This is a genomic window from Streptococcus sp. 29892 (assembly GCF_032594935.1).
Taxonomy (GTDB): domain Bacteria; phylum Bacillota; class Bacilli; order Lactobacillales; family Streptococcaceae; genus Streptococcus; species Streptococcus hyiners.
Map to the genome: position 1 here is coordinate 722,704 of NZ_CP118734.1, position 115,343 is coordinate 838,046.

Below are 115,343 nucleotides of genomic sequence, written 5' to 3' on the forward strand. Positions count from 1 at the left end.
ACCACAATGTCATTAACATCGGTCAAGAAGACCTTAAAATCTATTCTATTTATGGACCTGCTCATCACGCTCACGGGACAGTTCATGAAACACAGGCTATCGCTATCGCTGCTGAAGAAGCAGAAGAGCATGGTCATTAAGATGAACATTTTTCAACTTGAATCTGTCGGCTTATCGGATAATGATAAGTCGATTTTAACTGATGTCAGCTTTACCGTTGCAGCCGGCGAGCGACTAACCCTGGTTGGACCTTCGGGCAGTGGCAAAAGCTCTATCCTAAAACTCTTGGCAGGTTTAACATCCACGACAAGTGGGACCAATTTCTTTCAGGGGCGGGACATAGCAGAGCTGGATATGCCGATTTATAGGAGGGAAGTTTCCTACTGTTTTCAACAGCCAGTTCTCTTTGGGCAGACCGTCCAAGATAATCTCCAGTTTCCATTTACCATTCGTCAGTTAGCATTTGACCAAACCAAAGCCCTCACAGCTTTAGAATCCGTACATCTAGCACCAGAATTTTTAAGCAAAAAAATCACAGAATTATCAGGAGGAGAAAAGCAGCGAGTTGCCCTCATCCGCAATCTGCTCTTTGAACCCAAGGTCTTACTCTTGGACGAAATCTCTGCGGGATTGGACTCTGAAACCAAGGCCATTGTCAACAAGCTCTTGGCAGATTATCAAGCCGCAGGAAATACCCTGATTGAAGTCACTCATGACCAGTCAGAGATTGATGTAGCCCAAAAGATTCTGAGAATAGATGGAGGTCGAGTGCAAGTATGAATGTTTCAGTAGATAATTTCTCCCTAGCCCTTGTTTTCGGACTAGTCTTGGTAGCAATTAGCATCAGTCAGAAGGAAAACTTGGGCTTGACCAAGGATATTTTCATGGCTGTTGTCAGAACTGTCCTTCAGCTGATTTTTGTCGGCTACATTCTCAAGTTTATCTTCCAAGCCTCAAATGTCTTTCTCAGCATGGCAATGGTTTTGATTATTCTTTATAATGCCAGTGTACAAGCAAATAAACGCAATCCAAACAAGAACAAAAAGCTGATTTATCCTTTTCTTGCTTTACTCACTTCCACCAGTATCACTTTAGGATTATTACTGTTATCAGGTGCCATCCAATTAATACCTTCTCAAGTCATTCCAATTTCAGGGATGTTGGCTAGTAATGCAATGACAGCAATCGGTCTATCCTATCGAGCTATGTACCGGTCCTTTACTGATAACCGCCAACAGGTGTTGGAAAAATTAGGTCTGGGTGCAACTGTCAAACTGGCTTCACAGGATATTTTGCGCGAGGCTATTAAAACAGGTATGCAGCCTACCATTGACTCAGCCAAGACAGTCGGTCTGGTCAGCCTGCCTGGCATGATGTCAGGGCTAATATTTGCAGGAGTTGATCCAGTCCATGCCATCCGCTATCAGATTATGGTTATGTTCATGTTGCTGTCTGCAACCAGTCTGGCCTCTGTAATTGCCTCCTACTCAGCCTACAAAACCTATTTCACCGACAAGGCCCAGTTGGAGTTTGAATAAATTTGAGTGACCTTTCTATTTGATAGGTCATTTTTTACGAGATAAGTCAGAAAAAATATGATAAAATAGACTTACTTTGATATAGTCTTTTGGTTTACTTTTATTACTAGCTTCAAAGGTTCGGGGAACCTTTGAAGGTCGGAGATGAGACAAACGAAGTTTGTGTCAACAGCCGCAGGCATAACTCAATGCTTTCTTGTTTCTAGGCATTGACTTGAAACAGTCTCCCAGATTGCTTGCACAGTCAATGGACTGTGCAAGGTGGGAGATAATACTTGCAAAGCAAGTCACTTTTACAAAATCAGGCAAGGTGAGTTCAAACACTCCAGTGGAGTGTTTGAAGTTGGAAATAAGGAAACGACGTTTCCTCGCTCGTCGAAGTAATAAAAGATAAACCAAATGACGATACTGAAAAGGAGAAAATATGACAGTAGATTTTAGAGCAGAGTTTGACAAACGCAAGGACGAGTTTCTAGCGGACCTCTTTGACCTCCTCCGCATCAATTCTGAGCGTGACGACAGCCAGGCCGATGCCCAGCACCCATTTGGACCTGGCCCAGTGCGTGCCTTGGATAAGTTTTTAGAAATCGCTCAGCGTGATGGCTATCCAACCAAGAACGTTGACAACTACGCAGGTCACTTTGAATTCGGCGAGGGCGATGAAGTCCTCGGTATCTTTGGGCACTTGGACGTGGTTCCTGCTGGAAGTGGTTGGAACACCGACCCTTACGAGCCGCAAATCATTGACGGTAAGCTCTTTGCCCGCGGATCCTCCGACGACAAGGGACCGACCATGGCTTGCTATTACGGCTTGAAAATCATCAAGGAGTTGGGCCTTCCGACATCTAAAAAAGTCCGCTTCATCGTCGGTACTGATGAGGAGTCAGGCTGGGCGGACATGGATTACTACTTTGAGCACGTCGGCCTACCATTGCCAGACTTCGGCTTCTCGCCTGATGCTGAGTTCCCGATTATCAACGGCGAAAAGGGCAATATCACAGCTTATCTTCATTTTGCGGGGGAAAATAGCGGAGCTGCTAAACTGCATTCCTTCACAGGCGGTTTGCGTGAGAACATGGTGCCTGAATCTGCGACAGCTATTATCTCTGGCGACCTAGCAGATCTGGACAGCAAGTTGGCAGACTTCACAGCAGCCTATGGCCTAAAAGCTGACGCGAAAACCCTTGAAAATGGTCAAGTTCAAGTGACCGTCATCGGAAAATCAGCCCACGGTTCAACCCCAGAAGAAGGTGTCAACGGAGCAACCTATTTGGCAAAATTCCTCAGCCAATTTGCCTTTGACGGAGCAGCCAAAGCCTATCTTGACTTGGCAGGACAAGTCCTTCTAGAAGACCATGATGCTAAAAAACTCGGCGTAGCCATCTACGACGATCAGATGGGTGCCCTTTCTATGAACGCTGGTGTCTTCAAATTTGACGAAACTTCATCAGACAATACCATTGCCCTCAACTTCCGTTATCCAAAAAATACCAACCCTGAAACCATCAAGGCTGGTTTGGAAAAACTGGGTGTAGAAGCTGTCAGCCTATCAGCGCATGGTCATACTCCACACTATTGCCCAATCGACGACCCAATGGTCGCAACCCTCTTGTCTGTCTATGAAAAACACACAGGCTTGAAAGGTCATGAACAAGTGATCGGTGGCGGAACATTCGGACGCTTGCTCAAACGCGGGGTTGCCTACGGAGCTATGTTCCCAGGAGATGTCAACACAATGCACCAAGCCAACGAATTTATTGAAGTTGAGCAACTTTACCGTGCAGCTGCCATTTATGCAGAAGCTATCTACGAACTCATTAAGTAATACATGAAGACGGGGATACCCGTCTTTTTTAGGAGGAAGAATGAAACTGAAAGAACTTTGCTTTTCAGATATGGAAATGGTCAAACAGCTCTTTTTATCTGTATTTAGCCAGGAACCATGGAACGACGATTGGTCAGATGAGGAACAATTAGACCGCTACATAGGCGATTTACTGGCACATCCAAGAGCCCTCTGTTTTGGCTTGTTTGACCAGGGAAAATTGCTAGGTCTATCACTTGGCCACATCCGCTATTGGTATGAAGGAACAGAGTATCGAATTGAAGAGTTCTGCATTTCCCATGATTACCAAGGGCAAGGACATGGTGCTAGTTTTCTAGCGAACATAGAGAAGCAGTTAGTTGATAGAAAAATTGTTCATATTCTTCTGCAAACCGAACGCAACCTTCCGGCATATTTTTTCTACAAAAAATGCGGTTTCCGAGCCTTAGAAGAAGATGTGACCATGTATAAGAAAGTTGGTTTTTCATAGAGCAAGAAGCCAATCAAGAGCAGCAATTTATCAAAAATAATTCAGCAATCCCTTGAAAAATAAAGTAAAAATGATACAATAATATAAAGATGTTGTTTCTACCTTCAGAGGAGGTGCCGTATGAAAAAATATCTGTTCTATTTATTAGGGTTCTTGCTTTTACTCTTCAGCCTAGGTCAGCCTAGTCTGGTAGGAGCTGAGGGAATTCCAGCCCGTCCAATTGATACGACGGTGGTTGATGAAACCCAGCTTCTTTCTAGTGAAACCATTGCCAGCATTGACCAGCTCAATCAGGCCTGGGCAGCTAGCGAGCAACAACTGCAGGTTGGGGTCTATGTGACGGAAAGTCTTTCAAGGGATATTGAAAGTCTGGCAAATGAAACCTTCCGTGACTGGCAGGTCGGCTTTGCTGGAACAGACAATGGTATTCTCTTGGTGATTGCCATAGCCGACAGGGAGTTTCGGATAGAAACCTCCGACAATGCTGCAACGGTGTTGACAGATGTGGAAGCCAAGGATATTCTGGAAAGTGCTAGGGAGTTTTTCCGTCAGGAAGATTATGATGGAGGAGTGACCTATATTGTCCAATCCATCGGAGATCGCTTCTACGGGACTAGTCTGGGTCAAGAACAGCTGGCTGCAATGGAAGAAAGGACCAGTGCAGAAAGTGACAGCTTTGTATGGTTTATGATTGTTATTCTCGTTGTCATTATCTTTATGATTATTGATAAATCCAGCCGAGGTGGCGGAGGTCCGGGCAATCTGCTTTGGATGTTGGTAGATGACCACCATCATTACCACAACAATCATTCTTCCCATTCTTCATCATCCTATGGTGGAGGTGGTTGGTCTGGCGGCGGTGGTGGCGGTGGCGGAGCCTCATCTGGTTGGTAAGAAAAGAAAGGAAAGTCTATGAAAAAGAAATGGTTAGCCATACTAATCCCGGTTTTCGCTCTGCTATTTTTAGGAATGGGAGCAGTCGGTCAATACAATGGGCTGGTCGATAGCCATGCAGAAGTGGAAAATGCCCAGGCTAATGTGGATACCCAGCTTCAACGGCGCTATGATCTGATACCGAATGTCGTGGCAGCAGTTAAGGGAGCCATGGAGCATGAGGAAGAGATTTTCACTGCCATAGCGGATGCGCGTGCGAAAATCGGCTCTAGCCAAGTGGGAACCAGCGACTACAATCAAGCACAAAGTCAGCTGGATTCGGCTGTTTCACGTTTGCTGATGGTGACGGAAAATTATCCGCAATTAACAGCCAATCAACAGGTATCTGACCTCATTACCGAGCTAGAGGGGACTGAAAATCGGATTTTGGTTGCCCGCAAGGATTATAATGCGGTGGCAACTGCCTACAATAAAAAAATCAAACGATTCCCGACTTCCCTCTATGCCAACCTATTTGGCTATGAAAAAGTCGACCTGTTCCAAGCTAGCAACGATGCGGCGACAACAGTGCCAAGTGTGGATTTACAGGATAAAGAATAAAGAACTCGGCTCCCTGAGCCGAGTTCTTTATTTTATGGATTGTTCCAAACTCCAGAAACGTAGTCTTCTGACAGAGTGGTCTGGCTGATAATGCTCTTAGCCTCTGTATCATAGATAAGGAGTTGATTTGCTAGAATAATCATTAAGCGTTTGTCATCAATTTGACGGATATGGTCGATGTAATGAGGACGAGGATTTAAGTCCTTCAAAGTATGGTAGGATTGCTCGCCAGTTTGGGTATTGTAAATAGTAAAGGAAAGTGGGCTAAACATGCCATTTTGGTGCTCGATGAGAAGAAGGTTTTCGTCTTTGAGAGCATGGAGTGTGCTTGGTGAGGGGTGTTCTAAAGTTACTGACGAAAATGTTTTTGTTTTTGTATCAAAGGTTAGGAGTTCGGATGACTGTTCAATGTCCTCATACTCACTTGTTTTTTTCCCTAAATTTGGGAGATAGATGGTTCCATTGACCAAAAGCCCTTCTCCTGTGGCAATGGTATTGTCGTACTTAAATACCTCTTGCTTTGAAAAATCTTTCTTATCAAAAACCACTAAGACATTTTCTTCGGGTCCTTCTTGGGTAAAATCTTTCACAAAACCAGTTAAATAGACTGACGTTTGGTCCACCATGACAGGAGCGCTAGGTATAAAGTCATCATTTAAAACGAAGGTTTGACGTGTTTCAAACTGTTTATCAAATTGCGCCAAAGTATGAAAGGGCCCCGCTGTATAAAAGTCTAGTCCATCTGTACCACTGATATAGCTACTATACTGACTTGGCTTTCGCAAGACAGTGCCAGTATTGAAATCGATGGATATCAGATTGTCGTTAATGAATTTTTGCTGATCGTTGGCAAAGACTAGATACCGATTGTCTAGGACATAATTTTCACCTGAGCCAAAATAGCCTTCCGAACTCATCTTTTGTGTATGAAGGAGTTGAGGTTCTTGGCCATTTAGTTGAAAGGCTTCGACCTTACCGGGATAAACCAAGTAGAAATCCGCATTCTCAGTCAAACTTATTTTGTTGTGCTGGTAGGCGTAGAGTTTCCAGCCGATAAAGGGAAAAACTAGACAGGATAGAAGTGCAATACAGATGATGATTTTTTTCATGGGAAGACCTCCTCTCTATTTTTAGTATATCCTAAATAGTAAATAAAATCAATTGTTTATGTGTTAATATAATCAAAAACTTGAAATGGAGATGGAGCATTATAAAATATGGATTTTCTTTTATAATATAGGACAATAATCTTGAAAAATGAGAAGAATTATGCTAGCATATAAAAATAGATATCTATTCTTAAATATTTTTTAGATATGATTATTATTCATTTAGCTGTAAGTGATTCTAATTTGCTAGGATTAAATTTTCGAGGTAATTTACAATGAATAGGAAATATATTTTTTCTAAAATCGCAGAAGCTGAAGGTAGGCAACGAATGATAAAAACTAAAGCCTATGGTTTGGTTTCGACAATTACACTTGCTGGTGCTTTGGGACTTATGACTATTCCGAGTGTTGAAGCTGCGGAAATCAAAACAGGTCTTCAGACTACCCCAATCCGACGTGCTGCGTCAGATTCACTTTCAGATGAGCAGAAATCTCATGTCATCCCAGGACAAATTACTGATGTACCGATGTCATGGATCAATAGCGAGACAGGAAATGTGGAATGGATTACAGATTTTGTTTTAGTGTATGAAAAAACAGGAAAATGTAGTGCCATACCATCTGATGAAATTCAGATACCAGAAACTCCAAGTTCAGACACACCGGTGCCACCAAGTAGTGATACACCGGAAACTCCAAGTTCAGACACACCGGTGCCACCAAGTAGTGATACACCGGAAACTCCAAGTTCAGACACACCGGTGCCACCAAGTAGTGATACACCGGAAACTCCAAGTTCAGACACACCGGTGCCACCAAGTAGTGGTACACCGGGAACTCCAGGTTCAGACACACCGAAAACTCCAAGTTCTCTAGCTCCGTCTAGTCCTATCCAAAAGGTAATACAAAAAGTCTTGCCAAATACTGGTGTAAAACAGGCTACAACTCTAATTGTAGTAGGTGTTGGTTTGGCTACCTTTGCTGGTTACTTGATGTTTAGGAATAAACGTACAGGTAAAACTGTTGCTGTAGCTTTATTGGTTGCTACTGGGGCTGGGTTTAGCTCAGCTGCTTTAGCAGAATCAGTTGGCTTTTTAGATATTGTTCAACAAATTGAAATCAAATTGGATGAAAGATTCCAACACACTGCTGAAGAAAGCGAATGTTGGAAGTATGTAGGTTACATACCAGTTATAGCTGAGGAATCCGTAAAAGAGTCCAATAAAACAGGTAATGTCAATGTTAAATATGTTGATACCGAAGGTAAGGAAATCAAAGACCTGTACAACTTAGTAGTGGAGGGTAAGGTTTCAACGACTAAGACAACGACAACGACTGTAGATGGAGTATCAAGCTCTACAGAAGAAACAGTTGCTTCAGGATTGACCTATGATGCAACAACTCAGAAACCAACAACTATTACTTTTGATGGTAAGGTTTATGAATTCGTTCAAGTCAAAGACGGGGATGTAGAACAAGGTCTCGTTACAGAGGGTACTACAACAGTCACATATATCTACCGCCATGCTCCACAAATTACAGAAGCTGTCACAGAAACAACTAAAACAGGTAATGTCAATGTTAAATATGTGGATACCGAAGGTAATGAAATCAAAGACCTGTACAAACTAGTAGAGAATGGTTTGGTTTCAACGACTAAGACAACGATAACCACTGTAGATGGAGTACCAAGTTCTAAAGAAGAAACAGTTGCTTCAGGATTGACCTATGATGCAACAACTCAGAAACCAACAACTATTACTTTTGATGGTAAGGTTTATGAATTCGTTCAAGTCAAAGACGGGGATGTAGAACAAGGTCTCGTTACAGAGGGGACTACAACAGTCACATATATCTACCGCCATGTACCACAAATTACAGAAGCTGTCACAGAAACAACTAAAACAGGTAATGTCAATGTTAAATATGTGGATACCGAAGGTAATGAAATCAAAGACCTGTACAAACTAGTAGAGGAAGGTTTGGTTTCAACGACTAAGACAACGACAACGACTGTAGATGGAGTATCAAGCTCTACAGAAGAAACAGTTGCTTCAGGATTGACCTATGATGCAACAACTCAGAAACCAACAACTATTACTTTTGATGGTAAGGTTTATGAATTCGTTCAAGTCAAAGCTGGCGATGTAGAACAAGGTCTCGTTACAGAGGGGACTACAACAGTCACATATATCTACCGCCATGTACCACAAATTACAGAAGCTGTCACAGAAACAACTACGACAGGTAATGTCAATGTTAAATATGTAGATACCGAAGGTAAGGAAATCAAAGACCTGTACAAACTAGTAGAGAATGGTTTGGTTTCAACGACTAGGACAACGACAACCACTGTAGATGGAGTACCAAGTTCTAAAGAAGAGACAGTTGCTTCAGGATTGACCTATGATGCAACAACTCAGAAACCAACAACTATTACTTTTGATGGTAAGGTTTATGAATTCGTTCAAGTCAAAGCTGGCGATGTAGAACAAGGTCTCGTTACAGAGGGTACTACAACCATTACCTATATTTATAAAGTTGCTCCAAACACGACTGAAACTATCTCTACACCAATAACTGGTACCGTTAAGACCCGTTATGTTGATGCGGATACCGGGGAAGAGATTGTTTCCGGTTCTACCATTGTGGATAATGGTGTCGTAGCTAATAAGGTCACAACAATCGTCCGCAATGCAGCGGGAGAGGTGGTATCAGAGACGACTGAAAGAGTCCCAACTGGTCTGACTTACGATACCACAGCTGATAAAACTGCGAAAAATGCAGAGATCGCTTTGATCCGTCTTCCTGTTTTAGAAATGATTGACCATAATGGTAATCTCGTTACTCCGGATGCGGATGGATATGTGACTGTAACGGAAACTAAAACATGGGGTGAAAGCCAAATAACAACTTCAGACTATCAAACGGTCTATGATTTTGTGGAATACCATTATAAGAATAATATGAACCTAACGAAATTTTCTATAAAGAGTCTTGTTATTACTCCTGAAGGGGATCGCTATTCTGCTACTGCTGTCGTTGAATACACATATTATATAGGCAACAAAACAGTTGGTTATACTTTTGTCAGTGTGGATGAGGCCGAGGAAGGTGCTGTGGAAGAAGGAACTAAGACTATCACCTACAAATACCGTCGTCAAGCCTATGAGGCAGAAGCAACAACCGCAATAGCGATGACTATTCAACCAGCTGAAATGACGACCTCGCTACCAGATTAGTATTAGACTAAGTGATCCAGACATGACTATATAAGCGAACAGGACTGCCTTCTGTTAATAGAGGTGGAAACTTGTTCGCTTTTTCTACAGTAAATGAAAAATAGAAAGACGGTGAAGCTATGACAGTCTATACCCTTAGGCGATTCATGTCGCCTAAAATATTCGGTTACGAATCTACCCAAACCTACCGACATGCAGTATTGAGGAAGCATGGAATCGCCAATAAATTTTTAGTAACCACCCCTTTTGTATTAGAGCATGACTACCAACGTTTACGTGTCATGGGCTTTGAACCAGAGGATGTTATTAACCTTCCAGGTACCTATTCAGATATGGATACTACTACCTTTACTTATACACTTGAAGCCTTTGAGAAAACATTGGAAGTAGGTGCCCAGCTATTAAAAGAAGGCCCACAATACAGAATCTACAAGGTAGCGAATGGATTCATTGACGTTGATACCAATCTAGATGGTTTTGTAGTTGGTATCTTGCATCGCAACGCCAACTTAGAAATTGTTTCGACAACCTTTTGTTCTCAAGGTCCGTACTATACTGCGTATGGAAATGACGAGCAATCCTTTGAGTATTATAATCGAGATGGTTCTATCGCGATCTCTGGCTACTATCAAGGTCCTAAGGAGTATCCAGTGGTCTCCTATTATTTGGATGAAGAGGAGTTCAAAGAAGAGGACTTGGTGATACGTTATCTGGATGAGCATGGGGCCGAGAAGGATGTTATCATCAAAGATCAGTTGCAATCTCACTTTCCTGGTCTGATAGCTTACGCTGAGGAGAGAGGGATGATTTTCCGAGATGTCCTACACTATAATCATTATCATGGACTAGAACACAACAAAAACTATCAAACCGTTCTTCCGAACAAGCTATTGACGGCTAGTCCTTATCTCAATCAGAGACTGGTAGAAGAGGGATATGATGCCACATTTATCCATCCGGTAGGTGTAGCAGTTGCTTCTCATCCTCCAATGGGATTATCCTCTAATAAGGTATTCCTTTCAAGCCACTTTAACAGAATTAAGCGGGTTGATATGGCTATTGAGGCTTTTCGTCAGGTACCGGAGTTAGAGTTGCACATCTACGGAGGGATGGCGAATGAAGTTGAAAAGTTTAGGAAAACTCATCCGATCCCTGACAATGTGATCTTGAAAGGTTTTGTGGATACAGCCCTTATCCCCCGCCATAGTTTTACAGCTTACCTCTCTTGCTCTATCAGTGAGATGTATGCCAATGCCATGGTCGAAAGCTTGGGGGTCGGCTTGATTCCCATTCTTTCTAAGGTTGACTTTGGTCACAACCAAGTTTTGGACAAACTTGACTACGGTACAGGTTTTGAAACCGTTGAGGAGTTGGTGGAGGTTTTGAGAAAGCTTGTCGCATGGCCGACGGATTATCGCAAGCAAGTTTCAGAAAAGGTGCTAGAGATCGCTCAAGAGTTTTCTCATGATGAGGCTGAAAGTGCCCTCCTCAACTGGCTAAAATCGGTCGGCTCTAGAGATGTAGAGTAAAACCTCTTTCTTTGAGAGAAGCTCAATGCTGTTATGGTTCGATGTCTTCTCTTCTTGATGTGAGCTTTTAGGAAGACTAGCACAAAGAAAGGAATTTTGAGGAAAAATAGATGATAAATGAGGAATACCATTGAGAAATTTAATCTTTTGCCAAACTCCTTTTCAGCTAAAGGTTGCATTGGCAATCATGCAGTTAAATTTAGAGGATACCTGGGAATTGGTAATTTTAAAGAGTCAGCTAGTCGAAACCAAGTGGCCCCCTTTGTTGGAGCAGCTCCCACCGAGTGTTCAGCTACACTTACTTGACCACAGTATTGATGAGACCTTATATCAAGGAATTTCTTCTCTGCCATCGGAAATCGACTATCTCTACGTAGCCTCGCTTGATTCCGTACCGGCTTCTATCTATCTAGAATTTCACCCGGATACCAAGATAAAAACCTTTGATGATGGGACGGCTTCTATTTTAAAAAATGGAGTTTTTGGAACTCCTGGTCAATACAAGACTTTCCAGCACTTGCACCCATCTTGGGATCAAGAGCGCATAAAGGCTTCGTCCCTAGAACATTATACTGTATTTGATGTTCCAAGCATTATCCCTGCACCAGTGGTTACCAGATTATCACTCCCCTTTGAAATGGAGGCTGGAAGTGATGTGAAAAAGCCCTTGGCTCGTGTTTTTATTGGTCAAGAAATACAAGATTCTAGGATGGATACTGCCAATTATACGCAAGCAGTGTGTATACAGTTGGGTATTGATTACTATTTAAAGCATCCTAGAAAACCAATAGATATTAGCTATGTAAATCAAGTAGAAACAGACCTACTAGCAGAAGATTTTGTATTTCGCTTATTAGCTAAGTATGAATGTGTGGAAGTCTACCATTACTATTCCACCACAGCCTTATTGTTAAAAGATCTACCAAATGTGAAAGTGCGAGGGATCATGGTATCGAGCGTAAAGAAATTGCAGGATGAACTGGCAACTTTTGGGCTAAAATTTAACAAGCTTGCCTATTATGCTTCGCAAGTAAAAGAGCATAAGAATCATAATGAAGATTGAACCACTAAGACCATTAGAACAAGTTTTATAGTAGAGATTGGAGGTGGAATGTGAGGGTAGCAATTATTCCTATGCGGTCTGGGTCCAAAGGAGTCCCTCATAAAAATATTAGAATGATTGGTGGAAAACCGTTGGCTTGTTATACGATAGATTTAGCCTTAGAGTGTCAACTGTTTGATGAAATTGTCATATCTACTGATTCCGAGAACTATATTTCTTTATTAACATCCTATTATAGGGATAAGTTGCTATATGTCAAACGTCCAATTGACCTTGCGACAGATACTTCAACTATGGTTGAAACCATATTGCATGTATTTTCAGAAAGAAGATATAGTCTAGATACCAATTTTATTGCATTTCAGGTCACTAGTCCGTTGCGTTCAGTCTCTTTTATTCGTGATTTTTCAAATTCTTGGTCTGATAAATATGACGCCTGTATTACAGTTAAACCGTTTGATAGAAATCTGTCTTTGGTAGCACCGCTATTACAAAATGGTTTATTTCATTTACCTAAATTGGATAATACGAAAACAAATAGACAATCACAAGGCATGATTTATTACCCAGATGGTTCAATGTGGATGTCCACAGTAGGCAAATTTATGAAGAACCAATCATTTTACACTTCTACTACATTTGGATATCTGTCACCTGAATGGTCTAGATATGACGTTGATACTGAATTAGATTTATTTATAGTTGAGCAACTAATGCGAAGAGCAAACGAATCCAACAGAGATAGGTATTCTACTAATGAGCAGGAATCTAACGAAATTGGCTAAGAAATTAGTCCAAGATAGTAGAAACAAAAATAAAAACACAGATAGTTCGGCTGGATTTTATCAAAATCAGCTCGAATCTATCTGTGTTTTTATTTACTGGCTAGTTTTTGCCCATCCTCCTTGTTCTTATTTTCCAAGGCAGAATTGGCTAAAGAGTTGGGTGATGAGTTCGTCTGGAGCAGCATCACCTGTGATTTCTCCCAAAATCTGCCAACAGCGGGTCAGGTCAACCTGTAACAAGTCAACAGGCATGCCCATTTCCAGTCCGTCATTAACAGCTTGCAAGCTTTGGACAGCCTGTTCAATGAGGGAAATGTGGCGGGAGTTGGAGAGGTAGGTGGCATCTTGCTCTACCAGACCAGCATTTTCAAAGAAGAGTTGGTTGATTTTTTCTTCAATTTGGTCAATGTTTTGGTTTTTCAAGACGGAAATGCGGATGACCTCCTCAGGCAGCTGGTCTGCTTCAATCTTCTCTTCTAGGTCGGTCTTGTTGAGCAGGACAATGCGGTTTGCCATGTCAGAAATGGCTAGGAGATTGCGGTCTTGCTCGGTCAGAGGCTCAGATACGTTGAGGACCAGCAGGATGAGGTCGGCCTCCTCAAGGGCTTTTTTGGAGCGTTCCACACCGATTTTTTCAACGATGTCGTCTGTTTCACGGATACCTGCTGTATCAATCAGCTTGAGGGGGACGCCTTTGATGTTGACGTATTCTTCGATAACGTCGCGGGTTGTTCCTGCGATATCTGTAACGATGGCTTTTTCTTCGCGGAGGAGGTTATTGAGCAGGCTGGATTTTCCGACATTGGGACGACCGATAATGGCAGTTGCGATGCCTTCACGCAGGATTTTACCACGGCGGGCGGTACGGAGGAGATTTTCCAAAAGAGCTTGGAACTGGAGGGTCTTCTCACGGACCAGCTCTGTCGTCGCCTCCTCGACGTCGTCATACTCAGGGTAGTCGATGTTGACCTCGACCTGTGCCAGCGTGTTGAGAATCTCCTGGCGCGTGTCGTTGATGAGCTGGGAGAGGGAGCCGTCAAGCTGGCGGACGGCATTGTGCATGGCCTTGTCGGTCTTGGCACGGATGACATCCATAACGGCTTCAGCCTGGGTCAAATCCACACGGCCGTTGAGGAAGGCACGCTTGGTAAATTCACCCGGCTCAGCCATCCGAGCCCCTTGACGAATCAGGAGCTGGAGGATTTCGTTGGTAACGGCGATGCCTCCGTGAGTGTTAATCTCGATGACATCTTCGCGGGTGAAGGTGCGAGGGGAACGCATGGCTCCAATCATAACCTCATCAAGCACTTGCCCCGTCGCAGGATCAATGATATGACCGTAGTTGAGGCTGTGACTGGGTACAGTTGCTAGGTCTTTTCCTTTGAAAACCTTGCTGGCAATGGCAAAGGCATCCGTCCCAGACAGGCGGACAATTCCAATAGCTCCCTCTCCGAGAGGGGTAGAAATAGCGGTTATTGTGTCGAATTCTTTTGTAATCATAATAATGTGCTTTCTAACTAGAATCTGTATTCACTTGATATAAGAGATAGTTTTAAGCTAATCTAGATAATTTTTCAAGGGAATACTGACTGTATTTTTAAAAAAACTAACGATGAGTAGCTGATAAACTAGCCTTAGATGGAAGTGCTGAACAGTGAATACAGGTTCTTAAATCTTACCTATAAGTTTAACATGGAATGAAGAAAAAAGCACATATGAGGAATGGATAGTACAAATATATGTATAGAAAACGATTTAAAGCTTGAAATAATAATAACAGAGATAAAAAGCACCGAATCGGTGCACAAAATTAGGTATAGACAAAGCCATATTTTAACTTGTTTAGTCGTTTCAAACGATAACTTTGTAGGTCAAGGATTTCTGAATAAGAGATTTTACACTAGTGGGGAACCGCTGGTTTTTAACTTGAATAAAGAAATATTTTCATATGCGAAATTGTAAGACAAGATTCGAAATTCGATGGAACTATGGTATAATGGATGAGATGAGGGGAACTGTATGTTGTATAAAAAAATAATTGCAAGCGATATGGATGGGACCTTTCTACGAGAGGATCATCACTTTGACAAGGAGCGTTTTCGCCGCCTACTTGCTCAATTTAAAACGGAGGGCTATCTGTTTGTAGCGGCAAGTGGTCGTTCTCTACCAGGTTTGAAACTCTTGTTCGAGGATTTCTTAGATGATATTGCCCTGGTTGCAGAAAATGGAGCAGTAGTTCTGTATGGTAATCAGACGATTTACATGGATGAGCCCATTAAACCAGCAACCTATCTATCCTTGGTGGATGAACTGATTAAGAGCGGATATGTTAAACCTCAGCATATCACCCTATCTGGTCTGAAGGCTTCTTACATGTTGGATACGGTTGAAGATGATCTATATCAGGTCCTATCAGACTATTACCAAGATATTGTTTTGCTTCCACGTTTTGAGGATGTTTCTGAGGATATTATTAAATTAAATCTCTATATTGATGAGGATATACGTACAGAAGCGCAAGACTGGATCAATAATCATTTTCAACAATTGACTGCTGTCACGACGGGCTTTACCTCAATCGACATTATCTTGTCAGGTGTTCATAAGGGAATTGGTTTATCGCATTTATGCAAGTACTTTGGCTTGTCAGGAAAGGATTTGATCGCCTTCGGAGATAACCAAAATGACCTAGAAATGATGAAGCTAGCAGCCTTTTCTGTTGCGACCGCAAATGCAGTTGATGAAGTCAAGACACGAGCAGACTTGGTTATTGGGCATTGTAATGAAGAAGCCGTGATGGCCTACATGGAGGAATTAGTAAATGGCAATTAAGTTGATTGCATTAGATTTAGATGGAACGCTTCTGACATCTGATAAACGGATTTCAGAGGCAAATAAAAAAGCTCTACAAGCTGCGCGTGATCAGGGGGTCTATGTGGTTTTGACTACAGGACGCCCCTTGCAAGCCATTGGCGTTTTTTTGGAAGAATTAGATTTGCTGGGTGAGGGGCAGTATTCCATTACCTTTAATGGTGGTCTGGTTCAAGAAAATACAGGTCGGGTTTTGGATAAGGTGGGCTTTACCATTGAGGAAGTCCGTGCCATTCGTCAGGTGACCAATGAACTAGATTTACCCCTTGATGCAGTCTATGGTGGGGATGTATACTCTCTACCAGCTTTCCACGAATCTCTCTATTTGACTGCTAACCCCCTTTTGAATAAAATCAAGGTGACTGATGACGAATTGCCAGAGGATTTTGTGTACAATAAGGCAGTATCAGCAGTAGATGCAGATTTCTTGGATGCACAAATTCCGAAAATTCCTGCGGAAATGCACGAACGTTTTGAGATTTTTAAATCGCGTGATATTTTGCTTGAGTGGAGCCCTAAAGGTGTTCACAAGGCAAATGGTTTGGCTAAGTTGATTGGTCATCTGGGAATTGACCAGTCAGAAGTCATGGCTTGTGGCGATGAGGGCAATGACCTTTCTATGATTGAATGGGCTGGTATGGGTGTTGCTATGGCTAATGCCACAGATGAGATAAAAGCTGCCGCCAAGGTAGTTTTGCCTAAGACCAATGATGAAGACGGCATTGCCTGGGCTGTTGAACACTATGTATTGAACGAGGGCTAGTATGGGATTATTCGATCGATTGTTTGGACAAAAGGCTCAGGAAGAGCCTAGAGAAGAAGTTGTTGAAGAAATGGAAGTAGAGCAGTTGGCTTCAAGCGAAGATACTGTAACTACTGAAGTTGAGTCAGCTAGTCAAGAAAAGGAAGAGTTTCAGTCTGATGTAGCAGAGTCTGAATTGACGGCCGAGCAAGAAGCTCAGAAACAACGGACCTTAGACATGATGGCTCAGTATTATGCAGCCAAAGAAGCCGCTGCGGCTCGAGTGAAGGAAGCGCAGGAACAAGGTTTTGACCCTGCTATTCAAACCAAGGTCAAGGAAGAGCCTGTTGAGGAAGTTGTTCCAGTCGAGCAGGAAAGTGAGCAGGACAAGTACCAGCGGACCTTGAAAAAGACCCGTACAGGCTTTGGTGCAAGACTTAACGAATTCTTTGCTAATTTCCGTTCAGTAGACGAAGAATTTTTCGAAGAATTGGAAGAAATGTTGATTTTGTCAGACGTAGGCGTGCAGGTAGCCTCTACGCTAACAGAGGAGCTCCGATATGAAGCCAAACTACAGAAGGCTAAAAAGACAGATGAACTCCGTCGGGTTATCATCGAAAAATTGGTGGATATTTACGAAAAAGACGGTCAATTCAGCGAGCAGATCAACTTCCAAGACGACCTGACTGTCATGCTCTTTGTCGGTGTCAACGGGGTTGGGAAGACCACCTCTATCGGTAAGTTGGCCTACAAGTACAAGCAAGCTGGTAAGAAGGTCATGCTGGTTGCGGCGGACACCTTCCGTGCGGGTGCTGTAGCCCAGCTGGTCGAGTGGGGCCGCCGTGTTGATGTACCTGTAGTCACTGGTCCTGAAAAGTCAGACCCAGCCAGCGTGGTCTTTGACGGGGTCAAACGTGCCGTGGCAGAAGGCGTGGACATTCTCATGATTGACACAGCAGGTCGTTTGCAGAATAAAGATAACCTTATGGCAGAGCTGGAAAAAATCGGTCGTATCATCAAACGGACCTTACCTGATGCACCGCATGAAACCCTCTTAGCACTAGATGCCTCCACAGGTCAAAACGCCCTTAGTCAAGCCAAGGAATTTGCAAAAATTACTCCATTGACAGGTCTTGTTTTGACCAAGCTAGACGGTACTGCAAAAGGCGGCGTCGTTCTTGCTATTCGTCAGGAACTAGATATTCCAGTTAAACTAATTGGTTTTGGTGAGAAAATCGATGACATCGGAGAATTCAAGTCTGAAGAGTTCATGCGTGGGCTCTTGGAAGGATTGCTATAGAAAAATATGCTGGACGAGTTCTCCATAAAGGATATCTCGTCCAGCATATTTTTGATTATTGGGAAGAAGTACTGGTTGACGTACTACTTTCTGTACTCGAACTGGCTGTACTGCTTGTGGAACTACCGTTTAATTCTAGGTAGCTTGGTGCCTTGAAGAGGTCAACAGTGGATTGGTTTCCGTTCTGGCTGTAGAGACTGGTTGATTGGTCGCCAAGCTCTGTTTCGATGGCAATCTCAGCAGCCAAGGAATCAATATAGTTATACTTGCTAGCATCCAGGGCAGGTAGACCATTGTCAAAGAAGCGGATGAGGTCGCCGGTTTGAATAGCATCACTCGCTGCTAATTGGGCAGTTGCAGCTTCCTTAATCACATCAATTTCCTTTTGGGTGGTTTCGTCAGGATTGGTAATTTCAATCCCTGTTTCGGTATAGTAAATCTTACCTGCATAGCTGGTGTATTTTGGTGTGATAAAACTTCCTTCTGTTCGGAGAGCCACGATTTGCTTGTTTTGAGGTGACAATAAATCCTGACCGACCTGTAAGAAATTATTTGCTTTTATGCCTAGCAGGTGTTCGAGTGTTGGGAGGGCATCGATTTCTCCGCCAAAGGTATTGAAAATGCCTCCCGTGGTCATACCTGGCACCACAATCATATATGGGACGCGTTGTAGCATAGCATTGTCAAATTCTGTCCAGGTTTGCGGGTCCTTATTTAAAAGGGGGGCTAAGTCTGGATTGCGTGAATTAGATATTCCATAATGGTCGCCGTAGAGGACGATAACTGAATTTTCATATAGACCAGTCGCCTTCAAATAGTCAAAGAAGGATTTGATGGACGTATCCAAATAATTGGCAGTAGCAAAATAGCCGTTGATGGTTTCATCATCCGTATCAGCCAAGGGAAATCCTTTCTCATCGCCAATCAAGCTAGTGGTATAAGGATAGTGGTTGGATACGGTGATGAACTTGGCATAAAATGGTTGCTGCATCCGTTCCAAATATTTGATGGAATCTGCAAACATGATTTTATCATTTAAACCATACTGGAAAGAGTTTTCTTCTGTCGCTTCGGAAAAGTAGGATTGGTCAAAGAAATAGTTGTATCCCCATTGTTTGTAGGTGTTATTCCTATTCCAAAAACTAGCCGAATTACCGTGGAAGACAGCAGATGTGTAGCCACCGTTCTGAGATAGGATATAAGGTGCTGCTTGCTGGGTATTGCTTCCGCCATACTGGACCATAAAGGAACCTTGGTTTAGTCCAAATAAGGAGGTTTCAATCATGGTTTCAGCATCGGAGGTTTTACCCGCCTTGACTTGATTGAAGAAATTGGAGAAAGCTAGAGTAGAGTTGGAATGATAGAGAGAATTGAGAAAGGGAGTTACCTCGTATTCTGCTCCATTAACCTTTAGCTTGTAATCAATGACAAATTGTTGCAGGCTTTCAAGATGGAGATAGATGACGTTGCGTCCCTTGGCGATGCCGAAATAGTTATCATTGGGCTGGGCATAGTGTTCCTCAACATACTGTTTAATGGGTTCAAGGTCACTTGGATTGGCTCCTGAGCGATCCTTATGGGCTGTATAGGTCTGATGAGCATTATAACCTAAAAAGGCTGGCAAACCCAAGGCTCTGACGATATAGGTATTGGAAAACCCCCGTGTCAACAATTCAGGTCGATCAACTTCAGCCAAAAATAGATTGATGGAGAAGAGCAGGGTTGAGAATGCTGTTACAGCAAAGCTAGCTTTGGACTGGAAAGCTTGTGGATCCCACTGTAGATTTTTCCGATAAAAAAGAATGCCGAAGGCGATAAAGTCCAGAAAATAAACCAGATCCCAGGGCCGAAATAGCTTGATTGCTGCTTCACCAAGACCTGCGGAAACACTAGATGTTGCCATCATGGTTGAGATGGAAATGTAGTCTGAAAATTCTCGGTAGTAAACAGCATTTGAGAACAGCCAGGCGAAGAGTAGGATATAGAGGACGCTGGCCAGTCCATAAAATAGTTTAGTCTGTTTGGCGTATAGGGCCAGTCCTATTAAGAGTAGAGCGATTGGTAAGGGATTGAGAATGGCAATGAAATGCTGAAACAATCCCTGTAAATCTAAGCTAAAATCAACGTAGTAGGCCCAGAGGGTCTTGAGCCAATACATCACTAGAAGTAGGAGGACGAAGCCAAACCGAGTTTTGGAAAGCTCTTTGACATAGTCAATTATTTTTTTCACAAATACACCTCATGGTCCTTTCTAAATCTCAGTTCATTATACCATAATTTTAAAATAAGCCTCAAAGTTTGGAGTTTTTTTGGAATATATGCAAAATCGTGTTATAATAAATATATGAAAATAAAGGTAAATCGAAATGTAGAGCAGAAGATTAACAGGGGCATTCAACTCCTAGATAGTGCTGATTTTTCAGGTTTTTCTGTGACAGAAGATAGGCTTGTTGACCTGGTTTCTGAAGCTGGAAAGTATCTTGGAGCAGCTTATCTTTCTCCTCAAAATAAGGGGATTGGCTGGCTGTATAGTCGCTCCAAAGACGAAGTGACAGAAAGCTTCTTTGTGAACCTGTTCAGGAAAGCACGACAGAAGCGACATTATTTTTACCAGTCTGACTTGACCACTGCCTTTCGTTTGTTCAATCAAGATGGGGATGATTTCGGTGGCTTGACGGTTGACTTATATGATGAATATGCAGTTTTTTCCTGGTATAATACCTTTATCTATTCGAGGAAGGATATGATTATTACTGCCTTCCAAGAGGTCTTTCCAGAGGTGAAGGGTGCCTATGAGAAAATCCGTTTTAAGGGCTTGGACTATGAGTCAGCCTTTCTATACGGACAAGAGGCGCCGGAAAATTTCACTGTTTTAGAGAATGGGGTTGCCTATCAAGTTTTCATGAATGACGGCTTGATGACAGGTATTTTTCTGGATCAACATGAAGTCCGAGGTTCCTTAGTAGATGGACTGGCGGCTGGAAAATCACTGCTCAACATGTTTTCCTACACAGCAGCCTTCTCAATTGCTGCCGCTATTGGTGGGGCAATAGAGACCACTTCGGTTGACTTAGCCAAGCGATCGTGTGAACTTTCTAAAGCTCATTTTAAGGTTAATGGTATAGAATTAGATCATCATCACTTTGTGGTCATGGATGTCTTTGAATATTTCAAGTATGCTAAGCGCAAGGGATCGAGCTATGATGTCATTGTCTTGGACCCACCCAGCTTTGCCCGTAATAAAAAGCAGACATTTTCGGTAGCTAAGGATTACCACAAACTAATTTCTCAGTCCTTAGAGATTTTAAATCCAAATGGAGTAATCATTGCATCAACCAATGCAGCCAATGTTACGGTTGAGAAATTCCGTCAACAGATTGAGAAAGGGTTTGGTTCTCAAAAACATGGCTATTTGGCAGCCTATCGCCTACCAGCCGATTTTACAATCAATAAAAATGATGAAAGTAGTAATTACCTCAAGGTCTTTACGATAAGGGTAGAAAAATGAGAATAGTAGTACCTATTATGCCTAGAAATTTGGAAGAAGTAGAGGCTCTTGATGTTGGGAGATTAGCTGAAGCAGATCTCATTGAGTGGAGAGCGGATTATCTTCCAAAAGAGGATATTCTAAGAGTAGCTCCTGCCATTTTTGAAAAATGCAATGGCAAGGAAGTGATTTTTACAGTTCGAACGACCCGTGAGGGTGGCTATTTGGATTTGGCAGATCAGGAATATGTGGACTTGATTAAGGAAGTGGCTGCCCTCTATCAGCCAGACTACATTGATTTTGAATATTATTCCTATCAGTCAGTTTTTGAACAGATGTTGGAGTTTCCAAATCTTGTTTTGAGTTATCATAATTTTGATGAAACACCTGCTAATTATTTGGAAATCATGTCTGAATTGACTAGCCTTTCGCCAGCAGTAGTTAAAATGGCAGTCTTGGCAAAGAGTGAGCAGGATGTCTTGGATGTTATGAACTATACTCGTGGCTTCAAGACCTTAAATGCTGAACAGACCTTTGCGACCATTGCCATGGGTGAGCTAGGAAAAATCACACGGATTGCAGGGGTAATTACTGGTTCTTGTTGGACCTTTGCAAGTTTGGATGAAGTATCGGCTCCAGGACAGATGTCTTTGGCCAATACACGTAAGTTTTTGGAAATTTTGGAGAATTAAATATGCGTTATTTAACAGCTGGTGAGTCCCATGGACCACGCTTAACAGCCATCATCGAGGGAGTTCCAGCTGGTCTTCCTTTGACTGCAGAAGATATCAATGCGGATTTGAAACGTCGCCAAGGTGGTTACGGTCGTGGAAGCCGGATGCAAATCGAAACAGACCGTGTAGAAATTACGGCTGGTGTGCGCCATGGTAAGACCACGGGGGCCCCAATTACCCTCAATGTGACCAATAAGGACCATCAAAAGTGGCTAGATATTATGGCTGTAGAAGATATTGAGGACAAGCTCAAGAGCAAGCGTCGTATCAGACATCCTCGTCCAGGTCATGCGGACTTGGTTGGTGGTATGAAATACCGTTTTGATGATTTGCGAAATTCCTTGGAGCGTTCCAGTGCGCGTGAAACAACCATGCGTGTGGCAGTCGGTGCCGTCGCCAAACGAATTTTGGCGGAGCTGGATATTGAAATTGCCAACCACGTTGTCGTTTTCGGTGGTAAGGAAATTGATGTTCCAGATGGCTTAACTGTTGCAGAAATCAAAGAACGTGCAGCCAAGTCTGAAGTTTCCATCGTTAACCAAGAGCGTGAAGAGGAAATCAAGGCTTATATTGACCAAATCAAGCGTGATGGGGATACCATTGGTGGTGTCGTCGAAACCATTGTTGGTGGTGTTCCAGTTGGTTTAGGTTCCTATGTTCAATGGGATAAGAAATTGGATGCTAAACTGGCTCAGGCAGTTGTGTCTATCAATGCCTTTAAAGGTGCAGAATTTGGTGTCGGCTTCCAAGCCGGTTACCTAAAAGGCAGTCAGGTCATGGATGAAATTCTTTGGTCTGAGCAAGAGGGCTACACACGCAGAACCAACAATCTCGGTGGTTTTGAAGGTGGCATGACAAATGGTGAGCCCTTGGTTATTCGTGGTGTGATGAAACCAATTCCAACCCTCTACAAGCCTTTGATGTCTGTTGACATTGATACTCATGAGCCTTATAAGGCGACTGTGGAGCGTTCTGACCCAACGGCTCTTCCAGCAGCTGGTGTGGTTATGGAATCTGTAGTTGCTACGACCATTGCAACAGAAATCTTGGAGAAATTTTCTTCTGATAACATGGAAGAATTAAAGGCTGCAGTAGCCAGTCACCGTGATTATGTTAGAAATTTCTAGGTCGACAATGAAAAAAACTATTTTGATAGCCGGTCTAGGACTGATCGGAAGTTCTCTAGCCCTCTGTATCCGCAAACAACACCCAGATTATCATATCTTAGGTTATGAACCCAATCAAGCATCAGCAAGTATAGCAATGGAAAGACAGATGGTTGATGAGCTATCGGATAATCTGGCTGAACTAGCTGGTCAAGCAGATGTGATACTGCTCTGTGTTCCCATTCAAGTGTCACTTGACTTGATAGAAGCCTTAAGTCACATGAAGCTGAAAGAGGCGGTCTTGATTACGGATGCGGGTTCGACCAAGTCGGCTATTGTAGATGCTGCTGAGAAATTTTTGCTTCCCAAACAAATCAATTTCCTTGGTGGACATCCCATGGCGGGTAGTCACAAGTCAGGGGCTGCCGCTGCAGATTTACACTTGTTTGAAAATGCCTATTTTATCATGACCCCCTGTCAGGCTACCAAGGTAGATGCTGTTCCTAGATTGACAGATTTACTGTCTGGAACAGGTGCCCGCTTTGTCCAAATTGATGCGGTAGAGCATGACAAGGTAACAAGCCAGATTTCCCATTTTCCACATGTCTTGGCATCTAGCCTTATGAACCAGGCTGGTGATTATGCAAGTGTTCATCCCTTTACTAACAATTTTGCTGCTGGTGGTTTTAGAGATATGACTCGTATCGCTGAGAGTGAGCCGGGGATGTGGACCAGCATTCTCATGACCAATCCAGAAGCGATTTTGGATAGGATTGAGGAGTTTCAAAAGAGATTAAGTCAAGTGTCAACTGTCTTGAAGTCTGGAGATAAAGAAGCTATCTGGGAATTCTTTGAAAAAGGACGTCAGACTCGCAAGGCTATGGAAATTCATAAGCGGGCCGGTGTGGATTCCTTTTATGATTTATTTCTTAGCGTTCCCGATGAGGAAGATACGATTTTGAAGGTCTTGGAAGTCCTGCGTGGTATATCCATTGTCAATATCCGTATCAATGAAGAGAACCGTGAAGATATACACGGTATATTGCAAATTACGTTTAAAACAAAAGAGAATTTGGAGGAGGCTTCGCAGCGATTGCGGATCCAGACCAACTACCAAATTAACCATGATTAAAGGAGAAAGTTTATGTCAACAAATATCTATGATATTGCAAATGAATTGGAACGTGCTATCCGTAACCTGCCTGAATATAAGGCGGTAGAGGCAGTCAAAGTTTCCGTCGAAGGAAATCCAGAGGCCAAAGAAATTTTGGAGAGCTATATCGCTTTCCAAAAAGGTATTCAGGAAAAATTACAAGCGGGTGATATTCCAACTGAGGAAGATCAAAAAACCATGTTGGATTTCAATAAGAAGGTTCAAGCTAATCCACTTCTTGTTGAATACTTTACAAAACAGCAGCAGTTGGCAGCTTATGTAGCTGATTTGGAACGTATTATTTTCAAACCCTTGAATGAATTGTTATAAAGAGTACAGCCGAAAGGCTGTATTTTTGTTTGAAAAATTGGACTTTACTTGACATTATGGAAAAATTGGTATATACTACAATTAGTATATGGTTATAACCAGTATATAGAAATATTATATTGAATTAAGGAGATAGGACGTGTCTAAGTATATATATGCTAAGTCTATTATTTTGAAGGATACTGAGGTAGAGAATGCCTATCTCGAACTAACAGATATAGGTACCTTTGGTAAAATTCTGACAGAAAAGCCTGAAGGGGATATTATCGACTATTCCGACTATCATCTAGCAGCAGGTTTGGTGGATACCCACATTCATGGCTATGCATCCCACGATGTCATGGACAATGATTTTGAAGGCATCAAGGTCATTTCAGAAGGCCTCTTATCTTGTGGGGTAACTTCTTGGTTGCCAACAACCTTGACAGATTCTACTGAAAATCTAGATGCCGTCTGTGAAACCATTGGAACTTATGCAGGGCAAGAAACAGGTGCTAAAATTCAAGGTATTTTCTTAGAAGGTCCCTTCTTTACAGAAAAATACAAGGGAGCGCAAAATCCCAAGTATATGAGCGATCCATCGATTGAGAAATTGGATAAATGGCACCAGCTTTCCAAAGGCTTAGTCAACAAAATTGCCATTGCACCAGAAAGAGAAGGCGTGACAGAATTTATCGAATTTGCAAATAGCAAGGCCATTCATACAGCTCTTGCCCATAGTGATGCGACCTATGCGCAAGCCAAAGCAGCTGTTGATGCAGGAGCCAATATTTTCGTCCATGTTTACAATGGTATGAGTGGCCTACATCATCGTGAGCCAGGAATGGTTGGCGCAGCCTTGAACTTAAAAAATGTGTATGCAGAAATGATTTGTGATGGTCACCATGTTCATCCAGCGGCAGCAGAAATTGTTGTCAAGGCGCGTGGCGCAGAAGAAACAGTATTGATTACAGACTGTATGCGAGCTGGAGGAATGGGTGAAGGTGATTCTCGACTTGGAGAATTTGAAGTCGTTGTAAAAGACGGCACAGCTCGCCTCAAACACAATGGCAGCTTGGCAGGCTCCATTCTAGAGTTGATCCAGGCTGTTCAGCATGTGGTTGAATGGGGCTTGGTTTCCCTACCGGATGCCCTTCGAATGGCCTCTTTGGCACCAGCTCGCTCTGTCAACATTGATCATGTTTGTGGTCAGATTGCAGAAGGACGGGCAGCAGACTTTATCGTCGTAGATGATGCAGGACGATTGCAAGCAACCTACCTCGATGGAGTGAAACGATTTGAAAATTAGTTAAAGGCTTCTAAACTGCTAGTTGTATATCAACAGCAACTTAATTGGTAATACTATTTTCCAGGAGGAATCTAATGACAAAATTACAACTTTCTCAGGCTAAATTTGACCATATGACGCGCTTGTCAAACAGCGACCAAGTCATTGCAGCCCTAGCTATTGACCAACGTGGTGCATTGAAACGCCTTTTGGCTGCGGCAGCAGGTGGTGGCGAATTTGGAGATGATATTTTGATTGACTTCAAGAAAGTCATCTCAAGCGATTTGACGCCTTATGCAAGCTCCATCCTTTTGGATGCGGAATACGGTGTTCCAGCTTCAGAATTGCGCCATGCAGACTGTGGCTTCATTGCAGCCTATGAAAAAACAGGTTACGATGCCTCAACTCCAGGTCGTTTGCCAGACCTTTTGCCAAACTGGTCAGCAAAACGCATCAAAGAATTGGGTGCAGATGCTGTCAAAATCTTGCTCTACTATGATGTAGATGACAAGGCAGAAATCAACGACATCAAGCATGCTTGGGTAGAACGCATTGGTAGCGAGTGTGTGGCAGAAGATATTCCTTACTTCGTGGAAATCTTGACCTACGATGCCAGCGACATGGATGTAACCTCTCGTGAGTATGCAGCCCTTAAACCACGTAAGGTCAATGGTGCTATGCGCGAATTCAGCAAACCACGCTACAATGCAGATGTCCTCAAGGTAGAAGTACCGGTTAACATGAACTTTGTAGAAGGCTACACAGATGAAGAGCCAGTCTACACAGTTGAGGAAGCCAAAGCCTTCTTCAAGGAGCAAACAGACAGTACTCACTTGCCGTTTATCTATTTGAGTGCGGGAGTGTCTGCGAAACTCTTCCAAGAAACCCTTGTCTTTGCTAAAGAAGCAGGTTCAAGCTTTAACGGTGTTCTTTGTGGACGTGCAACTTGGAAGGATGCAGTAGCTATATTTGCAAGCGAAGGGGAAGAAGCAGCTAAAGCTTGGTTGGCTGATCAAGGTCGTCGCAACGTCGAAGAGCTTAATGAAGTTCTGGCAACTACTGCTCATCCTTGGACAGAAAAAGTAGAAGTCAAATAAAAACTTTGAGGCTGGGTAAAAAGCTCAACCTCGTTTATCAGGGTTCGTGTCAACATCTCAGCGCAGTGGTTGATTGGCAGATTTGTTCGTGTTTTACACTCCAAATCTGACCTAATCAACTGTGCGGGGGCGGGAAGACGAACTCTTTTTTTGACCAGTCGAGTTCTTTCCCGCTCCCTTTTCCATGAAATTATTAAAAGATTTTCGGAAAAAAGTTAAAAAATCTGAAAATTTAAGCAATTTTTGTTGACAAATGCTTGAAAATGAATTAAGATAAGTAAGAATTAAAAATCAATTAGAAAGGAAAACAGAAATGTTACTAATGTGTCAAAATCATTCAGCTAATCATACTTATTTCTACGGCTATTTTAGATAGTGTTTGTAGTCATGGTAAACATGGATGCAAACACGGGAACGTAAAGTTTGTATCTATGTGGCTGTAGCTATTTTGACGTGTGCCCCATAGATGATACATCTAAATGGCACAGTAATTCCTTCTGTTTTCATATACAGTTGAAATATGGGACCGTTTAGAGTGTAGTCTAAGCGGTCCTTTCTTGTTCATTTTTTATATATAAAAAGGAGATAAATCATGGGATTTAAAAAAATTATTCTTAGTTCAGTAACACTCTTATCAGCAATTGCTTTGGCTGCTTGTAGCTCAAGTTCATCAGACACTAGTTCAGTAAATGTTGGTATCATTCAGTATGCCGAGCACGAGGCATTATCTGCAGCCCGTGAAGGTTTTGTGGAAGCCTTGGCAGAAGCAGGCTACAAAGAAGGTGAAAACTTAACAATTGATTTGCAAAATTCACAAGGTGATCAAGCCAATTTGCAGACAATGGTTCAAAAGTTAGCTGGTAACAATGACCTTAACTTTGCCATTGCAACACCAGCTGCCCAGGCCATGTTAAACGCAGATGCTGAAACTCCTGGCGTATTTACAGCTGTAACGGATCCAGTTGAAGCAGGCTTGGTGGAATCCTTGGAAGCCCCAGGAGGAAGCATGACAGGCTCAATTGATGCGACAGATGTAGAGGGGCAAATTGATATGTTAGTCAAAGTAGTTCCCTCTGCAAAAACAGTTGGTATTTTCTACAATTCAAGCGAGGTAAACTCGGAAGTTCAAGCTAATCAGGCTAAAAAATCTCTTGAAGCAAAAGGGATTAAGGTAGAAGTGACTACTGTTACTTCAACAAATGATGTTCAGCAAGCCATCACTTCATTGGCTGGCAAAGTGGATGCAATCTACCTTCCAACTGATAACACAGTAGCATCAACAGCTTCAACCATTGGCGATGTTTTGAAAGAGGCAAAAGTTCCAGCTATGGGATCTGACGCAGCGGTTATTGATGCAGCACTCTTTACCTACGGTGTAGATTACCACGCAATCGGTGTTCAGGCCGGAGAATTAGCTGCTAAAATTTTGGATGGTGAGAAGCCAGCAGACTTGGCTGTTGAAAAACCAAATACAGCAGCTATTACAGTCAATGAAGAAATGGCAAAAGTAGTGGGAATTGATCCAGCAACCATTAAAGCATTAGAAAAATAGTAAATTAGGAGAGTAGTAGTTTATGTATCAAAAGTTAGTGCAAAAAGTGGCAACTATTTCATTGGCAAGTGTAGCGGCTTTAACACTTGCAGCCTGCGCATCAACATCTAAACAAGCCTCATCTGAAGTGGTTAAGGTTGGTGTCCTTCAGTATATGGAGCATGAGTCATTGACAGCTGCGCGTGAAGGTTTTGTGGCTGAACTGGAAGCAAATGGCTACAAGGAAGGTGAAAAATTGGTCTTGGATTATCAAAATGCCCAAGGTGACCAAGCCAACCTTCAAACGATTTCAGAACAATTGGTTGGGGAAAATGATTTAGTCCTAGCCATCGCAACGCCATCTGCTCAAAGTTTGGCGACTGTATCAACGGAAACACCAATTCTCTTTACAGCAGTTACTGATCCATTGTCAGCTGACTTGGTTGAATCTATTGAAAAACCAGGGGGGTTATTGACAGGTACATCTGACCAGGCTCCGATTGATAAACAAGTTGAATTGCTGGGTCAAGCTGTTCCAGAAGCTAAGACAGTAGGTATTTTGTACACTACTAGCGAACGGAACTCAGAAGTTCAGGTAGAACAAGCTAAGGCATTACTAGAAAAAGCTGGTTACAAGGTTGTTGTCAAAGGAATTACTTCTTCAAATGAGGTCCAAGATGCAACTACTAGCTTGATGCAAGATGTAGATGCTGTCTTTGTTCCGACTGACAATACAGTTGCTTCAACCATGACCATGATTGGTGAATTATCTGTGGAACATAAGGTTCCTGTCATCGGTGGTTCAACAGATATGGTGGATGAAGGCGGTCTGTTGACCTACGGTACAAACTATGAGGCACTTGGTCGTCAAACTGCCAAAATGGCCATTAAGATTATTGAAGGTGCTAAGGTATCTGAAACAGCTGTAGAATATCCTGAAACAGTTAGCCTTCATGTCAACGAAGAAATGGCTAAGAAATTGGGTATTGATACGGCTAAACTATCTGTAACAGAATAAAAGTGGTAAAATATAACCTAGTTTATTTTTATCAAATAAGGAGAAAATTGTGGATATTATTTTATCAAGCATTTCGCAAGGCCTGCTCTGGTCGGTCATGGCGATTGGTGTTTATCTGACATTTCGTATTTTAGATATCGCAGATATGACAGCGGAGGGGTCTTATCCCCTCGGCGCTGCAGTCTGTGCAACTGGGATTGTTAATGGAGTAAATCCCTTGCTGGCGACTTTTATGGCTGTGCTAGCAGGTATGGTAGCTGGATTGATTTCAGGTTTGCTTCATACAAAGCTCAAAATTCCAGCCCTTTTGACAGGTATCGTCACTTTGACAGGTCTTTACTCTATCAACTTGAAAATTTTGGGTAAGGCCAACGTGGCCCTACTAAAACAAGAAACATTGGTAACGCAATTGCAGGAATTTGGTCTAACCAAAACAAATGCAGTCTTGGTCATCGGTCTTGTCTTTGTACTAGCAGTTGTCGGTCTGCTTACTCTCTTGTTGAATACTCAAATTGGTTTGGCTATTCGTTCAACCGGGGACAATATCCCAATGAGTGAGGCCAATGGTATCAACGTAGACAATATGAAAATCTACGGCTACATGATGTCAAATGGTCTAATTGCCCTCTGTGGCGCCTTGTTGACACAGAATAATGGCTATGCAGATTTGAACTCTGGTACAGGTACCATTGTGATCGGTCTGGCCTCTGTTATTATTGCAGAAGTAATTTTACGCAACTTGCGCTTGGGTTGGAGATTGCTGTCTGTTGTACTTGGTGCAGTTGTTTATCGCTTGATTATCCTTGCGATTTTGGAAATTCCAGGCATGGATGCAGACCTTGTAAAACTCTTCTCAGCCATTCTCTTGGCAACGGTTCTCTATGTGCCAGAATTGCAGAAGAAGCTCAACATTCGTCGACCAAAATTGAACGGAAATGCTTAGGAGGAAGATATGACGACTATTTTATCAATTCAAAATATTCATAAGACCTTCGAAGCTGGAACGGTCAACGAAAACCATGTTCTTCGTGGATTGAACTTAGATGTGAAAGAAGGTGATTTCATTTCCATTATCGGTGGTAATGGTGCAGGTAAATCGACTTTTATGAACTCACTAGCTGGTGCTTTGACGGTTGATTCGGGCGATATTTTACTTGAAGGTAAATCCATTAAGCATGTATCAGCAGCCAAACGCTCTAAGGACATTAGTCGAGTATTCCAAGATCCGAAAATGGGAACAGCCTCTCGCTTGACCATTGAAGAAAACATGGCTATTGCCTACCGTCGTGGACTTTCACGTGGACTTGGTTGGGGTGTAAAAGATAGTGAACGTGCTATTTTCAAAGAAGCCTTGAAAGAGCTTGGCTTGGGCTTGGAAAACCGTATGAAAGTGGATACGCAGTTCCTATCAGGTGGTCAACGTCAGGCCTTAACCTTGATGATGGCTTCACTTGTGAAACCGAAGGTTTTGCTTTTAGACGAACATACTGCCGCCCTTGATCCAAAAACCAGCGACATGGTTATGGAATTGACCAAGAAAATCGTGGAAAGTCACCAGTTGACAGCTCTTATGATTACGCACAACATGGAAAATGCCATCGAATATGGAAATCGTTTGGTCATGTTGCACCGTGGTCAGATTGTTGTCGATGTAGCAGGAGAAGAGAAAAAGAACCTGACTGTTCAAAACTTGATGGACCTCTTCTACAAAAATAGCGGTGAGAAACTAACTGACGATGAGATGATTTTATAGTCGTTCAGTTTATCTTTTATTACGTCGTTAACTCGTTTTGCCGTACTCCAGTACTGTCTTCAACTCGTTGCCTAGTACTAAAAGCAAACTGAAAGACTATACAAAAAATAAGACTACTGATTTCATGCAAGTCAGTAGTCTTTTTTCTTATAGTTGTAGAAATTCTAGCATTTCTTCCATCGGAATTTGATGGATGGCTGCCTGACCTAATTGTGGAACGATGACTAGTTTGATAGACTTGCCTCGCGCCTTCTTATCTCGTGTTAAGGCAGCGTATAGTTCATCTACATTCCAAGGTTGGTAAGCAGTTGGCAAGCCGAACTTTTCGCACATGGCGATAATTTTTTCAGTGATACCAGCTGGCATGAGTCCTTTTTTCTCAGCTACACGTGCAATCTGTACCATACCAATGGCAACAGCTTCACCGTGCATGACTTGGCCGTAGCCAGCGGTAGCTTCGATAGCATGTCCAATGGTGTGACCGAAGTTTAAGAACAGGCGAACACCATTGTCCAATTCATCCTCGACAACGACCTTGCGTTTGACTTCGCAGGAGTGGTAGATGATGTAGTCAGCGTGTTCCAAAATGCTCGCGACAGATCCATCTAGTTGGTCTAAGGTTTCCCAAAGCTCCACATCATCTATTAAGCCGTATTTGACAACTTCGCCCATTCCTTCAATCAATTCACGTTTGCCAAGGGTATTGAGGGTGTCAGGGTCAATTAAAACGCCGTCTGGCTGGCAGAAGGTACCTACCATATTTTTGGCAAATGGTGTATTCACGCCAGTTTTTCCCCCGATAGAAGAATCGACTTGGGCAGTTAGGCTGGTCGGAATTTGTAGGAAATGAATGCCACGCATGTAAGTTGATGCCACAAATCCTGCCAAATCGCCAACGACTCCCCCACCGAGAGCAATGATTCCGTCACTACGTGTCATGCCATTTTTTACGAGAAATTCGTAAGCCTGATTGACAGTGTCAAGATTTTTTGATGCTTCACCTTCTGGAAATGCAAAGATTATGGTTTCAAATCCAGCGGTTTCCAGACTAGTTTGAACGGTGGCAGCATAAAGGGAACCAACATGATCATCTGTGATAATGGCGATCTTCTGAGGTTTCCAAAGTTCTTTGACCCATGCACCTGTCTGTGCTAAACTTCCTCTTTGAATGAGGATGTCGTAGGGATTGTTGGGAAGATTGACGGTCAGTTTCATCAGATTTCCTCTCTATTTGATGTCGTATTTTTGGACTAATTGATCCCAAATCAAGTCAGTCGGCATTTCTTTACCAGTCCAGGCTTGGAAAGCTTCAGCTGCTTGAAAGAGTAGCATGCCCAATCCGTTGATGGTTGGATTGCCATGTGACTGGGCTAGTTTCAATAAGGGTGTTTCAAATGGTTGGTAGATAATGTCCGCAACCAAGAGTTGTTCTGGAAATTGTAGGGTGGCAGGGATGGGGAGAGAAACTCCGTCCATACCGACACTGGTTCCATTGACTAGCAAGTCTGATTGAGTAATCTCTTCTTGGAGGAAATGGCTGTCTTCGTTAGCTAGAACCCGCATAGGAACACCTGTAGCTTGTGCAATAGGTGCTACACTTGTCTGTGTTCGTTCCAGGCTTTGTTGCCGACAGAAAATGGTGATTTCTTTGGCGCCATCCAGAGCAGCCTGGGCCATGATAGCAGTAGAAGCACCACCACCTCCTAGGATGGTTAGTCGCTTGTTCTTAACTTGAAAGCCTTTTAGTCTTTCCAAACTCTTGAAAAATCCAATTCCATCGGTGTTGTGTCCGATTAGTATACCGTCTTTATGAATAACGGTATTAACGGCTCCAATTAAGCGAGCTGATGGTGTTAGGTCATCAAGGTAGGGAATAACGGCTTGTTTGTAGGGCATGGACAGGTTAATACCAAGCATATCATAGCGTTTGATATTCTCAAGAGTGACTGCCAAGTCTTCCTCTGGAATTTCCCAAGCGACATATACTCCATTTACACCTGTATGCTGAAAAGCCAGATTATGTATGAAGGGGGAAATGGAGTGTTTGATTGGCTTGGCTACAACAGCAGCCAGGCGAGTATATCCATCAATAGTCACAAATTTCCTCCATTTTTCATCTGATTTTTTATATTGTTGAGTTTATAAGGTCTGGTGGATTTCACGGATAAGTGCTTCCGTTTTTTCCCAGCCCAAGCAAGGGTCGGTAATGGATTTCCCAAATACTTCAGGGCTGTCCTGACGGCCGTCTTCCAAGTAGGATTCAATCATGAAACCACGGACATACTTGCGAATGGATTCATTCCAAGCTCGGTTGATGAGGGTTTGACGGACGATACGGATTTGTTCCAGGTAATTTTTTCCAGAATTATCGTGGTTGGTATCGATAACGATAAATGGATGTTCGAGTCCAAATTGTTCATACTGTTTGATAGTTTTCAAGAGAATATCGTAGTAGTAGTTTGGTTCATAGGTTCCTTGCTCAGTATTGGCGCCACGAAGGATAGCATGGGCAAGCGGGTTGCCATCTGTATCAACTTCTGCATCGCGGTAAATAAAGTTCTGTTTGTTTTGTGCGGCGTAGATACCATTGAACATAACGGTCAAGTTGCCAGAAGTTGGGTTTTTCATACCTGTTGGCATGTCAATGCCTGAGGCAACAAAGCGGTGTTCTTGATCTTCAACTGAACGTGCCCCGATAGCATGGTAGGACACCAAGTCTTCCACAAGAGGGTAGTTGGCAGAGTAGAGCATTTCATCAGCAGTTGTGAGTCCGGTCTCAGTAATGACACGGTAATGCAAATTACGAACGGCAGCGATACCGTTTATCAGGTCTGGTAATTTAGAAGTATCTGGCTGATGGACCAGGCCCTTATAGCCTTCTCCGTTGGTGCGTGGTTTGGCGGTATAAACCCGCATGACCATGAAGATTTTGTCTTTGACTTCTTCTTGAAGCTTGGATAAGCGATTAGCGTATTCTAAAACGGCCTCTTCATTGTCAGAAGAACACGGACCAATGACCAAGAGCAGGCGGTCATCTTCACCACGGATGATGCCTTTTAATTCTTCATCACGTTGGTTTTTAGCGGCTAAAAATTCTCCTTCTAGTTTGGAGAGTTCTTTAACTTTATCAATGTCTAGACTGGTGCTACGTTTGTGAATTCCCATAATTTTTTCCTATCTACTGTGGATTTCTCGGATGAGTTCTTGCGTTTTTTCCCAGCCTAAGCATGGGTCTGTAATGGATTTACCATAAATATCTGGATTATCTTGGCGACCGTCTTCGATGTAAGATTCAATCATGAAGCCGCGAACATAGTTACGGATGGCTTCATTCCAATCGCGGTTAATCAAGGTTTGGCGTACGATGCGGATTTGCTCCAGATAATTTTTACCAGAGTTATCATGGTTAGTATCGATGATGATAAATGGATTTTTCAAACCAAATTGATCATAGAGGTCAATGGTTTCCAAGAGATTGTCATAGTAGTAGTTTGGCAAATACTTCCCGTTTTCATTGACAGCACCACGAAGGATAACGTGAGCAAGCGGGTTGCCAGAGGTTTCGACCTCTGTATTGTTGAAGAGGAAGGATTGTTTCTTCTGTGCTGCAAAAATACCATTAAACATGACTTTAAGGTTACCGGATGTTGGGTTTTTAAGGCCAGTTGGAACGTCAATACCAGAAGCTACAAAGCGGTGTTGTTGGTTTTCAACAGAACGAGCACCAACGGCAATGTAAGATACCAAGTCATCAACCAATGGCAGATTTTCTGGATAAAGCATCTCGTCAGCTGTTGTTAAGCCAGTTTCGGTAATGACGCGGTAGTGCAAATTACGAACAGCCTTGATGCCGTTGATCAGGCTAGGAGCGGCATCTGTATCAGGTTGGTGCATAAGGCCCTTGTAGCCATCACCATTTGTACGAGGCTTGGCAGTGTAGACCCGCATAACCATGAAAATTTTATCTTTGACTTCCTCTTGAAGTTTTGCCAGGCGATGAGCGTAGTCCAAAACTGCCTCTTCATTGTCAGAAGAACATGGGCCGATAACCAAGAGAAGACGGTCATCCTCACCTTTTAGAATGGCTTCTAATTCACGGTCACGGGCTTGTTTTTTGGCAAGAGTTTCTGGAGATAGTTTAGAATGCTCTCGCACTTGATTGATGTCGATTTTTTCACTGATTGGTGTAAACAATATAGAAGTCCTCTTTCGATTAGTATATTTCTTAATTATAGCATGATTTTTAGGAATTTTAAACTTAAATTAAGGTACATTTGATAAAATCGCAGTGAACTCCGAAAATTCATTCATAAATCTTTTATGGGTTTTCTCTATATATTTATTTTAGATAGAAATTGCCAAAAAAATCTGAAAATATTCAATAAATATGATAGAATAGGTCTAACACTATTTCGAGGTATGAGTTATGAAATTAAGAACAAATGTAGAAAAATTAAAAGGAATAATTCGAGTTCCGGGTGATAAATCCATCAGTCATCGCTCTATTATTTTCGGCTCCCTTGCAAAAGGCGTCACTCGTGTTCATGATATCTTGCGTGGAGAGGATGTATTGTCTACCATGCAGGTCTTTCGTGATTTGGGTGTAAAAATTGAAGATAATGGTGACATTGTAGAAGTACATGGTGTTGGTTTTGAAGGTCTTCAAGCTCCAAAAAATCACTTGGATATGGGCAACTCAGGGACATCTATCCGCTTGATTTCTGGCGTTTTAGCAGGTCAGGATTTTGAGGCTACTATGTTTGGTGATGATTCGCTTTCTAAGCGGCCTATGGACCGAGTGACCATTCCGCTTCAACAAATGGGTGTCGAAATCGCTGGACAGACCGAGCGTGATTTGCCCCCATTGACTATCAAAGGAACCAAGAATTTACAAGCAATCCACTACCAACTCCCTGTAGCATCGGCTCAAGTCAAGTCTGCTCTGCTATTTGCAGCCCTACAAGCCGAAGGTGAAAGTCTTATCGTCGAAAAAGAACTGACCCGCAACCATACGGAAGATATGATTGTTCAGTTTGGCGGTGAGTTGACTGTCAATGGCAAAGAAATCCGTATCCAAGGTGGTCAGGAATTTACGGCCCAAGAGATTACGGTGCCGGGTGATATTTCCAGTGCAGCCTTTTGGTTAGTTGCTGGCTTGGTAGTACCAGGTTCAAAAATCGTCCTTGAGAATGTCGGTATCAATGAAACGCGTACAGGCATTCTTGACGTTATTAAGGCCATGGGTGGTAAGATGACCTTGTCAGATATTGATGAACTCGCTAAATCTGCCACTATTACGGTGGAAACTTCTGACTTGAAGGCTACGGAGATTGCTGGCGACCTCATTCCTCGTTTGATTGATGAATTGCCAATTATTGCGCTGTTAGCCACACAGGCAAATGGGACAACGGTCATCCGAGATGCTGAAGAATTGAAAGTCAAGGAAACAGACCGTATCCAAGTGGTGGCCGATGCCCTTAATAGCATGGGAGCCAAGATTGAGCCGACAGAGGATGGTATGATTATTCATGGTCCGACTGCCTTGCATGGTGCGACTGTTAACACCTTCGGTGACCATCGTATTGGTATGATGACGGCTATTGCGGCCCTTTTGGCTCAGGATGGAGAAGTTGAGTTAGAGAGAGCGGAGGCTATCAATACTAGCTATCCAGCCTTCTTTGACCACCTAAATAGTTTGATAGACTAGGAGAAGAGATGCCAATCGTTTTACTTGGATTTATGGGAGTTGGAAAATCAACCACAGCACGTTTGTTGGACCTCCCTGTTTATGATATGGACCAAATTATTGAAGAACGGATTGGCATGACCATCGCTGATTATTTCAAGCTCGAAGGAGAAGCTGCTTTTCGTAAAGTTGAAACGGAAGTCTTGAAAGAATTATTGGATTTGCCTGCTGACTGTCTTGTATCGACAGGCGGTGGTGTGGTCAAATCTGAGTTCAATCGTCAGTTATTATTAGATAATAAAGAAAAGAATGTTCTTTTGACTGCATCGTTTGAAGTTGCCTATGAGCGAATTAGCCAGGATAGTCAATCCCAACGCCCGCTTTTTTTGCAGAATAGCAAGGAAGAATTTGAAACTATCTATCAAGAACGCATGACCCTTTATCAAGGATTGGCGGCTACCATTATCAATACAGACCAACTTACTCCAGAACAAGTAGCAAGGAAGATTCTATGCAAGTAGCTTACCTAGGACCGCGCGGTTCTTTTACCCATCAAGTTGCCCAACAGGCCTTTCCAAGTGCTGATTTACAGGCTTTCGGGACCATTACAGAAGTGATTAAGGCTTATGAAACTGGTCAGGTTGTCTATTCTGTCATTCCAGTTGAAAACTCTATTGAGGGGAGTGTCCACGAAACCATCGATTATCTTTTTCATCAGGCGGAAATCCATGCAGTTGCCGAAATTGTTCAACCCATAGCCCAGCAACTTTTGGCAATGGGTGCAGATAAGGCAATCGAAGTTATTTATTCACACCCACAGGCTATTGCACAGGGTAAGAAATATATTCTGGAGCATTTTCCCCATGCTCGGATAGAGGTGACAGCTAGTACAGCCTATGCAGCTCGGTATGTGGCTGAGCATCCAGCCCAGCCTTATGCGGCTATAGCACCACAAGCTGCGGCAGAGGAATATGGTCTAATGGTAATTGGACAAGATATTCAAGAGATGAGTGAAAATTTCACACGATTTTGGATACTGGGTAATGAAGTTCCAGAGATTGGCCTCCAGAAAGTGACTAAAAAGGTTAGTTTGGCCTTGACCTTACCAGATAATTTACCAGGAGCTTTATATAAAGCTATGTCAGTCTTTTCATGGCGAGGAATTAGTCTGACAAAAATTGAAAGTCGTCCTTTAAAAACAGCCTTGGGAGAGTATTTTTTTATACTGGACCTTGAAAATCAATCAGAGGACCTACTGTCCTATTCCCTTGAAGAATTGACGAGTTTGGAAATATCATGTAAAATACTAGGTAATTATCAAGTGTACCTAGCTAGTTAGGATAAAGATGAACGTATGACGAAAAACAAAGGAATCTTAACCCATCATGAAGAGTTGAGGTTGGATTATTTACATAAAAATATCCATTATTTAAATGATAAAGAGCGGAAGGAGTTGGACTATCTTCTCTATAAGAAGGAACTTCGTATCCGACATGGGAAACCGAAAAAGCAAATGAATGATGAAAGTCCTTTGTTTTCTGAGGACTTTGTAGGTGATGACTGGTCTGAGGAAGTTGCTAAGGCAGATGATGACCTTCTTCCAGCCTATCCGGATACTAGGTCCAGAAGAAGTAGAAGAAAAAAGCAGATTAGTGAGAGAGCAGAATTAGTGGACTATGTCCCTAAAATGCCACTGAAACCAAAGAAAAGAAAGAAATGGGGAGTAAAACGGATTTTCAGGCTCCTAGCCGTAGTCCTTTTGTTATTTGTTTTTGCTTTGGGCTTTAGTTTCATTAAGGGCCTGAATAGTGTGAGTGAGCAGCCTACTGCTGAAGTATTTAACGGGGTCAGTTCTGCTAATGGTACCAATATTTTGATTTTGGGTACGGATGGACGTGCAGGTGAAAGCACGGACGAAATACGGACAGATACCATTATGGTCTTAAATATCAATAATGCAGATAATAAGGTCAAACTGGTTAGTTTTATGCGGGATACCTTGGTCGATATTGAGGGTTATGAGTATAAATTAAATACCGCCTATACCCTTGGAGAGCAGGATAATCAGCAGGGAGCTGAAGAAGTTCGTAAGGCTTTGAAAAACAATTTTGATATTGATATTGACTATTATGCTATGGTTGATTTTGCAACTTTTGCGACAACAATTGATACACTCTTTCCAGAGGGGGTGACTATTGATGCACAATTTTCAACCATAGATGGAGAAACGGTTAGCTCGGTGGAAGTGCCAAATGATTTGCAGCTGGAGGAAAATGCCCCAGCCTATCAAACCATTCAGGTTGGTGTTCAACAAATGGATGGTAAGACCTTGCTTAACTACGCGCGTTATCGTTCAGATGATGAGGGGGATTTCGGTCGTACCAAGCGTCAGCAACAAGTCTTGTCGGCTGTCATGACCCAGGCTAAAAATCCTATGAAGCTCTTCTCAGGGGCGGAAGCACTTGGTAAAGTAGTGGCGATGACCCCAACAACAGTTCCCCAGGCCTTCATGCTCTTTCATGGACCGGGAGTTGTTATGGATGCAGCTAATGGCATCGAACGCATCACCATTCCTGAAAATGGGGATTGGATTGACGATTATGATATGTATGGTGGCATGGCTTTGCGAGTTGATTTTGAAAAGTACCAACAGCGCTTAACTGATTTGGGCTTACGATAAAAAATGTGATATACTAGAGAGTGACTTCGGTCACTTTTTTAGTGTCCAAAATAGAAAGTAGTACTATGTTAAAGAAAAATGATGTTGTTGAAGTAGAAATTGTAGACCTAACTCATGAGGGGCAGGGGGTTGCCAAGTTGGATGGTTTTGTCTTTTTTGTGGACAATGCACTGCCAGGTGAGAAAGTGTCTATGCGTGTTCTGAAGCTTAAGAAAAATATTGGTTTTGGTAAGGTGGAAGCATGGCAGAGCTACTCACCAGACCGTAACCAAGATCTGGATTTGACCTATCTAAGAACGGGTATTGCAGACCTGGGGCATTTGAACTACCCAGCCCAGCTTAAATTTAAGAAAAAGCAAGTTGAAAATAGTCTGCGCAAGATTGCGGGCATTTCAGAAATTGTAGTCGAAAGTACTCTCGGTATGGATAGTCCTCTTGCCTATCGTAATAAGGCAGCGGTTCCTGTTCGTCGTGTCAATGGTCAGTTGGAAACGGGCTTTTTCCGTAAAAATTCGCATGATTTAGTACCGATTGAAGATTTTTATATTCAAGATAAGGAAATTGATAGCTTGATTTTGGCTACTCGTGACCTCTTACGGAAATTGGATTTGAAGCCTTACGATGAAAAGGAACAGACAGGACTCGTTCGAAATATTGTCGTGCGTCGTGGTCATTATTCGGGTCAGCTGATGTTGATTTTGGTTACAACTCGACCAAAGATTTTCCGTGTTGAAACCTTGATTGAACGGTTGATAAGTCAGTTTCCAAATCTAGTTTCTATTATTCAGAACATCAATGATCAGAAAACCAATGCGATATTCGGTCAAGAATTCCGTCTTTTGCATGGCAGTGAAACCATTGTAGACAGCATGTTGGGGAATGAATTTGAGATTTCTGCTCCCTCTTTCTATCAAGTCAATACTGTAATGGCCGAAAAACTCTATCAGACAGCTATCGATTTTGCAAATTTGTCAGCAGATGATGTCGTAATTGATGCCTATTCTGGAATTGGAACTATTGGTCTGTCCTTTGCCAAACAGGTCAAGCATGTTTATGGTGTGGAAGTCGTTGAGAAGGCTGTCCTTGACAGTCAGAAGAATGCTGCTCGAAATGGAATTGACAATGTGACCTATGTCTGTGATAGTGCAGAATCCGCTATGCAAAAATGGGTGGCAGATGGAGTCAAACCGACTGTGATTTTTGTCGACCCACCACGAAAAGGTTTAACAGAAAGTTTTATCAAAGCAAGTACTTCTGTAAAACCAGTGAAAATCGTCTATATCTCTTGTAATGTGGCAACCATGGCGCGTGATATTAAGCTTTATGAGGAATTGGGGTATAAACTGACTAAGGTACGGCCGGTGGATTTATTCCCAAATACGCATCACATCGAGTGTGTTGCTCTGCTCGTAAAAGCCTAGACACCTTGGAACGAAAGGGATAATGAAAAGCCTTGATTGCAAGGCTTTTTGCTTTATGGTGGGTAAGTATCAGAGTGAGAAAATTTTTGGAATGAGTAGAAGTGATAGCTAGAAATTATCAGTTTCTATTTCCATTTACCCTGTGGGTACGTGTTTGTTTCCATTGACAAGGAGTTTGTGGGAATAGAAATGTACCCACCTTGTTTGAATCAAGTGAAGTGTAGTTGAAGGAAATCTGTTGAAAGCAATACTTCATTTTACCGAATAAGTAATAATTTAGGCAACTTCAAATCGATTAAAAAAAACTATTTTAAAGGTTAAGAGTAGACAAAAATTGTCCACTCTTTTTTGTAAACTCAATTTATCAATAAATGAAATGAGGGAATGTAAAATGAAATATTTTGAGGTTGAGTTAGAAAATCCTGATGAATTTTTAAAACTACAAACAGAAGATTTTGTGAAAGCTAATCGCTTGCTACTAAGGAAGATAATCCAGAGCGTTACAGTCTATGAAGAACACTTCGTCATATCCTTTAAATCTGGCATCGAATTGGAAGTATGAGACTCATTCCATAACTTTTATATTGAACATATCATCTTGTTGTGTTATACTATAAATTGAAGTTAAATTAGATGCTAAAAATTTGTAATTAAGAAGGAGGGATTCGTCATGTTGGTATTCCAAATGCGTTATCAAATGCGTTATGTAGATAAAACATCTACTATTTTGAAACAGACTAAAAACAGTGATTACGCAGATAAATAAATACGTTAGATTAATTCCTACCAGTGACTAATCTTATGACTTTTTAAACAGATAACTAAAATTACAAACAAATCGTTTAACTTCTGTATTTGTTTATAGGTGTAATCACTTCAGGAGTGATTACATGAACAAAAATATAAAATATTCTCAAAACTTTTTAACGAGTGAAAAAGTACTCAACCAAATAATAAAACAATTGAATTTAAAAGAAACCGATACCGTTTACGAAATTGGAACAGGTAAAGGGCATTTAACGACGAAACTGGCTAAAATAAGTAAACAGGTAACGTCTATTGAATTAGACAGTCATCTATTCAACTTATCGTCAGAAAAATTAAAACTGAATACTCGTGTCACTTTAATTCACCAAGATATTCTACAGTTTCAATTCCCTAACAAACAGAGGTATAAAATTGTTGGGAATATTCCTTACCATTTAAGCACACAAATTATTAAAAAAGTGGTTTTTGAAAGCCATGCGTCTGACATCTATCTGATTGTTGAAGAAGGATTCTACAAGCGTACCTTGGATATTCACCGAACACTAGGGTTGCTCTTGCACACTCAAGTCTCGATTCAGCAATTGCTTAAGCTGCCAGCGGAATGCTTTCATCCTAAACCAAAAGTAAACAGTGTCTTAATAAAACTTACCCGCCATACCACAGATGTTCCAGATAAATATTGGAAGCTATATACGTACTTTGTTTCAAAATGGGTCAATCGAGAATATCGTCAACTGTTTACTAAAAATCAGTTTCATCAAGCAATGAAACACGCCAAAGTAAACAATTTAAGTACCGTTACTTATGAGCAAGTATTGTCTATTTTTAATAGTTATCTATTATTTAACGGGAGGAAATAATTCTATGAGTCGCTTTTGTAAATTTGGAAAGTTACACGTTACTAAAGGGAATGTAGATAAATTATTAGGTATACTACTGACAGCTTCCAAGGAGCTAAAGAGGTCCCTAGCGCCTACGGGGAATTTGTATCGATAAGGGGTACAAATTCCCACTAAGCGCTCGGGACCCCTTGTAGGAAAATGTCCTAAGTGTGGCAACAATATTGTATTAAAAAAATCGTTTTATGGTTGTTCAAATTATCCTGAATGTACCTTCACTTTAGCTGAACATTTTAGAAAGAAAAAACTCACCAAAACAAATGTAAAAGAATTACTAGAGGGAAAAGAAACCCTGGTAAAAGGAATCAAAACGAAAGATAGAAAGTCCTACAATGCCGTTGTAAAAATCGGAGAAAAGGGATATATTGATTTTATCTCTTTTTCAAAATAAGCATAAAAGCCCTTTAAAGAGGGCTTTTATATATTAATCACAAATCACTTATCACAAATCACTTATCACAAATCACAAGTGATTAATCACAAATCACTTGTGATTTGTGATTCCTAATGATACAATATTACTATACAAAAAAAGAATGGGGCGTAGTTATGGAGAAGGAAGAACTCAAAATACTTGAAGAATTAAGACGTATTTTAAACAGTAAAAATGAAGCGATTGTTATCTTAAACAATTATTTTAAAGGTGGTGTTGGAAAGTCAAAATTATCGACTATGTTTGCTTACTTGACAGACAAATTTAATTTAAAAGTTTTAATGATCGATAAGGACTTACAAGCAACATTGACAAAAGACTTAGCAAAAACATTTAAGGTAGAATTGCCACGTGTTAATTTTTATGAAGGACTGAAAAATGGAAACTTGGCTTCTTCTATTGTTCATTTGACTGATAATTTAGACTTGATCCCTGGCACGTTTGATTTGATGTTACTGCCAAAATTAACTCGCTCATGGACTTTTGAAAATGAAAGTAGATTGCTTGCTACTCTTTTAGCACCTTTAAAAAGTGACTATGATCTCATTATTATTGATACTGTACCAACGCCAAGCGTTTATACAAATAATGCAATCGTGGCAAGTGATTACGTCATGATCCCTTTACAAGCAGAAGAAGAAAGTACAAACAACATTCAAAACTATATTTCCTATTTGATTGATTTACAAGAACAGTTTAACCCTGGACTAGATATGATCGGTTTTGTTCCTTATTTAGTTGATACGGACAGCACAACGATAAAATCAAACCTGGAAGAACTGTACAAGCAACATAAAGAAGATAACTTGGTTTTCCAAAATATTATCAAGCGAAGTAATAAAGTAAGTACCTGGTCTAAAAACGGCATTACAGAACACAAAGGCTATGACAAAAAAGTTTTATCTATGTATGAGAACGTATTTTTTGAAATGCTTGAGCGAATCATTCAATTAGAAAACGAAAAAGAATAGAATCACAAATCACTTGTGATTTGTGATTGTTGATGATAAAATAAGAGTAAGAAGAAATAGAAAGAAGTGAGTGGTTGTGGGAAATTTAGGCGCACAAAAAGCAAAACGAAATGATACACCAATCAGTGCAAAAAAAGATATTATGGGGGATAAGACGGTTCGTGTTCGTGCTGACTTGCACCATATTATAAAAATCGAAACAGCAAAGAATGGCGGAAACGTAAAAGAAGTTATGGATAAAGCCTTAGAAGAATATATTCGGAAATATTTACCTGACAAACTTTAAAAGGAGTGAAAATGAAATGGCAGTTACTTATGAAAAAACATTTGAAATAGAGATCATTAACGAATTATCGGCAAGCGTTTATAATCGAGTATTAAACTATGTTTTGAATCATGAATTAAATAAAAATGACTCTCAATTATTGGAAGTCAATTTATTAAACCAATTAAAGCTTGCAAAACGTGTAAATCTTTTTGATTATTCTTTAGAAGAATTACAAGCCGTTCATGAGTATTGGCGGTCAATGAATCGCTATTCAAAACAAGTTTTGAATAAAGAGAAAGTGGCTTAATATGGCAAATATAGTCAATTTTACTGACAAACAATTTGAAAATCGCTTAAATGATAATTTAGAAGAATTGGTTCAAGGAAAAAAAGCGGTTGAATCGCCAACCGCTTTTTTACTTGGTGGGCAACCAGGGTCAGGGAAAACGAGTTTGCGATCAGCAATTCTTGAAGAAACACAAGGGAATGTTATTGTCATTGATAATGATACCTTTAAACAACAGCACCCTAATTTTGATGAACTAGCGAAACTTTATGAGAAAGACGTAGTAAAACACGTTACCCCTTATTCTAATCGCATGACAGAAGCGATCATAAGCCGTTTAAGCGATCAAGGCTATAACTTGGTGATTGAAGGTACAGGACGAACAACAGACGTTCCCATTCAAACCGCAACAATGCTTCAAGCCAAAGGTTATGAAACAAAAATGTATGTCATGGCAGTACCTAAAATCAACTCATATTTAGGAACAATTGAACGATATGAAACCATGTATGCAGATGATCCAATGACAGCCAGGGCAACACCAAAACAAGCGCATGATATTGTTGTCAAAAACTTACCGACCAATTTAGAAACCCTTCATAAAACGGGCTTATTTAGCGATATAAGGCTTTACAATAGAGAAGGAGTGAAACTCTATTCAAGCTTAGAAACGCCTTCCATTAGTCCGAAAGAGACCTTAGAAAGAGAATTAAATCGTAAAGTATCAGGGAAAGAAATTCAACCGACTTTGGAGAGAATAGAGCAAAAAATGGTTCAAAATCAACACCAAGAAACCCCTGAATTTAAAGCAATTCAACAAAAATTGGAAAGCTTGCAGCCACCTACACCACCAATACCCAAAACACCTAAACTTCCAGGACTTTAAACCTTAAAAAAGGAAAAGAGTAGTTACCAAAAAACGGTAACTACTCTTTTTTTATAAAAACATTTCCTCATGTTTTAAAAGCTGATCGAGAAATAAAGCACACAACGGTATTCTTTCTTTTTTCAGTTGGTACATTTTGCAGTCTGTAACGTGTCATTTACTGTTTGTTACCTTAACATATCCAGTCGAAAACACAAGGGTATATAAACGAGCAAGCTCGCCCTTGTGTTTTCTTTGTGTCTATGTTGCGTTCTCGTCACAGCAAACGACACGAACACACTGGCGAAAATGAACCAACAAAACGAAAAAAGAAAGGAGCGTATACTGTAATTTATTTCTAGCTTTTAAAACATGAGGAAAACAGCTTCACTTCCTCAAACGCCTAACAAAAATGGTTGTCAAAAAACTAAAAATCAAAAAAAAGAAAAGAGGAAAAGAAAATGGAAAAAACAAAAAAATTACAATTAGAAGATTTTACAGAAAATGAGTTTTTTGGAACACAAGAACAGAAATATCTAAAAGCTCAAGTAAGAGAAGAGCTAAAAGAGCAAGGCTTTATCATAGATAGCAGTTTTGAGGGCGATTTTAAAACATGGATAGGTGTATACGCAAGACCAAAAGATAAACCGACCTACTTAGACCCTCAAAACGATAAAGAAGCAGAAGAACAAGAGCAATATTCTATTAACGGCTTTAAACAAGATTTTAGCGAATGGTTTGAGTGGGAAATAAAAAATTTGAAAATTAAAGAAATGTAAAAAAAAGCCTAGCAAAAAAAGCTAGGTTTTTCTTTTAGGTAAAACACCAAAAAGAAAAACCTAAGAAGGATAAAATAAGTTGTTCCACTTGCGGTGCAGTTGCTCCTCGTTCCAAACCCAACTTATTTCTTTGCAAAGATATTTGTATTTGACTAACACCTTTCCTCGAATGGTAAAAGCTAAAGCAATTAAAAAAGGAAGAACAAACATTAAGAACAAGCTCGATTAATATCTAAAAGATTTGCAAGCTCTGATTGAGAGTATTTTTTCTCGTTTCTTCTTTCTTTTAGACGAATCCCTGAAAACATGATGTATCACCTCTGTTGCTTTATTATGCAACAATTATACCTGAAAAAGAGTTGAACTTCAAGGATTTTGTTATTTTGACTTTAGATTGCGAATTTCTACAGATTAAAATAAAAATCTGTAGTATTTTCTGGGATATAAAACACATTTAAAGTTATAATATTCGAGTTTGGTTTGTTTTCTTTAAAATAAATCTGTAGATTTTTGTTGTACAATGCTACAGATTTTTGATATAATTTTTTAAAATATATTTTGTGTCGAGGAGAAATTATGGCAAAAGTAGATTATTCAATTCAACGTTTAGATGATATAAGTTTTGCAGATATTGTTAAGGAAACACTGTGTAAGAAACATAACAAAGCAATTTATTATTCTGCGTTTCTAAGAGAGGACAGTGTGTTAGAAATACGGGAGTTACTTGAAGAGGAGACTGATTTTACTGCTGTTATTGGTATTAGAAATGGTTCAACTTCATCCCAGGGATTAAGAGCGTTAGTTGATACTGGCGTAAGTGTTTTTGTCGTTGATACAGGGTCGCAAACAACTATTTTTCATGCGAAATCATTGTTATTAATTGATGAAGAAAACGAGAGGGCTTATGCAGTAATTGGTAGTTCTAACTTTACCGTAGGTGGTTTTCATAGGAATATTGAGAATAACGTAAGTTTAGAGTTAGACTTAACCGATGATTCTGATAAAAAATTTTATGATGATTTTCTTAAAGGATATCAACAATTGTTGTCTTTTGTAGATGCTGAAAATGAAGATGGGGTAAACACAAGTAACGTTTTAAAAGTAGATAATAATAATCTTGTGGATGACTTGCTTTCAGATGGACGAGTAATTGACGAAACAATTAATAGGGTAAAAATTAGTTTAGGTAAATCTTCTATTCGTAGTAAGACAGTCAAACAAATGAAACTTACTCCTATTAAGAAAAAGCAAAATTTAACTAAGAATTCAAAAAATAATGATGGAGGTATTAAGGTTAATAAAACAAGTCCTGTTTTAACATCTACATTATCAGGAACAGTAAGTGAAGTATGGAAATCCAAGGAGCTGAAAGAAAGAGATTTAACAATTCCTTCTAATAGTAGAACTAACTCAACAGGTTCTATGCTAATGAAAAAAGGAGCGTATGATATTGATCAGCAGAGCTATTTCTACAATGAAGTGTTTAACCAACTTATTTGGTCGAATCGTGAAGGTAAACCGACATATAATTATTTTACAGAAGCTAAATTTCACTTCATTATAGAAGGAATTGAGTATGGACCATATACATTAACATTGAAATATGATGAGAGAACCGATACGAAGAGTTATCAGCAGAAACAACCGAATGTAAGTTTATCTTGGGGTGAAGCAAGAGATATTATAAAAAATCGTAATCTGTTAGGAAAAATAATGACTCTTTATAAAGTTGATGGAACAACGGATGAGTTCTTAATTGAAATTACTGGTGAATAGGTTTACTAATTTTCTTATGTGTTGATATAAATCCAAGCCTATGCTAATATCGTCACACAATAGAAATTGTGAAATATATGGCTTTTTGAAAAGGAGCGAAGAAAGTGTTATTAAAAGAAAATGCATCAATTGAGAAGTTAAGTGGACGGTATTTTACCCCACAATTAATAGCAGATTTTGTTACAAAGTGGGTTTTGAATCAAGAAACTAATATCAACAAGATCTTAGAACCGAGCGTAGGTGACGGAGTATTTTTAAGGAGTCTTAGATCTGAAAACGTAGATAAATCTTCTAGTATTCTTGCAATTGAAATAGATGAGGAAACTTCTCATATAGCAGCTCAGTTAAGTAGGTTTCATCATATTTCTGGTTGGCATCAGAAAAATCAAACAGAGGTTGATGGGGACTCGTTAAATGTCGTGGTCAATGATGATTTCTATCATGCTTACAAGAATGGATTAGATAAGATGAGATTTCAAGGAATCTTGGGAAATCCTCCTTATATTAGATATCAATACTTAACTGAAGAACAGAGAGAAGAACAAAGTGAGATTTTAACTAAAAACAAAATGAAGCCCAATAAATTAATCAATGCCTGGGTTTCATTTACAGTAGCATGTATTAGTTGTATGGATAGTTCGAGTCGAATTGGGTTAGTCATTCCTGCGGAATTATTACAAGTAAAGTATTCAGAGGATTTGAGGAAATTTTTACTAACAGAACTTAATAGATGTACCATAGTTACATTTGATGATTTAGTGTTTGATGATATAGAGCAAGAAGTGGTTCTTCTTCTTGGTGAAAAAATAAAAGGTGACAAAGAACATTCTATAAAAGTTGTACCTTTTAAAAATGCAGATGATTTACAGGAACATTCATTAAATGAGTTTGAGTTTATGAATGTTGATAAAGAATCTAATAAGTGGACAAGATATTTTCTAAATAACGAACAAATTCACTTAATTAATACCATTAAGCAAAGTAATGAATTTGTTGAATTTTCAGATGTTGCTAAGTGTGAAGTTGGAATTACAACAGGTAATAATGCATACTTCTGTATCAATGAAGAAATTGTGGAAAAATATGACTTAAGAAAGTATTGTAAACCATTAATAGCTAGAAGCGTAAATATTAAGGGAGTCCAATTTCAAAAAGAAGATTGGGAAGAAAATATTGAGTCAGGGGCTAGAACATACTTATTGGATCTCAGTCCATATGAAAAAAGTGAATTTAAAGATGGTGTGAATAATTACATAAAATGGGGAGAAGAAAATAGCCACAATACTTCTTATAAAACGAGAATTCGTGATGAGTGGTACAAAGTCCCTTCAGTGTGGAGTCCAGATATTTTCTTTTTGAGGAGAAATTACCAATTCCCTAAAGTTATGTTGAATACAGAAGAAGTATCTGCGGTAAGCACAGATACAATGCACAGAGTTAGGTTGAAAAATCATGCTGATGGGAAAAGATTAATTGTTGCCTACTATACAACTGTTGGTTTGTTATTTTCAGAGCTTGAGGGGAGAAGTTATGGTGGAGGTGTACTTGAAATATTACCTAGTGAGGTCTCAAAGATAATGCTTCCGAATATTTTTGATGCAAAGAAAGTAACAGATGCTGAGATTGATATTCTATTTAATAAAATTGACGAATTTATTCGCCAAAACGGGAGTGATAATATCGAAGTGCTAATAAATGAGTTAGATAATAAAATATTAGTTGAAAAGATTGGTTTAGAGATTAACTCTGTGATAGAACTCAGAAAAGCTTGGAAAAAATTACAAAATCGAAGGCTTTCACGAGGAAGAACAGCACAGTAATCGTTCCTGATTACCTAAACTGTAGTTGTAGCTATGATATTGTTGTTGATAGTGATATTTTTACTGAATGTGCGAATATCAATGGAACCGATGTTCCAAATAGCTACATTCCATTAGTAAAAGGGAGTTTGAAAACTCCATATCATAAGCCTGAAGTAGATTGGTATATTAGATGGGATAAAAGTGAGATTAATGATTATCATGTTTTTTAAAAAGCACGATTTCAGAATAGTAGCTATTATTTCAAATATGGCATTGCAACTCAAATGCTTAAAAGTAAAAAAGTTCGTGCTTGTCTAATGGAAGACAGTGTATTTGATCAAAGTATTGTAGGTATTTTTCCAAAAAAATCATCAGATTTACTATTTATTTTAGCATTGCTTAATTCTGCTATAGTCAATGAAATTATTCATTCTATTAATCCAACAGTGAATAATTCAGCGAATTATCTAAAACGTATTCCTATACCAAAAATAAACGAAATTGATAGACAACAACTTAACAAACTTGTATTAGGTATTGTAGATAATCATGAGGACAATCAGAGGGAGCTTGATGAGCTCTTTGATAGACTATATGCTAAATTGAGCTAAGAAAAAAGGTTGGGACTCCATCGAGAGTTCCCAGCCTTTTTTCATAGCTATTCTGATATTTTATTATTCCAAGCACTACCAAATAACTCTCCTCCATTTGGATATAACCTAAGTACCTCGGTTTGTTTTAGAATTTCTTGGCATTTTTTTGAATATGATTTTTCTTTATCAAAAGTGATGAACACTTGCTTTTTTTGTTCAAGATAGCATTGTAAGATGCCTTCCAGTCCTTCATCTTGAATTTGTTTTAGAAAGAATGAGTCATGACCAATAATCGGAAGGTTAGTAAGTTGTAGCATAGCTATATCAAAAAGAATAAGTCCTTTATACTCAGAACCAGTTCCCCTATCTTGTGGAGTGTAAAACTCATAGGATTTTGCTGATTTTAATGATATTTTAGGACTGGTTTTAGTACCATTATAGATTTTATCATTTATGGTAGACATTCTTGAATTGAGTCTTTCTTCAATATCATCCAGGATGGCTCTCATTAGTTGATTATAGGCATTATTTAAAGCGCGGATTTCATCCGACAGCTTTTCTTTTTGTTTAAAACTTTCATTGGAATCTCTAAGTTGAGTGATTTCTCGTTGTAAATAAGCATACTGTTCCAATATTGACTGAGAGACGTTTGATACGTTACTAATTTGGGATATTTTATCCTCTAATTGATTCACTTGAGAATTAGTTAGATTAATAAGGTTTTGTAATGTTTTAGCCGATTCTCTGTATTCTGCACTTAAAACGGATGTCAGTTGCTGATGGAAGGACTCAATTTCAGAAATCGTTTTGATGTCTACATTAGGAAAGAATTGTTGTAGCGATTCAAAATCTTTTTGAAATTGCTGCCTTTTAGGATTGCGTTCTGCTTCAAAGCTTCGTTTTTGAGACAATAAGCTAGAGCGCTGGCGTTTTGCATCAGATAATTGATGTCTAAGTTCTGACAATTGTTGTGCCTGAATAGAGTCTAAATCAACCAAACCGCTATCACTTTCTCTGGTAAGTTGATTTATTTCCTGTTCTAGTTCTTGTATTCTTTTTTCGTTGTCCTTATATTCAGTTTTATTCTGGACTGTAGCAATGAACTTATATTTTTGAGCAGCCACAAAGACTTTCTTTCTATCTTCAGCATCTTCGATATATTTTTTCTGCTGCTCTATTTCACTATATCTATTGAACAAACGTAATAGTGTATCGATACCCTGTTTATCTGGGGAGTCTTTTGCAGCTTTTAGTGGTTTCTTATTATCGATAGTTTCTCTGCCCCAAGCACGTATAAAGGGACTTATGGAGGCTCTAAACTGAATGAACGGATAGTTCATTTTATATTTTTGCTTTAGAAATTGACAGTATGCTTCCTTATCTAAACGTTTAATAACCGTATAGTTACTGTCACATTTATTGAAGGTAGTAGAATTATCAGTTGAACGAGAGAAGTAGTATGACTGGTTATCAAAAACGAATTCATATTTAATTGTATGATGGCCTACGTTTTCAACAATATCGTAGGCTTCTTCGACATAGTCACTTCCTCCAAAAATAAAATCAACTATTAGAAGGAAAGTAGACTTACCAATAGAGTTAGCAGCATTTTCGCTACCCATGACTGTATTTAATCCAGGATGAAATACGATTGGCTCTCTAATTTTTCCTTTTTCTAAAAATTTATCACAACTAATTTGTTTTAACATAATACAGCATCCCGTTTTCATTCATATCGATTTTCTTAAGAGCATATAGACAGGTCACTGCATCAGTAAATAGCGTGATACTGTCTATTTTTTTATAGAGTTTTATATAGAGTTCTCTTGGAGAATAATCATTATTTCGTAGTGCTTCTAAGATGATGGGAAAGAGAGGCAATATGCTTTTCTTATAAGAAACTGCTTTATTCGGTAATTTCATTGAACACCTCACAATTTTGGATAAAGTAAGATACGATAATTTTACATGCGTCTAAATGTCCATTGCTCAGTTTTGATTGATTTAAGAGCCAATTGGCAAGATTTTCTACGATCTCTGGTTGTGAGAGATTGGTATTAGCTAATTGAGTAAAAACTTTTTTTATATCACATTGAATCATTATGAAATTACTATTTTCAGCAAACAAGTCTTTTATGTATGAGAAATAAGTAAGTACGTGATATTGAACTGTTCCCCTTAAAACACTATGCTCAGGTAAGATTTTCTGATTGAGTTTAAGGGCGGTCATATTCAGGGTTGTTGAGCTTGAGCTTCCAGTATAATCGTTTAGTGCATCTATGACTTCGGTGATTTGTGTTTCAAGATTTCCGTGATTCATAACTTCTTGAATCTCAGTTAACTTCTGAATTTCTTGTTTAATGGACAGTAACTTTTTATATTCGTCAATATCAGCATAGTTTTCATACTCGTTAGCGTCTTGAATACATAATGGGATTTTATTATCGTATGAATCTAATTTAGCTGGCGGGGGCATGAAATTCTTAAATTTATCTGCAGTATCCTTGTCAAGATTGGAAGAGAATATCTCTACTATTTTGTATGCTCGGATTGTAGTGTCTTTTTTTTGACGTGTTAATGGTTTCTGACAGAGAGGACATTTATTACGAACCTGTTGTAAAAGCTCAATATCCTCAATTCTAGGTGCAGAATCAGTCATCTTATTCGTCTTGTTAAGGGCATATAGAAAAGAATAAGTTAAAAACTCAACTTCTTGCCCATTTTTTAAGTATCTTGCTAGTTCATCATACTTTTTCGGAGATGCTTCTGAATCACTGTTGATGCACTTTAATATGTTGTCGAAAATATCTTGCTTATTATGTATGCGTAAGTCAGAACAGATATTCTTTTCAAAATTTTTTAGCGTTGCTTGGATAATATTGTAATCGTTTGAAGCTTGGATAAAAGCACTATCAACTTCAATTTTTCTTTGTACGAGGCGAGTAATTTTTCGATCATCTATTGATGTTGTAATACCATTTAAATTAGATAACGGCTCAAGTAGTGTTATACCAAGCGGCCCCTGCTTTAAAGTTGTCATCCCAGGTAACAGAAGTTTTAAATATGAGGAAAAATTAAATTCTTGCAAATAATATTCTCCTTTCAATGAAAAAATTGGTCACAAATTGGTCAAAAAGAGGACAAATACTTTTTGATTTCATTATCTTACAATAGCAATGTAAGTAAGTTACTCGAGATTTCTAGTTTTCTCTTATTATATCACGAAACTTTCATAACGTGTGAAATTTCTTTGTAATGGCTTACATTTGCATGAAACCTATATTCGTTTGCTAGCACGACTTGAGGTGTAGGTATCAAAATTCAAATATCAGTATTTCAAGTCTACTGATTGTATATTAAGCAAAGGAAGTGCTTATGCAATCAGAATTAAATATTTTTGTTGAGTCAATTGTCTCATTTTCTTTGCTATGCGATGAAAGCGAGACAAAATATGGCAAACCAAGTCAACCATAGTCAATCTAACAATAATCCCTACCGTTATGAATCCCAGAAATCATATGATGATCGTCCTTGTCTGTCGGGAGAAGTGCTAGCACCATTTGTTATTAAGGATAAAGTGATGCTAAGTGTGCTGAAAATCAATCGTAATAATTTAAGAACCTTTAAATTTGGAGGTAAATCAGTATTAGTTGGTTTTGTACCAGTTACTCTAGAAGAGTTTGATATCACTATGAAAGTATTCAATGCTGATGTTCATGAGTATCTAAGTCGCCATTCTAGGAGTAAACTTGATACAACATCACTTGAAGAAATGATGGAAAGCAAGGATGGTATGAGGTCGTGTGGCTATGATCCTTCAGCTATTTCATCCTATGAAGAAACACTTATGCTGAATGAAACTTTGAAGGAGTTGATTGAAGTAGTATATCAACGTAGTCCTAAGCATGGCAAAATTTTAAAACTGATATATGGTAATTATGAGATTACCAAGCAAGAAATCATCGCCAAAATGGGGATGAAAAAGACGCAAGGTTATGATGCAATCAAGAAAGCACATGCACTCGCAAAGGAGGTATATAAAGAACTAAATCAATAATTGAAAATCGCCATCTCGTATTGAGATGGCGATTTTTTGCTAGTCTTTCTGATAGAATAAGCATTCGTATCCGTCGGCGTGAAGATTAATATCGGAAATCCAGTCTGGTGCAATTCCCATTAATGATGCAATCTCATCAATTTTTTGTTCCATAGGACATTCAATTATTACTTCATCATGGACATGGCCTACAATATTAAACTCTTTCAGTCGCTTCAAAGAGTAAGCAAGAATGTCTCTACTGATAGCTTGGACAATGTTCTCCACAAATTTTGGACCATAACTTTCTAGTCTCTCCCAACGTTTGGCAGTTCCAGTCCCTTCGTAGGTGACAGACTCTCCACCGAACTGGTTATCGTCAATTCTTGGTTTGATATATGATAGTTTACGACCAGATGGTAGGGTGATGAATAAAATGCCACTTTTAACTTCAAATTGAATACCGTGAGTTGATGTTGGAATTAGTTCCTTTACAGCAGTCTTTACAGCATTATCGACATCCCACCATAAGAGAACGATATTCGGATTTGCTTGACGCCATGAATTTACAAGTGGTTGAAGTTCTTCCTCCGATAGTCCCATATCAATGGCACCCATGGCTTTGAGTGCACCGACTGAACCACCATATCCACAAGCAAGCTCCGCAATTTTCCCTTTTTGTCTCAATTCAGAATTTTGTCCATGTTTTTCAACTGGTACTCCAAACATCTGAGAAGCGGACATACAGTAGATGTCATTTCCTTGTTCAAATACTTTACTGCGCCATCTCTCTTCAGCTAAGTGGGAGAGTACACGAGCTTCGATAGCTGAAAAGTCGCAAACAATGAATTTCTTTCCTTCACTTGGAACGAAAGCGGTACGGATAAGTTGCGATAAGGTATCCTGAGTATCGTAGAGTAGCTCAATAGCTTCTAAGTCACCTTTTCTAAAAAGTTCCCTAGCTTCCCCAAGGTCAGGAAGATGGTTCTGAGGTAGATTCTGAAGTTGTACCAAACGACCAGCCCAACGTCCAGTTCGGTTTGCTCCGTAAAATTGGAACATCCCCCTTGCTCTACCATCCTTACACACACAGTTCATCATAGCCTGGTACTTAGAGACACTTGATTTGGCAGCTTGCTGACGAAGTTTGAGAACTTGAGCAGTTGTTTCATCAACCGTTTTGAGGAGTCCTTTCACAGCTTTTTTATCTAGAGAATCAGTAGTTACTCCATGTTCACGTAACCAGCCAATCATCTGCAGAACAGAGTTGGGATTTTCAAGACCTGTTAATGCTTTTAACTCTTCTTGAATTTTGGCTTTGCTCTCTCTGTCTATTTTTATAGCGGCTTTTACAAAGTCAACATCTATGCCAATACCACGGTCATTAATAATCTGATCCTGGTGGTACTCATCCCAAACAAAATCAGGTACTGGGAAGTTTTTCAGTCGTTCCTTGATAGCCAATTCGACCTCAACATCACGTCTGTTGTAATCGATAAAGGCAGACCACTTGTCAGGCGCGTGATGAGGAAAGTTACGAATTCGTCCCCCATTGACTTTGGTAGGCTTACAAGGCACGCAGAAGTAGCGAATGAGGTCAGCCCCCTCTCTCATCTTTTTGTCTTTTAGTTTGAGAACTGTTCCAACTCCTTCTAAGGAAAGTGGGAGTCCTAAATATGCGGACCAAATCATGCTACACCGCCATGAATTAGGCGAGAGAAATCCATCTAATAATAATTCAGGATGATGTTTCTTGAGCCAGTTGGACAGACAAATTCGCTCAAATGAAGCGTTGAATGCCCATTTGATGACTCTATCGTCTACTAAAGCTTCAAGAATATCTTGTGGTAACTTCTCTTTATTAAAGTCGTAAACAGTCACTGGTCCATTATCAACAGAAACCGCAAACAAAAGGAGTTCAAAACTGTCATCTTCCGCATAGCGATAGACACCAGATTTTCGTAGGTCAATTTCGCAATAGGTTTCAATGTCGATGCTGAGTTCTTTAATCGGCATAGTTTGTCCTTTCTGAAAAAGGTGACAGAAGTACTGCCACCTTGAGTTCTATTTGTTTTTTCGACTGAGTGGTATTTGACTAAGTTTCTCTTTCTTTCGTTTAGCCCTTCGTTCCATTTCATTTCGAATGTCATCTCTAATGGTCATATACCCGAAGTATAGTCCGATTAGCACCCAGAGACCCATAATAGTACAAGTTAAAATAGTATACATCATCAATCTAATTCTCCATTTCTAGTTCAAAAAGTCATCATCGTCCTCTGTCGCAAAATCATCCTCAGCACGAGTGCGTCCACCGAGGGGTTCACCATCACGCAATTTTTGCAAGTTATTCAAACCGCAAGCAATGCCTTTGTTGCCATTGGAATTAAATGCATAAAAGGTGATAGAAGCACGACCATAGATACCTGAGTAGAGTTCAGACGTATCGATAATTTCTTGGCGGTTGCCATCAACGACTCCAGGTTTGTGTGGAGAGTTGGCATTTACGAAGTAAGCATTTTTGTAAGCTTCATCATCAGGGCGTTCAAGGTCACCATCACGAAGTGGAGTTTTCAGAGTAGATAATGCAGGTACTGATTTGCCATTGCCTTTGAGTTTTGACTCACCTTCTTTATAGGCTTGCTCAATGGCTACTTTGATCTTGTTAATGGTAGCAGTATCCTCTTTTGGGATGATGAGTGAGGCACTGTACTTGGGAATACTACCGTTAATCGACTTTGGCTCATTGGCATTTAAGTAGCTGAAGCGAGTGTTTGGTCCTGTAATTACTTTAGTTGTCATATAGTTAATCCTCTTTAAATTCATTTTTTGCTAGGTTCATCTCTTGACGGCTATCGTCAATTGGAACGAGTATTGGTTTACCACTTGGTTTTATTACGAGACCACCAAGTAGGTCGTTAAAGGTTTTCTTGCCAAGTAATTTTGTCATGGCAGTGATAGTGAGTAGTTTCTTTTCGTAAGGGTCAAATCCAGCTTCCATCACAGCTTGACTCACGGCAGTTTCATCTGAGTATTTACGAACAGAACGACCTTCAACCAGTTTGTATCCTGGGATAGGATATCCATCTGTTGCTTGATTTAATGCATAAGCTTTGATGTCGTTTGCCCATGAAATCAACAAGTCTAGCTTAGGTAAAATCTCTGCAATATCCCCGTTATCAAGAGTAGCTGGATTTGCAAACTCCATCTTGGCAAGAGCCAAATTATCCTCCGCACGTTTACGACAGACAGTCTTTAGTTTACAGAATTGGCAGTGTTTACCAGACTGCATATCCCCCTCACCTTTGAATGCAAGTTCAGCTTTTGGAGCGAGTTCATTTTCAGCCCATTCAAGCAACTCAGTCTTTTCTATCTCAAAGGTAGATATGTTATGTTTTCGTGGTTGAAAGATGGTCATGGTGACTTTATCAAAATCATAAAGCCCATCAAACATCTCAAGAGCACCGAGGGCATAACACATCATTTGTGGGTTATGGTCTGCATCAACTAGAACACCAAGTCCGTGCTTATAATCAATAACCTGAAGAAGTCCATCTGCCACAATAAGGCAATCTCCAGTTCCAAATCCTTCAGGTACCCACTTAGAAAAGTCCAGTCGTTGTTCGATAAGAACTGTAGGGTCACGAGAGTAGCCTCTGGCTTTCTCGACTTGTTGCATGACATAGTTGCGGTATTCTTCAGCGCAATCCTGTATTTCATTGTTATAAAATGCTAAATCCTCAGTTGGATCACGCGTTTTCCTTCCTAGAGCTTTCTCGACTAGATAAGCACACAACTCGTGAGCATCCGTACCTTCAAGGGCAAACTCAGAGGTTACATCTGGCATATTTTCTGTTAACCGAACAGATGGTGGGCAGTTCAACCAACGATGTGATGCAGAAGCAGATAGAATGGCGTGGTTAGTCATTTCCAATCCCTCCAGCTTCTTCAAGGACTGCCGCAAAGTGTTTAGGGTCAAGAGCTGATAGAGAAGAAGCACCGTAAGCATTTAGAAGAGCACGAACTTCATTCTTAAATCCATCTTTAGCTTTAGTCGCAAGGACTGTACGGACATCCTCCAATTGAATTTCCTTTTGTGATTCATTTTTTGGTGGATTTGATTTAGGTACTGTTTGCTCCTCAGAAGAGAGGAGTTTCTTGAACTCGTCCACCAATCGAAGATAGTACTTTGCGGTTTCTTCCATATCATTAATTAGTCTATTCAGTTCTTTCATTTTGCTCATTGTTTTCTTCCTCCTTTATCTTACGAGCGAGTTGCTTTGAAATGATGCTAATGGCAGTTAGAGTATCGACCAGTTCATCATTGTGATTCACAGTTATTTCTTGAGTCATTTTGTGACCTCCTATCTTATTAGGTAGAGATGTGAACAGAAATTCTGGTTTTTATTAAAAATTTTTTGAATCGATGTATTTCATCTCTTACACCTATATAGGTAATACTGGGATGTAATTTTCCGCTTTTTTATAAAAAATTTTTATTTTGGCATAAAAGAAAATAATCTTCCTCTAGCTATATAAAGGAAGATTATTTTTTTTGAAAAAAATGTTATTAAGGGCGGAAAAATGAGTCGTAGTTCTACCTAATAAGGTAGGAGGGAAAAAACTCCACATATCATTAATTACATTTGGAGGGTACATAATGCAATTTACCTTATCTTATTCTGGACAGACTGGGGTTCAGACAACCACGGTTTATCCCAATCAAGTAACTATTACTGATGAAATATCGCTACAAACTGTTGCGAAATTCGACCATGTGGCAGGGCAGTTTTTAAACAATACACGCTCAAATACCAATTTCGTCAAGTCGGACGTTTTGGTCATGGATATTGATAATCACCACACTGAAAATCCAGATGAGTGGATAACTATAGAGAGATTAAAAGAAATCTTTGCGGATTATAACTTTGCCTTGGTAACTAGTCGAAGTCACATGCAGGCTAAGGCAGGAAAAGCTCCAAGACCAAAATTTCATATTTACTTCCAAATCAATGAGGTAACTGATAAAGATGTCTACGTAGCTATGAAGGAAGAACTCTGTAATCAGTACAAGTTTTTTGATGATCATGCCAAGGATGCGGCACGTTTCTTCTTTGGAAATCCAAATGCACAGGTTATATGGCATGATTCATGGCTAACTATTGATGAAGATTTGTTTCAAGTTGTTTCTATTGAAGACGAGGAAGATTTCGATGCAGACTTCTATACTCCTCCAAGTGGACCAATCCAGCAAGGGAGTCGTAATTCAACGATGTCTGTATTTGCAGCTAAGATTGTCAAACGGTTAGGCGTGACCCAAGAAGCAAGGGATGGCTTTGATGAACAAGCTGAAAAGTGTGAACCACCATTGGATAAAGCGGAGTTAGATACCATATGGGGCAGTGCAGTACGTTTCTACAATAAAACCATTAAAAGTTCTGAAGGTTATGTTTCACCAGAACAGTTTAATCGAGAAACACTGAGACCAGATGACTACTCCGATGTCGGTGAAGCAGGAGTATTGGCTCGTGAGTATTGTGACAAATTAGCTTATACCAATGCGACAGATTATCTCTATTACGATGGAACGCATTGGCGTGAGAACAAGCAGTTGGCATTAGGGGCAGTTGTACACTTTACTGATGAACAACTTGCTGAAGCGAATGCACTCTTGGAATCTGCAGAGAAGCAACTTCAGTCTTCAGGTATTGATGAATTGACCATTAAGGCTGGTGGAAAGCGACTAGAAAATGCAGTCGAAACTCCACTTCAGTTGAAATATTTAAAAGCCTATCTAGCAGCTAAAGAGTTTCATAAATTTGTTATGAAACATCGTGACTATAAGAATTTGATGGCTGTCTATAATACAGCTAAACCAATGCTTTCAGTAGAATTGTCAGAATTAGATAGTGATGACTTATTACTCAATACGCCAGAGGCTACCTATGATTTACGAAAAGGAATAAATGGGTCACAAGAACACAATCCTGAAGATTATATAACTAAAATGACAGCAGTCTCTCCTAGTGATCAGGGTATGGGATTATGGCAGGAAACTTTAGCTACCTTTTTCTGTAATGACCAAGAATTAATTGATTATGTTCAAGAAATTATTGGTATGGCGGCAATCGGTAAGGTCTATCAGGAACATATGATTATTGCCTATGGAGGCGGAGCGAACGGCAAGTCTACTTTTTGGAATACCATTGCTCGTGTGCTAGGTAGCTATTCAGGTAAATTATCTGCGGATGCTTTAACGATGTCAAACAAGCGAAATGTCAGTCCTGAGCTTGCTGAGCTTAAAGGGAAACGTCTGGTCATTGCTTCTGAGATGGCAGAAGGGATGAGACTCAATACAGCTGTTGTTAAGCAGATTACCTCAACAGATGAAATCCAAGCTGAGAAAAAGTACAAGGATCCTTTTCACTTCGTGCCATCACATACGCTGGTTCTTTATACCAACCATCTGCCTAAAGTAGGAGCGAACGATGATGGAACTTGGCGACGTTTGGTTGTTATTCCCTTTAATGCCAAAATCACTGGTCGCTCTGACATCAAAAACTTTGCGGACCATTTGTATGACAATGCAGCACCAGCAATTTTGTCTTGGATTATCGAAGGTGCAGAAAAAGCTATCAAAGCGAACTTTAAAACAAAAGTACCAACTGCGGTATCTTCTTCCGTCAAAGCCTATCGTGAGGCCAATGATTGGTTAGGACACTTCCTTAGTGAGTGTTGTCAAGTTGGTGATCAGTTGACAGAAAAATCAGGAGAACTATACAGTCAGTATCGTGCTTATTGCGCCAAGAACATGGAGTACACACGCAGTACGACCGATTTTTATTCTGCTCTTGATCAGGCAGGGTTTAAGCGAAAACGGACAAGTAAAGGTAACTTCATTCTTGGTTTGAAATTGGTTGATGATGACTATGATTTCTTAGATTAATGACCAACATTTTTAGCCACCTTACCTCCACAAGAGAGGTGATGGACTATTTTAGGTGTGTAGGTCGTTGACTGAATGGTTGGAACTTATTTTGAGTGAGGTTTCAGATAAATGATTAAAACGACCAGCATGAGTGACATTTTTTGATTTTGTGTAGGTCTATTATGGTCTTTTCTAAAACTATCCTATAAGCAAAAATTACTATAAAAAAAGCCTATAAGAGGAGTTTTGGAAATGACTGCACTAGACCTACACACTTCAATTTGATGAAAGGATTTAGAACGATGAGAGAAAAGTACGTTGAGCAAGCTTTGGTGAAATCTGTGAAAGCTAGAGGAGGCATTTGTCCTAAGTGGGTATCACCATCTTTTTCTGGTGTGCCAGACAGGTTGGTATTTTTACCCAATGGCAAGTTTGGCTTGGTGGAAGTAAAAGCTCCTAACCAAAAGCCAAGGATGTTGCAAGTGTCAAGGCATAAACTGTTCGAGCGGTTAGGTTTCAAGGTTTATGTGATTGACCGAATTGAGATGATTGGAGAGGTGCTAGATGAAATTGACATTACATAACTATCAGGTAGTCGCCAAGGACTTCATCATAGCTCACCCTTATGCAGCAGTCATCCTAGACATGGGGATGGGAAAGACAGCTACAACCTTGTCTGCGGTGAATGAGCTGATGTTTGATAGGTTTGAAGTCACTAAAGTTTTGGTTATTGCCCCACTTCGAGTCGCAAATACGGTTTGGAGTGATGAGATTGAGCAATGGGCGGAGTTGCGTCACTTGCGTTATTCGAAAATTGTTGGAACACCAAAGCAACGAAAAGTAGCTCTCCAGAAAGATGCGGATATCTATATCGTCAATCGTGAAAATCTCCCTTGGTTGGTGGAACAATGTAGTCCCTATTTCAAGTGGGATATGGTAGTGATTGATGAATTGAGTTCTTTCAAGTCTTGGCAGTCCAAGCGTTTCAAAGCCTTCATGGCTATGCGACCTTACATGAAACGTATCGTTGGTTTGACAGGAACTCCAAGCTCAAATGGACTGATGGACTTGTTCGCAGAGTTTAAAGTCATTGACGGAGGTGAACGTCTTGGTCGGTTCATCGGTGAGTTTCGTAGTCGCTACTTTGAAGAAGGTCGTCGCAATGGAAACATTGTTTATGAATACATCCCTATGGATTATGCGGAGTGTCAAATTCAAGACAAGATTAGTGATATTACCATTTCCATGAAAGCCCTAGACTATTTGGATATGCCTGAATTGATTTCAACCAAGAAACTGGTGCGTATGTCAGAAAAGGAAAAAGAAAAATACAGTCAGTTTAAGAAAGAGTATGTATTGTCAGAGTTAGACGGACTAGAAGTAACTGCCGCAAATGCTGCAAGCCTGACGAACAAGTTAGTTCAGTTGTCCAATGGAGCTGTATATTCTGATGATCATACGGTTGTGGCATTACATGAACAAAAACTAGATGCCCTTGAAGATATCCTTGAATCCGCAAATGGAGAACCTGTCTTAGTTGCCTATTGGTTCAAACATGACTTAGCTCGGATTATTGGACGTTTAGAAAAACTCAAGGTAAAGAGTCGGTTGTTGAAAACAGAAGAAGATATTCGTGAATGGAACAAGGGAAATGTCCCAGTTGGCTTACTTCATCCAGCTGGAGCTGGTCATGGGTTGAACCTCCAAAAAGGCGGCCACCACTTGGTCTGGTTTGGATTAACATGGTCTTTGGAATTATACCAACAAACCAATGCACGCCTTTGGCGTCAAGGCCAGGAGGCTGAGACAGTTGTTATTCAACACATTGTGACTGAAGGAACGATTGATGAGGAAATCCTGAAGGCACTAGAAAACAAAGATGCACAACAAGAACGGCTAATTGAAGCTGTTAAAGCACAAGTAGGAGGGGCAGATGGATAAGGCAGAGCACATACTGACGAATTACAATGAACTCAAAAGTGACTTGGATATGTTAAAGTATCGTTTGGAACATTTCAAACCAGTGACAGAAAATGAGGTTATTGGTTCACTCGTTTTTGAAAAATCTGATGAGCCTAGAGTTAAAAGTTCACCTACCAATCAAAGGTCAGAGATGATTGCACTGAATTTTCGAGAGAAGATGATTCAGGAAAATGAGGAACAATTGGCGGATTTATCGCAACGGTATATCCGATTGGCTAATGACCTTGATAATTTTGAGATGGCTTTAAAATTTCTTAAGGGAGATTTATATGATTTTGCGCAATCCATGCTTAAGATAGATAGTAATTGGGATAGCTTGATGAGAGAGTTTCATATTAGCCGAAGTACTGTTAGAAATTGGCGACGTAAGGTCTTAGACCATGTTAGGGAAGTGTATATGAAAATGGGATTTTCTTTGGAAAAGTAACCTCTCCCTGACCTAACATTGACCTCCCCTTGACCTACCAGTAACCTCCCTCTGACCTCCCCCTGCACTAAGTGTGACCTAACATTGACCTCACTTTGTCAAAATTTGTGGTAGAATTGTAAGTGTCAAAAAAGATAAAAAATACTCAGAAATGACTGGATATATCTCCTTTTTAGAGTTAATATGTACACAACAAAAGAAGAGGAGAACAATACCATGACAAAGCGTCAACAAGAAAAACTCAATGCCCTTTTAACAGAAATTGCAAAAGAAGAACTTTTTGTAGAAACCTTGGAAAAACGTTGGAGCGACAATCTAGACTTCTACGATGTTTCGGTATGGGGTATCAAAAGAGCATTGGAGAGAGCCTACGAAGCAGGCCAAAAATCAGTAAAATAAAGTAAAGCCTAGCCTCATAAAGGTTGGGCTTTTTGCGTGGAGGAATTATGATTATTTCTAGTGAACAAGTTTCAGTTGGACACCCAGATAAAATCTGTGATCAGATTTCAGATGCCATTTTGACGGAGTGTCTCAAGTTTGACAAATCAAGTCGAGTGGCAGTTGAGACCTTAATCAAAGATACCCAGGTTATAGTAGCTGGTGAAATTTCGACAAGACATTACTTTAATCTCGAGAACATTGTTCGTCGGGTTGTCGAGCCACTTGGTATGAAGAATGTTCGGGTAACTAACCTACTTGGACTCCAAAGTTCTGATATTGCCCAAGGTGTTGATAATGGTGGTGCTGGTGACCAAGGAATGATGTTTGGTTATGCGACTGATGAAACACCTGAGTACCTCCCACTGCCTTATGTTCTAGCAACTCGAGTCCTTGAGAAACTGATGTCACTTGGTCACCCCTTACTTGGAAAGGACGCTAAAGCTCAGGTTTCCTACGACTATGAGAAGAAACGAATTGATACCTTCTTAGTTTCCATACAACATACCGAAACGGCTGACCTTGCCAAAGTAAAGCGAATTGTGACAGAAGCCATGATGTCAGTAGCACTTCGTTACCGTCAGAATCTAGATTTCAAAGTTCTAGTCAATCCAACTGGTCGTTTCGTACTTGGTGGTTCATTGGCGGATGCAGGAGTTACTAGTCGAAAAATTGTGGCAGATACATATGGTGGTTTCGCACATCATGGCGGAGGTGCTTTCTCTGGAAAAGACCCAAGCAAGGTGGACAGATCCGGTGCCTACATGGCACGAAAGATTGCTAAGGATATTGTTCGAGAAGGGTATGCGAAACGATGTGAAGTACAATTAGCCTATGCCATTGGAGTTGCAGAACCTGTGTCGGTATATGTAGAAACCTTTGGAACCAGTCGCTACACCTCAACACAACTGGAAGGAATGATTCGTGAACGCTACGACTTGACCCCACAAGGTATCATTAAGGAACTTCATCTCTTAAATGTAGACTACACCAAAACATCTTGCTTTGGGCATTTCACAAAAGCCTATCTTCCTTGGGAGAAGTAAGATGCCAAGAAGACCAAGCACACCTTGTAAACAAAATGGTTGTCCTAACCTAGTACCTTATGGTCACAAGTATTGTGACAACCATAAAGCAAACTACCAACTGGATATCAAGTCAACCAAAGCCAAAGGATACAATGCCCAATGGAATAAAGCACGACTTCGTTACTTAAAAGTTCAACCACTTTGTGTTCAATGCAAAGTCAAAGGTCGATTGACCAAGGCAACAGTGGTTGACCATATCACACCCCACCGAGGTGACCAAGAACTCTTTTGGAATCAATCTAACTGGCAAGCACTTTGTAAGTCTTGTCATGATAGGAAGACCAAGACGACTGACCGATATGTGGAGTATACGTATCGATTTTAATCTTGGAGTTTCGTTACAAAAGTATCTCATTTTTCACTCATTGGGGGAGGGGGGATGAAATCTCTAAACCCTTGGGAGACTAAGACCGACGCCCCCTCAAACGTGCAATTTCGCAAAATTCGCAAGTGGGTACATTTAAATCGCTCAATTATTACGTTTGTTCCCACCGTTATCACGTTTCTAATGTGGGGATGTAGCGTTCCCTAGTATGTCATTTTGGTAATAAAATAGTGAAAAAGGCTAGAAACAATGTAGAAAATAGTTGTTTTTAGTCCTTTTTTGCTGGAAAGGAAAACAAATGGACGAAAGTCAACGCAAACAAATCTGGAAAATGCGAGCAGAAGGTCTTGGCTATGGCTTAATCGGTAAGGCTACAGGACTATCTAGAGATTCTGTTAAAAAATACTGTAAACGAAATCCAGCATTGCTTGGTCATGGAGCGGCGACAAAGCAAATGGCAAAAGCCGACCAGATTGATGGACTCCGTTGCCCTCAGTGTTATCAAACACTTAAAATTCATAAAGTAGGAAGACCAAAGAAGTTCTGTTCGGATAAGTGTCGTAAGGTTTGGTGGACAACACATTCTGATGAACACGATAAATCAAAAACCGCATATGAAGATTTGACTTGCCAGCAATGTGGCAGGTCATTTTTATCTTATGCCAATCCAAATAGGAAATTTTGTAGCCATTCGTGTTACATTCAATCACGCTTTTATAAAGGAGAAACCAATGACAAGCCAACCAACAATGGAAATTAGAGAAATTCGATTGTCTGAATTACACCCAGCCTCCTACAATCCTCGAAAAAAACTTAAAAAGGGTGATAAGGAGTATGAAAAGATTAAGCAAAGTCTACTCAAGTTTGGCTACGTTGACCCCATCATCGTCAATAAAGACTTGACGGTAATTGGTGGCCATCAACGATTAACTGTATTGAAGGACTTAGACTATGAAACCGCCAAATGTGTCATTGTCGATTTATCTAAAGAAGATGAAAAGGCACTGAACATTGCCCTTAACAAAATCACCGGTCAATGGGACGACCAACTTTTGGCGGACTTGCTTTTGGATTTACAGGAATCGGATTTCAATCTCGACCTGACTGGTTTTGAACCACCAGAAATTGACGATATCCTGTCGAATGTTCATGATAAAGACCTATCAGATGATGACTTTGATGTTGAAGAGGAATTGAAGAAACCCACCTTTTCAAAACGAGGGGACATTTGGCAACTTGGTAAGCATCGAGTGATTTGTGGAGACTCTACGAAAGCTGAAACTTATGACCAACTTTTAGGTGATAAAAAGGCAAATTTGGTTGTGACAGACCCTCCCTATAATGTTGATGTAGAAGAAACAGCTGGAAAGATTCTCAATGACAATATGCCTGATAGTGACTTTTACCAGTTTCTTTTTGATATGTTCACTCAAGTAGAAAAACATATGGAGTCTGATGGTTCAATCTATGTATTCCATGCGGATACAGAAGGACTGAACTTCCGAAAGGCATTTAAAGAGGCGGGATTCTACCTCAGTGGGTGTTGCATTTGGAAGAAGAACTCCTTAGTTCTTGGACGTAGTCCCTATCAGTGGCAACATGAACCATGTCAGCCAGCAGGTACGATTGTTCAAACTATAAATGGTCCCGTTCCAATAGAAGACTTAAAGGATGGTGATAGGGTCATTAGTTACAATTCCTATTCAGGAACAATTCTGGGGATGCGTAATGGTGGCTATGAGATAAAAACAGCTTCTCGATATTATAATGGCACCTTATACGGTATAAAAATTGGAAATAAAATAACGTGGGCTACGGATAACCATCAGTTTTCGGTTCGTTTTAATGAATCAACAAAAAACAATTATTGTACCTATCTTATGCGTAAAGGAGACCGTTGGCGTGTAGGGATTACTGAACTCTATAACTCGAGGGGATTTGGTTTGAAAACGAGACTTCGTGGAGAGAAAGGTGAAGAGGCTTGGGTCATTGATGTATTTGATGATAAAGTAACAGCCCAGTGCCACGAACAGTTATTAGCCCTCAAGTACGGTATTCCTTATACTCATTGGGAAATGGATAGAGGACTTCCAAAGAAAGAAACTCAACGCACATCTCATCATGTCGATATGATTTATGATAACTTGGATAGCCAAATTCAATTAGATAATGCTAGACGTTTGCTTGTTGACTATGGTCGAAATATCAAATACCCACTCATTCACAAAGGAAATGGACATGAGGCATTTAGTAAACGAGTAACTGCTCGCATCAATGCTTGTAATCTGATCCCTCAAATTATGCAAGTTCCAATTCCAAAAACTTATGAAAAGGAAACGAGAGAAAATTTTTACTGGGGCGTAATTGATGAGGTTCTTACAAAAGGATTCAGTGGACCTGTTTATTCTCTTGCTGTTGAAAAATATGAACATTATATTGCAGATGGAATTGTTACTCATAACTGTCTTTATGGCTGGAAACAAAAGGGAAAACATCAATGGTTCAGTGACCGTAAACAAACAACCATTTGGGAATATGACCGTCCAAAATCTAGTAAAGACCACCCAACGATGAAACCAATTCCGCTCATGGCCTATCCTATTCAAAATTCATCGATGCGAGGAACGCTTGTCCTAGATCCATTTCTTGGTTCTGGTTCAACCCTAATGGCTGCAGACCAAACTGGAAGGGTTTGTTACGGCATTGAGTTGGATGAGAAGTTTGTGGATGTCATTGTCAAACGTTATATAGAGTCAACAGGAAATGACAACGTGACGGTGTTGCGCGATGGACAGACATTGACCTTTGATGAAGCTTATTCAATGATGGAGGAGTCGGTATGACCTTAACTTTTCTTGATTTCTTTGCAGGAGTGGGTGGTTTTCGTCGTGGTTTGGAATTAGCTGGTTTCAAATGTATCGGTTACTGTGAAAAGGATAAGTTTGCACGAAAATCTTATGAAGCAATGTATGACACGAAAGGAGAATGGTTTCATGACGACATCACAAGCATTGACCCAACACAACTTCCAAAAGCAGATTTATGGACTGCGGGAAGCCCTTGTCAAAATGTGTCTATCGCAGGGAAGCGAGCAGGCCTATACGGTGAACGAAGTGGACTCTTTTTTACATTTGTTGACCTCCTCCAAAGCCAAGAAGAAGAAGATAAACCCGAGTGGATACTCCTTGAAAATGTTAAGGGACTTTTATCAAGTGGCGGGGGACGAGATTATCTCGACTATCTCTCTATCTTGGATGAAGCAGGGTACGACCTTGAGTGGCAAGTGTTCAATTCAAAAGACTACGGAGTTCCCCAAAATCGAGAACGCATCTACACTCTCGGACATCTTAGAAGTAGAGGTCGACGAAAAGTACTACCTATCAGCGGAGAAAGCGGTAGCCATCTTAAGCAACTTGTAGGTGGAATGCAAAGCTATCGTGTCTACGACCCTAGTGGAATTGCCACAACCCTTGTTGGTGCGGGTGGTGGCCTGGGAGCTAAGACTGGTCTATATTTGATTGACCAATCTTTGACAGAACCAAAGTTGACAGATGAGGCACGTTGTATCACTGCACGATATACTGCTGGAGCTACAAAGCGGACGGCTATGAATTCTGGAGTACTCGAAATTCAACCTATTCTAACACCCAATAGAATCAATAAGCGTCAAAATGGACGCAGGCTCAAGGAACAGGATGAGCCAATGTTCACATTGACCTCTCAAGACCGCCATGGCATTCTTGAAGGTATCAAGGTCAGAAATGGTACGAAGCAAGGTTATCAAGTTGCTGAGGTAGGTGATTCAGTGGATTTATCTTATCCCAACTCTCCCACGAGACGAGCAAGAGTTGGGAAAGGAATCGCCCATAACCTATCCTGCGGTGGTCAAATGGGTGCTGTGGTTTGGAATGATCGAGTGGTGAAAATTAGACGTTTAACCCCTAGAGAATGTTTTCGACTACAAGGTTTTTCGGATGATTTATTCGAGAAAGCCCAAGCAGTAAACTCCGATGCCCAACTGTATAAACAAGCTGGAAATGGAGTGACGGTAACAGTTGTCTATGCTATTGGATGTGCCATTCTAGGAAGTGAAAAATAGTCGAAAATATCGGCAAAATAATCTATAAATGACTGGATATAAGTCTCCTTTAGAGTTAATATGTACACAAGAAAAGAAGAGGAGAACAAAACCATGACAACAACACTTGAAAAACTCTATGAAATCTACCCAACAACCGCAAGCATCATTCCTTACAAGGAATGGGTTATCGTTGCATCCAAAGGAAACAAAGAAACAGTAGTTGAGATTTACGAAACGGCTGATAGTCTTGAAGAGTTTGAAAACTTCGAACGCAGATTTGACCGCATTTACCAAGAAGCAGGAACATTCGAAGACTTTGGACATGCAGTTAAGTGGGCATTTGAAAAGATTGGAGAATAACATGGACGCAAAAATTTTCAACTACCTAAAGACAATCTATCCGGTTGGTACAAAAGTTAGATTAGTAAAAATGGATGACCCACATCCAGTTCCTAAAGGAACACTTGGTACAGTTATTGGAGTGGATGACATTGGTTCACTCTTAGTTAAGTGGGAAAATGGCAGTTGCCTAAATGTTTTGTATGGAATTGATATCGTAGAAAAGGTAATGTGAGATGTGGGAAATTATGACTCGAACGGTTGGAGACAGACATTACGTTTGTGAGTTTCTCCGTGAAGATACAACAGACCCAAGGAATATAGACGGTGCTTGGATTAGAATACTGACTATCAAGCGAGATGGTAACTATATTTACCAATACCGATACGGAAACGAAATAGATAACATGGACGACATTGACAGAACTGTTTGTCAGGCTGTACTTGATAACTTTAATGAACTTTAAGAATGAACTCGAAATGAGTTCTTTTTTCTTACTCTCAAGGAGGTGAGATTGTGGCAATCAGGGGGCGAAAACCAAAGCCTACGAATATGAAAATACTTGAGGGAAATCCTGGTAAGCGACCACTCCCTACGAATGAAGTCAAACCCAAACAAAAAGCCCCACGTTGCCCACAGTGGCTTGAAGAAGATGCAAAGAAGGAGTGGAAACGGATGGGAAAAATTCTCGAACAGATGGGAATTTTAACCGAAATGGACATGACTGCATTTGCAGGATATTGTCAAGCCTACGCTCGCTGGAAAGAGGCAGAAGAGTTCCTTTCCAAGCATGGCTCCATTATCAAAACTCCGAACGGCTATCTCCAACAAGTCCCTCAAGTCTCTATCAGCCAGACTAACCTCAAAATCATGCTTAAATTCTGTGAACAATTTGGTTTGACACCTTCAGCTCGTAACCGTCTAGCAACGATGGATTCAGAAGTTGGTACTGGTGATGAAATGGAAGATTTGTTAGGAGGAATTTTATGAGCTATCATTATGAACCAAGTCCATTCATGCTTCCAACCTCACACTATGATAAGGCAAAGGCTGATAGGGCAGTAACATTTATCAATAATCTCTCCCACACAAAGGGCAAGTGGGCAGGAAAGCGATTTGATTTGTTGCCGTGGCAGGAACAGATTGTCCGTGACCTATTTGGGATTGTGAAAGAAGATGGTAACCGTCAGTTCTTAACAGCCTATATAGAAATTCCAAAGAAGAATGGTAAGTCTGAGCTAGCAGCGGCTATCGCTCTTTATCTACTTTATGCGGATAATGAAGCCAGTGCAGAAGTTTATGGTGCGGCTTGTGACCGAAACCAAGCGTCAATCGTATTTGATGTAGCCAAGCAGATGGTGCAGATGAGTCGCCCCTTGGAAAAGCGTTCTAAGATAATGGGTGCTACCAAGCGTATTGTAAATTATTCTAACGCTGGGTTTTACCAAGTTCTTTCAGCAGAGACTGGGACAAAGCATGGACTAAACGTATCTGGCTTGGTCTTTGATGAAATCCACGCTCAGCCTAATCGTCATTTGTATGATGTATTAACCAAGGGGTCAGGAGACGCAAGGGAACAACCCCTCTTTTTTATTATCACAACAGCTGGAACGGATAGGAACTCCATCTGTTATGAATTGCATACTAAAGCATTGGATATTTTGAATGGTAGAAAGAAGGACACGTCATTCTATCCTGTGGTTTATGGATTATCCGATGAAGATGATTGGAATGATGAAGCAAACTGGAGAAGAGCCAACCCTTCACTAGGGCATACTATTGGGATTGACCGTGTTAGAGAAGCCTACCAACAGGCACTTGATAACCCAGCAGAAGAAAATGTCTTTAAGCAACTCCGACTAAATATGTGGACAAGCTCAAGTGTTGCTTGGATTCCAGAACATGTTTATGCAAAGGGAAATGATCCTATCCAATATGATAGCCTCAAGGGGCGTAGTTGTTATGCAGGTTTAGACCTTTCTAGTACGTCCGATATTACAGCTTTTGTTTTGGTGTTCCCTCCTAGATTTGAAGAAGAGAATTATATCGTTCTGCCATTTTTCTGGCTACCTGAGGATACATTGGAACTGAGATGTCGACGTGACCATGTTCTATATGATGTTTGGGAGCGTCAGGGCTACATCAAAACTACAGAGGGGAATGTTGTTCACTATGGTTTTATCGAAAAGTTTATTGAAGACTTATCGGAAATCTATCATATTAAGGAAATAGCCTATGACCGTTGGAATGCGACACAGATGGTTCAGAATCTAGAAGGAATGGGCTTGACCATGGTGCCTTTCGGTCAGGGGTACAAGGATATGAGTCCACCATCAAAGGAACTATATAAACTTATGATGGAAGGCAAGATTCAACATGGTGGCCATCCAGTTCTGAAATGGATGGGACAAAACGTAGTCATGAGACAAGACCCTGCTGGTAATATCAAGCCTGATAAGGAAAAGTCAGTCGAGAAGATTGACGGTATTGTAGCACTCATTATGGGACTGGATCGTTGTATTCGTCACCAAACCGATGAAGGAAGTGTGTATGATGAACGTGGAATTTTGAGTTTTTAGTTGAATTTATAAGGTAAGCATGATAGAATGTATTTACAAATCATCTTTACAATGAGGTAAGAACTATGGCAAGCACACAGCCCGTCAACTTTAGAGCAGATTCAACTTTTTATAAACAAACTAAAGAAATTTTAGCAGATGAAAAGCTGACTCTGTCTGATATCTTCAATGCTGCTCTTCGTAAAATTGCGACTGGAGCAGTTGATCCCCAGGAGTTCGTAAACAGTGATTTACAAGAGACGCAGTATCAAGTTGCTTTTGAAGACTTGAAAAAGGAAATTCTAATTGGCCATCAAGAAATTGAGCAAGGGAAACTAACATCTTTGGCTGATGTGAGAAAGGAATTTGGTCTTGAATAATCATAAACGATACCATGTTTCCCTTACGGATCAAGCCAAAAGGGACTTAGGAGGGATTCATGACTATATTTTACATAATTTCTATAGTCAACAATCTGCCGACAGCAAACTAGACCTTATCCTAACTGCACTTGAAACTCTAGAGACCTTTCCTGAAGCATGTCCTTTGGTGTCTAGTCGTGGTTACGGGGAATTGACAGATGATGGCAAACGGTACCGATATATGCCAATCGAGAATTATCTAGCTTTTTATTACATTGATAACCATGAGGTTTATGTTGCAAGGATTTTGAACTCTAAGCAAAATTGGGCTAAGTTATTCAATAAATAACGGCCATTTTTCTATGCGAAAATTAAGGAAAAGGTATTCTCAGTGGTTATAAAAAATAATATTCCCATAAATAAATCTGATGACTGTTATTGTCTATTAGATATGGAACAGGCAACACCTACAGTTGTTGAACAATCAACATTGGATGATGTTACAACTTCGGTTTTTTCACGCCATATTGATGCTTTTAGAGAGTTGGCAAAATAGGAATGTTGACTATTGCACAGAACAGTAAATTGTAATGATGTTAGTTGAAATTTCATATCTCAATTCAATGCATCTCCAAAGGGGAGGTGCTTTTTTCGTACTTAAAAGGAGGAACTATGGGACTACTAGATTTATTGGGACGTAAGCGGGCTAGAGATAAACCACGAAATACTTATGAAGGTCAGGACTTTTCATATCTGTTTGGACGAACGACCAGTGGGGAGAATGTGGATGAGTTTAAAGCTATGCAGACGACAGCTGTTTATGCTTGTGTCCGCATCTTAGCTGAAGCGGTAGCTTCACTACCCATTCATGTTTATGAGAGAACGGCAACTGGAAAGGAGAAAAAGGTGGAACATCCCCTTTATTTTCTCTTGCATGACGAACCTAACCCTGAGATGTCATCCTTTGTCTTTAGAGAAACCTTGATGACCCATCTATTGATATGGGGCAATGCCTATGTCCAGATTATCCGAGATAGGAGTGGACAAGTTATCAGTCTTTACCCACTCTTACCAGATAAGATGTCTGTTCATCGTGACGAGAGCGGAAAGCTATATTACAAATACAAGCGTCAGTCAGAAGAAAATCCAAACTTTAAGGAAAAGGGTGATGCTATCTTGAGAGCAGAAGATGTTCTCCACGTTCCTGGTCTGGGTTTTGATGGCTTGATAGGTTATTCTCCAATTGCCCTTGCTAAAAATGCTATCGGTATGACATTGGCTACGGAAAACTATGGAGCTTCATTCTTTAAGAATGGTGCAAATCCAGGTGGCGTTTTGGAACACCCAGGCATTCTCAAAGATCCCAAACGAGTGAGAGATTCATGGAATGCAGTCTATAATGGTGTAACCAATGCCCATAAAGTGGCAGTCCTAGAGGAAGGGATGAAATACACTCAAGTAGGCATACCACCTGAAGAAGCTCAGTTTCTTCAGACAAGAAAATTCCAAATCAATGAAATTGCAAGGCTCTACCGCATTCCACCTCATATGGTTGGTGACTTGGAGAAATCCTCATTTTCAAACATTGAGCAACAATCTCTAGAATTTGTAAAATATACCTTAGACCCTTGGGTAGTTCGTCTCGAACAGGCTTTCAAGAGGTCTCTTTTTTTACCTGAAGAAAAGAAAACCCACTTTGTGAAGTTTAATGTGGATGGTCTTCTTCGTGGTGATTATCAGAGTCGAATGAATGGCTATGCGATTGGGAGACAAAATGGCTGGCTATCGACAAATGATATTCGTGAACTTGAGGACTTGAACCTCCTTTCAGATGAGGAAGGTGGCAATCTCTACTTGATAAATGGAAACATGACGAAACTGAAGGATGCAGGTGGCTTTATGAAACAAGAACCGCCAGAACAAGAAACTCAATCTGAGGAGGATATGGATGCATAAGTTTTGGAATTTTACAGAAGATGATAGTGGTCGAACACTTCGTATAGAAGGACAGATTGCTGATGAGACGTGGTTTGGCGATGAAGTCACGCCACAAGTATTTAAAAATGATTTACATGCAGGAAACGGAGACATCACCCTCTGGATTAATAGTCCAGGGGGTGATGTTTTTGCGGCTGCTCAAATCTATAACATGCTGATGGATTACAAAGGTGATGTCCATGTAATGATTGATGGCTTAGCCGCAAGTGCTGCTAGTGTCATTGCCATGGCAGGTACAACGGTTTCTATGAGTCCAGTTGCCATGATGATGATTCACAACCCTTGGACTGTGGCACAAGGTGAAGCCAAGGATATGCAGAAGGTCATTGAAATGTTAGGAGAAATTAAGGAATCCATCATCAATGCCTACGAACTAAGAACAGGACTTTCAAGAACTAAGCTATCACACCTCATGGACTCAGAGTCTTGGTTCAATGCCAAAAAGGCTGTTGAACTGGGCTTTGCGGACAAGATTCTCTTTGACAAACAAGGGGAACATGGAATGGATATTGAGAGTTATTCTTTCAGTCGAACTGCTGCCCAACAAGATTTACTTGTAAAAATGCAGGCGAAACTTGAAGTCCAACAACCAAAGAAAACAATCCCTATCAATCAGTTGGAAAAACGATTGAATTTGCTCAAATAACGAAAGGAAAATGAACTGATGTCTACATTACTTGAATTGAAAGAAAAACGTAACCAAGCTTGGCAACAAGCAAAAACCTTCCTTGATTCTGTTCGCTCAGAAGACGGACTGGTATCAGAGGAGGATTCTAAACGCTATGATGACATGGAAGCAAAAATCAACCTCTACAATCAAGAGATTGCCCGGTTGGAGCGACAAGAAAAGATTGACCTTGAACTTGCTCAACCAGCCTCACAGGCTTTAATTGGGCAACCCACTACAGTTCTGAATGACAAGACTACTGAAGAGGAAAAGAAGGGTGTGGCTTCAGATATCTATGCCAAGACTTTTTGGACAAGTGTCCGTAAGCGTCACTTCTTTGATGTCAAAGACGTCCTTCGAGTTGGGGAAGATACCGAAGGTGGTCATCTGGTTCCTGATGAGTATGAGAAGAAACTAGTTCAAGGATTACAAGAAGAGAATTTCTTCCGTAGCCTTGCGACTGTTATCAAAACATCTAGTGGTGAGCGAAAGATTCCTGTTGTGACTGGACATGGATCAGCCTCATGGATGGATGAAAATGGTTTATATCCAGAAACAGAAGAAACCTTTGGTCAGGTGACTCTTGACTCTCATAAGATTGGTACTGCCATTCGCATTTCAGAAGAGTTGCTAAACGATTCAGTCTTTGACCTTGAATCCTATATGACAGCAGAATTTGCTCGACGTATTGGAACGGAAGAAGAAAAGTCATTCTTGATTGGGGATGGTTCTAAGAAACCGACAGGTATCTTTACTCAGGCAGAAGTTACAGGTCCGACGACTGCTACAAAGGATATTACCTTTGATGACATGATTGAATTGTATCATTCTCTACCAGCACCATATCGTAAGAACGCAGTTTGGATTTTACATGATACGACTGTCAAAGCTATCCGTAAACTCAAAGATAATAATGGCAATTACATTTGGCAGCCATCCACTCAAGCTGGACAACCAGATTTGATTCTAAATCGTCCATACTATACATCAACCTTTGCTCCACTTCCTGAAGCAGGAAACAAGGCCATTGCATTTGGTGATTTTTCTTATTATTGGATTGCGGATCGTCAGGGTCGTACCTTCAAACGTTTGAACGAACTCTATGCCAATAATGGACAGATTGGTTTTCTTGCTTCACAACGTGTTGATGGTAAGTTAGTCCTACCTGAAGCCGTGAAGACATTAACCGTGAAGGCTAAGTAATTATGGTTAGTTTAGCAGAGGCAAAACAATATCTCAAAGTGGAACACGAGGATGAGGATGGGCTGATTGAGCAGTTACTTGAAACCAGTCAACAACTCTGTGAAGATATTTTGCGACAATCAATTTATTCAGAAGTTCTAAAGACGGCAATCCTATATGGGGTTGCCTATCTTTATGAACACAGAGAAGATGCCAATCATAAGGAGTTGAAAGAGACTCTCTATCATTTGTTGTTGGCCGAACGAAAGGATGTGTTCTGATGAAGATTGCACCGTTGAGGGAACGCTTGTCATTTCAGATTCGACAGATTGTTCAAGATGAGATTGGCAATGAAACTTCGACATGGATACCTTTATTTGACCGGTGGTGCTCTTGTCGTCCTCTCACCTTGACCGAAAGGGATGGGAGTGTGACGAAACTGGAACAAGAGAAAGTCCAGTTCACCCTCAGATACGAAAAAGCAATTCTTGGACTTCATTCCTTAACGACTCGCATTCAATTTCGTGGTCAAACCTATGAGATTGAGTCTATTGATGGAGATACAGTGCCAAGGCAACTGATTTACATCGTCGCCATTAGGGAGGAGAGTTATGACTAGAATTGAACTAGATGCACTAGAAACTGTCATCGCTAATGAGCTGGCGGAATTTGTAGAGGATACAACAGAGGTGATGCGTGAAGTTGTAGAGGAAGTCACTGAGGAATCCATCGAAACCTTGAAAGCAACGTCACCTAGAAAGAGTGGATCTTATGCCAAAGGGTGGAAGAGTAAAGCAACGATTGATACCAGTACAGGTCTAACCAAAACCATTCATAATCGAACACCAGGCCTGACGCATCTATTAGAAAATGGTCATGCCAAAAGCTCTGGTGGGCGAGTTGAGGGAATTAAGCATATCGCACCTGTTGAGAAACAAGCAATACAATCCTTAGAAGAAAAGCTGAGAAAGCGAGTGTGATATGACATGTTACTGAGCGAAATGTACTCCATTCTCAAAGAATTACAGCTCCCACTCGCCTACCATCATTTTGAAGAAGGGAGTCGTCCAAGACCACCGTATCTAGTATATTTGGTGACTGATTCAGAAAATCATGGTGCAGACAATTGGACCTATCATAAGCAGAATAACCTGCTAGTGGAACTCTATACCACTAAGAAAGATTTAGCAACTGAACAAAAGGTGGAGTCATTATTTGACAGCCACCTTATTTATTTTGAAAAAGTAGAGACCTATATCTCATCAGAGAAACTCTACCAAATAACCTATTACATCACATTACATGGAGGATAATATGGCTGAAAAGAATAAGGTCACCTTTGGACTACAAGATGTCCATTGGGCAGAAGTTACAAGCGAAGGTCCTGATGGTACGTTGACATACGGCAATGTAGAACGCCTTCGTGGTGCTGCAGAATTAACCCTTGAACCAACAGGAGATAAGGGTTCTTATAAGGCAGACAATATCAATTTTTATACAACAGAGTCAAATGATGGTTATGAAGGAACACTAAAAGTTGCCCTTCTAACGCAGGAATTTTTGACACGAGTCCTTGGAGAACAGTTGGATGCGACGACAAACACCATTTCAGAGATCGCAAACAGCGAAAAGAAAAATTTTGCGTTGATGTTCCGTTTTGAAGGGGATAAAAAAGAAACCTTACACGTTTTGTATTATTGTTACGCATCTCGTCCGACTGTTGGTTCAAAAACCAAGTCTGGTTCAGATATCAATGAGGTAGAGTTGACCTTTACTGCCAGTCCTCGTCCACTTGATAAGGTTGTACGTAGACGTACAACGGAGGAAACGAGTGATGAGATTCGTCAAAACTGGTTCAAGGCAGTTTTTGAACCTCGTAAGTAAGGGAGAAGGCAATGAGAGAAAGTATTACCATAGCAGGCGCGACCTACGAGTTAGCAACCAATGCCTACACACCAATTGCTTATAAAGAGCAGTTTGGTAAGGACTATTTCCAAGATCTCTTTTCTATGGTCAATAGTCAAGCTATCTTGGATAAGCTAGACCAGCTGAAGGAAGGGGAAGAACTCAAGGCAAGTCAGGTTGATGTGTCTATCTTATCTGACTTTGATATGACCTTTTTCCATCGTCTTTTTTGGGTTTTTGCCAAATCTGCCAATCCTCGTGTGAAACCTTTTGTGGATTTCTTCATGGAATTGGAGGAATTTCCAGTTCAGGAAGTAGCCCCTGTCTTGATGAATATGTTGAACCAAGGGATGTCAACCAGAAAAAAGCAGATGAAACAGAAACAGCGAGTGAAGAAATCTTCACAGTAGAGAGTTATTTCTCCTGTTGTAAGGAGACTGGTCTGACCATTGACGATTTAAAACATATCTCTATTGGAATGGCACTTGACTATCAAACGGACTATGTGGAGATGCGTACTCGAGAAACTTCTCAAACACGCCCGGCAACTCAAGCTGATTTTGATAATTTCTGATGGTAGAAAGGAGGGACTATGGCTGGAAACATAAAGGGGATTACAATTGAAATTGGTGGCGATACCCAACCCTTACAAGATGCCCTAAAGGGTGTGAACAAACAAGCATCTGAAGCTACCAAAGAACTAAGACAGATTGATAAGGCTCTCAAGTTTGATACAGGCAATGTCACCCTCCTTACTCAAAAGCAGGAAGTCTTGGCAAAACAAGTCGAGACAACCAAAGAAAAATTGGCAACGCTCCGTCAAGCCCAATCACAGGTGGAAGCTCAATTTAAGGCTGGGGATATTGGGGCAGACCAGTACCGTGCCTTTCAACGTGAGGTGGAAACTACTCAAAGGCTGCTAACGTCCTATGAAACTAAGTTAGCTGATGTGTCATCAACACTTGAGAATCACGGTCGAGCAAGTAGTTCAGCGGCTCAACAATTAGATAAACTCCAAGTGGAGCAGGGGCAGTTAGCAAGTGAGATGAACAAGGTCACGTCTCAATTTGAGTTACAAGAAAGTGCTTTGTCATCCAATAGTTCCGAAGCAGAACGCAATGCCATAGCCCAACAAAAGATAGGAGCACAGTCAGAAATTGTTTCTAAACAAATTTCCAATCTCGAAAAGCAACTAGCCCTGACAAAGAGTGAATATGGTGAGAATTCCATTGAAGCCAATAAGATGGAAGCTGAGTTGAACCAAGCAAAGACCGCTCTCAATAACCTGAACAACGAGATGGATGATACCAAATCCTCTGCGGATGGTGCTCAAGATGGCATGAAAGCCATGTCTGACACCATTCGGGCTGAGGCACTTCAAGCGACCAGTGAGAAGCTAGCAGACATCTCTCAGAAAATCTTCGAAGTCGGAACAGAGTCCATGTCTGCGGCAGCTCAACTTCAAGCCAGCAATGCCCAATTCTCTACCGTATTTGGGGATATGGAGAATGCTGCTAAGGATGCCCTCAATAAGATTGGGGAAGAGATGGACATTGTTCCAGAGCGTCTTCAAGGCTCCTTCACTCAGATGGCTTCCTTTGCCAAAACCTCTGGAATGGATACGGCTCAGGCTTTGGATCTGACCACTCGTGCCACCAGAGCAGCGGCTGATGGGGCAGCATTTTACGACAAATCCATCGAAGAAGTCACCGAAAACCTGCAGTCCTTCCTCAAAGGAAACTATGAAAATGACGCAGCTCTAGGTATTTCTGCGACAGAAACCACTCGTAATGCAGCGGCGAACAAGCTCTATGGAAAGTCCTTCAATGAACTATCAGAAGCTCAGAAGCAGTTAACCCTCCTTCAAATGGTAGAGGACGGCAATGAACTCTCTGGAGCCTTGGGACAAGCTGCAAGGGAATCAGACGGACTGGAAAACGTTCTGGGTAACTTAAGACAGTCTGGAACTAATGCTCTAGCAGCAATCGGTCAACCGATTCTGGAGATGCTTATTCCAGTCTTTCAAAGTTTGGCAGACATTGTTAGTCAACTAGCGACTTGGTTTACCAACTTAACCAGTCCCATCAAGGAAGTCGTCATTATCTTCACAGGTATTTTAGCCGTGGTAGGGATGTTACTTCCTGTTTTCTTGGGCTTACAGGTTGCGGCAGCCGCTATGGGGACAACCGTTGTTGGAATGATAACGGCATTTTTGCCGATTGTGGGGATTATTGTTGGTATTGTAGCTGCCATTACCTTATTGATTGTTGGGTTAAAAGAACTCTGGACGAATCACGAAGGCTTTCGAACGGCTGTGACGGAAATCTGGAATAGTATCTATGCCTTTCTGTCCATGATCATCCAGCAGATTTCTAGTTTTGTTATGTCCGTCTGGGGAACGCTAACCACATGGTGGACTGAAAACCAACAATTGATTCTAAATGCTGCAACCACGGTATGGAATGCCATCACTACGGTTATTCAAACGGTGATGACTATACTTGGACCGCTCATCCAAGCAAGTTGGGAGAATATCAAACTCATCATTACAGCCGCTTGGGAGATGATAAAGATTGTGGTCGAGACTGCTATCAATGTGGTACTTGGTATCATCAAGGCAGTCATGCAGGTTATCACTGGTGATTGGACTGGCGCTTGGGAAACCATTAAACAAGTTCTAGCTACGGCTTGGGAGGGAATAAAGTCCCTGATTTCATTAGCTTTAAACTTCATCGCCCAGTACATCACAACTGCTTGGACAGGTATCAAAAATACCATTGCAAACTTACTGTCCGCCATTAGTTCGGTTGTTTCTTCCGTCTGGACAGCAATCCAATCGACCATATCCAGTATTTTATCTAACATCGGCTCAACAGTCTCCAATATTTGGAACAGTATCCGAAACACGGTCTCTAGTGTCTTGAATGGCATTTCAAGCACGGTATCATCCGTTTGGAATGGTGTCAAGAATACCATTTCAAATGCCATCAATGGAGCGAGAGATGCCGTAAGTAACGCTATTAATGCCATCAAAAATCTCTTCAACTTCCAAATTCGTTGGCCGCATATTCCCCTCCCTCACTTTAGGGTGTCAGGATCTGCCAATCCTCTTGATTGGTTGAAGGGTGGTATTCCAAGAATTTCTATTGATTGGTATGCCAAGGGAGGTATCTTAACCAAACCAACCGCATTTGGAATGAATGGCAATAGCCTGATGGTTGGTGGTGAAGCAGGAAAAGAAGCGGTGTTGCCTTTGAATGAACAAACCTTGGGTGCCATTGGTCGAGGAATCGCAAAGACCATGACAAGCAATCTACCACCCATTCACATCACTATTACAGGTAACACAGTAAGAGAAGAGACTGACCTTCACCGACTAGCGGAGATGGTTGGAGAAAAACTTGTGTATGAATTAGAACGTCAACAAGGATTGAGAGGAGTGAAACCATGATTAGACACAATGCATTAACCATTGGTGGAGTGTCCACGAGTTCTTTTCCTTTTAAGGTAATCGTGGAAGATAGTCCTTCAATCACAGTAAGTGAAAGTAAGACGCAATTGATAGAACACCAAGGTCTGTCAGGAGCGGTTCTTCAAACCAATCCTCGCAGAAGCGTCATGGAACTGAGCTACACCCTATATCTTGTTAAACCTAGTGAAGAACAGTTATTTTCATTTTTGAAGCTATTTTTGAAAGAAGGATTTTGGCTTGAGAACGCTAGTTTCAAGACCATACGCTTTTGGTGTTACAAAGTTCACCATACTCCGGTTCAAAAGGATAAGCTGGGGGTGTATGAGCTTAAGGTTACCTTTTCTTGTCACCCAACCAAGTGGTTCAAAACGACGACCTCGCAGGTGTTTAGCACTAGTGGTACTTTGAGAAGTCAAGGTTCAGCCATTGCTTTTCCAAAGATTACCATAAGCGGCAACTCAAGTGGTGAAACTAGCTTTACGATTGGGGATGATGTTATCCGCTTGGAGCGATTACAAGAAACACTCATTATGGATAATAATCCTATTCAGCCAAGTTTTAAGACACAAAGAGGTCAGCCTGTAAAATGGTCTGGTGATTTTATCTCCATTGATGCAGGCAGAAATGACTCAGTTGGAATTGTCTTAGGTGCTGGCATCACATCATTAACAATAGAAATGAATTGGGGGTGGGCATAGAGTGCTATCTTTATTAGACAAAACTGTTCGAACGGCAAAATGGCATGGGAAACCACTCCCAGAGACCATTAAGGCAAGCGTCAAAGAAACATTGAATGGAGATTTTGTCCTGAACTTTACCTATCCGATCACAGATAGCGGACTATTTCGAGAGTTAAAAGAGGACTACCTCGTTCGTAGCCCAGTTCCAGTATTGGGACACCAGTTGTTTCGGATTAAGAAAGTCATCGAAGGAGACACCAGTCTTGAAGTTGTGGCCTATCACATATCAGATGACATCATGACTAGATTAGTATCGCCATTTAGGTGTGAACAGGTACCCTGTGCAACAGCTCTATCAAGCATGGTCATGGCAAGCAAGTCTCCATTGGGAGATTTTTCTTTTACCAGCGACATTGTCAAGAACAGAACCTATACAACGGACAAGGAACAGACGCTTTACTCCAGCTTGTTGGATGGCAAACATTCTATTATTGGAACTTGGGAGGGGGAACTGGTTCGTGATAATCTTGCCCTAACTATAAAGGGTGAGCGAGGACAAGACCGTGGGGTGGTCATTTCTACTCACTATAATTTAAAAAAGTATCAGAGAACAAAAGAAAGTTCACAGATTATCACTCGTATCCATGCCACTTCAAGCTTCAAACAGGAGGGGCAGGATAGGGAAACTGTACTTCGAGTCACAGTAGACAGTCCACTGATAAACTCCTATCCATTCATTAATGAAGTGACCTATACTAATAATCATGTCAGGACTCGTCAAGAGTTAATAGAGTGGGCTAGTAGCAAGTTTCGCTTAGAGGGAATTGATAAGCCAAAAGATGCCATCATCATTGAGGCATTTGAGTTAGATGGTCAAACGGTTCATCTAGGCGATACCGTAACTTTAAAAAGCAAGCTACACGGCATTGATGTGAGGAAGAAGGCCATCGCCTATGATTATGATCCTTTAGCTAAAAATTACCGCTCTATCACATTTGATGATAAGGCAAGTATCGGAACAGGTAAAACTGGCGGTAGCTTGACTACCCTAGCAAATAATCTCCTTGATGGGAATAAGCGGAGTGAGGATGTTGCCATTGAAATTGCCCTTGAGAATGCCAACAGAGCATTTGATGCAGAATTTGAGAAACGTCAAGTAGCTATCGATAACGCTATCGAACAGGCTCAAAGTCGTGGGGAGGTCTATTCGGATCGATTAAAGGCTAGCATTGATAGTGAACTTTCAACTATTCACCAACAGATGCGACAACAGGAAGAGGAGCAGCAACTCACAACTCGTGATTTATTGGCAAAGGCTGGGGTTAACACCAACCTAGCTACAGAAGCCAAACAAAAAGCAGAACAGGCTCAAACTGGGGCGACTGAAGCCCTCAGGAGGGCAGAACAAGCCAAGCTTGATGCCATTCAAGAGGCTAACCGCTTGACTGTAACGGAGCGTAGTCAAACTGAGATAAAGATTGCGACAGCAAAATCACAAGCTATCTCTGAGGCTAGTCGATTGGTTGATGTAGCAAAATCACTGTTGGGTGGACAGTTGGCTACTGTCAGTACCAATCTGTCACAAACCAAGGAGGATATAAAGCTCCTTGCGAGTAAGCAACTGGTGGATAGTCTGACTGGTCGAGTAACCGGTGCAGAGTCCATGATTCAAGTACAAGCAGACCAAATTTCTCAGCGTGTTAAAACCAGTGATTTTAACCAAGCGAAACAGAGAATCGAAACTGCCGAGTCGTCTATTACGCAATTGGGGAATCGGATAACGACTGAGATTCGAGAGACCATAGCTAAGATTCCAGTTGATTTTGGTGGTCGAAATTACATACTAAAAAGTGATACTTATATTACATCCGGGAGTAAGTTTCTGGATAGTGCTTCGGACTTTATCGACTATGCACAGGCAGGGAAGTTTGTGACGATCAGCGTTGATATCAAGGGGGAAAATCTGTCGCCTGATGAAAGAGGACAGTCTAGGATAGGATGCGAGCTACGCTTGACTTTATCCAATGGCAATCCTCTCTATCTAAACTGCTATAAAGTTGTTTCAGCAACCCAACCTCGCGAGCGGATATACCGAACGGTTCGTATTCCTGATGGTGTATCGGTTGTTAGTGTAGCAAAGCTCAATCTTTTTGTGCAAGTCAGAGGAAATGCCTTAGCTGGAAGACCAAAGTTTGAACTTTCTTCTATGCCTACTGACTGGTCACCTGCTCCTGAAGACTTAATCACAGATCTCAGTCAAACCAGAACACTAATTACTCAGACAGCTGAGGGCCAAACTCAGCTGTCTACAAAGCTTACTCATACTGAGAATAAAATGATGAATGCTGAAACCCAAATCAGGCAATTGTTGGGTGATGTGGCTAGTAAAGTATCTAAAATGGACTATGACAATCTCAAGAGTACAGTTGAGAATCATACGACAAGTATTAATCAAACGACCCAGTCCATTTTACTTAAAGCTGACAAGACCTTTGTGGACGGTGTGAAATCTACGGCAGAAGCAGCCCTTTCAAAAGCAACTAGCAATGCGACAATGATTAGTCAGACCAAGTCTGAGCTAACTATTGCCAATGATGCCATCTCACAGAAAGTCGCAAAGACGGATTTTAATAATTTGAGCGGTCGAGTAGCAAGTGCGGAAACCACTATCCGAACACAGGCTGGGCAAATCGAACAACGACTGACGAGTACGCAAGTTGAATCTGCAATTAACTCAAAAGGCTACCAAACCAAGTCACAGGTCGATTCAAATATTATGGGTCGTGGCTATCTAACCAGCAGTTCTCTCCAGCCCTATGCGACGACAACTAGTGTGCAGAATTTGGTTAGAACCACCTATGATAGTTTTACCCAGCGAATCAGTCAAACGGAAAGCAGAATCCCTACCTCAGTTTCGCATCGCAACTTAATAGCTGGTACTTCAGACAGATGGAGTGCTTATCAGACGATAAATACCAATAGTAACTGGATAGCCTCTTTAGGAAGAGTTCAATTTGGAGATAGTAGTGGTATCTATGTTGGATCAAAAGTTCATTTATATGTTCATGTCTCAGCGGATGAGATTACATTTGACCCTGCGGTGACGACACGTACTATGAAACTTCAAGGTCCAATATTGGATAGTCAAAATGCTTGGACATGGACCAACTGGAATTTGTATCACCCTTTCTACAATAAATGGAGCAGCAATCTGACAACTGGTAACAATTATCGGTTAATCAAACTAACCTCTACCGTCACGCAAGAGATGTACCAACATTCTAAAGGATTTGAACTTCAAGTCAGAATAGATGGAGTTAAAACTGGTAAGTTCCATGTAAGAGCTTTAATGGTATCAACTGGTGATATCTTTCCAGACTATTGGACACCGTCATTAGACGACTTTACGACAGTAACCGCCTTTCATGAAGTGCGGGATACTGTAAGTAGTCATACTCGAACAATTGGAGATCACACCAATCAAATCAGTCAGGTTGTTCAAACGACTACTGGAATTGTGACACGAGTTGGCAATCTAGAAACAAGTCGAGCGACAACGGCGGCAGTTAATGCCATTCAAACTCAGGTTTCAACACTTGCAGGGGCGTGGTCGGTTCGAAATCTGACCAGTGCAGGAACAGTCCTGAGTCAGCTCAATCTCAATAAGGATGGCACAGTCAAGATTGATGGAAAACTCGTCCAAATTACAGGCACAACCTATATCCAAGATGGAGTAATTGCGAGCGGTAAGATTGCCAGTCTTGATGCAGGCAAGATTACGTCAGGTATCATATCGGCAGCTCGAATTGGAGCAGAAGCAATCACTGCGGATAAGTTAAAGGTTGACCAAGCATTCTTTACCAAGTTTATGGCAACAGAAGCCTATCTTAAGCAGTTATTTGCCAAATCAGCCTTTATAACCCAAGTGCAGTCAGTAACCCTATCTGCCAACAACATTTCTGGTGGAATCTTGTCAGCAATCAACGGAGCTATGAAAATCAATCTATCACTTGGAAACATCAAGTTCTATACCAACTCTCCATCCATTTCTCGTGAGGTTAGTGGATATCCCCACCAATGGGTTTCCTTTGAGACAGGAACATCAAACGGTAAGCCATGTGGTGTAACCATTATCGGTTCGAATCGATGGAACAACTGGAATGCCAATGACGGTGGCTTTGTAGGGATTCGAGCATGGAACGGTACGGATACCGACCAAATTGATGTGGTAGGCGATAAGGTACGTTTAGCTAGTGCTCCATATACCAATCCAGATGGGTGGGAAATAGTAACGTTGCCTAACCGGCTGAGTATTGATGCCTATAAAGCCTCTGACCGACCAAGTTCTATTCTGAATATCGGAGATATCCGCATCTATCGAAATGGGACAACCTATGTCAGCTTGAAAGACGTACTTCATCAATTCAATCACAATTTTAAACACTTAATAAACATCACTGGTCGAGGTGATGTCATCTTGACATGGGATACGATTAAATAAAGGAGTTCACAGATGAATCTAGAACAAATCAACCAATCATTAAAATTAACCATCCAGGAGCTTGTCTCCAAGCTATCTGATGAGATTACCGCTAAGAACCTCATTGCCATCCAATTGGTGGAAAGGGATGAGGAACTTAGCCTATTGCGTAAAGAAAAACAGGAATTGACTGAGCTGTTAGAAGTTCAGACAAAACCTGAAGAAGGGAAAGGAGAATAGTAATCATGGCACTTCTCAATATTGACAAAGTAACAGAACCATTTGATTTGGAGACAGCTCTCGCATATATGCGTAAGAATGGAGAGTTCATTCGTTGTAAGACAGCAGAGCAGGATTTTTACATGTATCTTGAAGAAATAAGGCGACCTGCCATAAAAAATGGAAAGCGGCAGTTGGTTACAACAGAAACAGTTTGGGCTTTTAATCAGTGGGGCAGTACCACATTAACTCTGAATCTTTCTGATTTATTCCATGATTGTTTTTATCTGATGCGGTTTGATGAGAACGGTCAACCGGATTGGTCAGACCCCACCATTGTGCAGGAAGGTTCATTAGAAAGTGAGGTGACCGATGAAGGAACTATTAACTCTTAATAAGATTTTATTTTCCATGATTGGAGGCTTGATTGGTAGTCTATTTGGAGAGTTAGATGGTATCTTATATGCCCTACTTGTCTTCATTATTATTGACTATCTAACAGGAATTTTTGCGGCGGTTGTAGAGAAACAATTGTCAAGTAGTATCGGTTTTCGTGGCATCTTTAAAAAGATAGCCATTTTATTTTTAGTTTCACTAGGTCATCTGATTGATACAGCTATTATCAAGCAGGGTGGAACAATTCGAACCATGGTCATTTTCTTTTATCTCAGTAATGAGGGGTTAAGTATCTTAGAAAATACTGTTCGAATTGGTCTACCAATACCTGAGAAACTACAAGCAATCTTAAAACAAATCAACGAGAGGTGAGAAGATATGGGAAAACATCTGGTCATTTGTGGTCATGGACAGGGGCGAACAGGCTATGATCCTGGAGCAGTGAATACCAAACTAGGCATCACAGAAGCAGGAAAGGTTCGAGAATTAGCCAAGTTAATGTCTAAGTACAGTGGACAACAGATTGATTTTATTACCGAACAAAATGTTTATGATTATCGGAGTATTACTAGTATTGGTAAGGGATACGACTCGATTACTGAATTGCACTTCAATGCCTTTAATGGTAGTGCTAAGGGTACAGAAGTCTTGATTCAATCTTCTTTAGAAGCAGACAAGGAAGATATGGCTATCCTATCTCTCCTTTCACGATACTTTCAAAATCGTGGCATTAAGAAGGTAGATTGGCTCTATAATGCCAACCAAGCAGCGAGTCGTGGATATACCTATCGTTTGGTGGAGATTGCCTTCATCGATAATGAACATGACATGGCGATTTTTGAAACCAAGAAAGAGGACATTGCGAAAGGTCTTGTGGCAGCAATAACAGGAGTTGAGGTCAAGACCATAGTTCCCTCGCCCCCCAATTCAATCGCTGGGAGTTCAGGAACTCCTACAAAACCAATCTATCTTGTTGGTGATAGTCTTAGGGTGTTGCCTCATGCGACTCATTATCAGACTGGTCAGAAAATCGCTAACTGGGTCAAGGGGCGAACCTACAAAATCCTCCAAGTAAAAAATGTTCACCAGTCCAACAGTAAGAGAGCTTATCTACTTGATGGAATCAAGTCATGGGTGCTTGAGCAGGATGTAGAAGGAACAACTAAAGGCCATAGTGAGCAGACCTATCAAGCACAGAAAGGGGATACGTATTATGGTATTGCTCGGAAGTTTGGTTTATCAGTAGATGCTCTTCTTGCGGTAAATAGCTTGAAGAAGACGGATATTTTAAGAGTTGGACAAACTCTAAAGGTCAACGCAGTTTCAAGGACAACAACCGCTATTCCAACCAGTGTTGCAAGTCGTGTGGTTGCGTCAGCTTTATCTAAGGTCGGTCAAAAGGTGACCGTTCCATCTAACCCTTATGGTGGACAGTGTGTTGCCTTGGTAGATAAGATTGTTCAAGAACTTACGGATAAGAATATGTCCTATACTAATGCCATTGATTGTTTGAAGAAAGCAAAATCAAATGGTTTCCAAGTCATCTACGATGCTTGGGGTGTGAATCCTAAAGCAGGTGATTTCTATGTCATTCAGACGGATGGTTTGGTATATGGTCACATTGGTGTCTGTGTAACGGATTCAGATGGAAAAAGTATAGATGGCGTGGAACAGAATATTGATGGATATTCTGACCATAATAGGAACGGAATCAATGACCAATTGGAAATTGGTGGCGGTGGTATCACTCGTCGTGTGAAACGTCAATGGATGGCGGATGGCTCACTTTACGATTCAACTGGAACAGTTAAACTGGGTAAAGTTGTAGGTTGGTTTAGAATTTCATAATTATATTATTAGCCTGGTGGAAACATCAGGCTTTATTTTTTTGCCTTTTTTTCAAAAAGCGCGGAAAAATTACTCCCAAACCTACCTAGTAAGGTAGGAGGAATATTTGTATTCCATGAACTGTGGCATAAATTTATCAGGTCGAAATAGTTGGTCTGATAACTTGACTAATATTCCCTTTAGAGTGATATATAGTGTGCCATTACATAGGAAGGAGAGTAAATGTCCGTAAAGAAGATTAGAGTCAATAGACAAAAACATAGGAAGAGGGTCTGTGCCTACATTCGAGTTTCGACGACTAATGGAAGTCAGTTAGATTCATTAGAAAATCAGAAGCAGTATTTTGAAAACCTGTATTCTATTAGAGACGATATTGATTTTATAGGTGTTTATCATGACAGAGGTATATCTGGTTCTAAGGATAATCGTCCAAATTTTCAAGCTATGATTGAAGATTGTCGTAGAGGTAAGATTGATGTTATTCATACCAAGTCAATTGCACGCTTTGCCAGAAATACGGTTACAGTTCTTGAAATTAGTCGTGAACTGAAGGCAATAGGAGTAGACATATTCTTTGAGGAGCAAAACATTCATACCCTTTCAAGTGAGGGGGAAGTGATGCTTTCGGTATTAGCTAGTATCGCAGAGGACGAGTTAAGGAGTATGAGTGGCAATCAACGTTGGGCATTTCAAAAGAAGTTCCAACGAGGTGAGCTAGTCATTAACACCAAGCGATTCTTAGGATACGATTTAGACGAGAATGGTGAATTGATTATCAATCCAGAAGAAGCTTTGATAGTCAGGCAAATATTTGCACTTTACCTTGAAGGGTATGGTACTCACCGTATTGCCAAGCTGTTAAATGAAAAGGGCGTTGCGACTGTTACAGGTGCTAAATGGCATGACAGCACAATCCGTCAAATGTTAAGCAATGAAAAATACAATGGTTCGGTCTTATTGCAGAAGTATTTTCACGATGGTGTGAATGGTCCTAAAAAATTGAATCAGGGTGAACTCGAAAAATATTTTATAGAGGATAATCATGAAGCTATTATTTCCATGGAGGATTGGCAAACAGTCCAGGACAAACTAAGCAGTAGAAGATGGCAAAAAGGTAGAAACAAAACCTATAAATTTACGGGGTTATTAAAGTGTCAGCATTGTGGTTCGACTTTAAAGAGACAAGTTTCTTACAAGAAAAAAATTGTTTGGTGCTGTTCCAAATACATAAAAGAAGGCAAAGTAACTTGTCAGGGGATGCGAGTGCCAGAAGTAGATATTTCAAATTGGGAGATAACCTCACCTGTTACAGTAATAGAAAGGGATAGAAATGGGGAAAAGTATTACAGTTATACCGGCCAAGAAAGTGCAGACCAGTGTTCTTCATCAGGACAGGAAGAAAATCAAAGTAGCCGCATATTGCCGAGTGTCCACCGACCAAGAAGAGCAGCTATCAAGTTATGAAAACCAAGTTAATTATTACCGAGAGTTTATCTCTAAACACGAGGACTATGAGTTAGTTGACATCTATGCGGATGAGGGCATCTCAGCAACCAATACCAAAAAACGCGATGCTTTTAATCGCTTGATACAAGATTGTAAGGCTGGTAAGGTGGATAGGATTTTGGTCAAGTCGATCAGTCGCTTTGCCAGAAACACCCTTGATTGTATCAAATACGTCCGAGAGCTGAAAGAACTGGGTGTTGGTGTGACTTTTGAAAAGGAGAATATTGACAGCCTGGATTCCAAAGGTGAAGTTCTCCTTACAATCCTTTCTTCCTTAGCACAGGATGAGTCACGCTCTATCTCAGAGAATGCGACGTGGGGAATTCGTAAGAAGTTTGAACGTGGGGAAGTTCGGGTGAATACCACAAAGTTCATGGGTTATGACAAGGATGAAAATGGTAAGCTTATCGTTAACCCTCAGCAAGCCGAAATAGTTAAATTAATATACGGGAAATACTTAGAGGGGTATAGTCCCGAGTCCATAGCTAAGTATTTGAATGACAATGAAATACCTGGTTGGACAGGAAAGGCAAATTGGTATCCTAGTGCTATACAGAAAATGCTTCAAAATGAAAAGTACAAAGGTGATGCCTTATTACAAAAGACTTTTACCGTTGATTTTCTGACTAAGAAACGAGTTCAAAATGATGGCCAGGTCAACCAATACTATGTGGAAGGTAGCCATGAGGGCATCATTGATGAGGAGACTTGGGAGACAGTTCAACTGGAAATCGCCAGGCGTAAAACCTACCGAGAGGAACACCAGCTCAAGTCCTATATCATGCAGAGTCAGGACAACCCCTTTACCACCAAGGTGTTCTGCGGAGCCTGCGGGTCAGCCTTTGGGCGGAAGAATTGGGCAACCAGCCGAGGTAAACGCAAGGTCTGGCAATGTAACAACCGCTATCGCATTAAGGGAGTGGAAGGGTGTTACAGTAGCCATTTGGATGAGGCGACACTTGAGCAGATTTTCTTAAAGGCATTAGAGCTATTAAGCGAGAACATCGACTTGCTTGATGGCAAGTGGGAGAAAATCTTAGCAGAGAATCTACTGCTTGACAAGCACTACAGCATGGCATTGAGTGACTTGCTTAAGCAGAAGCAGATGGACTTCAACCCCTCTGACATCTGCCGAGTGCTAGACCATATCAGGATAGGACTTGATGGAGAGATTACGGTTCGATTCCTGGAAGGAACTGAGGTGGGCTTATAAAGTAGATGAAAGGCTGTAATGACAGTGGGATGCCATTGTTGTTACAGCCTTTTTTGCGTTTTTGTGATATAATTTAGGGAGTATTCATTTTAGTTATGAAGAGAAATATGAGTAAGATTGTACTTTGTATTTAATGATAGTAGCAAATCTATGCTACTGAATTTTGAATAGAAATAATAGTTAATTAAGAATATTAAAGACATTTACAGATATGTTTTTCTATATAAATTACTAAAATTAAAAATAGGAGATTGTAATGGTTGAATATACAGGAAATGCGATATGTGATTATTAATGTTGAAGAGGAAAAGTAGAATGACAACAATTTTTTTAACAAAAACAAACTGCACTAATTGCGGAAAACAAAGTACTTTTGAAAGATTTGATATGGCTTTTTGTGATTGGTAAAAGACTTTGAGGGTATGATATAATAGCGCAGAATTTTAGTATAATTAAGATGTAGAAAATTAATGGGAAAACAGCAGGAGAAGATAAATGATATTGAACACAAAGCGATTAAATATACGACCGTTTAGATCAGATGATATCGAAGATGCTTTTGAGATTTATACTGATGCAGATGTATGTAGATATCTTTTAGAAGATGAATGGAATACTGAAGATAAAGAAGAGTTCGAAAAGAAAATTAAAAATAACAAATTAGAGGAGAACTCGAGCTTAAATCTTGCTGTAGTATTGGATAAAAAGGTTAGTTTTTATGTAGGATCATACGGCAGGGGGAACTTTCTTACTATGTGAATGATGGTATTTTGAAATCTATCGGAAAAGATTATATTTTTCAAGAACTCGTGAATCCTATCTACAATCGTAAAGATAATCAAGTCACGGTATCACTGACAGTAAAGTATCTCGACCAGCAGACCAAAGCAACGCAAGTATCTCAATTTGATTTGGTGCTAGAAAAATTAGGAAATAACTGGAAGATTATAAAATAACTTTTAGTACATGGTTATAGCTATTTTGTAATCACGTACTCTCTTTGATAAAAAATTGGAGATTCCTTTACAAATATGCTCTTACGTGCTATTATTTAAGTGACTATTTAAAAGGAGTTAATAAATATGCGGCAAGGTATTCTTAAATAAACTGTCAATTTGATAGCGGGAAAAAATAATTAGATGTCCTTTTTTAGGAGGGCTTAGTTTTTTGTACCCAGTTTAAGAATACCTTTATCATGTGATTCTAAAGTATCCAGAGAATATCTGTATGCTTTGTATACCTATGGTTATGCATAAAAATCCCAGTGATAAAAGTATTTATCACTGGGATTTTTATGCCCTTTTGGGTTTTTGAATGGAGGAAAATCACATGAAAATTATTAATATTGGAGTTTTAGCTCATGTTGATGCAGGAAAAACTACCTTAACAGAAAGCTTATTATATAACAGTGGAGCGATTACAGAATTAGGAAGCGTGGACAAAGGTACAACGAGGACGGATAATACGCTTTTAGAACGTCAGAGAGGAATTACAATTCAGACAGGAATAACCTCTTTTCAGTGGGAAAATACGAAGGTGAACATCATAGACACGCCAGGACATATGGATTTCTTAGCAGAAGTATATCGTTCATTATCAGTTTTAGATGGGGCAATTCTACTGATTTCTGCAAAAGATGGCGTACAAGCACAAACTCGTATATTATTTCATGCACTTAGGAAAATGGGGATTCCCACAATCTTTTTTATCAATAAGATTGACCAAAATGGAATTGATTTATCAACGGTTTATCAGGATATTAAAGAGAAACTTTCTGCCGAAATTGTAATCAAACAGAAGGTAGAACTGTATCCTAATATGTGTGTGACGAACTTTACCGAATCTGAACAATGGGATACGGTAATAGAGGGAAACGATGACCTTTTAGAGAAATATATGTCCGGTAAATCATTAGAAGCATTGGAACTCGAACAAGAGGAAAGCATAAGATTTCAGAATTGTTCTCTGTTCCCTGTTTATCATGGAAGCGCAAAAAGCAACATAGGGATTGAGCAGCTTATAGAAGTGATAACGAATAAATTTTATTCATCAACATACAGAAAGAAGTCTGAACTTTGCGGAAATGTCTTCAAAATTGAATATTCGGAAGAAAGACAACGTCTTGCATATGTACGCCTTTATGGCGGAATCCTGCATTTGCGGGATTCGGTTAGAATATCGGAAAAGGAAAAAATAAAAATTACAGAAATGTATACTTCAATAAATGGTGAATTATGTAAAATTGATAAGGCTTATTCCGGGGAAATTGTTATTTTGCAAAATGAGTTTTTGAAGCTAAATAGTGTTCTTGGAGATACAAAGCTATTGCCACAGAGAGAGAGAATTGAAAATCCGCTCCCTCTGCTGCAAACAACTGTTGAACCGAGCAAACCTCAACAAAGGGAAATGTTACTTGATGCACTTTTAGAAATCTCCGACAGTGACCCGCTTCTACAATATTATGTGGATTCTACGACACATGAAATCATACTTTCTTTCTTAGGGAAAGTACAAATGGAAGTGACTTGTGCTCTATTGCAAGAAAAGTATCATGTGGAGGTAAAAATAAAAAAGCCTACAGTCATTTATATGGAAAGACCGTTAAAAAAAGCAGAGTATACCATTCACATCGAAGTGCCACCGAATCCCTTCTGGGCTTCCATTGGTCTTTCTGTAGCACCGCTTCCATTAGGGAGCGGAGTACAGTATGAGAGCTCGGTTTCTCTTGGATACTTAAATCAATCGTTTCAAAATGCAGTTATGGAAGGGATACGATATGGCTGTGAACAAGGATTGTATGGTTGGAATGTGACGGACTGTAAAATCTGTTTTAAGTATGGCTTATACTATAGCCCTGTTAGTACCCCAGCAGATTTTCGGATGCTTGCTCCTATTGTATTGGAACAAGTTTTAAAAAAAGCTGGAACAGAATTGTTAGAGCCATATCTTAGTTTTAAAATTTATGCACCACAAGAATATCTTTCACGAGCATATAACGATGCTCCCAAATATTGTGCAAATATCGTAAATACTCAACTGAAAAATAATGAGGTCATTCTTAGTGGAGAAATCCCTGCTCGGTGTATTCAAGAATATCGTAGTGATTTAACTTTCTTTACAAATGGACGTAGTGTTTGTTTAACAGAGTTAAAAGGGTACCATGTTACTACCGGTGAACCTGTTTGCCAGCCCCGTCGTCCAAATAGTCGGATAGATAAAGTACGATATATGTTCAATAAAATAACTTAGTGTATTTTATGTTGTTATATAAATATGGTTTCTTGTTAAATAAGATGAAATATTCTTTAATAAAGATTTGAATTAAAGTGTAAAGGAGGAGATAGTTATTATAAACTACAAGTGGATATTGTGTCCTGTATGTGGAAATAAAACACGATTAAAGATAAGGGAAGATACTGAATTAAAAAAATTCCCCCTCTATTGTCCGAAATGCAGACAAGAAAATTTAATTGAAATAAAGCAGTTCAAAGTAACTGTGATTACAGAGCCAGACGCAAAGACGCAGAGCCGATAAAATGAGATTAATACAATCTCATTTTATCGGCTCTTTCCGTTATGTATGGATTCTTTTAATTAGTCTTCGATGTTTCTTGCTTCGTTGATACCGCTGGCTAAAGATTCCATTAAGGATAGTTCTTTGTCTGTAAAGCTATCCATGTATTTCTCTATCTGTAATCGTCGGGTGCTTTTTACCAAGTTATTAGCAGGTAAGAAAAATTCATCAACGGAAACATGAAGTAACGATACAAGGTCATAAAGAACTTGTATGCTGGGGTGTTGCCCTTTATTTTCAATATTAGTTAAGTACCGTGGGTCAATTTCAATCAATGCTCCCACTTGTTCACGAGTTAAACCTCGTTTCAATCGAGCTTCTTTAATGGCTAAACCAAAGGCTCTAAAATCATATTTATCTTCTTTTTTACGCATAGTAGACCACCTCTATACATTTTATTGTTCCTACTGAATTAAAAACAGGTATAGAAAAACGTGTTATATGGTTTATAGGTTTATATTTAATAAAAAGCACTACTAAACGCCAATAAAAAAAACCGTTATATGGTAGTGCTATTTACGCTGTTAAAATATTGTATATTACTTCCAAATGGCGGTTTGTTGGAGGTCAACGTCGCCATGAAGTACATCATATACAATAAATTTCCTTACATTGGGTTCTTGTCAAAAAAAGTCGTCTATCTGCAATAGATAAGTACGTCCACCAATGTGGTTTTATAAATCATATAGATAGAATAACAGAAGCATGTAAACAGAGAAATAAATCTGTTTATATGCTTTTTTGGCTATTCAGAACTTTTTTACAAAGTTTATTTATCAGTAATGCAACAAATCCCCCTTTCACATTGGGACTAAGAGTGAAAGGAGATAAACGAGCAAGGCTCACTTCCTTTCCTAGACAGAAAGGGGGTGAGAAACATGAAACCATCTTCTTTTCAGACCACAATAGAAAATCAGTTTGACTATATCTGTAAACGTGCTATGGAAGACGAGCGAAAGAATTATATGCTTTATCTTTCAAGGATTGCAAAGCGTGAGGTGTCCTTTTCGGATGTTGGCGATTATCTTGTTAGCCAGTTTGCGACAACAGATAACTATTCAACTGACTTTCAGATTTTTACACTCAATGGGTTATCAGTAGGCGTTGAAAATGATTTGTTGAGTGAAGCATTACGTGAGTTGCCAGACAAGAAACGTGAAATTCTACTGCTGTTTTACTTTATGGACATGAGCGATTCAGAAATTGCAGACCTGTTGAAATTGAACCGCTCTACTGTCTATCGACATAGAACCAGTGGACTAGACTTAATCAAGAAGTTTATGGAGGAGGAAAATGAAGAATGAGAAAAGAATATTCCAGAATTCCGTTTCCAATGATTGTAAGGGCTTGTGATGGCGATACAGAAGCGATTAACCAGATTCTTCATCATTACAGAGGGTACATTACAAAACGCTCTCTTAGACTGATGAAAGATGAGTATAAGTATGTTGATTATTTACAGAGTTTAAATATTCTTCTTACGCAAGCAATAAATGATTTGGGTAAGGTGGCATGAGCAAATTCAAATACACTGAAGTAGAACAACAATTTAATAATGTTTTGAATTATCAGTCAAAAGAATTAAGCTCGATTAAAAGACCTGATATGGCGTCTGCTGAAGCTTGCATTTCTGAAAGCGAAGCAATGCTGAAGGAATTAGGCATTGCTACAGAGAACTTGCCTAAAGTAGTTTATCCTACACCTAATAGGGTTATGGTTGTTCCTACGTGGGAAGAATTGTGCAATCAAGCTGAACAGAAAGTTGGTTCAACAACAGATTTAGAATCCCTTTTTACGTTTGAAGAATTGAGAATGAGTCAAGCTGCTCTGCGTGCATTGAACGCCGATTACAATAACATTCATAAGCTTGATAAAATAGATATTACTATTTGTGCCGCAGCAGGTATGCTAGGAGCAGTTGTTGATATTCTGCTAATAGGAATTCCTCAAAAAACACAAGAAGGATTAAAAGGTGGGCCACTTTCCAATTATGTAAGAGATTGGTTCAATCAAAGATTCCCTGAGGAAGAAATGGAGAAACTTGCTAATTCAAAAGTAAGCAAAGTATCATTTGATGCTCAAGATAATCGCCATACGACAGAATATGTTACCGGGTTATCTGCTTACTATCATAGATTGCTATCGCTAGGGCATGACCCTATCCTTGGATTGATATTTGGGGTCTATGATATTTTGAACGGTAAAATGACGACGATCGATAAAACTGGCAAAATAGTATCACAGGTTATGGAGAACTATGCAGACCGAAAAGAAAGTGATATCTTTGCTGCAATTGCTAAGCAGATTATTCATTTCAAATCTGACATTACAACTTCTATGGGTTTACCAGCGCCTTTGATGGCATTATTTAACTTACTCCAGTTTGGAAGTATCGGAGAAGAAGAACAGACAATTGCTGAAATTGTGCAGGGAATGTATTACGAAGGTTATGATTTCATTAATTTTTGTAGTATGTCAATTCCAACAATGCTAGTTGAAGTAATCATCAGATTAGGCTATGGCATTAAAAGGATTAAAGAAGGTAATTCTATAAAGAACTCGATTCCATTTTCATTAAATCGAGAAAAGCATCCTAAGCTGAGCACTATGTTATTCATTGGGTATTCAGCGGCTACAGCTGTAAATGCTGGAAAGGTTTACTTTACTAAAAATCCTATGGCAATAAACTATCCTCAATGGGTAGCATTTGCTAAATACTCATACAAACAATTGAAATGGGTGTTGTTGGAGAAACCAGAACTTAGAGATGCTTACTTTAGAGGTATCATTGCTGAAGAATTGAATGAAGTATATGTTGAAATAGATAAATCCTTCGCGGAAATGTCCGAAGAATATATAGTCGTCTTTAATTAAAAACAACCCGCTCAACCATCATGTCTGGGAGAGTTTCATTCCACAGTATAATTCTAAATTTTATAACTTTGATTTCGTTCTATAGTATAGAGGGGGGCTCTCACCACACGTGGAGTGCGTAGTGTTGCTACAACGAAGCAACGGGTAAAAATCCTTTATTTTAAGCACTTTTTCAAGCATTTTGTCTTTATTGAAAAGAGTGATTTTGACATAAAAAAGGTTCAAAAAAAGTACATTGATGTGAATGTCTGTTTGGATGTCGACTGCGTAGACAAAAAATAGATACGTCATAAAATATAATAGTTCAACGAGAACATTTTAATAAGTGTTCTCGTTTTTTTATTTTAAGGAGGAATTCATGAAAAAGAAGGAACAATCATCACGCCAAATCGTGATGTGTCATCTCGTGGCTATTTTAGGAGTTGATATTGAGAAAGCAACTCATCTGGTTGATGAATTGGAACAAGTAGGTTTAATCCGATTTGATGAATTCGGAAATGTTGGACTTGTAGTCTTGGAGGGATAATCATGAAACGAATTACCGCTAATCAGTATCAGACATCAGAGCGTTATTATAAACTCCCAAAAGTCTTGTTTGAGAGTGAACGGTATAAGGATATGAAGCTGGAAGTTAAGGTAGCCTACGCGGTTTTAAAGGATCGGTTGGAGTTGTCTTTGAGTAAAGGTTGGATTGATGAGGATGGGGCTATTTATTTGATTTATTCCAATTCAAATCTGATGGCACTTTTAGGCTGTTCAAAGTCAAAATTACTCTCTATCAAGAAAACCTTACGTGAATATGGCTTAATTGATGAAGTCCAACAGTCCTCTAGTGAAAAAGGTCGAATGGCAAATAAAATTTACTTGGGGGAATTAGAACATGAAACTACTCCAGTCTTACATACAGACGGGGCTAGTGTTAAAAAAACACTAGGGGGGTCTCAAGGAAAGACGGGGCCGGTCTTAAATTCAGCCCCTAGTGAGACTGAAGGAAGTGAGACTAAATATAGTGAAACTAAAGGGAGTGATTTCCTTATTGAGGACGAGGAGGAAAGGCAGCTAGTAGATGAGAAACAAGAAGAAAACTTTACTTCAAAAGTCGATGGCGTGACCAAGTACGATCGAGACTATATTTGGGGTTTGGTTCATGACCAGTTAAGACAGACTGGTCTATCTCAGTCAGCTAGTGACTATGCCATGATTTATTTTAGTGACCGTTATCAGTATGCTTTGGAACATATGCGATTTGCTCGGTCAGCGGAAGTAATAGCTGAATACGTATTTAATGGTGTGCTGTCAGAGTGGACCAAGCAACTGAGACGACAAGAAGTAAAGGGAGGTGATTAAGTTGATTTGGTGAATACTAGGCGGAATCTATCTGATTTCTATCATCATTTTGATTGTTGAAATCATCCGTGCACCAGAAATGGATGATCATATATAAGCAAGAGTTTTACAAGTGTAAGGCTCTTTTTTAGTTGGAAAGAGAGGAAAAATGAAATTTTTAGATTTATTTGCTGGGATAGGTGGTTTTAGGCTAGGGATGGAATCACAGGGTCATAAATGCCTGGGCTTTTGTGAAATTGATAAATTCGCCAGAACATCTTATAAAGCCATGTTTAATACAGAAGGGGAAATAGAATACCATGACATTAAAGAGGTCACAGACCATGACTTTAGACAATTTAGAGGGCAAGTGGACATCATCTGCGGGGGATTTCCTTGCCAAGCTTTTTCACTCGCAGGAAGACGATTGGGATTTGAAGATACTCGAGGGACTCTCTTTTTTGAGATTGCTCGAGCGGCCAAACAAATCCAACCACGTTTTCTATTTTTGGAAAACGTCAAAGGCCTACTCAATCACGAGGAGGGACGGACGTTCGCCACTATCCTCTCCACGATGGATGAATTGGGGTATGATGTCGAATGGCAGGTGCTTAACAGTAAGGACTTCCAAGTCCCGCAAAACAGAGAGCGGGTCTTTATTATCGGACATTCTAGAAGATACCGTTCCAGATTCATATTTCCTCTCAGAAGAGAAAACAGCCCAGCTCATCTTGAAAGGCTAGGAAATATCAATCCCTCTAAACGTGGTTTGAATGGTGAAGTCTATCTGACGAGTGGACTTGCTCCTACACTAACAAGAGGTAAAGGAGAGGGAGCTAAAATCGCCATTCCAGTCTTAACACCAGATAGACTAGAAAAACGGCAACATGGTCGTCGATTTAAGGACAATCAAGACCCTATGTTTACTTTGACAAGTCAAGACAGACACGGAGTTGTTGTCGCAGGAAATCTGCCGACTAGCTTTGACCAGACTGGAAGAGTATTTGACATATCTGGCTTGTCACCGACTTTGACCACCATGCAAGGTGGAGACAAGGTGCCAAAGATTTTGCTGAGGGAGGAGCTGCCATTTCTGAAAATCAAGGAAGCCACAAAAACAGGGTACGCAAAGGCAACTCTTGGAGACTCTGTTAATCTGGCTTATCCAGACTCAACCAAACGTAGGGGACGTGTGGGAAAGGGAATATCCAATACTCTGACGACTTCAGACAATATGGGAGTGGTGGTTGCTGCTCTGGAATATCGACAGGATAAGTGGTATGAAGTCACAGGCATTGTCTTAGAGGGAAAACTTTATCGCCTGAGAATAAGACGACTGACACCAAGAGAGTGTTTCAGACTTCAAGGCTTTCCTGATTGGGCTTATGAAAGAGCAGAAAGTGTTTCCAGTAAGAGCCAGCTATACAAACAGGCCGGCAATAGCGTGACTGTCACAGTTATTGAAGCCATTGCCAGAGAATTTAGAAGAACGGAAGAGGAAGAAAAACATGAACTTACTACATAAGAAAAGTATCCTAGATTGTACTGAATTAGAAGAACGTATTCACCAAGCTGAAACCAATCAGCTATTACAAAAGATACTGTCGCTCCCCAATTTTGATTGTGACTTTGAGGTGACTTTTGAAGATGATTACCACAAAGAGATGAATGATCCCCTATTCTACGAATCCAATCTTCATCAGATTTCGGATTTTATGGAAACTAGGGATATTAAAAATGGTGTAGATACACTACTGACGAAAGACAATCACCTGGCCTTTCGTGCCTTTGGTGAAAATTATTCTGCTAGAGGAAAGGATGGCATTTTAACGACTTTAGTGATAGTCAAGTGCTTTGGTGAAGGACGGATGCCCATTGCTATGAGACGAATCATCTCATCAAGAACATCTGCAAGTGAAATCCCTTTTGTATAGCTATATTTTTTTGAATAATTTTGCCATTGTTTATTCTGAATAGGGTCAGATTTGAACCTCTCGAGTAGTTCAATAATCTTTTCAAAATCGAGCTCTGTTTCGCGATATGAAAACGTTCTCTGACAGGCATTTTTCAACTGAATGAAGTCAATGTCTTCTTTTTTCAGTTTTGAAAGAATATAAACATCGTAAAAATCTTTGCTTCTACTGTTCAAGAAGTTACGTGAATAGACGGTTTGAAGTTTTTCAGCTAGAATTGTTTCAATTGTATAAGCAATGATTGGAAAATTGTCTTCATCAAAAATAGCTTTATAGTCGTATGTAATCGGCTGAGGAGTTACAACATCACCTGTCGCAATATCCAAATGGATAACTTGTTTAATATTCTCAAGTTGGCACGAAATTGTTGCTCGATAGCCACCATAGTCATCACTTTCTTTAATAGCTGTGATTGATTGAATCACAAAAGATATACCTTCTTCGGAATCTGCTAAAATTTCCTTGAGTTGCTGTTTAACAGTTTCTTCTGAGAGTGTTATTTGATGGAATAAAAAGTCAATATCAACAGTGCTACGAGATTCAACTCCGATGACATTCGAAAGTAGGAATCCTCCTTTGAAGATATAGTGATTTGAATAAGAACTTTGACTTAATTTTTTCAAAATGACTTCTAGGAAGTAATAGGTCATGACGGAATTAAAGGTTAAACCAGTATTCTTTGATATTTTATGACAGAGTGCTGTTAATTTAGCTTTGTTCATATTAGAACCTCCAGAGTTTGTTTAACTTTTTCTAAAGTATTCATTTTTGTCGCATATTCATAGAGTTTTGCTAGATTTTTTTTAGGATAGTTTCCATAAGATTGAAGTGTCTTGACAAAGAGTTCGGAATCAATCTTTTCTCGATGTATTACAAAATCACAAATAATACGTTCAAAATCATATACCCTTACGTTGTTTCCCATAGGAGTAGGTACAGTAGTCATTCCCAGCTCGCTGTATTCTTTAGAGACAAAGTGAATATTTAGATTAGCTGGAGGAGTATTAAAGCGGTAGCCTCTAGGAACTGTCACATCAAAATATTGTGGAATTTCATCTGTAAACTGTTGTAGATACAGTGCCGAAATATAAGAGAAAATAGCCTTAGGAAAACGATATTGAAAGAAGTAGTATTCATCATAGTCTCCGTTTTGGGTTAGGAAAATACCTTTTTCAACTCGGAAGATAATGCCTTCTTTCTCTAGTCTTGTCAGATATATTGTTGGAATACCTAGTGCTTTACAATCTTTGTTTGTGACAATGCCATTGTTCTTTTCTATAAAATCGAGTAGAATCTCTTTTTTTGACATACTTACTCCTTCTAATGTTGCTTTTATACTACAATTTTACAATATTTGTAGTGCAAAAGCAACATTTCTTTTCCCTGAATTTATTGTGATAACAAAATCAAGCCTTCTTTTTTATGATGAGGAAAGAGTGACAAATTGTTGCTAGAGAATAAAAGAAAAGAAGGACTATTTATGACCAAAACATGTAATCATCACTTTCTTGTCAATCAGGAAAAAGGCGAGAAACACGTCTTTCGCAAGAGTAAAAAATATCGCACTCTATGTTCCGTTGCCCCTGGAACCATGGTGACGGCTGTTGTTGCTTGGGGAGGAACGGTTGCACATGCTGATGAAGTCACATCATCAGTTGACAGCACCATCCAACGAACGGAGAATCCAGCCACAAATTTACCAGAAGCACAACCAAGCCCTGTTTCTGAACAAACTGAAAGTTTAGGGTCAACTGGACAATCTAACGGTTCAATTGCAGTCACCGTACCACATGATACGGTAACACAAGCAGTTGAAGAGGCAAAGGCAGCAGGTGTTTCTACGGTTGAAGATAGCCCAATGGATTTGGGAAATACAACTTCTGTGGCAGAAACCAACCAACAAATTTCAAAAGCTGAAGCAGATGCCCAAAACCAAGTTGAGGCTATCAATGAAGTCACTAAAACCTACAAAGCTGATAAAGCGACATACGAATCGAATAAAGCCCGCATTGAACAAGAAAATAAGGTGCTGTCACAGGCCTACGAAGAGGCCAACCAAACTGGTAATGAGACAAATGCTTGGGTTGATACCAAAGTCAATGACCTAAAATCCCAGTATGCAGATGCTGATGTGACAGTAAATGAACAAATAGTTTCATCAGGAAATGGGACATCTGTACTTGACTATACAAACTATGGCAAGGCTGTTGAAACCATTCAATCAACTAACGAACAAGCTGTAGCGGATTATCTAACAAAGAAAACAAAGGCAGATGATATTGTTGCGAAAAACCAGGCCATTCAAAAAGAAAATGAAGCTGGACTTGCTAAGGCAAAAGCAGATAACGAAGCCATTGAAAAGCGGAATCAGGCAGGTCAAGCAGCTGTTGATGCTGAAAACCGTACAGGCCAAGCCGCAGTTGATCAGGCTAATCAAGAGAAACAACTATTAGTTTCAAATCGTACAGCTGAGATTGAAGCCATTACTAAACGTAATCAAGAAAAAGAAGCCGCAGCCAGAAAAGAGAATGAAGCGATTGATGTCTATAATGCCAAAGAAATGGAACGCTATCAACGTGATTTGGCCGAGATTTCAAAAGGTGCAGAAGGTTATATTTCTGAAGCCCTTGCTCAAGCCCTCAATCTCAATAACGGTGAACCCCAAGCACAACATGGGGCCATTACCCGAAATCCTAATCAAATCATTTCAACTGGCGATGCCATGCTGGGTGGCTACTCAAGAATTTTAGATTCAACTGGATTCTTTGTCTATGATAGCTTCAAAACAGGTGAGACCCTTAGTTTTAACTATCAAAATCTTCAAAATGCACGATTTGATGGGAAAAAGATTAGTCGTGTGACTTACGATATTACCAACCTTGTATCACCTGCTGGAACCAATGCCGTGAAATTGGTTGTACCAAACGATCCCACAGAGGGCTTTATTGCCTATCGAAATGACGGAAACGGTGACTGGCGAACAGACAAGATGGAGTTTCGTGTAGTTGCCAAGTATTTCTTGGAAGACGGAACGCAGGTCACCTTTTCTAAGGAGAAACCAGGAGTCTTCACGCATTCTTCCCTCAATCATAATGACATTGGTTTAGAATATGTTAAAGATTCATCTGGGAAATTTGTTCCGATTAATGGTTCAACCGTTCAAGTGACTAATGAAGGTCTAGCACGTTCTTTGGGTTCCAACCGTGCAAGTGATTTGAATTTACCTGAGGAATGGGATACCACATCAAGTCGTTATGCTTATAAAGGAGCAATTGTCTCAACAGTTACATCAGGTAATACCTACACAGTAACCTTTGGCCAAGGCGATATGCTACAGAATGTTGGCTTGTCATACTGGTTCGCCTTAAATACCCTACCAGTTGCACGTACAGTAACACCGTATAGTCCCAAACCTAATGTAACGGTGGAACTTGAACCCATTCCAGAACCTATTACGGTAACACCAGATGTCTTTTCTCCTAAAACATTTACACCAGAAAAGCCTGTGACCTTCACGCCAAAGCCTTTGGAAGAAGTAGTGCAGCCTAGTCTGTCCTTGACCAAAGTAACCTTACCTGTCAAACCTATTCCAAAAGAACTTCCAACGCCACCACAAGTACCGACAGTCCATTATCATGCATACCGTTTGACGACAACTCCAGAGATTATGAAAGAAGTGGTCAATAGTGACCAAGCTAATCTTCATGAGAAAACTGTCGCAAAAGATTCAACGGTGATTTATCCCTTAACAGTTGATGCCTTATCGCCCAATCGTGCCCAAACGACTAGTCTTATTTTTGAGGACTACTTGCCTGCTGGTTACCTATTTGATAAGGAAACAACACAAAAAGAGAATGGAAACTATGTCCTTAGCTTTGATGAGACTAAGAATTTTGTGACCTTAACTGCAAAGGAAAACTTGTTGCAGGAGGTAAATAAAGATTTAACCAAGGTATATCAACTGACCGCTCCAAAACTCTATGGTTCTATTCAAAATGATGGGGCAACCTATTCCAATAGTTACAAACTCCTTTTGAACAAGGGTACAACCAATGCTTACACAGTCACTTCAAATGTTGTAACGGTTCGTACACCAGGTGATGGGGAGACAACCACACTCATTACACCAGATAAAAACAATGAAAATGCGGATGGTGTCCTCATTAATGACACGGTCGTAGCCCTTGGCACAACCAACCACTACCGATTGATTTGGGATTTGGACCAGTATAAGGGAGATCGTTCTGCTAAAGAGACAATTGCACGAGGCTTCTTCTTTGTGGACGATTACCCAGAGGAAGTGCTCGATGTGGTGGAAAATGGCACGGCTGTTATTACCCTTGACGGTCTGAATGTATCAGGAATAACGGTTAAAAACTATGCTTCACTAAATGAAGCTCCTAAAGACCTTCAAGCTAAATTAGCTCGTGCTAAAATTACACCGACAGGTGCCTTTCTAGTCTTTATGCCGGATGACAACCAAGCCTTTTATGACCAGTATGTTCAAACAGGAACTTCTTTAGCTCTTTTGACCAAAATGATGGTTAAAGATAGTCTCTACGGTCAGACAAAGACCTATACAAACAAGGCTTATCAAGTTGATTTCGGCAATGGCTATGAAACCAAGGAAGTGACCAACACCCTAGTTTCTCCAGAACCCAAGAAACAAAACCTCAATAAAGACAAAGTAGACATCAATGGGAAGCCCATGCTAGTGGGAAGTCAAAATCACTATACTCTCTCATGGGACTTGGACCAATACCGAGGGATTAAAGCAGACAACTCTCAGATTGCACAAGGTTTTTACTTTGTGGATGATTATCCAGAAGAAGCTTTACTGCCGGATGAAGCAGCTATTCAGTTTGTCACATCTGATGGTAAAACAGTTTCAGGAATCATGGTGAAGGCTTATTCTCGATTATCAGAAGCTCCTAAATCTTTACAAGAAGCCCTTTCTAAACAAAAAATTCAGCCTAAAGGAGCTTTTCAAGTTTTCATGCCTGAGGACCCACAAGTCTTTTTTGAATCTTATGTGACCAAGGGGGAGAATATTACCATTGTCACTCCGATGACGGTTTTGGAAACCATGCTTAATTCAGGGAAGTCTTATGAAAACGTGGCCTATCAGGTGGATTTTGGCCAAGCTTATGAAACCAATACGGTGACTAATTTTGTCCCTAAAGTAATTCCACATAAGTCTAATACCAATCAAGAAGGCATTTCAATTGATGGAAAGACTATTCTTCCGAATACGGTCAATTATTACAAAATTGTACTGGATTACAGTCAATACAAGGACATGGTCGTGACGGATGATGTTCTTGCCAAGGGATTTTACATGGTAGACGATTACCCAGAAGAAGCTCTTACCCTAGATCCTGATGGCATCCAAGTTTTAGATAAGGATGGCAATCGTGTATCTGGTATTTCTGTTAGCACCTACGCTAGTTTGCCAGAAGCTCCGAAAGTCGTCCAAGATGCCATGGCTAAACGTCAGTTTACACCTAAAGGAGCCATTCAGGTCCTTAGTAGCAATGATCCCAAAACCTTTTATGAGACCTATGTGAAGACTGGTCAAACCTTAGTTGTCACGCTTCCGATGACGGTTAAAAATGAGTTGACCAAAACAGGTGGTCAGTATGAAAATACAGCCTATCAGATTGATTTTGGCTTGGCCTATGTCACGGAAACAGTGGTCAATAATGTTCCCAAACTAGACCCACAAAAAGATGTGGTAATTGACTTGTCTCATAAAGATGACAGCCTTGATGGTAAAGAAGTGGCCTTGAATCAAACCTTTAACTATCGTTTGGTTGGAGCTTTGATTCCAAGTAATCGTGCGACTGATTTATTTGAATATAGTTTTGAAGATAACTATGATGAAAAGCATGATGAGTATAATGGTGTTTATCGCAGCTATCTGATGACGGATGTCATCCTCAAAGACGGTTCTGTCTTAAAAGAGGGGACAGAAGTCACGAAATATACCTTGCAACAGGTGGATACAGAAAATGGCCTCGTGTCAATTTCATTTGATAAATCCTTCTTAGAGACTGTCTCTGATGATTCAGCCTTTCAGGCAGATGTTTACCTGCAGATGAAACGGATTGCGGCTGGTCAGGTGGAGAATACCTATCTCCATACAGTGAATGGCTATGTCATCAGTTCAAATACAGTTGTAACACATACACCTCAACCTGAAGAACCAAGTCCAAATCAACCCACTCCACCTCAACCACCGATTGAGTCTCTTGAACCACCTGTTCCAGCAAGCGTTTTGCCAAATACAGGGGAACAGGAATCCCTTTTGGGCTTGATTGGAGCTGGTATTCTACTTGGTACGGCTTATGGACTGAAGAAAAAGGAGGAGAAGTAGATGAATCCAAAAACTATTTATGAAAATGATTCAGAACAAGATGGTTTGACAGATGCTCAGGAACTAGCTTTGGGAACCAATCCGCAGTCTGTTGACACAGATGGTGATGGTCAAGCTGATTTAGAAGAGCTACAATCTGGACATTCACCACTAGTCCCACAAAAGGAGTTGTGTGATGGCTTGGAACTTTGACACCATGAAAGAGGCTTTGTCTGAAATGGAGAAGGTCGATTACCAAGAGTTTATCAAAGCCCTTCTCTCTTTGGAATTAAGTATTTCTGATAGAACAATCCTCAATCAGGTTTATCAAGATTATATGGATGAAGATGACCTATCCTTGATTAGTGATGAGCTACGAGTTAAAGTGGATAGTTATCAGGATGAAGTACAGGCAGATATGACTGACATTCTGGAAAAGCTGTACCGAACAGGTGAAGGATCTAGTTTTATTATGGATTTAATGTCCTCAAATAGTCTTTCAGACACCTTGGAACAGTATGAGGTTTTGGATAGTGACGATTATTCACCACTTAGCCTTGAAACCTTACAGGCCATGATTCAACAGGAATTGGCTATTTCCAGTCAGGATTATTTTGGAGATTTGGTTCACCTTGCCTTGCAAAAAGATTTACTAGACCAGAAAAGTCATTTCTTACAACACTATGTGGCAACTGTAATGGAAGGTATTCCACAAGAAAGAGACCAACGAGCCTTGGTCCTAGATTAACGCAAAGGGCTGAGAAAAACTCTCAGCCTTTTTTAAATGGGAGGGAAAATGAATCAAGAAGTCTTACTACAAATGATGAGAGCCACCATTCCTCGTGATAGAGCCTTGCTTGAGGCGTTTTTATATTACCAAGCTGAGCATTTTGATGAGGAGTGGGATAGTCTCGTTCATCAGTTTTTAACCAATGGGCAAGAAATTAATAAATCTGTTCAGGTACTTCACTTTGAGACAGATGTTTCAGCTTTTGTCCAGGCTAGTCCTTATGATACTGCTCATGATCTATTGACCTATACAAAAGTTTTCGGCCAAACTGGTCTCCAAAAACTCGACAAACTATCGCCGTCTGAAAAAGACTTGGTGATTGAAGTGGCATTGTTCAATCTGGCCACTCGTTTTCAACTATTAGACTCAAATGGACACTACCAAACTATTTCACCAGATTCTCTATTACAAAAGAGTAGGGGAGCTAATTTGGTCAATGTTTATCGTGTGGCTAATAATTTAGCGGATCGTATTAGCCGAGATATTGAACAGTTTCTCTTAACTTACGAGCCTGAGCTTGAAACAAGAGCTGATGAAACTATTCTAGAAAATGAAGAAACTATTGATGAGCACAAAACAAGTGTTCATCAAGCAATATCTTTTCGAGAAGAGGGCTCTCTGGTTATTGCTAGTTTAGATGTAGATTTGTCTCAACTAGATGTTCAAACAGGAAAAACCAGTCATCTGCCTGCTTATGAAGAGTTATCTTTACGACGTAAATTTGAGATTCTAACATATTTTGACCAAATTCGAAATGAACGTTCCAAAGTCCCAAGTTTTAGACGAGGTGATTTTGATACTGAGACGGAAATGACACCAGTCTTTGAGGGCGAGGAGTTACTTACCTATCTAGAAGCTGATGGCAGTCCCTATGAGCTGAAACGAACGCTGACTACAGTCGAAGAAAAGGAATTAGAAAAAATTGGACAAGCCATTAGGATAGAAAATCAAGAAAAATTGACTCAGCTAGGGATTGATATATCTCAGTTTGAATCAGACCAAGTCGGTATTTTATTGGATGCAGCAGGTCGTTTTCGTTTGAAAAATGCGGACCTTGCTTTACTAGGTGGCTATCCCAAAGCCTCGGTAACTCAACTAGCCCTTGCGACAGAACTACTCCAAATGGGATTGAGTCATGAAAAGGTTGAATTTTTCTTTGGTAGCCAGCTTTCCATTGAAGAGCTGCGACAAGTTGCCTACGCCTTTTTACACCAAGAACTCAGCAGAGAAGATGCGGAGCAATTTGAAAAAGATAAACGCAATCAGCCAGATTTAACCCTCAGAGATTGGAAAAGCAAGCTAGAGAAAGCTGAGTCGAAAGTAGTGGTTGATGAAGAGTTAGCGGAAAATCCACTAGTCCAGAGAGTCTTGGACACTTATCCTCTGGGGTCATTGGTTTCCTATAAGGGACAGGACTTTGAGGTCGTGTCGGTCAGTGATGCTCGATTGAACGGTTTGATTCGGATTGAGTTAGTCAATGACTTTTCGGATATCATTGAACAAAATCCAGTTCTTTATTTGAGGACCTGGGAAGAAGTCAGTCAGTCACTTCATCAGCCAAAGGCAGAACCACAAACAGAGTTAGAAGAAGCGGACCAAGGATTAAACCTATTCTCATTTCTGGAAGAGGAGCCAGTTCAGAGTATTGGACTATTGGAACCAGATAGTTCAGAAATAGGTCATAACGATACTGATCTTGAAGAATCAGATAGTCAAATTCCTGAAGAGGTAGTAGTCGAAACAATTCCAGAGATTCCAGTAATGGACTTTTATTTTCCAGAAGATATGACGGACTTTTATCCAAAGACTGCTAGAGATAAGGTTGAGACAAACATTGCGGCTATTCGTTTGGTAAAAAATCTAGAAGTAGAGCACCGCAATGCTTTACCAAGTGAACAAGAACTCCTTGCCAAGTATGTAGGCTGGGGTGGACTAGCCAATGAATTTTTTGATGACTATAATCCAAAATTTTCTAAGGAACTAGAAGAACTGAAAAGCCTAGTCACAGATAAAGAGTATTCGGATATGAAACAGTCCTCTCTGACAGCCTATTACACAGACCCAGCCCTGATCCGTCAGATGTGGGATAAGTTGGAAAGAGATGGCTTTACAGGTGGCAAAATCCTAGATCCTTCCATGGGAACAGGGAATTTTTTTGCAGCAATGCCCAAACACTTAAGAGAAAAGAGTGAGTTATATGGTGTGGAATTAGATACCATTACAGGAGCTATTGCCAAACACCTTCATCCAAATAGTCACATTGAAATTAAGGGCTTTGAGACGGTGGCTTTTAACGACAATAGTTTTGATTTAGTGATTTCAAATGTTCCCTTTGCCAATATACGAATTGCGGATAACAGGTACGATAAGCCTTACATGATTCATGACTACTTTGTCAAAAAGTCACTTGATTTGGTCCATGATGGTGGACAAGTAGCGATTATCTCTTCAACAGGAACCATGGATAAGCGAACAGAAAACATCTTACAAGATATTCGTGAGACAACTGAATTTCTTGGTGGGGTTCGACTGCCTGATTCTGCCTTTAAGGCCATTGCAGGAACGAGTGTCACAACGGATATGTTATTCTTTCAGAAACACTTGAACAAGGGATATGTTACAGATGACTTAGCCTTTTCTGGTTCCATTCGTTATGAAAAGGATAGTCGCATTTGGCTCAATCCTTACTTTGATGGAGAATACAATAGCCAAGTGCTAGGAACCTACGAGGTCAGAAATTTTAACGGTGGAACACTTTCTGTTAAGGGGACTAGTGATGACTTGATTGCAAGTGTTGAAACAGCTCTACATCAAGTAAAAGCCCCAAGAAAGATTGATAGAAATGAGGTCATCATTAACCCAGATGTGTTGACCAAACAAGTCATTGATACCTCCATTCCAGCTGAAATGAGGGAGAATCTAGATCAGTACAGTTTTGGTTATCAGGGTTCTACAGTTTACTATCGAGATAACAAAGGCATTCGAGTCGGAACCAAGACGGAAGAAATCAGTTACTATGTCGATGAAGAGGGCAACTTCAAAGCATGGGACACCAAACATTCTCAAAAGCAGATTGATCGCTTTAATGCCTTAGAAGTGACTGATAACACTGCTCTGGATGTCTATGTGACCGATGATGCAGCAAAACGTGGTCAGTTTAAGGGATATTATAAAAAGACAGTTTTCTATGAAGCTCCATTGTCTGATAAAGAAGTGGCACGAATCAAAGGAATGGTCGATATTCGCAATGCCTACCAAGAAGTTATTGCCATTCAACGCTATTATGACTACGATACGGAGTTCTTTAACCTCTTGTTAGGCAAACTCAATCGTACCTATGATAGCTTTGTCAAACACTATGGGTATTTGAACAGTGCAGTGAACCGCAATCTTTTTGATAGTGATGATAAGTATTCGCTTCTTGCTAGTTTGGAAGATGAACGTCTGGATCCAAGTGGAAAGTCTGTTATCTATACTAAATCCCTTGCTTTTGAGAAGGCTTTAGTGCGTCCTGAAAAAGAGGTTAAAAAGGTACATACTGCCCTTGATGCCTTAAATTCGAGCTTGGCTGACGGACGTGGTGTTGATTTCGATTATATGATGTCTATCTATCAGGTTGAATCGAAGATGACCTTGATTGAGGAATTAGGCGACCTCATTATGCCTGATCCTGAGAAGTATTTGAATGGAGAATTGACCTATGTTTCTCGCCAAGACTTTCTGTCAGGGGATGTCGTCACTAAGTTAGAAGTGGTGGACCTATTTGTCAAACAAGACAATCAGGACTTTAACTGGTCGCATTATGCAGGGTTACTTGAGACGGTCAAACCAGCACGTATTACTTTAGCAGACATTGATTATCGAATCGGTTCACGCTGGATTCCTTTGTCTATTTACGGAAAATTTGCCCAAGAAACCTTTATGGGGAAAGCCTATGAATTGTCAGACCAAGAAGTAGCAACAGTCCTTGAAGTCAGTCCCATTGACGGGGTTATCACTTACCAATCTAAGTTTGCCTACACCTATTCCAACGTAACGGATAGGAGTTTAGGTGTCCCTGCTTCACGCTATGATAGTGGTCGAAAAATCTTTGAAAACCTCCTGAATTCCAATCAACCAACCATCACAAAACAAGTTGTTGAAGGGGATAAGAAAAAGAATGTGACGGATGTGGAGAAAACAACAGTCCTGCGTGCCAAGGAAACACACCTACAAGAACTCTTTCAAGGTTTTGTAGCAAGGTATCCAGAAGTCCAACAGATGATTGAAGACACCTATAATAGGCTCTACAATCGTACGGTATCAAAGACCTATGACGGTAGCCATTTAACCATTGATGGACTTGCTCAGAATATTTCATTACGGCCTCACCAAAAGAATGCCATTCAACGGATTGTCGAGGAAAAACGTGCCCTACTAGCTCATGAAGTTGGTTCAGGTAAAACACTTACCATGCTTGGGGCAGGATTCAAACTGAAAGAACTCGGAATGGTACATAAACCTCTCTATGTGGTTCCTTCTAGTTTGACTGCTCAGTTTGGTCAAGAAATCATGAAATTTTTCCCAACCAAAAAAGTCTATGTGACCACCAAGAAAGATTTTGCCAAAGCTAAACGCAAACAGTTTGTATCACGTATTATCACAGGGGACTATGATGCCATTGTCATTGGAGATTCACAATTTGAGAAGATACCGATGAGTCGTGAAAAACAGGTCACCTATATCAATGACAAACTTGAACAACTCAGAGAAATCAAGCTAGGAAGTGACTCTGATTATACGGTGAAAGAAGCAGAGCGTTCGATTAAGGGACTAGAGCACCAATTAGAAGAACTCCAAAAACTGGAGCGGGATACCTTTATTGAATTTGAAAACCTTGGCATTGATTTTCTTTTTGTGGATGAGGCTCATCACTTCAAGAATATCCGACCAATCACTGGACTTGGGAATGTCGCGGGTATCACCAATACCACTTCAAAAAAGAACGTAGACATGGAAATGAAGGTGAGACAGGTTCAGGCAGAGCATGGCGATAGAAATGTTGTTTTTGCGACAGGAACACCAGTCTCAAACTCCATTAGTGAACTTTTCACTATGATGAATTACATTCAACCCGATGTCTTGGAACGATACCAGGTATCCAATTTTGACTCCTGGGTTGGGGCTTTTGGGAATATCGAAAACTCTATGGAACTAGCCCCGACAGGAGATAAATACCAACCTAAGAAACGGTTCAAGAAATTTGTCAACCTTCCTGAACTCATGCGAATTTACAAGGAAACAGCTGATATTCAGACTTCAGATATGCTTGATTTACCTGTACCTGAAGCTAAGATTATTGCGGTGGAAAGCGAGTTAACGCAAGCTCAGAAATACTATTTAGAAGAACTGGTAGAGCGTTCAGACGCTATCAAGTCAGGTAGTGTCGATCCAAGTAGAGATAATATGTTAAAGATAACCGGGGAAGCTAGAAAACTAGCCATTGATATGCGGTTGATTGACCCTGCTTATACCTTATCAGACAATGAGAAAATCCTTCAAGTCGTTGATAATGTCGAGCGGATTTACCGTGAAGGAGCTGAAGACAAAGCCACTCAGATGATTTTCTCTGATATTGGAACGCCTAAAAGT

106 protein-coding genes and 8 pseudogenes (2 of these 114 only partly in view) are annotated in these 115,343 nt (G+C 40.2%); 96 read left to right on the forward strand and 18 right to left on the reverse strand.

The window, feature by feature from the left end:
- The 7 genes from PW220_RS03695 to PW220_RS03725 all read left to right on the forward strand — a co-directional run.
- A protein-coding gene (locus PW220_RS03695) for a cupin domain-containing protein (protein WP_248054799.1) crosses the window boundary here: on the forward strand, positions 1-140 show its 3' portion. The gene continues 295 nt to the left of window position 1, outside the view; 140 of the gene's 435 nt are visible here — the last part of the coding sequence; its start codon lies beyond the left edge, outside the window; the stop codon is at positions 138-140.
- 1 nt (position 141) lies between these two features.
- Complete coding sequence (locus PW220_RS03700; RefSeq protein WP_248054528.1) at positions 142-780, forward strand: ABC transporter ATP-binding protein; 639 nt, start codon at positions 142-144, stop codon at positions 778-780.
- The gene (locus tag PW220_RS03705) at positions 777-1,538 is read left to right on the forward strand and encodes an ABC transporter permease (RefSeq protein ID WP_248054526.1); all 762 of its coding nucleotides are present in this window, start codon (positions 777-779) and stop codon (positions 1,536-1,538) included. Before PW220_RS03700 ends, PW220_RS03705 begins: the two co-directional genes overlap by 4 nt.
- Positions 1,539-1,962: 424 nt before the next feature.
- Positions 1,963-3,363 (forward strand): dipeptidase PepV, encoded by a 1,401-nt coding sequence (gene pepV, locus PW220_RS03710; RefSeq protein ID WP_248054524.1) that lies wholly within the window; start codon positions 1,963-1,965, stop codon positions 3,361-3,363.
- A 40-nt stretch (positions 3,364-3,403) separates the two neighbouring features.
- Complete coding sequence (locus PW220_RS03715; RefSeq protein WP_248054523.1) at positions 3,404-3,853, forward strand: GNAT family N-acetyltransferase; 450 nt, start codon at positions 3,404-3,406, stop codon at positions 3,851-3,853.
- A gap of 120 nt (positions 3,854-3,973) precedes the next feature.
- Positions 3,974-4,747, forward strand: a complete 774-nt coding sequence (locus PW220_RS03720; RefSeq protein ID WP_248054521.1) for a TPM domain-containing protein — start codon at positions 3,974-3,976, stop codon at positions 4,745-4,747.
- Positions 4,748-4,765: 18 nt separating this feature from the next.
- A complete protein-coding gene (locus PW220_RS03725) occupies positions 4,766-5,347 on the forward strand; it encodes a LemA family protein (RefSeq protein WP_105124228.1) in 582 nt (193 codons plus the stop codon).
- A 32-nt stretch (positions 5,348-5,379) separates the two neighbouring features.
- Here PW220_RS03725 and PW220_RS03730 read toward each other — a convergent pair whose 3' ends face one another.
- On the reverse strand, positions 5,380-6,456 hold the full coding sequence (locus PW220_RS03730; RefSeq protein WP_248054519.1) for a hypothetical protein: 1,077 nt from the start codon (positions 6,454-6,456) through the stop codon (positions 5,380-5,382).
- Positions 6,457-6,785: 329 nt separating this feature from the next.
- On the opposite strand from PW220_RS03730, the gene PW220_RS03735 reads away from it, so the two are divergent.
- The 4 genes from PW220_RS03735 to PW220_RS03750 all read left to right on the forward strand — a co-directional run bounded on the left by PW220_RS03735 (position 6,786) and on the right by PW220_RS03750 (position 13,075).
- Complete coding sequence (locus PW220_RS03735; protein WP_316716448.1) at positions 6,786-9,698, forward strand: LPXTG cell wall anchor domain-containing protein; 2,913 nt, start codon at positions 6,786-6,788, stop codon at positions 9,696-9,698.
- A 146-nt stretch (positions 9,699-9,844) separates the two neighbouring features.
- Positions 9,845-11,227, forward strand: a complete 1,383-nt coding sequence (locus PW220_RS03740) for a glycosyltransferase (RefSeq protein WP_248054515.1) — start codon at positions 9,845-9,847, stop codon at positions 11,225-11,227.
- A 130-nt stretch (positions 11,228-11,357) separates the two neighbouring features.
- On the forward strand, positions 11,358-12,290 hold the full coding sequence (locus tag PW220_RS03745; protein ID WP_248054513.1) for a glycosyltransferase family 52: 933 nt from the start codon (positions 11,358-11,360) through the stop codon (positions 12,288-12,290).
- 50 nt (positions 12,291-12,340) lie between these two features.
- On the forward strand, positions 12,341-13,075 hold the full coding sequence (locus PW220_RS03750) for an acylneuraminate cytidylyltransferase family protein (RefSeq protein ID WP_316716449.1): 735 nt from the start codon (positions 12,341-12,343) through the stop codon (positions 13,073-13,075).
- A gap of 126 nt (positions 13,076-13,201) precedes the next feature.
- Here the strand turns inward: PW220_RS03750 and mnmE are convergent, their stop codons facing one another.
- Complete coding sequence (gene mnmE, locus PW220_RS03755; protein ID WP_248054509.1) at positions 13,202-14,575, reverse strand: tRNA uridine-5-carboxymethylaminomethyl(34) synthesis GTPase MnmE; 1,374 nt, start codon at positions 14,573-14,575, stop codon at positions 13,202-13,204.
- A gap of 519 nt (positions 14,576-15,094) precedes the next feature.
- Here mnmE and PW220_RS03760 point away from each other — a divergent pair.
- From PW220_RS03760 to ftsY, 3 genes are read left to right on the forward strand one after another with little or no spacing between them, the layout of a single operon-like run.
- A complete protein-coding gene (locus PW220_RS03760; RefSeq protein ID WP_248054507.1) occupies positions 15,095-15,907 on the forward strand; it encodes a Cof-type HAD-IIB family hydrolase in 813 nt (270 codons plus the stop codon).
- The gene (locus PW220_RS03765) at positions 15,897-16,709 is read left to right on the forward strand and encodes a Cof-type HAD-IIB family hydrolase (RefSeq protein WP_248054505.1); all 813 of its coding nucleotides are present in this window, start codon (positions 15,897-15,899) and stop codon (positions 16,707-16,709) included. The genes PW220_RS03760 and PW220_RS03765 overlap by 11 nt, the downstream gene beginning before the upstream one ends.
- A gap of 1 nt (position 16,710) precedes the next feature.
- Positions 16,711-17,988, forward strand: coding sequence for a signal recognition particle-docking protein FtsY (gene ftsY / locus PW220_RS03770; protein WP_248054502.1), 1,278 nt, complete (start codon positions 16,711-16,713; stop codon positions 17,986-17,988).
- 55 nt (positions 17,989-18,043) lie between these two features.
- On the opposite strand, the gene PW220_RS03775 is transcribed toward ftsY, so the two are convergent.
- Complete coding sequence (locus tag PW220_RS03775; RefSeq protein ID WP_248054500.1) at positions 18,044-20,218, reverse strand: LTA synthase family protein; 2,175 nt, start codon at positions 20,216-20,218, stop codon at positions 18,044-18,046.
- Between the two features lie 114 nt (positions 20,219-20,332).
- On the opposite strand from PW220_RS03775, the gene PW220_RS03780 reads away from it, so the two are divergent.
- The 11 genes from PW220_RS03780 (at position 20,333) to PW220_RS03830 (ending at position 31,464) form a co-directional block, all read left to right on the forward strand.
- Complete coding sequence (locus PW220_RS03780) at positions 20,333-21,496, forward strand: class I SAM-dependent rRNA methyltransferase (protein ID WP_248054492.1); 1,164 nt, start codon at positions 20,333-20,335, stop codon at positions 21,494-21,496.
- Positions 21,493-22,167: a type I 3-dehydroquinate dehydratase gene (gene aroD, locus PW220_RS03785; RefSeq protein ID WP_105114247.1), complete on the forward strand. Its 675-nt coding sequence runs from the start codon at positions 21,493-21,495 to the stop codon at positions 22,165-22,167. The genes PW220_RS03780 and aroD overlap by 4 nt, the downstream gene beginning before the upstream one ends.
- A gap of 2 nt (positions 22,168-22,169) precedes the next feature.
- Positions 22,170-23,336 (forward strand): chorismate synthase, encoded by a 1,167-nt coding sequence (gene aroC / locus PW220_RS03790; RefSeq protein ID WP_248043637.1) that lies wholly within the window; start codon positions 22,170-22,172, stop codon positions 23,334-23,336.
- Between the two features lie 7 nt (positions 23,337-23,343).
- Positions 23,344-24,447 (forward strand): prephenate dehydrogenase, encoded by a 1,104-nt coding sequence (locus PW220_RS03795; RefSeq protein WP_248054490.1) that lies wholly within the window; start codon positions 23,344-23,346, stop codon positions 24,445-24,447.
- A 12-nt stretch (positions 24,448-24,459) separates the two neighbouring features.
- Positions 24,460-24,798, forward strand: a complete 339-nt coding sequence (locus PW220_RS03800; protein ID WP_172091675.1) for a YlbF/YmcA family competence regulator — start codon at positions 24,460-24,462, stop codon at positions 24,796-24,798.
- Between the two features lie 139 nt (positions 24,799-24,937).
- Positions 24,938-26,086, forward strand: a complete 1,149-nt coding sequence (nagA, locus tag PW220_RS03805; RefSeq protein WP_248054488.1) for an N-acetylglucosamine-6-phosphate deacetylase — start codon at positions 24,938-24,940, stop codon at positions 26,084-26,086.
- Positions 26,087-26,160: 74 nt separating this feature from the next.
- Positions 26,161-27,162 (forward strand): tagatose-bisphosphate aldolase, encoded by a 1,002-nt coding sequence (lacD, locus tag PW220_RS03810; RefSeq protein ID WP_172049800.1) that lies wholly within the window; start codon positions 26,161-26,163, stop codon positions 27,160-27,162.
- A 592-nt stretch (positions 27,163-27,754) separates the two neighbouring features.
- Positions 27,755-28,714: an ABC transporter substrate-binding protein gene (locus PW220_RS03815; RefSeq protein ID WP_248054487.1), complete on the forward strand. Its 960-nt coding sequence runs from the start codon at positions 27,755-27,757 to the stop codon at positions 28,712-28,714.
- Between the two features lie 22 nt (positions 28,715-28,736).
- Complete coding sequence (locus tag PW220_RS03820; RefSeq protein WP_248054486.1) at positions 28,737-29,711, forward strand: ABC transporter substrate-binding protein; 975 nt, start codon at positions 28,737-28,739, stop codon at positions 29,709-29,711.
- Positions 29,712-29,760: 49 nt separating this feature from the next.
- On the forward strand, positions 29,761-30,654 hold the full coding sequence (locus tag PW220_RS03825) for an ABC transporter permease (RefSeq protein WP_105108719.1): 894 nt from the start codon (positions 29,761-29,763) through the stop codon (positions 30,652-30,654).
- Positions 30,655-30,663: 9 nt separating this feature from the next.
- Positions 30,664-31,464, forward strand: a complete 801-nt coding sequence (locus tag PW220_RS03830; RefSeq protein ID WP_105206473.1) for an ABC transporter ATP-binding protein — start codon at positions 30,664-30,666, stop codon at positions 31,462-31,464.
- Between the two features lie 147 nt (positions 31,465-31,611).
- Here PW220_RS03830 and aroB read toward each other — a convergent pair whose 3' ends face one another.
- Genes aroB through PW220_RS03850 form a run of 4 tightly spaced genes read right to left on the reverse strand, consistent with a single transcriptional unit; the run spans position 31,612 to position 35,661 of the window.
- On the reverse strand, positions 31,612-32,679 hold the full coding sequence (aroB, locus tag PW220_RS03835; protein ID WP_248054485.1) for a 3-dehydroquinate synthase: 1,068 nt from the start codon (positions 32,677-32,679) through the stop codon (positions 31,612-31,614).
- Between the two features lie 12 nt (positions 32,680-32,691).
- Positions 32,692-33,561: a shikimate dehydrogenase gene (locus PW220_RS03840; RefSeq protein WP_248054484.1), complete on the reverse strand. Its 870-nt coding sequence runs from the start codon at positions 33,559-33,561 to the stop codon at positions 32,692-32,694.
- 42 nt (positions 33,562-33,603) lie between these two features.
- Positions 33,604-34,629 (reverse strand): 3-deoxy-7-phosphoheptulonate synthase, encoded by a 1,026-nt coding sequence (locus tag PW220_RS03845; protein WP_248054483.1) that lies wholly within the window; start codon positions 34,627-34,629, stop codon positions 33,604-33,606.
- Between the two features lie 9 nt (positions 34,630-34,638).
- Complete coding sequence (locus tag PW220_RS03850) at positions 34,639-35,661, reverse strand: 3-deoxy-7-phosphoheptulonate synthase (protein ID WP_172002574.1); 1,023 nt, start codon at positions 35,659-35,661, stop codon at positions 34,639-34,641.
- A gap of 229 nt (positions 35,662-35,890) precedes the next feature.
- Here PW220_RS03850 and aroA point away from each other — a divergent pair, with 229 nt between their 5' ends.
- The 17 genes and pseudogenes from aroA to PW220_RS03935 all read left to right on the forward strand — a co-directional run bounded on the left by aroA (position 35,891) and on the right by PW220_RS03935 (position 50,709).
- A complete protein-coding gene (gene aroA, locus PW220_RS03855; protein ID WP_248054482.1) occupies positions 35,891-37,171 on the forward strand; it encodes a 3-phosphoshikimate 1-carboxyvinyltransferase in 1,281 nt (426 codons plus the stop codon).
- Between the two features lie 8 nt (positions 37,172-37,179).
- Positions 37,180-37,671 carry a shikimate kinase gene (locus PW220_RS03860; RefSeq protein ID WP_248054481.1) on the forward strand — a complete coding sequence of 164 codons (492 nt, stop codon included), beginning with the start codon at positions 37,180-37,182 and terminating at the stop codon, positions 37,669-37,671.
- Positions 37,662-38,489, forward strand: coding sequence for a prephenate dehydratase (gene pheA / locus PW220_RS03865; protein WP_248054480.1), 828 nt, complete (start codon positions 37,662-37,664; stop codon positions 38,487-38,489). Before PW220_RS03860 ends, pheA begins: the two co-directional genes overlap by 10 nt.
- 15 nt (positions 38,490-38,504) lie before the next feature.
- Positions 38,505-39,830: an LCP family protein gene (locus PW220_RS03870; protein WP_248054479.1), complete on the forward strand. Its 1,326-nt coding sequence runs from the start codon at positions 38,505-38,507 to the stop codon at positions 39,828-39,830.
- 65 nt (positions 39,831-39,895) lie between these two features.
- Positions 39,896-41,251, forward strand: coding sequence for a 23S rRNA (uracil(1939)-C(5))-methyltransferase RlmD (gene rlmD, locus PW220_RS03875; protein WP_248054478.1), 1,356 nt, complete (start codon positions 39,896-39,898; stop codon positions 41,249-41,251).
- 391 nt (positions 41,252-41,642) lie between these two features.
- The gene (locus PW220_RS03880; protein ID WP_002941306.1) at positions 41,643-41,813 is read left to right on the forward strand and encodes a hypothetical protein; all 171 of its coding nucleotides are present in this window, start codon (positions 41,643-41,645) and stop codon (positions 41,811-41,813) included.
- A 108-nt stretch (positions 41,814-41,921) separates the two neighbouring features.
- Positions 41,922-42,017, forward strand: coding sequence for a 23S rRNA methyltransferase attenuation leader peptide (locus PW220_RS03885; protein WP_248054477.1), 96 nt, complete (start codon positions 41,922-41,924; stop codon positions 42,015-42,017).
- A 124-nt stretch (positions 42,018-42,141) separates the two neighbouring features.
- Positions 42,142-42,879 carry a 23S rRNA (adenine(2058)-N(6))-methyltransferase Erm(B) gene (erm(B), locus tag PW220_RS03890; protein ID WP_002321849.1) on the forward strand — a complete coding sequence of 246 codons (738 nt, stop codon included), beginning with the start codon at positions 42,142-42,144 and terminating at the stop codon, positions 42,877-42,879.
- A 169-nt stretch (positions 42,880-43,048) separates the two neighbouring features.
- Positions 43,049-43,309: pseudogene (locus PW220_RS03895) on the forward strand (topoisomerase DNA-binding C4 zinc finger domain-containing protein); the annotation flags it as partial.
- 116 nt (positions 43,310-43,425) lie between these two features.
- Complete coding sequence (locus tag PW220_RS03900) at positions 43,426-44,322, forward strand: ParA family protein (protein ID WP_001809760.1); 897 nt, start codon at positions 43,426-43,428, stop codon at positions 44,320-44,322.
- A gap of 70 nt (positions 44,323-44,392) precedes the next feature.
- On the forward strand, positions 44,393-44,608 hold the full coding sequence (locus tag PW220_RS03905) for a peptide-binding protein (RefSeq protein ID WP_002321610.1): 216 nt from the start codon (positions 44,393-44,395) through the stop codon (positions 44,606-44,608).
- Between the two features lie 16 nt (positions 44,609-44,624).
- Positions 44,625-44,897 (forward strand): antitoxin, encoded by a 273-nt coding sequence (locus tag PW220_RS03910; protein ID WP_000301765.1) that lies wholly within the window; start codon positions 44,625-44,627, stop codon positions 44,895-44,897.
- Between the two features lies 1 nt (position 44,898).
- Positions 44,899-45,762 carry a zeta toxin family protein gene (locus PW220_RS03915; protein ID WP_002333464.1) on the forward strand — a complete coding sequence of 288 codons (864 nt, stop codon included), beginning with the start codon at positions 44,899-44,901 and terminating at the stop codon, positions 45,760-45,762.
- A 440-nt stretch (positions 45,763-46,202) separates the two neighbouring features.
- Positions 46,203-46,520, forward strand: coding sequence for a hypothetical protein (locus PW220_RS03920; protein WP_002333463.1), 318 nt, complete (start codon positions 46,203-46,205; stop codon positions 46,518-46,520).
- A 576-nt stretch (positions 46,521-47,096) separates the two neighbouring features.
- Entirely contained in the window at positions 47,097-48,296 is a 1,200-nt protein-coding gene (locus PW220_RS03925) for a phospholipase D family protein (protein ID WP_074391901.1), read from the forward strand.
- Positions 48,297-48,400: 104 nt separating this feature from the next.
- The gene (locus tag PW220_RS03930; protein WP_248054476.1) at positions 48,401-50,116 is read left to right on the forward strand and encodes an N-6 DNA methylase; all 1,716 of its coding nucleotides are present in this window, start codon (positions 48,401-48,403) and stop codon (positions 50,114-50,116) included.
- Positions 50,117-50,382: 266 nt separating this feature from the next.
- Positions 50,383-50,709 carry a BREX-1 system adenine-specific DNA-methyltransferase PglX gene (locus PW220_RS03935; protein ID WP_248054475.1) on the forward strand — a complete coding sequence of 109 codons (327 nt, stop codon included), beginning with the start codon at positions 50,383-50,385 and terminating at the stop codon, positions 50,707-50,709.
- A gap of 47 nt (positions 50,710-50,756) precedes the next feature.
- Here PW220_RS03935 and PW220_RS03940 read toward each other — a convergent pair whose 3' ends face one another.
- Genes PW220_RS03940 through PW220_RS03945 form a run of 3 tightly spaced genes read right to left on the reverse strand, consistent with a single transcriptional unit; the run spans position 50,757 to position 53,779 of the window.
- Positions 50,757-52,400, reverse strand: coding sequence for a DUF2326 domain-containing protein (locus PW220_RS03940; RefSeq protein WP_248054474.1), 1,644 nt, complete (start codon positions 52,398-52,400; stop codon positions 50,757-50,759).
- The gene (locus tag PW220_RS10335) at positions 52,384-52,614 is read right to left on the reverse strand and encodes an ABC-three component system middle component 7 (RefSeq protein ID WP_029185874.1); all 231 of its coding nucleotides are present in this window, start codon (positions 52,612-52,614) and stop codon (positions 52,384-52,386) included. Before PW220_RS10335 ends, PW220_RS03940 begins: the two co-directional genes overlap by 17 nt.
- On the reverse strand, positions 52,598-53,779 hold the full coding sequence (locus tag PW220_RS03945) for an ABC-three component system protein (RefSeq protein WP_248054473.1): 1,182 nt from the start codon (positions 53,777-53,779) through the stop codon (positions 52,598-52,600). Before PW220_RS03945 ends, PW220_RS10335 begins: the two co-directional genes overlap by 17 nt.
- A gap of 363 nt (positions 53,780-54,142) precedes the next feature.
- Between PW220_RS03945 and PW220_RS03950 the strand changes: the two genes are divergently transcribed.
- Positions 54,143-54,748, forward strand: a complete 606-nt coding sequence (locus tag PW220_RS03950) for a hypothetical protein (protein ID WP_248054472.1) — start codon at positions 54,143-54,145, stop codon at positions 54,746-54,748.
- Between the two features lie 39 nt (positions 54,749-54,787).
- On the opposite strand, the gene PW220_RS03955 is transcribed toward PW220_RS03950, so the two are convergent.
- The 5 genes from PW220_RS03955 to PW220_RS03975 form a co-directional block, all read right to left on the reverse strand.
- A complete protein-coding gene (locus tag PW220_RS03955; RefSeq protein ID WP_248054471.1) occupies positions 54,788-56,743 on the reverse strand; it encodes a DNA polymerase in 1,956 nt (651 codons plus the stop codon).
- Between the two features lie 234 nt (positions 56,744-56,977).
- Entirely contained in the window at positions 56,978-57,526 is a 549-nt protein-coding gene (locus PW220_RS03960) for a DUF2815 family protein (protein ID WP_248021803.1), read from the reverse strand.
- 4 nt (positions 57,527-57,530) lie between these two features.
- Complete coding sequence (locus PW220_RS03965) at positions 57,531-58,652, reverse strand: DUF2800 domain-containing protein (RefSeq protein ID WP_248054470.1); 1,122 nt, start codon at positions 58,650-58,652, stop codon at positions 57,531-57,533.
- Entirely contained in the window at positions 58,645-58,968 is a 324-nt protein-coding gene (locus PW220_RS03970; RefSeq protein WP_172015135.1) for a hypothetical protein, read from the reverse strand. Before PW220_RS03970 ends, PW220_RS03965 begins: the two co-directional genes overlap by 8 nt.
- Complete coding sequence (locus PW220_RS03975) at positions 58,943-59,077, reverse strand: hypothetical protein (RefSeq protein ID WP_316716450.1); 135 nt, start codon at positions 59,075-59,077, stop codon at positions 58,943-58,945. The genes PW220_RS03970 and PW220_RS03975 overlap by 26 nt, the downstream gene beginning before the upstream one ends.
- A gap of 307 nt (positions 59,078-59,384) precedes the next feature.
- Between PW220_RS03975 and PW220_RS03980 the strand changes: the two genes are divergently transcribed.
- The 42 genes and pseudogenes from PW220_RS03980 to PW220_RS04180 all read left to right on the forward strand — a co-directional run bounded on the left by PW220_RS03980 (position 59,385) and on the right by PW220_RS04180 (position 96,355).
- Positions 59,385-61,670: a phage/plasmid primase, P4 family gene (locus PW220_RS03980; protein ID WP_248054469.1), complete on the forward strand. Its 2,286-nt coding sequence runs from the start codon at positions 59,385-59,387 to the stop codon at positions 61,668-61,670.
- Between the two features lie 284 nt (positions 61,671-61,954).
- Positions 61,955-62,236: a VRR-NUC domain-containing protein gene (locus PW220_RS03985; protein ID WP_248054468.1), complete on the forward strand. Its 282-nt coding sequence runs from the start codon at positions 61,955-61,957 to the stop codon at positions 62,234-62,236.
- Positions 62,217-63,593: an SNF2-related protein gene (locus PW220_RS03990; protein ID WP_248054467.1), complete on the forward strand. Its 1,377-nt coding sequence runs from the start codon at positions 62,217-62,219 to the stop codon at positions 63,591-63,593. Before PW220_RS03985 ends, PW220_RS03990 begins: the two co-directional genes overlap by 20 nt.
- On the forward strand, positions 63,586-64,062 hold the full coding sequence (locus PW220_RS03995; RefSeq protein WP_171997332.1) for a hypothetical protein: 477 nt from the start codon (positions 63,586-63,588) through the stop codon (positions 64,060-64,062). Before PW220_RS03990 ends, PW220_RS03995 begins: the two co-directional genes overlap by 8 nt.
- 216 nt (positions 64,063-64,278) lie before the next feature.
- A complete protein-coding gene (locus PW220_RS04000) occupies positions 64,279-64,461 on the forward strand; it encodes a DUF6900 domain-containing protein (protein WP_024388637.1) in 183 nt (60 codons plus the stop codon).
- 47 nt (positions 64,462-64,508) lie between these two features.
- A complete protein-coding gene (gene metK, locus PW220_RS04005) occupies positions 64,509-65,546 on the forward strand; it encodes a methionine adenosyltransferase (RefSeq protein ID WP_248054466.1) in 1,038 nt (345 codons plus the stop codon).
- A 1-nt stretch (position 65,547) separates the two neighbouring features.
- Positions 65,548-65,913 (forward strand): HNH endonuclease, encoded by a 366-nt coding sequence (locus PW220_RS04010; RefSeq protein WP_248054465.1) that lies wholly within the window; start codon positions 65,548-65,550, stop codon positions 65,911-65,913.
- 298 nt (positions 65,914-66,211) lie between these two features.
- Positions 66,212-66,673, forward strand: a complete 462-nt coding sequence (locus PW220_RS04015; RefSeq protein WP_024399321.1) for a hypothetical protein — start codon at positions 66,212-66,214, stop codon at positions 66,671-66,673.
- Positions 66,645-67,523 (forward strand): annotated as a pseudogene (locus tag PW220_RS04020) (DNA methyltransferase); the annotation flags it as partial. The gene PW220_RS04015 and the pseudogene PW220_RS04020, both read left to right, overlap by 29 nt.
- Before the next feature lie 690 nt (positions 67,524-68,213).
- Positions 68,214-68,348: pseudogene (locus PW220_RS10340) on the forward strand (hypothetical protein); the annotation flags it as partial.
- Between the two features lie 27 nt (positions 68,349-68,375).
- A pseudogene (locus PW220_RS10345) lies at positions 68,376-68,756 on the forward strand (DNA-methyltransferase); the annotation flags it as partial.
- Positions 68,753-70,012 carry a DNA cytosine methyltransferase gene (locus PW220_RS04030; protein ID WP_105145863.1) on the forward strand — a complete coding sequence of 420 codons (1,260 nt, stop codon included), beginning with the start codon at positions 68,753-68,755 and terminating at the stop codon, positions 70,010-70,012. The pseudogene PW220_RS10345 and the gene PW220_RS04030, both read left to right, overlap by 4 nt.
- Positions 70,013-70,105: 93 nt before the next feature.
- The gene (locus PW220_RS04035) at positions 70,106-70,354 is read left to right on the forward strand and encodes an Nmad4 family putative nucleotide modification protein (protein ID WP_172089950.1); all 249 of its coding nucleotides are present in this window, start codon (positions 70,106-70,108) and stop codon (positions 70,352-70,354) included.
- Between the two features lies 1 nt (position 70,355).
- Positions 70,356-70,568 (forward strand): DUF4314 domain-containing protein, encoded by a 213-nt coding sequence (locus PW220_RS04040; protein ID WP_172089951.1) that lies wholly within the window; start codon positions 70,356-70,358, stop codon positions 70,566-70,568.
- A gap of 1 nt (position 70,569) precedes the next feature.
- The gene (locus PW220_RS04045; RefSeq protein ID WP_024376937.1) at positions 70,570-70,800 is read left to right on the forward strand and encodes a hypothetical protein; all 231 of its coding nucleotides are present in this window, start codon (positions 70,570-70,572) and stop codon (positions 70,798-70,800) included.
- A gap of 50 nt (positions 70,801-70,850) precedes the next feature.
- Positions 70,851-71,324 (forward strand): phage terminase small subunit P27 family, encoded by a 474-nt coding sequence (locus PW220_RS04050; protein ID WP_172042488.1) that lies wholly within the window; start codon positions 70,851-70,853, stop codon positions 71,322-71,324.
- The gene (locus PW220_RS04055) at positions 71,321-72,913 is read left to right on the forward strand and encodes a terminase large subunit (protein ID WP_248054464.1); all 1,593 of its coding nucleotides are present in this window, start codon (positions 71,321-71,323) and stop codon (positions 72,911-72,913) included. The genes PW220_RS04050 and PW220_RS04055 overlap by 4 nt, the downstream gene beginning before the upstream one ends.
- Before the next feature lie 65 nt (positions 72,914-72,978).
- Complete coding sequence (gene relB / locus PW220_RS04060) at positions 72,979-73,272, forward strand: type II toxin-antitoxin system RelB/ParD family antitoxin (protein ID WP_105116720.1); 294 nt, start codon at positions 72,979-72,981, stop codon at positions 73,270-73,272.
- A complete protein-coding gene (locus tag PW220_RS04065) occupies positions 73,265-73,603 on the forward strand; it encodes a type II toxin-antitoxin system RelE/ParE family toxin (protein ID WP_024411442.1) in 339 nt (112 codons plus the stop codon). The genes relB and PW220_RS04065 overlap by 8 nt, the downstream gene beginning before the upstream one ends.
- 323 nt (positions 73,604-73,926) lie before the next feature.
- Complete coding sequence (locus tag PW220_RS04070) at positions 73,927-75,210, forward strand: phage portal protein (protein ID WP_248054463.1); 1,284 nt, start codon at positions 73,927-73,929, stop codon at positions 75,208-75,210.
- On the forward strand, positions 75,203-75,898 hold the full coding sequence (locus PW220_RS04075; protein ID WP_248054462.1) for a head maturation protease, ClpP-related: 696 nt from the start codon (positions 75,203-75,205) through the stop codon (positions 75,896-75,898). The genes PW220_RS04070 and PW220_RS04075 overlap by 8 nt, the downstream gene beginning before the upstream one ends.
- An 18-nt stretch (positions 75,899-75,916) precedes the next feature.
- Positions 75,917-77,122 carry a phage major capsid protein gene (locus tag PW220_RS04080; RefSeq protein WP_248054461.1) on the forward strand — a complete coding sequence of 402 codons (1,206 nt, stop codon included), beginning with the start codon at positions 75,917-75,919 and terminating at the stop codon, positions 77,120-77,122.
- 2 nt (positions 77,123-77,124) lie between these two features.
- Complete coding sequence (locus tag PW220_RS04085) at positions 77,125-77,382, forward strand: head-tail connector protein (RefSeq protein WP_024416038.1); 258 nt, start codon at positions 77,125-77,127, stop codon at positions 77,380-77,382.
- Positions 77,382-77,720 (forward strand): head-tail adaptor protein, encoded by a 339-nt coding sequence (locus PW220_RS04090; RefSeq protein WP_024416037.1) that lies wholly within the window; start codon positions 77,382-77,384, stop codon positions 77,718-77,720. The genes PW220_RS04085 and PW220_RS04090 overlap by 1 nt, the downstream gene beginning before the upstream one ends.
- The gene (locus tag PW220_RS04095; protein ID WP_024416036.1) at positions 77,713-78,081 is read left to right on the forward strand and encodes an HK97 gp10 family phage protein; all 369 of its coding nucleotides are present in this window, start codon (positions 77,713-77,715) and stop codon (positions 78,079-78,081) included. The genes PW220_RS04090 and PW220_RS04095 overlap by 8 nt, the downstream gene beginning before the upstream one ends.
- 6 nt (positions 78,082-78,087) lie before the next feature.
- The gene (locus PW220_RS04100) at positions 78,088-78,414 is read left to right on the forward strand and encodes a hypothetical protein (RefSeq protein WP_029173170.1); all 327 of its coding nucleotides are present in this window, start codon (positions 78,088-78,090) and stop codon (positions 78,412-78,414) included.
- Between the two features lies 1 nt (position 78,415).
- Positions 78,416-78,985 carry a major tail protein gene (locus PW220_RS04105; protein ID WP_024416034.1) on the forward strand — a complete coding sequence of 190 codons (570 nt, stop codon included), beginning with the start codon at positions 78,416-78,418 and terminating at the stop codon, positions 78,983-78,985.
- Positions 78,986-78,996: 11 nt separating this feature from the next.
- Positions 78,997-79,416 (forward strand): hypothetical protein, encoded by a 420-nt coding sequence (locus tag PW220_RS04110; RefSeq protein ID WP_248054460.1) that lies wholly within the window; start codon positions 78,997-78,999, stop codon positions 79,414-79,416.
- A 182-nt stretch (positions 79,417-79,598) separates the two neighbouring features.
- A complete protein-coding gene (locus PW220_RS04115) occupies positions 79,599-82,457 on the forward strand; it encodes a phage tail tape measure protein (protein ID WP_248054459.1) in 2,859 nt (952 codons plus the stop codon).
- Positions 82,454-83,176: a phage tail protein gene (locus PW220_RS04120; RefSeq protein WP_074414541.1), complete on the forward strand. Its 723-nt coding sequence runs from the start codon at positions 82,454-82,456 to the stop codon at positions 83,174-83,176. The genes PW220_RS04115 and PW220_RS04120 overlap by 4 nt, the downstream gene beginning before the upstream one ends.
- A gap of 1 nt (position 83,177) precedes the next feature.
- Positions 83,178-87,659, forward strand: coding sequence for a phage tail spike protein (locus PW220_RS04125; RefSeq protein ID WP_248054458.1), 4,482 nt, complete (start codon positions 83,178-83,180; stop codon positions 87,657-87,659).
- Between the two features lie 12 nt (positions 87,660-87,671).
- Positions 87,672-87,878, forward strand: coding sequence for a hypothetical protein (locus PW220_RS04130; RefSeq protein ID WP_044685893.1), 207 nt, complete (start codon positions 87,672-87,674; stop codon positions 87,876-87,878).
- Between the two features lie 5 nt (positions 87,879-87,883).
- Entirely contained in the window at positions 87,884-88,252 is a 369-nt protein-coding gene (locus PW220_RS04135; RefSeq protein WP_044777349.1) for a hypothetical protein, read from the forward strand.
- Positions 88,230-88,625, forward strand: a complete 396-nt coding sequence (locus PW220_RS04140; RefSeq protein ID WP_014636353.1) for a phage holin family protein — start codon at positions 88,230-88,232, stop codon at positions 88,623-88,625. Before PW220_RS04135 ends, PW220_RS04140 begins: the two co-directional genes overlap by 23 nt.
- Positions 88,626-88,631: 6 nt before the next feature.
- A complete protein-coding gene (locus PW220_RS04145; RefSeq protein WP_248054457.1) occupies positions 88,632-90,101 on the forward strand; it encodes a LysM peptidoglycan-binding domain-containing protein in 1,470 nt (489 codons plus the stop codon).
- Positions 90,102-90,323: 222 nt separating this feature from the next.
- The gene (locus PW220_RS04150; RefSeq protein WP_248054456.1) at positions 90,324-91,565 is read left to right on the forward strand and encodes a recombinase family protein; all 1,242 of its coding nucleotides are present in this window, start codon (positions 90,324-90,326) and stop codon (positions 91,563-91,565) included.
- A complete protein-coding gene (locus PW220_RS04155) occupies positions 91,468-92,820 on the forward strand; it encodes a recombinase family protein (RefSeq protein WP_459565360.1) in 1,353 nt (450 codons plus the stop codon). The genes PW220_RS04150 and PW220_RS04155 overlap by 98 nt, the downstream gene beginning before the upstream one ends.
- A 495-nt stretch (positions 92,821-93,315) precedes the next feature.
- Entirely contained in the window at positions 93,316-93,579 is a 264-nt protein-coding gene (locus PW220_RS04160; protein WP_105154058.1) for a GNAT family N-acetyltransferase, read from the forward strand.
- A pseudogene (locus PW220_RS04165) lies at positions 93,561-93,776 on the forward strand (conjugal transfer protein); the annotation flags it as partial. The gene PW220_RS04160 and the pseudogene PW220_RS04165, both read left to right, overlap by 19 nt.
- Positions 93,777-94,086: 310 nt before the next feature.
- Positions 94,087-94,134: pseudogene (locus tag PW220_RS10350) on the forward strand (hypothetical protein); the annotation flags it as partial.
- 15 nt (positions 94,135-94,149) lie between these two features.
- Complete coding sequence (gene tet(M) / locus PW220_RS04175) at positions 94,150-96,069, forward strand: tetracycline resistance ribosomal protection protein Tet(M) (RefSeq protein WP_148115658.1); 1,920 nt, start codon at positions 94,150-94,152, stop codon at positions 96,067-96,069.
- Between the two features lie 100 nt (positions 96,070-96,169).
- On the forward strand, positions 96,170-96,355 hold the full coding sequence (locus PW220_RS04180; protein WP_011058338.1) for a cysteine-rich KTR domain-containing protein: 186 nt from the start codon (positions 96,170-96,172) through the stop codon (positions 96,353-96,355).
- A gap of 59 nt (positions 96,356-96,414) precedes the next feature.
- On the opposite strand, the gene PW220_RS04185 is transcribed toward PW220_RS04180, so the two are convergent.
- Complete coding sequence (locus PW220_RS04185) at positions 96,415-96,768, reverse strand: helix-turn-helix transcriptional regulator (RefSeq protein WP_001227347.1); 354 nt, start codon at positions 96,766-96,768, stop codon at positions 96,415-96,417.
- Positions 96,769-97,272: 504 nt separating this feature from the next.
- On the opposite strand from PW220_RS04185, the gene PW220_RS04190 reads away from it, so the two are divergent.
- From PW220_RS04190 to PW220_RS04220, 7 genes and pseudogenes are all read left to right on the forward strand, one after another.
- Positions 97,273-97,698, forward strand: coding sequence for a sigma-70 family RNA polymerase sigma factor (locus PW220_RS04190; protein WP_053867061.1), 426 nt, complete (start codon positions 97,273-97,275; stop codon positions 97,696-97,698).
- A pseudogene (locus PW220_RS04195) lies at positions 97,695-97,835 on the forward strand (helix-turn-helix domain-containing protein); the annotation flags it as partial. The gene PW220_RS04190 and the pseudogene PW220_RS04195, both read left to right, overlap by 4 nt.
- A 71-nt stretch (positions 97,836-97,906) precedes the next feature.
- Complete coding sequence (locus PW220_RS04200; protein WP_105127925.1) at positions 97,907-99,268, forward strand: hypothetical protein; 1,362 nt, start codon at positions 97,907-97,909, stop codon at positions 99,266-99,268.
- Positions 99,269-99,626: 358 nt separating this feature from the next.
- Positions 99,627-99,794, forward strand: coding sequence for a hypothetical protein (locus tag PW220_RS04205; protein ID WP_141587600.1), 168 nt, complete (start codon positions 99,627-99,629; stop codon positions 99,792-99,794).
- 2 nt (positions 99,795-99,796) lie between these two features.
- Positions 99,797-100,615: a replication initiator protein A gene (locus tag PW220_RS04210; RefSeq protein ID WP_248054455.1), complete on the forward strand. Its 819-nt coding sequence runs from the start codon at positions 99,797-99,799 to the stop codon at positions 100,613-100,615.
- Positions 100,616-100,763: 148 nt separating this feature from the next.
- On the forward strand, positions 100,764-102,119 hold the full coding sequence (dcm, locus tag PW220_RS04215; protein ID WP_248054454.1) for a DNA (cytosine-5-)-methyltransferase: 1,356 nt from the start codon (positions 100,764-100,766) through the stop codon (positions 102,117-102,119).
- Positions 102,103-102,495, forward strand: a pseudogene (locus PW220_RS04220) (hypothetical protein); the annotation flags it as partial. The gene dcm and the pseudogene PW220_RS04220, both read left to right, overlap by 17 nt.
- Here PW220_RS04220 and PW220_RS04225 read toward each other — a convergent pair.
- Both PW220_RS04225 and PW220_RS04230 read right to left on the reverse strand, forming a co-directional pair.
- Entirely contained in the window at positions 102,393-103,289 is an 897-nt protein-coding gene (locus tag PW220_RS04225; RefSeq protein WP_316716454.1) for a nucleotidyl transferase AbiEii/AbiGii toxin family protein, read from the reverse strand. The pseudogene PW220_RS04220 and the gene PW220_RS04225 sit on opposite strands and share 103 nt — an antisense overlap.
- On the reverse strand, positions 103,286-103,876 hold the full coding sequence (locus PW220_RS04230) for a type IV toxin-antitoxin system AbiEi family antitoxin domain-containing protein (RefSeq protein WP_000037239.1): 591 nt from the start codon (positions 103,874-103,876) through the stop codon (positions 103,286-103,288). The genes PW220_RS04225 and PW220_RS04230 overlap by 4 nt, the downstream gene beginning before the upstream one ends.
- A gap of 171 nt (positions 103,877-104,047) precedes the next feature.
- On the opposite strand from PW220_RS04230, the gene PW220_RS04235 reads away from it, so the two are divergent.
- The 4 genes in view from PW220_RS04235 to PW220_RS04250 are tightly spaced (at most 48 nt apart) and all read left to right on the forward strand, a layout consistent with a single transcriptional unit that may run on beyond the window.
- Positions 104,048-108,943: an SspB-related isopeptide-forming adhesin gene (locus tag PW220_RS04235; protein WP_248054452.1), complete on the forward strand. Its 4,896-nt coding sequence runs from the start codon at positions 104,048-104,050 to the stop codon at positions 108,941-108,943.
- Positions 108,944-109,135, forward strand: a complete 192-nt coding sequence (locus tag PW220_RS04240) for a calcium-binding protein (RefSeq protein WP_248054451.1) — start codon at positions 108,944-108,946, stop codon at positions 109,133-109,135.
- Positions 109,119-109,670, forward strand: coding sequence for a hypothetical protein (locus PW220_RS04245; protein ID WP_172002359.1), 552 nt, complete (start codon positions 109,119-109,121; stop codon positions 109,668-109,670). Before PW220_RS04240 ends, PW220_RS04245 begins: the two co-directional genes overlap by 17 nt.
- A 48-nt stretch (positions 109,671-109,718) precedes the next feature.
- A protein-coding gene (locus PW220_RS04250; protein WP_248054450.1) for a helicase-like domain-containing protein crosses the window boundary here: on the forward strand, positions 109,719-115,343 show its 5' portion. It continues 300 nt past the right edge of the window; only the first 5,625 of its 5,925 coding nucleotides appear in the window; it begins with the start codon at positions 109,719-109,721; its stop codon lies off the right edge, out of view.

Bases quoted from the DNA above. Each gene is read 5' to 3' on its own strand.
- aroC (WP_248043637.1), top strand. From the start codon at position 22,170: ATGCGTTATTTAACAGCTGGTGAGTCCCATGGACCACGCTTAACAGCC.
- PW220_RS04235 (WP_248054452.1), top strand. From the start codon at position 104,048: ATGACCAAAACATGTAATCATCACTTTCTTGTCAATCAGGAAAAAGGC.
- PW220_RS03975 (WP_316716450.1), bottom strand. From the start codon at position 59,077: ATGACTCAAGAAATAACTGTGAATCACAATGATGAACTGGTCGATACT.
- relB (WP_105116720.1), top strand. From the start codon at position 72,979: ATGGCAAGCACACAGCCCGTCAACTTTAGAGCAGATTCAACTTTTTAT.
- PW220_RS04205 (WP_141587600.1), top strand. From the start codon at position 99,627: ATGAAAAAGAAGGAACAATCATCACGCCAAATCGTGATGTGTCATCTC.
- PW220_RS04240 (WP_248054451.1), top strand. From the start codon at position 108,944: ATGAATCCAAAAACTATTTATGAAAATGATTCAGAACAAGATGGTTTG.
- PW220_RS04070 (WP_248054463.1), top strand. From the start codon at position 73,927: ATGGGACTACTAGATTTATTGGGACGTAAGCGGGCTAGAGATAAACCA.
- PW220_RS03980 (WP_248054469.1), top strand. From the start codon at position 59,385: ATGCAATTTACCTTATCTTATTCTGGACAGACTGGGGTTCAGACAACC.
- PW220_RS04210 (WP_248054455.1), top strand. From the start codon at position 99,797: ATGAAACGAATTACCGCTAATCAGTATCAGACATCAGAGCGTTATTAT.
- PW220_RS03950 (WP_248054472.1), top strand. From the start codon at position 54,143: ATGGCAAACCAAGTCAACCATAGTCAATCTAACAATAATCCCTACCGT.
- PW220_RS03915 (WP_002333464.1), top strand. From the start codon at position 44,899: ATGGCAAATATAGTCAATTTTACTGACAAACAATTTGAAAATCGCTTA.
- PW220_RS04095 (WP_024416036.1), top strand. From the start codon at position 77,713: ATGACTAGAATTGAACTAGATGCACTAGAAACTGTCATCGCTAATGAG.
- PW220_RS03725 (WP_105124228.1), top strand. From the start codon at position 4,766: ATGAAAAAGAAATGGTTAGCCATACTAATCCCGGTTTTCGCTCTGCTA.
- PW220_RS04145 (WP_248054457.1), top strand. From the start codon at position 88,632: ATGGGAAAACATCTGGTCATTTGTGGTCATGGACAGGGGCGAACAGGC.
- PW220_RS04110 (WP_248054460.1), top strand. From the start codon at position 78,997: ATGAGAGAAAGTATTACCATAGCAGGCGCGACCTACGAGTTAGCAACC.
- PW220_RS03910 (WP_000301765.1), top strand. From the start codon at position 44,625: ATGGCAGTTACTTATGAAAAAACATTTGAAATAGAGATCATTAACGAA.
- PW220_RS03960 (WP_248021803.1), bottom strand. From the start codon at position 57,526: ATGACAACTAAAGTAATTACAGGACCAAACACTCGCTTCAGCTACTTA.
- PW220_RS03955 (WP_248054471.1), bottom strand. From the start codon at position 56,743: ATGCCGATTAAAGAACTCAGCATCGACATTGAAACCTATTGCGAAATT.
- PW220_RS03830 (WP_105206473.1), top strand. From the start codon at position 30,664: ATGACGACTATTTTATCAATTCAAAATATTCATAAGACCTTCGAAGCT.
- mnmE (WP_248054509.1), bottom strand. From the start codon at position 14,575: ATGATTACAAAAGAATTCGACACAATAACCGCTATTTCTACCCCTCTC.
- PW220_RS03870 (WP_248054479.1), top strand. From the start codon at position 38,505: ATGACGAAAAACAAAGGAATCTTAACCCATCATGAAGAGTTGAGGTTG.
- metK (WP_248054466.1), top strand. From the start codon at position 64,509: ATGATTATTTCTAGTGAACAAGTTTCAGTTGGACACCCAGATAAAATC.
- PW220_RS04150 (WP_248054456.1), top strand. From the start codon at position 90,324: ATGTCCGTAAAGAAGATTAGAGTCAATAGACAAAAACATAGGAAGAGG.
- pheA (WP_248054480.1), top strand. From the start codon at position 37,662: ATGCAAGTAGCTTACCTAGGACCGCGCGGTTCTTTTACCCATCAAGTT.
- PW220_RS04000 (WP_024388637.1), top strand. From the start codon at position 64,279: ATGACAAAGCGTCAACAAGAAAAACTCAATGCCCTTTTAACAGAAATT.
- PW220_RS04230 (WP_000037239.1), bottom strand. From the start codon at position 103,876: ATGTCAAAAAAAGAGATTCTACTCGATTTTATAGAAAAGAACAATGGC.
- PW220_RS04160 (WP_105154058.1), top strand. From the start codon at position 93,316: ATGATATTGAACACAAAGCGATTAAATATACGACCGTTTAGATCAGAT.
- PW220_RS04105 (WP_024416034.1), top strand. From the start codon at position 78,416: ATGGCTGAAAAGAATAAGGTCACCTTTGGACTACAAGATGTCCATTGG.
- PW220_RS04075 (WP_248054462.1), top strand. From the start codon at position 75,203: ATGCATAAGTTTTGGAATTTTACAGAAGATGATAGTGGTCGAACACTT.
- PW220_RS04040 (WP_172089951.1), top strand. From the start codon at position 70,356: ATGGACGCAAAAATTTTCAACTACCTAAAGACAATCTATCCGGTTGGT.
- PW220_RS04090 (WP_024416037.1), top strand. From the start codon at position 77,382: ATGAAGATTGCACCGTTGAGGGAACGCTTGTCATTTCAGATTCGACAG.
- PW220_RS04130 (WP_044685893.1), top strand. From the start codon at position 87,672: ATGAATCTAGAACAAATCAACCAATCATTAAAATTAACCATCCAGGAG.
- aroD (WP_105114247.1), top strand. From the start codon at position 21,493: ATGAGAATAGTAGTACCTATTATGCCTAGAAATTTGGAAGAAGTAGAG.
- PW220_RS03995 (WP_171997332.1), top strand. From the start codon at position 63,586: ATGGATAAGGCAGAGCACATACTGACGAATTACAATGAACTCAAAAGT.
- PW220_RS03935 (WP_248054475.1), top strand. From the start codon at position 50,383: ATGCTTAAAAGTAAAAAAGTTCGTGCTTGTCTAATGGAAGACAGTGTA.
- PW220_RS03985 (WP_248054468.1), top strand. From the start codon at position 61,955: ATGAGAGAAAAGTACGTTGAGCAAGCTTTGGTGAAATCTGTGAAAGCT.
- PW220_RS04120 (WP_074414541.1), top strand. From the start codon at position 82,454: ATGATTAGACACAATGCATTAACCATTGGTGGAGTGTCCACGAGTTCT.
- PW220_RS04030 (WP_105145863.1), top strand. From the start codon at position 68,753: ATGACCTTAACTTTTCTTGATTTCTTTGCAGGAGTGGGTGGTTTTCGT.
- PW220_RS04100 (WP_029173170.1), top strand. From the start codon at position 78,088: ATGTTACTGAGCGAAATGTACTCCATTCTCAAAGAATTACAGCTCCCA.
- pepV (WP_248054524.1), top strand. From the start codon at position 1,963: ATGACAGTAGATTTTAGAGCAGAGTTTGACAAACGCAAGGACGAGTTT.
- PW220_RS04035 (WP_172089950.1), top strand. From the start codon at position 70,106: ATGACAACAACACTTGAAAAACTCTATGAAATCTACCCAACAACCGCA.
- ftsY (WP_248054502.1), top strand. From the start codon at position 16,711: ATGGGATTATTCGATCGATTGTTTGGACAAAAGGCTCAGGAAGAGCCT.
- PW220_RS04010 (WP_248054465.1), top strand. From the start codon at position 65,548: ATGCCAAGAAGACCAAGCACACCTTGTAAACAAAATGGTTGTCCTAAC.
- PW220_RS03720 (WP_248054521.1), top strand. From the start codon at position 3,974: ATGAAAAAATATCTGTTCTATTTATTAGGGTTCTTGCTTTTACTCTTC.
- PW220_RS03885 (WP_248054477.1), top strand. From the start codon at position 41,922: ATGTTGGTATTCCAAATGCGTTATCAAATGCGTTATGTAGATAAAACA.
- dcm (WP_248054454.1), top strand. From the start codon at position 100,764: ATGAAATTTTTAGATTTATTTGCTGGGATAGGTGGTTTTAGGCTAGGG.
- PW220_RS03815 (WP_248054487.1), top strand. From the start codon at position 27,755: ATGGGATTTAAAAAAATTATTCTTAGTTCAGTAACACTCTTATCAGCA.
- PW220_RS03820 (WP_248054486.1), top strand. From the start codon at position 28,737: ATGTATCAAAAGTTAGTGCAAAAAGTGGCAACTATTTCATTGGCAAGT.
- PW220_RS04115 (WP_248054459.1), top strand. From the start codon at position 79,599: ATGGCTGGAAACATAAAGGGGATTACAATTGAAATTGGTGGCGATACC.
- PW220_RS03735 (WP_316716448.1), top strand. From the start codon at position 6,786: ATGATAAAAACTAAAGCCTATGGTTTGGTTTCGACAATTACACTTGCT.
- PW220_RS03965 (WP_248054470.1), bottom strand. From the start codon at position 58,652: ATGACTAACCACGCCATTCTATCTGCTTCTGCATCACATCGTTGGTTG.
- lacD (WP_172049800.1), top strand. From the start codon at position 26,161: ATGACAAAATTACAACTTTCTCAGGCTAAATTTGACCATATGACGCGC.
- PW220_RS03800 (WP_172091675.1), top strand. From the start codon at position 24,460: ATGTCAACAAATATCTATGATATTGCAAATGAATTGGAACGTGCTATC.
- PW220_RS03795 (WP_248054490.1), top strand. From the start codon at position 23,344: ATGAAAAAAACTATTTTGATAGCCGGTCTAGGACTGATCGGAAGTTCT.
- PW220_RS04055 (WP_248054464.1), top strand. From the start codon at position 71,321: ATGAGCTATCATTATGAACCAAGTCCATTCATGCTTCCAACCTCACAC.
- PW220_RS03845 (WP_248054483.1), bottom strand. From the start codon at position 34,629: ATGGGAATTCACAAACGTAGCACCAGTCTAGACATTGATAAAGTTAAA.
- PW220_RS04135 (WP_044777349.1), top strand. From the start codon at position 87,884: ATGGCACTTCTCAATATTGACAAAGTAACAGAACCATTTGATTTGGAG.
- PW220_RS03940 (WP_248054474.1), bottom strand. From the start codon at position 52,400: ATGTTAAAACAAATTAGTTGTGATAAATTTTTAGAAAAAGGAAAAATT.
- PW220_RS03700 (WP_248054528.1), top strand. From the start codon at position 142: ATGAACATTTTTCAACTTGAATCTGTCGGCTTATCGGATAATGATAAG.
- PW220_RS03705 (WP_248054526.1), top strand. From the start codon at position 777: ATGAATGTTTCAGTAGATAATTTCTCCCTAGCCCTTGTTTTCGGACTA.
- PW220_RS03880 (WP_002941306.1), top strand. From the start codon at position 41,643: ATGAAATATTTTGAGGTTGAGTTAGAAAATCCTGATGAATTTTTAAAA.
- rlmD (WP_248054478.1), top strand. From the start codon at position 39,896: ATGTTAAAGAAAAATGATGTTGTTGAAGTAGAAATTGTAGACCTAACT.
- aroA (WP_248054482.1), top strand. From the start codon at position 35,891: ATGAAATTAAGAACAAATGTAGAAAAATTAAAAGGAATAATTCGAGTT.
- PW220_RS03760 (WP_248054507.1), top strand. From the start codon at position 15,095: ATGTTGTATAAAAAAATAATTGCAAGCGATATGGATGGGACCTTTCTA.
- PW220_RS04200 (WP_105127925.1), top strand. From the start codon at position 97,907: ATGAGCAAATTCAAATACACTGAAGTAGAACAACAATTTAATAATGTT.
- PW220_RS04190 (WP_053867061.1), top strand. From the start codon at position 97,273: ATGAAACCATCTTCTTTTCAGACCACAATAGAAAATCAGTTTGACTAT.
- PW220_RS03860 (WP_248054481.1), top strand. From the start codon at position 37,180: ATGCCAATCGTTTTACTTGGATTTATGGGAGTTGGAAAATCAACCACA.
- PW220_RS04140 (WP_014636353.1), top strand. From the start codon at position 88,230: ATGAAGGAACTATTAACTCTTAATAAGATTTTATTTTCCATGATTGGA.
- PW220_RS03990 (WP_248054467.1), top strand. From the start codon at position 62,217: ATGAAATTGACATTACATAACTATCAGGTAGTCGCCAAGGACTTCATC.
- PW220_RS04245 (WP_172002359.1), top strand. From the start codon at position 109,119: ATGGCTTGGAACTTTGACACCATGAAAGAGGCTTTGTCTGAAATGGAG.
- PW220_RS04225 (WP_316716454.1), bottom strand. From the start codon at position 103,289: ATGAACAAAGCTAAATTAACAGCACTCTGTCATAAAATATCAAAGAAT.
- PW220_RS04185 (WP_001227347.1), bottom strand. From the start codon at position 96,768: ATGCGTAAAAAAGAAGATAAATATGATTTTAGAGCCTTTGGTTTAGCC.
- PW220_RS10335 (WP_029185874.1), bottom strand. From the start codon at position 52,614: ATGAAATTACCGAATAAAGCAGTTTCTTATAAGAAAAGCATATTGCCT.
- PW220_RS03925 (WP_074391901.1), top strand. From the start codon at position 47,097: ATGGCAAAAGTAGATTATTCAATTCAACGTTTAGATGATATAAGTTTT.
- PW220_RS04015 (WP_024399321.1), top strand. From the start codon at position 66,212: ATGGACGAAAGTCAACGCAAACAAATCTGGAAAATGCGAGCAGAAGGT.
- PW220_RS03920 (WP_002333463.1), top strand. From the start codon at position 46,203: ATGGAAAAAACAAAAAAATTACAATTAGAAGATTTTACAGAAAATGAG.
- PW220_RS03900 (WP_001809760.1), top strand. From the start codon at position 43,426: ATGATACAATATTACTATACAAAAAAAGAATGGGGCGTAGTTATGGAG.
- PW220_RS03715 (WP_248054523.1), top strand. From the start codon at position 3,404: ATGAAACTGAAAGAACTTTGCTTTTCAGATATGGAAATGGTCAAACAG.
- PW220_RS03970 (WP_172015135.1), bottom strand. From the start codon at position 58,968: ATGAGCAAAATGAAAGAACTGAATAGACTAATTAATGATATGGAAGAA.
- PW220_RS03730 (WP_248054519.1), bottom strand. From the start codon at position 6,456: ATGAAAAAAATCATCATCTGTATTGCACTTCTATCCTGTCTAGTTTTT.
- PW220_RS04080 (WP_248054461.1), top strand. From the start codon at position 75,917: ATGTCTACATTACTTGAATTGAAAGAAAAACGTAACCAAGCTTGGCAA.
- PW220_RS04045 (WP_024376937.1), top strand. From the start codon at position 70,570: ATGTGGGAAATTATGACTCGAACGGTTGGAGACAGACATTACGTTTGT.
- PW220_RS04085 (WP_024416038.1), top strand. From the start codon at position 77,125: ATGGTTAGTTTAGCAGAGGCAAAACAATATCTCAAAGTGGAACACGAG.
- PW220_RS03740 (WP_248054515.1), top strand. From the start codon at position 9,845: ATGTCGCCTAAAATATTCGGTTACGAATCTACCCAAACCTACCGACAT.
- PW220_RS03780 (WP_248054492.1), top strand. From the start codon at position 20,333: ATGAAAATAAAGGTAAATCGAAATGTAGAGCAGAAGATTAACAGGGGC.
- PW220_RS03765 (WP_248054505.1), top strand. From the start codon at position 15,897: ATGGCAATTAAGTTGATTGCATTAGATTTAGATGGAACGCTTCTGACA.
- aroB (WP_248054485.1), bottom strand. From the start codon at position 32,679: ATGAAACTGACCGTCAATCTTCCCAACAATCCCTACGACATCCTCATT.